The sequence below is a fragment of the Tissierella pigra genome, from assembly GCF_009695605.1.
GTDB classification, from domain to species: domain Bacteria; phylum Bacillota; class Clostridia; order Tissierellales; family Tissierellaceae; genus Tissierella; species Tissierella pigra.
Genome location: NZ_VUNQ01000004.1, coordinates 1 through 115,343, shown reverse-complemented (window position 1 = coordinate 115,343; position 115,343 = coordinate 1). Strand labels below are relative to the sequence as shown.

104 protein-coding genes, 2 CRISPR repeat arrays, 2 riboswitches and 1 other annotated feature (1 of these 109 running past the window's edge) are annotated in these 115,343 nt (G+C 29.9%); of the genes, 35 read left to right on the top strand and 69 right to left on the bottom strand.

Annotation, left to right across the window (positions count from 1 at the left end; all coding sequences use genetic code 11):
* The 3 genes from FYJ83_RS03540 to guaD form a co-directional block, all read right to left on the bottom strand.
* Positions 1–586, bottom strand: the 5' portion of a protein-coding gene (locus FYJ83_RS03540; RefSeq protein WP_154438959.1) for a nucleoid-associated protein. It extends 410 nt beyond the left edge of the window; the window shows 586 of its 996 coding nt (coding positions 1–586); it begins with the start codon at positions 584–586; its stop codon lies beyond the left edge, outside the window.
* Between the two features lie 101 nt (positions 587–687).
* On the bottom strand, positions 688–2,358 hold the full coding sequence (locus tag FYJ83_RS03535; RefSeq protein ID WP_154438958.1) for a PucR family transcriptional regulator: 1,671 nt from the start codon (positions 2,356–2,358) through the stop codon (positions 688–690).
* 13 nt (positions 2,359–2,371) lie between these two features.
* Positions 2,372–3,649: a guanine deaminase gene (gene guaD / locus FYJ83_RS03530; RefSeq protein ID WP_154438957.1), complete on the bottom strand. Its 1,278-nt coding sequence runs from the start codon at positions 3,647–3,649 to the stop codon at positions 2,372–2,374.
* 343 nt (positions 3,650–3,992) lie between these two features.
* Between guaD and FYJ83_RS03525 the strand changes: the two genes are divergently transcribed.
* Together FYJ83_RS03525 and FYJ83_RS03520 are read left to right on the top strand one after the other, a co-directional pair.
* Positions 3,993–4,772, top strand: a complete 780-nt coding sequence (locus FYJ83_RS03525; protein ID WP_216584862.1) for a CAP domain-containing protein — start codon at positions 3,993–3,995, stop codon at positions 4,770–4,772.
* Between the two features lie 104 nt (positions 4,773–4,876).
* Positions 4,877–6,250 (top strand): MATE family efflux transporter, encoded by a 1,374-nt coding sequence (locus tag FYJ83_RS03520; protein WP_154438956.1) that lies wholly within the window; start codon positions 4,877–4,879, stop codon positions 6,248–6,250.
* Positions 6,251–6,271: 21 nt separating this feature from the next.
* Here the strand turns inward: FYJ83_RS03520 and FYJ83_RS03515 are convergent, their stop codons facing one another.
* The 4 genes from FYJ83_RS03515 to FYJ83_RS03500 form a co-directional block, all read right to left on the bottom strand.
* Positions 6,272–6,892: an NUDIX hydrolase gene (locus tag FYJ83_RS03515; RefSeq protein WP_154438955.1), complete on the bottom strand. Its 621-nt coding sequence runs from the start codon at positions 6,890–6,892 to the stop codon at positions 6,272–6,274.
* Positions 6,893–6,956: 64 nt separating this feature from the next.
* A complete protein-coding gene (locus tag FYJ83_RS03510; protein WP_154438954.1) occupies positions 6,957–7,478 on the bottom strand; it encodes a peroxiredoxin in 522 nt (173 codons plus the stop codon).
* A gap of 107 nt (positions 7,479–7,585) precedes the next feature.
* Positions 7,586–8,794: a patatin-like phospholipase family protein gene (locus tag FYJ83_RS03505; RefSeq protein ID WP_154438953.1), complete on the bottom strand. Its 1,209-nt coding sequence runs from the start codon at positions 8,792–8,794 to the stop codon at positions 7,586–7,588.
* Positions 8,795–8,807: 13 nt separating this feature from the next.
* On the bottom strand, positions 8,808–9,962 hold the full coding sequence (locus FYJ83_RS03500; RefSeq protein WP_154438952.1) for a CapA family protein: 1,155 nt from the start codon (positions 9,960–9,962) through the stop codon (positions 8,808–8,810).
* 185 nt (positions 9,963–10,147) lie between these two features.
* Between FYJ83_RS03500 and FYJ83_RS03495 the strand changes: the two genes are divergently transcribed.
* Positions 10,148–10,576, top strand: a complete 429-nt coding sequence (locus FYJ83_RS03495; RefSeq protein ID WP_154438951.1) for a deoxycytidylate deaminase — start codon at positions 10,148–10,150, stop codon at positions 10,574–10,576.
* A gap of 40 nt (positions 10,577–10,616) precedes the next feature.
* Here the strand turns inward: FYJ83_RS03495 and FYJ83_RS03490 are convergent, their stop codons facing one another.
* Entirely contained in the window at positions 10,617–11,225 is a 609-nt protein-coding gene (locus FYJ83_RS03490) for a ribonuclease H1 domain-containing protein (protein WP_154438950.1), read from the bottom strand.
* Positions 11,226–11,357: 132 nt separating this feature from the next.
* Here FYJ83_RS03490 and rocF point away from each other — a divergent pair, with 132 nt between their 5' ends.
* Positions 11,358–12,263, top strand: a complete 906-nt coding sequence (rocF, locus tag FYJ83_RS03485; protein WP_216584861.1) for an arginase — start codon at positions 11,358–11,360, stop codon at positions 12,261–12,263.
* Positions 12,264–12,310: 47 nt separating this feature from the next.
* On the opposite strand, the gene FYJ83_RS03480 is transcribed toward rocF, so the two are convergent.
* On the bottom strand, positions 12,311–12,853 hold the full coding sequence (locus tag FYJ83_RS03480; RefSeq protein WP_195837908.1) for an OB-fold protein: 543 nt from the start codon (positions 12,851–12,853) through the stop codon (positions 12,311–12,313).
* A gap of 207 nt (positions 12,854–13,060) precedes the next feature.
* On the opposite strand from FYJ83_RS03480, the gene FYJ83_RS03475 reads away from it, so the two are divergent.
* The 5 genes from FYJ83_RS03475 (at position 13,061) to FYJ83_RS03455 (ending at position 18,178) form a co-directional block, all read left to right on the top strand.
* Entirely contained in the window at positions 13,061–14,227 is a 1,167-nt protein-coding gene (locus tag FYJ83_RS03475; RefSeq protein WP_154438948.1) for a sensor histidine kinase, read from the top strand.
* Positions 14,214–14,861 (top strand): response regulator transcription factor, encoded by a 648-nt coding sequence (locus tag FYJ83_RS03470; protein WP_154438947.1) that lies wholly within the window; start codon positions 14,214–14,216, stop codon positions 14,859–14,861. Before FYJ83_RS03475 ends, FYJ83_RS03470 begins: the two co-directional genes overlap by 14 nt.
* An 86-nt stretch (positions 14,862–14,947) precedes the next feature.
* Positions 14,948–15,886, top strand: a complete 939-nt coding sequence (locus FYJ83_RS03465) for an ABC transporter ATP-binding protein (RefSeq protein ID WP_154438946.1) — start codon at positions 14,948–14,950, stop codon at positions 15,884–15,886.
* 10 nt (positions 15,887–15,896) lie between these two features.
* Positions 15,897–17,075 carry an ABC transporter permease gene (locus tag FYJ83_RS03460; RefSeq protein ID WP_154438945.1) on the top strand — a complete coding sequence of 393 codons (1,179 nt, stop codon included), beginning with the start codon at positions 15,897–15,899 and terminating at the stop codon, positions 17,073–17,075.
* A complete protein-coding gene (locus FYJ83_RS03455) occupies positions 17,072–18,178 on the top strand; it encodes an ABC transporter permease (protein WP_154438944.1) in 1,107 nt (368 codons plus the stop codon). Before FYJ83_RS03460 ends, FYJ83_RS03455 begins: the two co-directional genes overlap by 4 nt.
* Before the next feature lie 16 nt (positions 18,179–18,194).
* Here the strand turns inward: FYJ83_RS03455 and FYJ83_RS03450 are convergent, their stop codons facing one another.
* Together FYJ83_RS03450 and FYJ83_RS03445 are read right to left on the bottom strand one after the other, a co-directional pair.
* A complete protein-coding gene (locus tag FYJ83_RS03450) occupies positions 18,195–18,752 on the bottom strand; it encodes a TlpA family protein disulfide reductase (protein WP_154438943.1) in 558 nt (185 codons plus the stop codon).
* A 10-nt stretch (positions 18,753–18,762) separates the two neighbouring features.
* Complete coding sequence (locus FYJ83_RS03445; RefSeq protein WP_154438942.1) at positions 18,763–19,461, bottom strand: cytochrome c biogenesis CcdA family protein; 699 nt, start codon at positions 19,459–19,461, stop codon at positions 18,763–18,765.
* A gap of 209 nt (positions 19,462–19,670) precedes the next feature.
* Here FYJ83_RS03445 and FYJ83_RS03440 point away from each other — a divergent pair, with 209 nt between their 5' ends.
* Positions 19,671–20,840 (top strand): dicarboxylate/amino acid:cation symporter, encoded by a 1,170-nt coding sequence (locus FYJ83_RS03440; RefSeq protein ID WP_154438941.1) that lies wholly within the window; start codon positions 19,671–19,673, stop codon positions 20,838–20,840.
* 74 nt (positions 20,841–20,914) lie between these two features.
* Entirely contained in the window at positions 20,915–22,024 is a 1,110-nt protein-coding gene (locus tag FYJ83_RS03435) for a M20/M25/M40 family metallo-hydrolase (RefSeq protein ID WP_154438940.1), read from the top strand.
* A gap of 31 nt (positions 22,025–22,055) precedes the next feature.
* Here FYJ83_RS03435 and FYJ83_RS03430 read toward each other — a convergent pair whose 3' ends face one another.
* The 6 genes from FYJ83_RS03430 to FYJ83_RS03405 form a co-directional block, all read right to left on the bottom strand.
* Positions 22,056–22,547 carry a phosphatidylglycerophosphatase A family protein gene (locus FYJ83_RS03430; RefSeq protein ID WP_154438939.1) on the bottom strand — a complete coding sequence of 164 codons (492 nt, stop codon included), beginning with the start codon at positions 22,545–22,547 and terminating at the stop codon, positions 22,056–22,058.
* 167 nt (positions 22,548–22,714) lie between these two features.
* On the bottom strand, positions 22,715–23,437 hold the full coding sequence (locus FYJ83_RS03425; RefSeq protein WP_154438938.1) for a cyclase family protein: 723 nt from the start codon (positions 23,435–23,437) through the stop codon (positions 22,715–22,717).
* Positions 23,438–23,681: 244 nt separating this feature from the next.
* A complete protein-coding gene (locus FYJ83_RS03420) occupies positions 23,682–25,055 on the bottom strand; it encodes a sigma-54-dependent transcriptional regulator (protein WP_154438937.1) in 1,374 nt (457 codons plus the stop codon).
* A gap of 12 nt (positions 25,056–25,067) precedes the next feature.
* Positions 25,068–25,259, bottom strand: a complete 192-nt coding sequence (locus FYJ83_RS20515; RefSeq protein ID WP_412034775.1) for an ATP-binding protein — start codon at positions 25,257–25,259, stop codon at positions 25,068–25,070.
* A gap of 41 nt (positions 25,260–25,300) precedes the next feature.
* Positions 25,301–26,767 carry a transporter substrate-binding domain-containing protein gene (locus FYJ83_RS03410; RefSeq protein ID WP_154438936.1) on the bottom strand — a complete coding sequence of 489 codons (1,467 nt, stop codon included), beginning with the start codon at positions 26,765–26,767 and terminating at the stop codon, positions 25,301–25,303.
* 115 nt (positions 26,768–26,882) lie between these two features.
* Entirely contained in the window at positions 26,883–27,296 is a 414-nt protein-coding gene (locus tag FYJ83_RS03405; protein WP_154438935.1) for a hypothetical protein, read from the bottom strand.
* Between the two features lie 236 nt (positions 27,297–27,532).
* Here FYJ83_RS03405 and FYJ83_RS03400 point away from each other — a divergent pair, with 236 nt between their 5' ends.
* Positions 27,533–28,795, top strand: a complete 1,263-nt coding sequence (locus FYJ83_RS03400) for a DUF1576 domain-containing protein (protein WP_154438934.1) — start codon at positions 27,533–27,535, stop codon at positions 28,793–28,795.
* A 71-nt stretch (positions 28,796–28,866) separates the two neighbouring features.
* On the opposite strand, the gene FYJ83_RS03395 is transcribed toward FYJ83_RS03400, so the two are convergent.
* The 6 genes from FYJ83_RS03395 to FYJ83_RS03370 form a co-directional block, all read right to left on the bottom strand.
* Positions 28,867–30,999 (bottom strand): adenosylcobalamin-dependent ribonucleoside-diphosphate reductase, encoded by a 2,133-nt coding sequence (locus tag FYJ83_RS03395; protein ID WP_154438933.1) that lies wholly within the window; start codon positions 30,997–30,999, stop codon positions 28,867–28,869.
* 113 nt (positions 31,000–31,112) lie between these two features.
* Complete coding sequence (locus FYJ83_RS03390) at positions 31,113–32,576, bottom strand: DUF445 family protein (RefSeq protein WP_195837907.1); 1,464 nt, start codon at positions 32,574–32,576, stop codon at positions 31,113–31,115.
* A 57-nt stretch (positions 32,577–32,633) separates the two neighbouring features.
* On the bottom strand, positions 32,634–34,511 hold the full coding sequence (gene htpG, locus FYJ83_RS03385) for a molecular chaperone HtpG (RefSeq protein ID WP_154438931.1): 1,878 nt from the start codon (positions 34,509–34,511) through the stop codon (positions 32,634–32,636).
* A gap of 132 nt (positions 34,512–34,643) precedes the next feature.
* Positions 34,644–35,390 carry a GTP pyrophosphokinase gene (locus FYJ83_RS03380; protein WP_154438930.1) on the bottom strand — a complete coding sequence of 249 codons (747 nt, stop codon included), beginning with the start codon at positions 35,388–35,390 and terminating at the stop codon, positions 34,644–34,646.
* 63 nt (positions 35,391–35,453) lie between these two features.
* Positions 35,454–36,482, bottom strand: a complete 1,029-nt coding sequence (locus tag FYJ83_RS03375; protein WP_154438929.1) for a HAMP domain-containing sensor histidine kinase — start codon at positions 36,480–36,482, stop codon at positions 35,454–35,456.
* Complete coding sequence (locus FYJ83_RS03370; RefSeq protein ID WP_154438928.1) at positions 36,479–37,153, bottom strand: response regulator transcription factor; 675 nt, start codon at positions 37,151–37,153, stop codon at positions 36,479–36,481. The genes FYJ83_RS03375 and FYJ83_RS03370 overlap by 4 nt, the downstream gene beginning before the upstream one ends.
* A 434-nt stretch (positions 37,154–37,587) precedes the next feature.
* Here FYJ83_RS03370 and FYJ83_RS03365 point away from each other — a divergent pair, with 434 nt between their 5' ends.
* On the top strand, positions 37,588–39,942 hold the full coding sequence (locus FYJ83_RS03365; RefSeq protein ID WP_326828291.1) for an ABC transporter ATP-binding protein/permease: 2,355 nt from the start codon (positions 37,588–37,590) through the stop codon (positions 39,940–39,942).
* Between the two features lie 71 nt (positions 39,943–40,013).
* On the opposite strand, the gene FYJ83_RS03360 is transcribed toward FYJ83_RS03365, so the two are convergent.
* The 10 genes from FYJ83_RS03360 to FYJ83_RS03315 all read right to left on the bottom strand — a co-directional run bounded on the left by FYJ83_RS03360 (position 40,014) and on the right by FYJ83_RS03315 (position 50,663).
* A complete protein-coding gene (locus FYJ83_RS03360; RefSeq protein ID WP_154438926.1) occupies positions 40,014–40,508 on the bottom strand; it encodes a hemerythrin domain-containing protein in 495 nt (164 codons plus the stop codon).
* Positions 40,509–40,634: 126 nt separating this feature from the next.
* Positions 40,635–41,843: a hypothetical protein gene (locus FYJ83_RS03355; protein ID WP_154438925.1), complete on the bottom strand. Its 1,209-nt coding sequence runs from the start codon at positions 41,841–41,843 to the stop codon at positions 40,635–40,637.
* A gap of 124 nt (positions 41,844–41,967) precedes the next feature.
* Positions 41,968–43,785 carry an adenine deaminase gene (locus tag FYJ83_RS03350; RefSeq protein WP_154438924.1) on the bottom strand — a complete coding sequence of 606 codons (1,818 nt, stop codon included), beginning with the start codon at positions 43,783–43,785 and terminating at the stop codon, positions 41,968–41,970.
* Between the two features lie 304 nt (positions 43,786–44,089).
* Positions 44,090–45,304, bottom strand: coding sequence for a nitrogenase component 1 (locus FYJ83_RS03345; protein WP_154438923.1), 1,215 nt, complete (start codon positions 45,302–45,304; stop codon positions 44,090–44,092).
* A 24-nt stretch (positions 45,305–45,328) separates the two neighbouring features.
* Positions 45,329–46,654, bottom strand: coding sequence for a nitrogenase component 1 (locus FYJ83_RS03340; protein ID WP_154438922.1), 1,326 nt, complete (start codon positions 46,652–46,654; stop codon positions 45,329–45,331).
* Positions 46,641–47,453: an ABC transporter ATP-binding protein gene (locus FYJ83_RS03335; protein ID WP_154438921.1), complete on the bottom strand. Its 813-nt coding sequence runs from the start codon at positions 47,451–47,453 to the stop codon at positions 46,641–46,643. Before FYJ83_RS03335 ends, FYJ83_RS03340 begins: the two co-directional genes overlap by 14 nt.
* The gene (locus tag FYJ83_RS03330) at positions 47,453–48,442 is read right to left on the bottom strand and encodes a FecCD family ABC transporter permease (RefSeq protein WP_154438920.1); all 990 of its coding nucleotides are present in this window, start codon (positions 48,440–48,442) and stop codon (positions 47,453–47,455) included. Before FYJ83_RS03330 ends, FYJ83_RS03335 begins: the two co-directional genes overlap by 1 nt.
* Before the next feature lie 11 nt (positions 48,443–48,453).
* A complete protein-coding gene (locus FYJ83_RS03325) occupies positions 48,454–49,389 on the bottom strand; it encodes an ABC transporter substrate-binding protein (protein WP_154438919.1) in 936 nt (311 codons plus the stop codon).
* A complete protein-coding gene (locus FYJ83_RS03320; RefSeq protein ID WP_154438918.1) occupies positions 49,390–50,139 on the bottom strand; it encodes a nucleotide-binding protein in 750 nt (249 codons plus the stop codon). It abuts the gene before it with no gap.
* Positions 50,140–50,153: 14 nt separating this feature from the next.
* A complete protein-coding gene (locus tag FYJ83_RS03315) occupies positions 50,154–50,663 on the bottom strand; it encodes a flavodoxin family protein (RefSeq protein ID WP_154438917.1) in 510 nt (169 codons plus the stop codon).
* A 182-nt stretch (positions 50,664–50,845) separates the two neighbouring features.
* On the opposite strand from FYJ83_RS03315, the gene FYJ83_RS03310 reads away from it, so the two are divergent.
* Together FYJ83_RS03310 and FYJ83_RS03305 are read left to right on the top strand one after the other, a co-directional pair.
* Positions 50,846–51,574 carry a helix-turn-helix domain-containing protein gene (locus tag FYJ83_RS03310; RefSeq protein ID WP_154438916.1) on the top strand — a complete coding sequence of 243 codons (729 nt, stop codon included), beginning with the start codon at positions 50,846–50,848 and terminating at the stop codon, positions 51,572–51,574.
* 70 nt (positions 51,575–51,644) lie between these two features.
* Positions 51,645–52,865, top strand: coding sequence for an aminopeptidase (locus FYJ83_RS03305; protein ID WP_154438915.1), 1,221 nt, complete (start codon positions 51,645–51,647; stop codon positions 52,863–52,865).
* Between the two features lie 24 nt (positions 52,866–52,889).
* Here the strand turns inward: FYJ83_RS03305 and FYJ83_RS03300 are convergent, their stop codons facing one another.
* From FYJ83_RS03300 to FYJ83_RS03285, 4 genes are all read right to left on the bottom strand, one after another.
* Positions 52,890–53,720: a sulfurtransferase gene (locus FYJ83_RS03300; protein ID WP_154438914.1), complete on the bottom strand. Its 831-nt coding sequence runs from the start codon at positions 53,718–53,720 to the stop codon at positions 52,890–52,892.
* 107 nt (positions 53,721–53,827) lie between these two features.
* Positions 53,828–54,598, bottom strand: a complete 771-nt coding sequence (locus FYJ83_RS03295; RefSeq protein WP_154438913.1) for an ABC transporter ATP-binding protein — start codon at positions 54,596–54,598, stop codon at positions 53,828–53,830.
* Between the two features lie 10 nt (positions 54,599–54,608).
* On the bottom strand, positions 54,609–55,562 hold the full coding sequence (locus FYJ83_RS03290; protein WP_195837906.1) for a FecCD family ABC transporter permease: 954 nt from the start codon (positions 55,560–55,562) through the stop codon (positions 54,609–54,611).
* 59 nt (positions 55,563–55,621) lie between these two features.
* Entirely contained in the window at positions 55,622–56,704 is a 1,083-nt protein-coding gene (locus FYJ83_RS03285; RefSeq protein WP_154438911.1) for an ABC transporter substrate-binding protein, read from the bottom strand.
* 227 nt (positions 56,705–56,931) lie between these two features.
* Between FYJ83_RS03285 and FYJ83_RS03280 the strand changes: the two genes are divergently transcribed.
* Positions 56,932–58,512: an aldehyde ferredoxin oxidoreductase N-terminal domain-containing protein gene (locus FYJ83_RS03280; protein ID WP_154438910.1), complete on the top strand. Its 1,581-nt coding sequence runs from the start codon at positions 56,932–56,934 to the stop codon at positions 58,510–58,512.
* A gap of 91 nt (positions 58,513–58,603) precedes the next feature.
* Here the strand turns inward: FYJ83_RS03280 and FYJ83_RS03275 are convergent, their stop codons facing one another.
* Complete coding sequence (locus tag FYJ83_RS03275) at positions 58,604–59,965, bottom strand: MATE family efflux transporter (RefSeq protein WP_154438909.1); 1,362 nt, start codon at positions 59,963–59,965, stop codon at positions 58,604–58,606.
* A 141-nt stretch (positions 59,966–60,106) separates the two neighbouring features.
* Positions 60,107–61,030 (bottom strand): L,D-transpeptidase family protein, encoded by a 924-nt coding sequence (locus tag FYJ83_RS03270; RefSeq protein WP_154438908.1) that lies wholly within the window; start codon positions 61,028–61,030, stop codon positions 60,107–60,109.
* A 218-nt stretch (positions 61,031–61,248) separates the two neighbouring features.
* On the opposite strand from FYJ83_RS03270, the gene sufC reads away from it, so the two are divergent.
* From sufC to FYJ83_RS03240, 6 genes are all read left to right on the top strand, one after another.
* A complete protein-coding gene (gene sufC, locus FYJ83_RS03265) occupies positions 61,249–62,004 on the top strand; it encodes a Fe-S cluster assembly ATPase SufC (RefSeq protein WP_154438907.1) in 756 nt (251 codons plus the stop codon).
* A gap of 11 nt (positions 62,005–62,015) precedes the next feature.
* Positions 62,016–63,422, top strand: a complete 1,407-nt coding sequence (gene sufB, locus FYJ83_RS03260; RefSeq protein ID WP_154438906.1) for a Fe-S cluster assembly protein SufB — start codon at positions 62,016–62,018, stop codon at positions 63,420–63,422.
* A gap of 11 nt (positions 63,423–63,433) precedes the next feature.
* A complete protein-coding gene (gene sufD / locus FYJ83_RS03255; RefSeq protein WP_154438905.1) occupies positions 63,434–64,483 on the top strand; it encodes a Fe-S cluster assembly protein SufD in 1,050 nt (349 codons plus the stop codon).
* A complete protein-coding gene (locus FYJ83_RS03250; protein WP_154438904.1) occupies positions 64,476–65,714 on the top strand; it encodes a cysteine desulfurase in 1,239 nt (412 codons plus the stop codon). Before sufD ends, FYJ83_RS03250 begins: the two co-directional genes overlap by 8 nt.
* The gene (gene sufU, locus FYJ83_RS03245) at positions 65,704–66,126 is read left to right on the top strand and encodes a Fe-S cluster assembly sulfur transfer protein SufU (protein WP_154438903.1); all 423 of its coding nucleotides are present in this window, start codon (positions 65,704–65,706) and stop codon (positions 66,124–66,126) included. The genes FYJ83_RS03250 and sufU overlap by 11 nt, the downstream gene beginning before the upstream one ends.
* 81 nt (positions 66,127–66,207) lie before the next feature.
* Positions 66,208–66,390, top strand: coding sequence for a small, acid-soluble spore protein, alpha/beta type (locus FYJ83_RS03240; RefSeq protein ID WP_154438902.1), 183 nt, complete (start codon positions 66,208–66,210; stop codon positions 66,388–66,390).
* 42 nt (positions 66,391–66,432) lie between these two features.
* Here FYJ83_RS03240 and FYJ83_RS03235 read toward each other — a convergent pair whose 3' ends face one another.
* From FYJ83_RS03235 to FYJ83_RS03225, 3 genes are read right to left on the bottom strand one after another with little or no spacing between them, the layout of a single operon-like run.
* On the bottom strand, positions 66,433–67,164 hold the full coding sequence (locus tag FYJ83_RS03235) for an amino acid ABC transporter ATP-binding protein (RefSeq protein WP_154438901.1): 732 nt from the start codon (positions 67,162–67,164) through the stop codon (positions 66,433–66,435).
* A 14-nt stretch (positions 67,165–67,178) separates the two neighbouring features.
* Entirely contained in the window at positions 67,179–67,961 is a 783-nt protein-coding gene (locus tag FYJ83_RS03230) for an amino acid ABC transporter permease (RefSeq protein WP_326828290.1), read from the bottom strand.
* Positions 67,962–67,985: 24 nt separating this feature from the next.
* The gene (locus FYJ83_RS03225) at positions 67,986–68,801 is read right to left on the bottom strand and encodes a transporter substrate-binding domain-containing protein (RefSeq protein ID WP_154438900.1); all 816 of its coding nucleotides are present in this window, start codon (positions 68,799–68,801) and stop codon (positions 67,986–67,988) included.
* 163 nt (positions 68,802–68,964) lie between these two features.
* Positions 68,965–69,148: riboswitch (Lysine riboswitch) on the bottom strand.
* Positions 69,149–69,474: 326 nt separating this feature from the next.
* Here FYJ83_RS03225 and rbr point away from each other — a divergent pair.
* On the top strand, positions 69,475–70,065 hold the full coding sequence (rbr, locus tag FYJ83_RS03220; RefSeq protein ID WP_154438899.1) for a rubrerythrin: 591 nt from the start codon (positions 69,475–69,477) through the stop codon (positions 70,063–70,065).
* Positions 70,066–70,220: 155 nt separating this feature from the next.
* Positions 70,221–70,356: riboswitch (cyclic di-AMP (ydaO/yuaA leader) on the top strand.
* A gap of 12 nt (positions 70,357–70,368) precedes the next feature.
* Positions 70,369–71,076, top strand: a complete 708-nt coding sequence (locus FYJ83_RS03215; protein WP_154438898.1) for a cell wall hydrolase — start codon at positions 70,369–70,371, stop codon at positions 71,074–71,076.
* Between the two features lie 65 nt (positions 71,077–71,141).
* Here FYJ83_RS03215 and mscL read toward each other — a convergent pair whose 3' ends face one another.
* Together mscL and FYJ83_RS03205 are read right to left on the bottom strand one after the other, a co-directional pair.
* A complete protein-coding gene (mscL, locus tag FYJ83_RS03210) occupies positions 71,142–71,582 on the bottom strand; it encodes a large conductance mechanosensitive channel protein MscL (RefSeq protein WP_154438897.1) in 441 nt (146 codons plus the stop codon).
* Positions 71,583–71,618: 36 nt separating this feature from the next.
* Positions 71,619–72,494 carry an FUSC family protein gene (locus tag FYJ83_RS03205; RefSeq protein WP_154438896.1) on the bottom strand — a complete coding sequence of 292 codons (876 nt, stop codon included), beginning with the start codon at positions 72,492–72,494 and terminating at the stop codon, positions 71,619–71,621.
* A 231-nt stretch (positions 72,495–72,725) separates the two neighbouring features.
* On the opposite strand from FYJ83_RS03205, the gene FYJ83_RS03200 reads away from it, so the two are divergent.
* On the top strand, positions 72,726–73,592 hold the full coding sequence (locus FYJ83_RS03200; RefSeq protein WP_154438895.1) for a LysR family transcriptional regulator: 867 nt from the start codon (positions 72,726–72,728) through the stop codon (positions 73,590–73,592).
* On the opposite strand, the gene FYJ83_RS03195 is transcribed toward FYJ83_RS03200, so the two are convergent.
* Together FYJ83_RS03195 and FYJ83_RS03190 are read right to left on the bottom strand one after the other, a co-directional pair.
* Positions 73,566–74,141 carry a chromate transporter gene (locus FYJ83_RS03195; protein ID WP_154438894.1) on the bottom strand — a complete coding sequence of 192 codons (576 nt, stop codon included), beginning with the start codon at positions 74,139–74,141 and terminating at the stop codon, positions 73,566–73,568. The genes FYJ83_RS03200 and FYJ83_RS03195 overlap by 27 nt on opposite strands.
* Positions 74,113–74,700, bottom strand: coding sequence for a chromate transporter (locus FYJ83_RS03190; protein ID WP_216584836.1), 588 nt, complete (start codon positions 74,698–74,700; stop codon positions 74,113–74,115). The genes FYJ83_RS03195 and FYJ83_RS03190 overlap by 29 nt, the downstream gene beginning before the upstream one ends.
* Before the next feature lie 309 nt (positions 74,701–75,009).
* On the opposite strand from FYJ83_RS03190, the gene FYJ83_RS03185 reads away from it, so the two are divergent.
* The 5 genes from FYJ83_RS03185 to baiCD all read left to right on the top strand — a co-directional run bounded on the left by FYJ83_RS03185 (position 75,010) and on the right by baiCD (position 80,817).
* Positions 75,010–76,005, top strand: coding sequence for an ABC transporter substrate-binding protein (locus tag FYJ83_RS03185; RefSeq protein WP_154438892.1), 996 nt, complete (start codon positions 75,010–75,012; stop codon positions 76,003–76,005).
* A gap of 11 nt (positions 76,006–76,016) precedes the next feature.
* Complete coding sequence (locus FYJ83_RS03180) at positions 76,017–76,886, top strand: ABC transporter permease (RefSeq protein WP_154438891.1); 870 nt, start codon at positions 76,017–76,019, stop codon at positions 76,884–76,886.
* Positions 76,876–78,051 (top strand): quaternary amine ABC transporter ATP-binding protein, encoded by a 1,176-nt coding sequence (locus FYJ83_RS03175; RefSeq protein ID WP_326828293.1) that lies wholly within the window; start codon positions 76,876–76,878, stop codon positions 78,049–78,051. Before FYJ83_RS03180 ends, FYJ83_RS03175 begins: the two co-directional genes overlap by 11 nt.
* 138 nt (positions 78,052–78,189) lie before the next feature.
* Positions 78,190–78,777 carry a TetR/AcrR family transcriptional regulator gene (locus tag FYJ83_RS03170; protein WP_154438890.1) on the top strand — a complete coding sequence of 196 codons (588 nt, stop codon included), beginning with the start codon at positions 78,190–78,192 and terminating at the stop codon, positions 78,775–78,777.
* A gap of 102 nt (positions 78,778–78,879) precedes the next feature.
* Entirely contained in the window at positions 78,880–80,817 is a 1,938-nt protein-coding gene (baiCD, locus tag FYJ83_RS03165; protein WP_154438889.1) for a bile acid Fe-S flavoenzyme BaiCD, read from the top strand.
* A gap of 249 nt (positions 80,818–81,066) precedes the next feature.
* Here the strand turns inward: baiCD and FYJ83_RS03160 are convergent, their stop codons facing one another.
* The 5 genes from FYJ83_RS03160 to FYJ83_RS03140 form a co-directional block, all read right to left on the bottom strand.
* Positions 81,067–81,447 carry a hypothetical protein gene (locus FYJ83_RS03160; protein WP_154438888.1) on the bottom strand — a complete coding sequence of 127 codons (381 nt, stop codon included), beginning with the start codon at positions 81,445–81,447 and terminating at the stop codon, positions 81,067–81,069.
* Between the two features lie 99 nt (positions 81,448–81,546).
* A complete protein-coding gene (locus FYJ83_RS03155) occupies positions 81,547–82,287 on the bottom strand; it encodes an amino acid ABC transporter ATP-binding protein (RefSeq protein WP_326828289.1) in 741 nt (246 codons plus the stop codon).
* Complete coding sequence (locus FYJ83_RS03150) at positions 82,284–82,964, bottom strand: amino acid ABC transporter permease (RefSeq protein ID WP_216584830.1); 681 nt, start codon at positions 82,962–82,964, stop codon at positions 82,284–82,286. The genes FYJ83_RS03155 and FYJ83_RS03150 overlap by 4 nt, the downstream gene beginning before the upstream one ends.
* 9 nt (positions 82,965–82,973) lie before the next feature.
* Positions 82,974–83,783 carry a transporter substrate-binding domain-containing protein gene (locus FYJ83_RS03145; RefSeq protein ID WP_154438887.1) on the bottom strand — a complete coding sequence of 270 codons (810 nt, stop codon included), beginning with the start codon at positions 83,781–83,783 and terminating at the stop codon, positions 82,974–82,976.
* Positions 83,784–83,819: 36 nt separating this feature from the next.
* Complete coding sequence (locus FYJ83_RS03140) at positions 83,820–84,992, bottom strand: MalY/PatB family protein (protein WP_154438886.1); 1,173 nt, start codon at positions 84,990–84,992, stop codon at positions 83,820–83,822.
* Positions 84,993–85,533: 541 nt separating this feature from the next.
* Positions 85,534–86,273: a CRISPR direct-repeat array (repeat unit 30 nt; unit sequence ATTTACATTCTACTGTAGTTCTATTAATAA).
* Positions 86,274–86,406: 133 nt separating this feature from the next.
* On the opposite strand from FYJ83_RS03140, the gene istA reads away from it, so the two are divergent.
* Entirely contained in the window at positions 86,407–87,993 is a 1,587-nt protein-coding gene (gene istA, locus FYJ83_RS03135) for an IS21 family transposase (protein ID WP_154438885.1), read from the top strand.
* Positions 87,990–88,748: an IS21-like element helper ATPase IstB gene (istB, locus tag FYJ83_RS03130; protein WP_268233502.1), complete on the top strand. Its 759-nt coding sequence runs from the start codon at positions 87,990–87,992 to the stop codon at positions 88,746–88,748. Before istA ends, istB begins: the two co-directional genes overlap by 4 nt.
* A 75-nt stretch (positions 88,749–88,823) precedes the next feature.
* A CRISPR array of direct repeats spans positions 88,824–93,792; the repeat unit is 30 nt; unit sequence ATTTACATTCTACTGTAGTTCTATTAATAA.
* Between the two features lie 186 nt (positions 93,793–93,978).
* On the opposite strand, the gene cas2 is transcribed toward istB, so the two are convergent.
* The 13 genes from cas2 to trpB all read right to left on the bottom strand — a co-directional run bounded on the left by cas2 (position 93,979) and on the right by trpB (position 108,586).
* Entirely contained in the window at positions 93,979–94,257 is a 279-nt protein-coding gene (gene cas2 / locus FYJ83_RS03125) for a CRISPR-associated endonuclease Cas2 (RefSeq protein ID WP_154438884.1), read from the bottom strand.
* A gap of 4 nt (positions 94,258–94,261) precedes the next feature.
* Positions 94,262–95,254, bottom strand: a complete 993-nt coding sequence (gene cas1b, locus FYJ83_RS03120) for a type I-B CRISPR-associated endonuclease Cas1b (RefSeq protein WP_154438883.1) — start codon at positions 95,252–95,254, stop codon at positions 94,262–94,264.
* Between the two features lie 11 nt (positions 95,255–95,265).
* Positions 95,266–95,757, bottom strand: a complete 492-nt coding sequence (gene cas4 / locus FYJ83_RS03115) for a CRISPR-associated protein Cas4 (protein WP_154438882.1) — start codon at positions 95,755–95,757, stop codon at positions 95,266–95,268.
* Positions 95,758–95,772: 15 nt separating this feature from the next.
* Positions 95,773–98,034 carry a CRISPR-associated helicase Cas3' gene (gene cas3 / locus FYJ83_RS03110; protein ID WP_326828288.1) on the bottom strand — a complete coding sequence of 754 codons (2,262 nt, stop codon included), beginning with the start codon at positions 98,032–98,034 and terminating at the stop codon, positions 95,773–95,775.
* Positions 98,035–98,049: 15 nt separating this feature from the next.
* Positions 98,050–98,817 carry a type I-B CRISPR-associated protein Cas5b gene (cas5b, locus tag FYJ83_RS03105; protein WP_154438881.1) on the bottom strand — a complete coding sequence of 256 codons (768 nt, stop codon included), beginning with the start codon at positions 98,815–98,817 and terminating at the stop codon, positions 98,050–98,052.
* The gene (cas7i, locus tag FYJ83_RS03100; RefSeq protein ID WP_154438880.1) at positions 98,804–99,688 is read right to left on the bottom strand and encodes a type I-B CRISPR-associated protein Cas7/Cst2/DevR; all 885 of its coding nucleotides are present in this window, start codon (positions 99,686–99,688) and stop codon (positions 98,804–98,806) included. The genes cas5b and cas7i overlap by 14 nt, the downstream gene beginning before the upstream one ends.
* Positions 99,678–101,342 (bottom strand): type I-B CRISPR-associated protein Cas8b1/Cst1, encoded by a 1,665-nt coding sequence (gene cas8a1, locus FYJ83_RS03095; RefSeq protein WP_326828287.1) that lies wholly within the window; start codon positions 101,340–101,342, stop codon positions 99,678–99,680. The genes cas7i and cas8a1 overlap by 11 nt, the downstream gene beginning before the upstream one ends.
* Positions 101,343–101,353: 11 nt before the next feature.
* A complete protein-coding gene (gene cas6 / locus FYJ83_RS03090; protein ID WP_154438879.1) occupies positions 101,354–102,082 on the bottom strand; it encodes a CRISPR-associated endoribonuclease Cas6 in 729 nt (242 codons plus the stop codon).
* Positions 102,083–102,526: 444 nt separating this feature from the next.
* Positions 102,527–103,498, bottom strand: coding sequence for a helix-turn-helix transcriptional regulator (locus FYJ83_RS03085; protein WP_154438878.1), 972 nt, complete (start codon positions 103,496–103,498; stop codon positions 102,527–102,529).
* Between the two features lie 161 nt (positions 103,499–103,659).
* On the bottom strand, positions 103,660–105,036 hold the full coding sequence (locus FYJ83_RS03080) for a tyrosine phenol-lyase (protein WP_154438877.1): 1,377 nt from the start codon (positions 105,034–105,036) through the stop codon (positions 103,660–103,662).
* 173 nt (positions 105,037–105,209) lie between these two features.
* Positions 105,210–106,772: a sigma-54 interaction domain-containing protein gene (locus FYJ83_RS03075; RefSeq protein WP_216584813.1), complete on the bottom strand. Its 1,563-nt coding sequence runs from the start codon at positions 106,770–106,772 to the stop codon at positions 105,210–105,212.
* Between the two features lie 182 nt (positions 106,773–106,954).
* Positions 106,955–107,311, bottom strand: a complete 357-nt coding sequence (locus tag FYJ83_RS03070; RefSeq protein ID WP_154438875.1) for a hypothetical protein — start codon at positions 107,309–107,311, stop codon at positions 106,955–106,957.
* A 117-nt stretch (positions 107,312–107,428) separates the two neighbouring features.
* Entirely contained in the window at positions 107,429–108,586 is a 1,158-nt protein-coding gene (trpB, locus tag FYJ83_RS03065; RefSeq protein WP_154438874.1) for a tryptophan synthase subunit beta, read from the bottom strand.
* A 47-nt stretch (positions 108,587–108,633) separates the two neighbouring features.
* Positions 108,634–108,876 (bottom strand) — a binding site (T-box leader).
* 158 nt (positions 108,877–109,034) lie between these two features.
* Here trpB and FYJ83_RS03060 point away from each other — a divergent pair.
* Complete coding sequence (locus FYJ83_RS03060) at positions 109,035–109,799, top strand: glucose 1-dehydrogenase (protein ID WP_154438873.1); 765 nt, start codon at positions 109,035–109,037, stop codon at positions 109,797–109,799.
* A 50-nt stretch (positions 109,800–109,849) separates the two neighbouring features.
* On the opposite strand, the gene FYJ83_RS03055 is transcribed toward FYJ83_RS03060, so the two are convergent.
* Positions 109,850–110,452 (bottom strand): DUF3841 domain-containing protein, encoded by a 603-nt coding sequence (locus FYJ83_RS03055; RefSeq protein WP_154438872.1) that lies wholly within the window; start codon positions 110,450–110,452, stop codon positions 109,850–109,852.
* Between the two features lie 219 nt (positions 110,453–110,671).
* Between FYJ83_RS03055 and FYJ83_RS03050 the strand changes: the two genes are divergently transcribed.
* Entirely contained in the window at positions 110,672–111,214 is a 543-nt protein-coding gene (locus FYJ83_RS03050) for a cupin domain-containing protein (protein WP_154438871.1), read from the top strand.
* A gap of 58 nt (positions 111,215–111,272) precedes the next feature.
* On the opposite strand, the gene FYJ83_RS03045 is transcribed toward FYJ83_RS03050, so the two are convergent.
* From FYJ83_RS03045 to FYJ83_RS03030, 4 genes are all read right to left on the bottom strand, one after another.
* Positions 111,273–112,094 carry a phosphoenolpyruvate hydrolase family protein gene (locus FYJ83_RS03045; protein WP_154438870.1) on the bottom strand — a complete coding sequence of 274 codons (822 nt, stop codon included), beginning with the start codon at positions 112,092–112,094 and terminating at the stop codon, positions 111,273–111,275.
* 16 nt (positions 112,095–112,110) lie between these two features.
* Positions 112,111–113,325 (bottom strand): Tm-1-like ATP-binding domain-containing protein, encoded by a 1,215-nt coding sequence (locus FYJ83_RS03040; protein WP_154438869.1) that lies wholly within the window; start codon positions 113,323–113,325, stop codon positions 112,111–112,113.
* Positions 113,326–113,465: 140 nt separating this feature from the next.
* Positions 113,466–113,669: a DUF3006 domain-containing protein gene (locus tag FYJ83_RS03035; protein ID WP_154438868.1), complete on the bottom strand. Its 204-nt coding sequence runs from the start codon at positions 113,667–113,669 to the stop codon at positions 113,466–113,468.
* A 10-nt stretch (positions 113,670–113,679) separates the two neighbouring features.
* Entirely contained in the window at positions 113,680–114,867 is a 1,188-nt protein-coding gene (locus tag FYJ83_RS03030) for an MBL fold metallo-hydrolase (protein ID WP_154438867.1), read from the bottom strand.
* Positions 114,868–115,039: 172 nt separating this feature from the next.
* Here FYJ83_RS03030 and FYJ83_RS03025 point away from each other — a divergent pair, with 172 nt between their 5' ends.
* Positions 115,040–115,207 carry a small, acid-soluble spore protein, alpha/beta type gene (locus tag FYJ83_RS03025; protein ID WP_154438866.1) on the top strand — a complete coding sequence of 56 codons (168 nt, stop codon included), beginning with the start codon at positions 115,040–115,042 and terminating at the stop codon, positions 115,205–115,207.
* Positions 115,208–115,343: the final 136 nt, after the last annotated feature.

Here is a 115,343-nt window from a genome sequence, read left to right as displayed (position 1 = left end):
TAATAGAAAGGTCAGTATCACAATCTAGAAACATTTTAGAAAAATATAATATCTTTTCTCCTTCAATATCATATTCCCTTTCAAATATCTTTATGGATAAATCCTCCGATTTAATTAAAGCAGCTTCAATACTTTTCTGGGTTTCTGATGGAAACATTACTTTGTTAACAACTATCTTATTTGCAGTCCCATTGTCCCCATAATCCACATAATGGGTATAACCCTCCTTATAGTTTAACTTTACCAACATTATATAATTTTGATTTTCTATAATCAATGATGCTATTAATAAATCTCCGCTGGGAATTTCCGTATATCTTACCATAATTTCATATAGTTTTTCTGCAATTAATATACTTGTCCCAATAAAGTCCTCATTAATATTTATAGTTAAATCTTTAATCTTTGAACTTTCTGTAAATCTTCCTAATTTAACCCCTTGGTCATTAAACATTCTTTCAATATGTTTTCCAATAAATTCTTGTATCTTTTCATTAGTTAAGTCTAAAACTTCCTGAGAATATACAGGTAATGAATTTATAGAATCCAATATATGAAGTATAGCATTACTCACTTGTATCTCCAATTTTTATCTCTCCTTTGCTACCATTAATTATACTATAATTCTACAATATACAAAGATAAATATTTAAATCAAATAAAAAAACACCAGAGAAACTCTGGCATTTATTTATCTAATAGTTCTTTAATTTTTAGTGCAATTTCTAGATTTAATCTATGATTCGGGTCCTCTAAATCCATTTTTGTTATTTCAGTAATACGATTTATTCTATAAAGTACCGTATTATAATGGGTGAATAGCTGTTCCGATATTCTAGTTAAATTTCCATTGTTTTTAAAGTATACATCTAAGGTCTTTACTAGCTCTGTGGATTTCTTACTATCATAGTCCACTAAAGGCTTTAAAGTAGAGTTATAAAAATCCTCTAACTCATCTTTTAATATCTCCTCAGATAAAATTTTAAATATTCCCAGCTCGTCAAAGGTAACTATTTCCTTTGTTGTAATAATCTTACCTATTCGTACTGTTCTTACTGCATCTTGGAAGCTTTTATCTACATTTTCTAATTTTTTATATACTCTTCCTATTCCTATTTTTACATCTAACTTATCTGATTTATTTCTAATAGATTCTAGTATCTTTTGATTAAATTCTTTAATTTTATCTTGAATAAAATCTGTTGTTGTAAAACTTAAAAGAATTTGAATTCCATTTGCTTTAGTAGATACAATTCCCTTTAAATTTAAATAATTCATAAATTCCTCTATTGTATGTACCATTGGATTTATAAAATCCTGTATATAATTTACCATTAACTCATTTTCATCATCTTCATTTTTATGTTTAAAACTCATTACCTCTATAACATAGGAATCCTCAAGCTGTAAATTAAAGAACCTCGCCCTATCTAATGCTTTCCTCTTCCTCTTACTGTCAATAGAAATTAAATCCTCAAAAAACTCTGATCTATATCTTATTTCTACTTCCTTTATAGATAGTTCCTGTAATATACTTAGGGCAATAGTAGTTGATGCAGATTCTATAATAGCCAAATCAAACCCACCTATGGGCATATCTGTACCCCAAGCAAATAAATGTCCATATACATGTTCTCGCAATACTATGGGCATTATCATCCTTTTTATATATTTTCCATCGATTATTACTTTATCTTCAATTAATTTTTTCAATTTACTTTTATTATTATTGTGTTCATAAAACTCTTTTACCTCTTTGCACAACTCATGAATATTATTAGGGTCACTTCCTTCTAAGGCTTTTATAGTTTCATTGGAGAAATTTAGATGGAGTATTACAGGATTCTTAATGTTTTCCCTAACTATTTCAACTAAATTCTCTAATCCATTTCCTTCTAACATTGCCCCCATTAACTTTTCATGAACCTTTTCAATTCTTTCTAGTAGTGAAGCTTGTTTATTAAATATCTCCCTAAAGGTTACCATCATTATATCAGATAGAGGTATGGAATAATTAATATCTATTATGGGGAAACTCAGATCATTAGCCAAATCCAGAACCTCTTGAGATAGATTTTCTAAATAAGGTGATATTTTAATTCCCAACCCTGCTAAATTTTTAGAAGCACATTCTTTTATAAGTTCTTTCTGAGATTCAATAGTATCCTTTTTAAAGGAGTATGCAGTCGTTAATAAAAACTCTCCCTCTGTTGTCCATTCTAATATATCTGGGTCTGCCATTATATTTACTCTAGATATGGTATTTCTAGCACCTCGAAATCCTGCAATTAATTTGCAGGATTCCATTACCTCTAATTTTAACATATCCTCTATACTAATGCCATTTTGTCTAGACATAGAAAAACTCCTTTTAAGATGTAAAGGGCTCCTCTATTTTTATTCCCTTTACATATCTTTCAATTATATTTCTATCATCGCCTGTATATATTATTTTTTGTAGTCTTTCTTCTATAGATAATTCATTTAATCCTATTAAAGAACTATCATCTATTATAAGTGCATCAAAATCATAACCTTTTTCAAAACTTCCTACTTCACCAAAGAAACTTCCTCCCCCTTTAGTTCCAAGGAAAAACCCTTCGTTAAATGTAAGAGGCTGAAGCTCTTTATTGCTTTCTAGCCACTTCATCTTAGAAGCTTGGATAGTGCCTCCTATGATATCCATTATACTTAAACTATTTCCACCAGAAATATCTGATGCTAATCCTACTGGTACGCCTTTGTCTAAATATTTCCTAACAGGCATTATACCGCTGGATAAATTATAGTTTGAATAAGGACAATGAGCAGCATACACTTTATTTCTACCCATTAAGTCGATTTCTTCATCAGTATTATATACACAATGTGCCATTATAGTTTTTGTTTTACCTAAAAGATTAAATTCATCATAAACTGAAGCATAATTTTTAGAATTAGGGAAAAGCTCTTTTACCCAAATAACTTCTGATGTGTTTTCACTTAAATGTGACTGCACAGGTACATCATACTTAATAGCCAGTTCCCCCAACTTTGACAGCATTTCCTCTGAACAAGTAGGTGCAAATCTAGGGGTTACTATAGGCTTCACTAAATCTGATTCACAACATTCCTTCAATATTTCTTCTGTATCTTCTATGGACTTTTTAGTATTTTCCATCAATTCTTCAGCTGTATTTCTATCCATATTTACTTTGCCCACATAAGCACCTAATCCTGATGCTATGAACATATTCATAAGAAGCTTGGTACTTTCCTTATGTATGCTTGAAAACACAACAGATCTTGTAGTTCCAAATCTCCATAAATCCTTTATAAGTTTAGAAAATACTTTTCTAGCATAATCTAAATCATCATATTTTCCCTCTTCTGGAAATGTATAAGTATCTAGCCAAGGAATAAGCTCTTTATCTAGTCCTAATCCCATATTAGGATATTGAGGAGCATGAAGATGTAAGTCTACAAATCCTGGTATAATTATTTTCCCTGTGAAATCTTTTAGAAGATAGCCTTTGTAGGAATTATCTAACTGGTTACAAATATCTACTACTTTTCCTTCTTCTATGATTATGTATGAATTCTTATGAATTTCCATTATATCCTTAGTTGGTGTAAATGCAATATCACCTTTCAATACCATATTATTCATAATTCATCACTCCTTATAAATTATCTGAATCCTTATAATATAAAAGTATTATATTACTTGGCAGATAATAATCCTATGTAGATATTATACAAATTATCACTATTTCCTTAATAATTCTAATTTATAATACTAGTCAACAAAAATCATAATTATTTCCTACTATATATAGTATATATGATTCCATGATTATCCACAACTGTCATAATCTGAGGGTTTCTCTCTCCATGTATTAAGTGTTATACTTTAAAAAATGTAATACATTTGTAATACATTTGTAACCAATTTGAAAGGAGGCAAGTGGAAGAAGTTAAATTTATATAGATTTTTAAGGAGGATACAAAAAATGAAGAGTATGAAGAAAAAGGTAGTTTATTCACTGTTGGCTGGTACTATATTAAGTTTATCTACAGCTAATGCTGCAAGTTATGACTTTAATAATTTTAACTGTAACAATGGTTATACTTTAAACTATAATTATAACAATAAATATAAAAATAACTCAAATATCCAACAAAATACAGTGGTTGATAAGTACCCTACATTCAATTGGTCTGTAGTAGTTACTAAACCAACAAATAGACCTGGAAATGTTGTGGAACTTCCAAAGCCAAGTACTCCAAGTAAACCAGATACATCAGAACCATCAAAACCAAGTAAACCGGATACATCAGAACCATCAAATCCATCAAACCCAACTACACCTACTCCACCAGCAACTGAGACTCCATCAACACCTGGTTTATCAGCAATGGAAGCTGAAGTAGTAAGGCTTGTAAATATTGAAAGACAAAAAGAAGGTTTACAGCCATTTGTAGCAAGTTCTGAACTTTCAAATGTAGCTAGAAAAAAATCAGAAGATATGGCATCAAAGAATTACTTTAGTCATACATCACCTACTTATGGTTCACCTTTTGACATGATGAAATCCTTTGGTATCAAATATAATACTGCTGGAGAAAACATTGCAAAAGGTCAACTTACTGCCCAATCTGTAGTTAACGGATGGATGAATTCATCTGGACATAGGGCGAACATAATGAATCCAAGCTTTAATAAAATAGGTGTTGGCTTAGCAAAGTCAAGCAATGGGACAAACTATTGGACTCAAATGTTTACCAACTAATTTAAAATAAAAATATTTTTTAAATATATATACTTTTTTGTGGTATAATAATAATTGGTCTCCCTAAATATTGGGGAGACTAATTATTTTATGTAGGTGATAGAATGGACAAAGAAAACCAAAGAAGAAAATTGCTCGGTGAGGAACCTATTGGAAAATTACTTATTAAATTTTCCATTCCAGCAATTACTGGAATGGTGGTAAATGCCTTATATAACGTTGTTGATAGAATCTTTATCGGTTTAGGTGTAGGCGACCTTGCCATAGGTGGGTTATTTATTAGCTCTCCCATATCCTTAATCATAATGGCATTTAGTATGTTAATAGGTATAGGTGGAAATACTTTGGTTTCCATCAAGCTAGGGCAAAATAAAAAAGAAGAAGCTGAAAAAGTTACAGGAAATTCATTTATTCTTTTAATACTTACTTCATTACTTATAACTATATTTGGACTTATATTTTTAAAACCTTTACTCGATTTGTTTGGTGCATCTCCCTCTAATTTTCAATATGCTTATGATTATATGAAAATCATACTTATTGGTGCTGTATTCCAAGCTATTGGTCTTGGTATGAATAACTTTATTCGTGGTGAAGGCAGTCCAACTATTGCAATGAAAACCATGTTAATAGGAGCTATTTCAAATACTATACTTGATCCTATTTTTATATTTTGGTTTAATATGGGCGTAAGCGGTGCAGCATTAGCAACTATTATTTCTCAAGCCTTATCAGCTATATGGGTTATGAGGTATTTCTTTGGTGGAAATAGTATGCTTACTATTAAAAAAGAATATCTAAAACCAAAATTAGATATAGCAAAAAATATTGTTGCCATTGGTCTTGGACCTTTTAGTATGCAGTTGGCAGGTAGTATGGTAACTGTATTATTAAATAATAGTCTAAAAAACTATGGTGGTGACTTAGCCAATTCTAGTATGGCTGTTATTAATAGTATTGCTATGATGGTAATGATGCCTGTTTTTGGAATAAATCAAGGTGCACAACCTATTATAGGATTTAATTATGGGGCAGAAAAATATGATAGGGTTAAAAAGACTTTAAAATATGCGATTATAGGCGCTACTTGTATAACTACGACTGGATTTATACTGACTCAATTATTTCCTATTCAGTTATATAAAATGTTCATAAGTAAAGGTGGAAATCTAACAGAGATTTCTAAAATAGGCGTTCCTGGTATGAGAATATATTTGGCAATGTTTCCAATTGTAGGAATTCAAGTGGTAAGCTCCAATTATTTTCAAGCCATTGGAAAACCAAAACATGCTATGTTACTTAGCTTATCAAGACAAGTTTTAGTACTTATTCCTGCATTAATTATTTTACCTAAAATCTATGGATTAACAGGAGTTTGGTTGGCGGGACCTATATCAGATTTGGTAGCTTCTATAATTACTATATATTTTGTAACTAGGAGTGTCAAAAATCTAAATAGTGATAAAACCACAATATAAGAGCATAATAAGAGGGCTAGTTTAAACTAGTCCTCTTATTATATCTATAAACTGTTTAGTCATTCTAGCAGTAAATCCCCAAATTATATAGTTATTATAATGATAAAACATAACCGAGTGTCTGCCACGTCTCCAATTATAATCTCTTCCCTTAGGAATTAAATTATAGGGAAATTCATCATTTAATACAGTTTTTAAATCTAAATAATAAATATCAGGCTCATTTTCTAAGAAAAAATCTAATGGCACTGTGAATATATGATCTACTTCAGAAACATTTGGAACTATATTATCCACATTTAATCCAGATATTGTGCCTAGAAAACAATGAATGGTCATATTTGCATAGGAAACCAAATAATCTAATTCTCCAATTATATTTATATTTTTTCTTTCTATATTTAACTCTTCCATAGTTTCCCTTATGGCTGCATCTACAAATGTTTCTTTATGCTCTACTTCTCCACCAGGAAATGATATTTCACCAGGTTGGTTATTTAGATTTTTAGACCTAAGTTCATATATTATTTCCAACCTATTATCCTTTTCAATAATTGGTATAAGTACAGAGTAATTCTTTTTTATATCTATGGGCATAGGAGTTCTATCTCTAATTATTTCACTAATCTTTTCTATATCCATTGTTTCCTCCTCTGGCTAATAAATAAGGATAAAAATAAAAGGAGTCTGTTAGACTCCTTTTATTTTAAAGCAGTTCTTCTCCTTCATCCCAATCTACTGGGCAAAGTCCCCCTGTTTTTAGGGCTTTAAGAACTCTTAAAGTTTCATCTACTGATCTTCCTACATTTAAATCATGAACTACTGAATATCTAACTATTCCTTCTGGGTCTATGATAAATAATCCTCTTAAAGCAACTCCTGTTTCTTCTAGTAATACTCCATAGTCTTTTGATACTTGTTTAGTCATATCAGAAGCCATTGGAAAATTTACTTTTCCTAAACTGGAATTAATCCATGCTTTATGTGAATGTTCACTATCTACTGAGACAGATAATACTTCTGCATTTTCTTTTTTAAAGTCTTCAATTCTCTTACTATATGCTGTAATTTCTGTAGGGCATACAAAAGTAAAGTCTAGTGGATAAAAGAACATAACTAACCATTTTCCTTCATAATCTGATAACTTTACTTCACCAAAATCGCAAGTTTGACCATCGCAAGTATTCATCCTAAAATCTGGTGCTTTTTTCCCAACTATTCTATCCATTTTATACCTCCGTAATTTATAATTTTATTCGTGATGTGTTTCACTATTGTATTTATATCCTTCTATTTACAATCTAAACATATATTTGATAATAATTATCATTTATTTTAATCTCTTCTCCTAAAGATTATATTTGCAATTTGAAGTAATATACTTTCCTTATTCAGCACAGGAAGAATATCTACCTTTTCTATTATTTTATCTAGAGTTCCTAATTCTTCTTTATCTACATCTATTGCACTATCTTCTACTAAAGATAATAAATTCTTAACATCATAAATTTCAAATCTTTCTATCTTTAAATATTCTGCTTTTTTTTCTAATAAATAGATAAATATTTCCTCGTAACTGCAGTCCCTATCCATAGCAATCATTGAACATATTTTTGGTATTATATGTTCAAATAAAGACCTTCTATAGTACATCTCTGGAAGCTTCAATATTTTTTCCATCTTTCTTACTTCTTCTTCTTTAATACTGAGGAAAAATTCAAGATAATAATCCTTATTATCTTCAGGACATATATAATATCTATTGCCCTTCAATCCTTTTATAGCTTTTAATCCATCATAGTATCCAAGCTCTATATTGCTCTTAGCTTTATTTCCATCATATTCATAGGACTTGCCTATATTATCAGAGGGAGATATAATTTTCGCATTTACATCTAGAGGCAAATCTATTTTCCTAGTATATCCCATAGCATGAGTTCTTATTAAAATCAAGTCCTTATATCCTCTTTCTACTAACATCTTAAATGGTAAATTATCATAAAAACCTCCATCTAAAAAGCGTTCACCATTTATCTTCTCTGATTTGAATATTGGCAGATATGCACTTGCCATTAAATAATTTTTTAATTCACCCTTTGGTATATCTTCAATAAACGAATATAATGGTTTTCTTTGACTTAAATTTATTGCTACCATTCCGAAATCCATTTTGGAATTTCTAATTTTTTCTTCGTCTATATATACATCCAACAAATCTTTTAATGGAGTAATATCTAATCCTCTTCCTACTATAAGTGTTTTTATTTTTTCCTTTAAAAAAGATAAATCTTCTTTTACTAGTTTCAGCTGCATTATCTTATCTATATCTTCATCATCTACATCCGCCACCATAGAATAAGTTATGTCACACCAAAGATCATAACACCTTTCATAATCATTTTGCACTATCATTGCACCATTTAAAGCTCCAATTGAAGTACCTGTTATTCCACTTATTTCTATACCCAGTTCTTTTAGGGCCTTATATACGCCAATATGATAAGAACCTTTAGCACCACCGCCTTCTAGAACCAAACCATACATTTATAACACATCCTTACTCCTTTACTATTTTGATTAACCCATTTTCATCTATATTAGTTCCAAAGTTTTTAGATATTTTATATAAATAGTTTATTTTCGCTATTCTTTTCTCCTTATGTAAAGGTACAGGTCTACCATGTACTATTTCGCAAGGTATTATTTTAATATTATCTATATTCTTTTCAACTAAATTTACTTGTGCAATCATAGTATTTGATGTAAGTTCAGAAGATGTTCCAAATACAAAGTTGCCTAAACTATAAAATATTGGTTTGCCTTTATAAATCTCTATCCCTTGTAAAACATGAGGATGATGACCCATTACTATGTCCACTCCAGAATCAACTAGTTTTTTCGCTAAATCCATCTCTTGCTTTCTAGGAGTATCACTTCTTTCTACTCCCCAATGAATAGCCAAAACCAATATATCTACTTCCTCTTTCATTTCCTTCACTCTGTCCAATACTTCTTGTACATGAGGGTCATATGCTCCCACAAGTCCTGCTCTTTTTCCTGATGCATACCATTTAACATCAGGTACTACTCTAGAGAATCCTAAAACTCCTACTGTAATTCCATTTCTTTCAACTATGGTACCTTTAATTGCATCTTTTTTATTATATCCAGCCCCAACTCTTTTTATTTTGCTGTTATCTATATGCTTTAATGTATCTATAAGTCCATCATAACCATAGTCTAAAGAATGATTATTAGAAAGTGACACTATATCTACTCCCGCCTCCTCCATGGCTTTTATATTCTTTGGATTAGAACGAAAGTTAAATTGCTTATTAGGCCATTTTGTTCCCTTGTTGGTAATACTGGTTTCCAAATTTCCTATGGTTATATCATCATTTTGAAAATATTCACGTACATTATCCCAAGGATAATTAAAACCATTTTTATTTATATATGTCTTTACACTTCCATCCATTAATATATCCCCTATTAAAGAAATACTAAGGTTTTGAAACTCCTCTGTTTCTTCTGTAAAACCCACTACTTTTTCTACATCTATTGGTGTTTCTTTTATTATTTCCTCTCCTGCATTTTCCCTTACTTGAATCATAGTATAATTTTTATCTCCTAAAACTTCTACAACTTTAACAGAAAATAAACCTAAAAATATACCTACTATTGCCATAAGTAAATAAAATCTTTTTTTCATTTAATCCTCCTGTAATTAATTGTTAATTATATTAAATATACCCAACAATATAAAAACTTCACCTATAATTTTTTTATAATGAATAGAAAAGTTCTCCTTTATGCTTTTATATTATCCTCTATACTTTATGTTATTATTCTTGTTTTCTATGATATAATATTTCATATAAATTTAGGAGGATAGATATGGAAAGAAGAAAATCTTGGAAAAAATATTTTATGGAAATCACAGAATTAGTAGCAACACGTTCTACTTGTAATAGGGCTTTTGTAGGTTGTTTATTAGTTAATGATGATAATCGAATTGTATCTAGCGGATATAATGGTTCAGTCTCTGGCAATCCTCATTGTGATGATGTTGGACATACCATGAGAGATGGACATTGTATAGCCACTATTCATGCTGAAATTAATGCCCTATTATATTGTGCTAGGGAAGGAATTTCTGTAAAAGGATGTACTGCCTATGTAACTCATTTTCCTTGCCTCAATTGTACAAAGGCATTAATCCAATCTGGAATTAAAAGTATATATTATAAAAATGATTACAGAATAGACGATTATGCCATAGAATTACTTAATAAAAATAATATTAGTTTTCAAAAAATAGAATAACTCCGATTCTTGGTGCAAAGCACCAAAATCGAAGTTATTCTTATTCCATTATAGCTTCTTTTGCTAATTTATCTGCTTCTTCATTATATTTTACTCCAGAATGACCTTTTACCTTTATAAACACTACTTTTAATTTATCCTTTATAGAATCATAGAACTCTTTATATGCCTTTGTTCCATTTTTATTGGTTTTCCAGCTGCCTATTGCCCATTGTTCTATTCCAGTATAATCAAAATGAAGGTATAAAGTTTTTATTCTTTTTTCTATGGCTAATTCCATGGCCACCATAGCTCCCTTTATTTCTCCTGATACATTTCTCATTTCTGCCAATTCTTTATTATTATCTCTTCCACTATATGTTTCTTTTCTGTTACTATCTATAAATACTACTCCATAACTATATGTAAAGTTTTTAATATCAAAACTTCCATCTACATAAGCTATGGCTTCATTTTCTTTCAAATCCTTTTCATCTACTAAATCTATAGCCTGATTTCCCCCATCTATAAACATTAAGGCTTCTTCATATGTGGGAAATTTCTTATATTCCGCACCTGAATATCCTCTTATTTGTTCCTCACATTTCTTCCACGTTTCATATATACCAGGAAATCTTCCTTTTCTTACTCCATAGTAAAACTTTGCCATCTTGTCACCTCTATATAATTAATATATTAATTATAACATAATAATTTCTTCCTAGAGAAACTAGTTTTTTTAACACTCTTCTTTAATACATGGTATAATATAGTAGATTATATATTAAGGAGGTCTTGATAAGTGGATATTAATGTAATTGGAGTACCTTTAAGTTATGGTTGTGATATAGATGGTGTAAATTTCGGACCTAAGATTCTTAGGGAATATGGAATTATTGACATTATTAAAAAAAATGGACACAATGTTTTTGATATGGGGGATATATATGTTCCAACTCTATCAAAAGAATTAAAGTATCGGGATCATCCAAAAATGAAATATTTGAATCCAATAATAGAAATCAATACCAACTTAGCTAATAACGTATACTGCTCACTTAAAGGAAGTGGTTTTCCTTTTGTAATAGGAGGAGACCATGCACTAGGTATGGGAAGTATTGCAGGTGCAAGTAATTTTTTTAAAGATATGGCTGTAATTTGGGTTGATGCCCATGGAGATATAAATACCTTTGAAACTTCTCCTTCAGGAAATTTACATGGTGTACCTTTAGCTGCATCAATGAATGTAGGAGATAGTAGTGTTACAAATATATACTATAATGGTGAAAAAGTAAAACCTGAAAATGTGTACCTTTTAGGATGCAGAGATATTGACTCTGGAGAATTAGCTCTTGCCAATGAACTCAACCTTAATATGTATACTATGGAAACAGTTGGTGAAAGAGGATTAGAAAATGTATTAAAAGAAATAATAGAAAAAATAAAAGAATCTAATGTAGACGGAGTACATTTAAGTTTTGATATAGATGTGCTTGATTCCAGTTTAGTACCGGGAACTGGTACGCCTGTTCCCAATGGTTTTTCCATAGATGAAGGAAAAGAAGTATTCACTCAACTTTTAAGTGAGAAATTTATTACCTCTATGGATTTTGTAGAATTAAATCCTGTAATTGACAATGAAGATAAAAGAACTGTTACAAACTGTATTGAAATTCTTGAACATATATTTAAAAACATTGACAAATAATAAAATAATTTAAGGGTAAAGATTTGCACAAATCTTTACCCTTAAATTTATTTAAGTTTACAATTTTCTACTGTTATAAATACTGCCTTTTGAGTTATTTCTCCTTCTACTATAATGGTATCTCCTTCATTTACATCTGCTAGTTTATCTATTTCTTCTTGCTCTTTAAAGAAACATCTAACATCTCTTACTTCAGCGCCGTCATATGTAGAAAGTGCTACATATGTCTTTCCCATAGCCGTTGCCTTTTTCATTATAGTACCTTCTATACTAACAACTTTTCCTTTATAATCACTCTCTGCCTTATCATTATCTTCTTCAAATGCTCTGGCTAAATCCTCTGCTGTAATTACAATTTCACCACTTACATCATTTATTCCTTGTACCACATCATCATTTGCTTTTCCGCCACCACCACCGCCAAACATTCTACTAACAACAAAAATAATTACAACTATTATAATTCCCGATAATACCTTATTCTGCATAAAAAAGTTTCTGCTGTCTTTACCACAGTATGAACATTTGTATTCTCTCTTGTCTAACTCTTTTTTACAGTAGCTGCATTGTCTTATAGGTTTGTTTTCCATAGAACCACTTCCTTTCATTTTAATATATGATTTTAAATTTATTATATGATACCACACCTTATACTTTTACTCAATACTTTAAGGAAGTTTTTTTAGAATTTTCTATGTTTTCTAATTAGTTTTTTGTTTTTTACATTATTTATAAACCATGTTTATTTCTAAATGATATAATGTAAATAAAACTTAAATAAAAAGCGGGAGTACCATATGAAAAATAAAAACCTTTTAATTATAAGATATATAAACTTATGTATAATAATACTTGGAGTTACCCTTACAGAAGTACAAAGTTTTTCTACTTTCTCCATTATAATAACTTTGATTTTTATTATAAATAATCAACTACGTTATTTTCTTTTTAGTAATATTTCATCTATTGTATTTTTATCTATTTTTTTTGATTTTATATTTGGATATATATTGTATACAAAATGCCAAGGCCTACTTCTTCCTTACTTCATTATAGGTATAACAGACAGCTTATTTTTAATTAAAAACTTCAGTAGGTATATCATCAGCTTTTTAGGTATTATTATACTTTTATATGCTGGTAAGGACTTATCTATAGAACAATTATTATCCTTCTTAGCCTCTATGGTTTCCTTAATATTTATTTCAGATATAATCGGAAAAGAACATAATAATAAGTTGAAATTAGAAGACTTATACCATAGACTTAAACTATCAGAAGAAAATTTGATTAAAACAAACCGAGAGTTAGAAATTTATGCAGATTCAATTAGAGATTTATCTATACTTAAAGAAAGAAATAGGATTTCAAGGGAAATTCACGATAGTGTAGGCCATAGTCTATCTACTATAATAATTCAACTAGGTGCCATAGAAAAAATAGGAAAGAGTAATGGAGAAGCTGCATCTTTAATGGCTTCAAATTTAAAAAACTTTGCTAAAAATGGACTTGAAGAAATTAGAAAAGCCTTAAGAGAACTTAAACCTAAGGAATTTCAAGAATATGAATCCTTACTAATTATTGAAAATCTAATAAAAGATTTTAACAAATTAACAGGTATAGATGTTAAGTTTGGATTTTCTAAAAACAAATGGCAAATTAATGAAGAGACTTCTTTAGTTTTATATAGAGCTATACAGGAGTTTTTATCTAATTCTGCCAAACATGGAAAGGCTACTAAAATCAATATTTTTCTACACTTTGGTGATGATTTAATTCTTACCTTGCAGGATAATGGAGTAGGAACAAATATAATCAATAGAGGCATAGGTCTAACTAGTATATCTGAAAGAGTAAATGAACTTGGGGGAAGCATTAGTTATGAAAGTAGGGAGAATAATGGATTTCTCCTTAGAATAGTTTTGAAAGCAGTAAATGGAGGTAAATATCATGAAGAAAATTAAAATAGCAATTGTTGATGATGAAAAATTAATACAAGAAGGACTTAAAATCATTCTCTCCACCTATGAAGATATAGATGTTGTTTCCATGGGGGAAAATGGATATGAAGCATTGAATATATGTGAATCCAATGATATTGATTTAGTTTTAATGGATGTACGAATGCCTATATGTAATGGAGTAATTGGTACAAAGATTATCAAAGAGAAATTTCCAAATACTAAAGTTTTAATTTTAACTACATTTAAAGATATGGAGTACATACAAGAAGCTTTAAAAAATGGAGCATCTGGCTATCTTTTAAAGGATAGCTCTCCTGATTTGATTTATGGAGGAATTAAGGCTGCTATAAAAGGTAATATAGTAATTCATCCTGAAATCGCAAATGATATTCTTAATCATAGTTCAACAGAAAATAATATAGATAATATCCTTGAAGAGTATGATTTAAACCATAAAGAATATGAAATTATAAAATATATTGCCGATGGTCTCTCTAATAAAGAAATCGGTGAAAGGCTATTTCTTTCTGAAGGAACTATTAAAAACAACGTAAGTACAATTCTATCAAAACTTAAACTTCGTGATCGTACACAAATAGTAGTCTTTGCCTTTAAAAATAATCTTACTAAGTAGTGACTAAAGTCACTACTTTTTCATTACCTACGGCAATTAAATTTAACCATAGTTTACCATATAATAAAAATATAGGAGGGATTTATATGAAAATTATAGAAGTTAAAAACATAAGTAAAAAGTTTGAAGACAAAATTGTACTTGATAATATCTCTTTTACCATTGAAGAAGGGGATATATTTGGTTTAATTGGTCCAAATGGTGCTGGAAAATCCACATTGATAAATATCATGACTGGATTACTAGATCCCAACAATGGTAACATTTCAATCGGTGGATTCGATATAAAGAAAGAATCATTAAAGGCAAAGGAATTCTTAGGGTTAGTTCCTCAGGAATTGGCATTAATGGAAACCATATCTGCTTATGATAATCTAGAGTTTTTTGGCAGTCTTTATGGATTAAAAGGAAAAGCCTTAAAGGAGAAAATTGGCTATGCCTTAGATATAACTGGACTAAGCGAAAAAAGAAAGGATAAAGTGAAAAAGTTTTCTGGTGGAATGAAAAGAAGACTTAATCTTGCTGCTGCCATAATGCACGAACCAAAAATATTGATTCTCGATGAGCCTACAGTGGGTATAGACCCTCAATCAAGAAATCATATTTTTCAATTTATTAAATCTATAAATAGAGAAAAGAATACCACTATTCTTTACACTTCACACTATATGGAAGAAGTAGAATATCTTTGCAACAATATATTTATAATGGATGAAGGTAAAGAAATAGCCTATGGAGATAAAAAAACAGTTAAATCTATGATTAGTGATAATAACAAAGTTAATTTAAGAGCTGACAATATCAATGGAGATTTAATCAATAGTATTGAATTATTAGATTCTATAATAAATTGTGAAGTATATCATGATGAAATTAAACTATTGGTAAAGGGAGATAGTTTTAAATTAGAGCCATTATTAAAAATCCTTGAGAAAAATAATTCAGTAATAAAAAGCATCAATGTAGATGAGCCAAATTTAGAAGAAGTATTTTTAAGCCTTACAGGAAAGAATTTACGGGATTAGGAGTGATACAATGAAATTATTAGCTTATTTAAAAGTTGCATTAAAAGGATTAATAAAAGAATTTCCTTCATTTGTCTTATCCTATGCAATTTTTCCCATAATACTTGCATTGGTAATGGGATATGTACAAAAGGATATGTTTACTCCTGCAATTAATGACCCTATTTTTTCAATTATAATAGTAGATGAAGATAATACTGGGGAGTCTAAAGGATTAATATCTTTTTTAAGTAGTGGGGAAATGTCTAAAGTTCTTACTATAGAGCCAACAGATAGTGATAAATTTGATTATACCCTTAGAATTCCAGAAGGATATAGAAATAGCTTACTTGGTAAAAATCCAGCATCTATAAAGATAGAAGCAAAAGAAAAATCTTCTACTACTATGGGAAATATCTTAGTCAATATAATAGATAAATATAATCTGGAAATCAGTCAAAAATTGGTCATTGAAAAAGGATTTGAGGGGAATTCATTATCTGAGGAAAACAAAGAAAGCTTAATGATGGAAATAAATCATATATTAAATAATATATACAGTACAAATTCAATAGAAAACAATATTTATGAAGTAAGAAAAAGTTTAAGTTCCTTTGAATACTATTCTATTACCTTTTTAAATTTTTCTTTTATTGTATTTTTAATGGCAGTTATTGCATCAGATTCCTTAGAAAAAGAAAACGGTCTATATAGTAGGATAATGTCTACATCTATGACAAGAATACAATATTTTAATTATGGTTTTATGTCAAATTATCTAACTATAATAGTGGCTAATTTAATTTATGTGGGAGCTTTTAGACTTAGTAGATTATCTTTTCAAGGATCATTACCTATTTTGCTTTTAATTGTCCTTGTACAAAGTCTTATGATAACAATCATAGGTAGTCTCATTTCCACATTATTCAAGAAAAAATATGGTATTCCTATTTTACAAGTCTTCTTAGTAGTTCAAATGATCTTTGGTGGAATGATAGGTCCTTTAGATAAATGGAACAGTAGCCCAATCTTTAGCTTTTTTGCTAAATTTAAACCAGATGCTGTTATTGTAAACAGTTATAGAAATTATATAATAAATAATAATCTTTCTTCCATATATAATTATTTGTTCATTATGCTAGGAATATCTATGATACTTTATTTAGTCAATCTTTTATTAATACAAATGAAATGGGGTGTAAATAGATGAATCTAATTCAGTTGATTGTTGTAAATATAAAGAGGATGCTTAAAGACCCTGCTAAAGTTGGTATTATGCTTGTAACACCTATTGCAGTAATATTCTTTGTTCATTTCCTAGAAAGTGGAGATACAAATACATTTAGTGGAATGTCAAATGTTAATGTGGCTTATAATATTGAAGATCGAGGCAGTTTATGGGAAACAATATATGATTCTCCTTCTAAATCTCAATGGATTTTTCAACATGAAAAAGAAAAAGCCTTGGAATTACTTGAAAACAATGAGGTTGCTGTAGTATATAATATTCCTGCTGATTTTAGTAAAAAAATAAATAATTATGAAAAGCCAATTATAGAATCTTATAAAAGGGAAGAAGGAAATATAACAATTCCACTGGAAATGGAAATAAATAATAAGATAAATGAATTTATCAAAGAAAAACTACTTCTGGATAAAGGTATAATCTCAGATAAAGAGGACTTATATATTTCCCAAACTAAGACTATACTTGAAAAAAATAAAAAAGCAGTTACTGGAGATATGAATTTAGTAACTATGATGCTGATATATTTCATAATTCTAGGTTCATCTTCTATTGTTACAGAATTAATGGATTTTAGAAAAAAAAATATTATATCAAGAGCCATTACTACTCCAAATAAGAGTGGTGTGATTTTAGGAAGCCTAGGTCTATCCCTATTGTTCTTCCAAGTCATAGGAAATATATTAATTGCATTAATAGGTACAAAATTCACTGGATATAGTATAGTTAATTTTCCTATTATCACCATAAATATTGTTTTGGCAAGTCTTTTTTCCATTACTTTGTCCTTGGCTATGACTAGATTATTTAAAAATGAACATTCTGCTTCTTTAGTTACATCTTTATTTTCTATATTGACATTACTTTTAGCAATGTTTGCACAAGGAGGAATGTATCAAAACCTTCCTAAGTTTATAATAAATCTAGGTAAATTTACTCCACAATATTGGATATTTGATAGCTTAGAAAAATCCATATTGTTTCCAAATGTATTTATAGTATTATTGATAATTCTAGCATTATTTACGGCTGGCAGCTATAGATTAAAGGATTTAGTTAAAAAATAAGACAGAATTTCCTGTCTTATTTTTCTTCCCTTATACTTTCTAATATTTTAACCATATCATCATAAGTCATTGCTCCTGGTACTCCACCTAATAGAATTCCATCTTTATCTACAAAATATGATGTAGGAAATCCTCCTACCATATAGGTTTGAGACACATTTCCGTCTTCATCTAAAACTACTTCAAAATCATATTCTCCTTCTTGAATATACTTCTCAACAGTTTCCTTATCTTCCATTACATCTACTGCCAGAACTACTAAATCATCATTTTCATCCTTTAACTTTTGTAAATCTGGCATCTCTTTATCACACCAAGTACACCAAGTTGCCCAAAAGTTTATTAGGACTATTTTCCCTCTATAATCAGATAAGGATACTTCTTCACCTTGTAAATTTTTGAGAGTAAAATCTGGTGCTTCTATTTTTACATCTTCCTCTTCCTCTGATATTTCTTCATTAGGAGCTTCATTTTCCACATTATTTTCCACTTCATCTATCTCATCTTTTCCTTGTTTGCTGCATCCTCCTACGAATAATATTAATGCTAAAATCATTATCAATATTTTCTTCATATTCTCCTCCTTATTGCAGAATTCTACTTATATTTATAACTTTATTGAAAAATACAAGGAATCCAAAAATAATCATAATAAATCCACTGATTATAGGCATATATCTCATGAATTTATCTGCTTTATTCATTAATCTAGTAAATCCATTTATAAATAATGCAGTCAATATAAAAGGTATTGCCATTCCTATGGAATATACTAATAATAAATATACTCCCTTTGAAACAGTAGCTGTAGCTCCTGCGTACATAAGTATAGATGCCAATACAGGCCCAAAGCAAGGAGTCCATCCAGCTGCAAAGGCCATGCCCATTAAAATAGAACTAAACCAATTAGTCACCTTCTTAGGTGCTTTAGCTCTTCTTTCAAAATTTAAAAAATTAAGTTTCAATACTCCCATTATATTTAATCCAAATAATATTATAAGAACTCCACTTATTTTTCCAAAGACTTCTTTGTTTCTTACAAATATCTTCCCTAAAAAACTGGCAGATGTACCCATTATCATGAAAATAATTGTAAAACCTATTACAAAACCAAATGTTCTTGTCAAAGCAAAGAATTTTTTCTTTTCCAACTCCTCTTCCATATTAGTTCCTGTCATATACATTATATACACTGGTATCAGCGGAAGTATACATGGGGAAAAAAAAGACAGAAATCCTGCCCCAAAAGCTATGGGTATAGAAACATCTCCTAAACTAATCATATTTCCTCCTTTATGTCAATTCTTTTATTAAATTATATTTATTAACCGTCTCTTCATATATATGTACCCTTTAAGATAATTTAAAAACTTATACTTATATTATTATTTGTGTTAATTGCATATTATGAGTTTACTTTCAAAATTTGTAGTGTATTACATAACGAAATTAGTGATATAATATTATAAATCTTACGAAGGAGGAGATTATTTTGAAAAAATTAGGCTTACTACCTAGACTAATTATTGCCATAATTATTGGTATACTAATAGGAAGTTTTGGACCACAATGGTCCGTTAGGGTCCTTGCAACCTTCAATGGCATATTTGGCAACTTCTTAGGGTTTGCTATACCATTAATAATCATAGGATTTGTTGCCCCCGGAATTGGTGATCTAGGTGATGGAGCTGGAAAGCTATTGGCTATTACTGCAGGAATTGCCTATGGTTCCACTATTCTTTCAGGTAGTTTCGCATACCTTGCAGGTTCCATTATATTGCCAACTTTCTTAAAATCAGGCAGTTTAAGCTTAAATGCTGCTAATCCTGAAGAGGCTTTACTAACTGGATTTTTTACAGTTGAAATGCCACCTATATTTGATGTTATGACAGCCTTATTACTCGCATTTACTTTAGGACTTGGTATTGCAGCAATTAAAGGTGATACATTAAAGAAATTTATGAACGATTTCCAAGAGATAATTGAAAAGCTTATAAACAGTATAGTAATACCTTTATTACCTTTTCATATAGCTGGAATATTTGCAAACATGACTTATGCAGGTCAAGTAGTAACTATTCTTTCTGTATTCTCGAAAGTATTCCTAATGGTAATTGCACTTCATATAATTACATTAGTTATCCAATTCTTCATTGGTGGTACAATAGCTGGAGGTAATCCTATAAGAATGTTAAAAAATATGATTCCTGCATATTTAACAGCTATTGGAACTCAATCATCAGCAGCTACTATACCTGTTACACTGACCCAAACTAAGAAAAATGGAGTTAAGGATGATATTGCTGACTTTGTAATTCCTCTATGTGCTACTATACACTTATCTGGAAGTACAATCACTTTAGTTTCTTGTTCTATGGCCATAATGATGTTAAATGGCATGGCTATAAGCTTTGTATCTTTCTTTCCATTTATACTAATGCTTGGTATCACTATGGTTGCAGCTCCTGGAGTTCCTGGTGGAGCAATTATTGCAGCTTTAGGGCTTTTGGAAACTATGTTAGGTTTCCCACAGCCTATGCTTTCACTAATGATAGCTTTATATGTTGCCCAAGATAGTTTTGGTACTGCAACAAACGTAACTGGAGATGGAGCTATAGCTCTTATGGTAAATAAAATTTCTGGAAACAAACTAGTTAAATAAAACTTATATTTGAAATCACCTTCCATCTATAGTATGATTTATATAAATCATACTATAGATGGGAGGATTTTAATTTGAATAAAGATGGAATTCTATCAAGATTTTTAGATTATGTAAAAATATCAAGTCCTAGTTATAAAGAAGGAAACTTTGCTAAAAAGGTTAAAGAAGATATGGAAAGCTTAGGTTTAGATGTAATAATTGATGATGCAGGAATAAAGGCAAATTCAGACACTGGCAACCTTATTGGTTATTTAAAGGGAAATAAAGAAGCAGAACCTATAATGTTTTGTGCTCATTTGGATACTGTAACTCCATGTGAAAATATTGAACCTATTATTGAAAATGGCATTGTTAAATCTAAAGGAAATACCATTCTTTCTGCTGATGATAAGGCAGGTATAGTTGGTATTTTAGAGGGAATCAAATATATAAAAGAAAATAATATACCTCACGGTGATATAGAAGTAGTATTCACCATATGTGAAGAAGTTGGATTATATGGATCTAAATATTTAGACTACTCCAAAATAAAATCTAAAACAGCATTTATATTAGATGCCAGTGGAGAAATTGGGGGCGTAAATATCCAAGGTCCAGCTCAAGCTCAAATCTTTGCAAAATTTCATGGAAAGGCAGCCCATGCTGGTCTTAGTCCAGAAAAAGGTATAAGTGCTATTCAAATTGCCTCAAGAGCCATAGATAAAATGAATTTACTTAGAATAGATGAAGAGACTACTGCAAATATAGGAGTTATCAAAGGTGGTTCTGCAACTAATATTGTTGCAGATTTAGTTGAAATAGAATTTGAAGCTCGAAGCTTAAATGAAGAAAAATTAAATAACCAAGTTAAACATATGGTAGATACCATGGAAGAGGCTGCTAAAGTTTTCAATGGTACAGTAGATACTGAAGTAAACTATGCTTATCCTACTTTTAAATTAGACAAAGAAGAACCTATGTTAAAGACAATAGAAAAAGCTATGAATAAGTTAAATATTTCATATAGACCTTGTTCCACAGGTGGTGGCTCTGATACTAATATATTCAATGGAAAAGGAATCAAAACAGCTACCCTTGGAATTGGTATGTTTAATGCTCATAGTGTAGATGAATATATATCCATAGAAGATTTAGTTAAAACTAGTCAGTTGGTTGCTGCAATAATTGAAGAAATCATATAACTAAAAATAGGTTCGTTAATCGAACCTATTTTTAATCTTTTCTTGAATGAGCAATCTTACTGGCAGTTGCAGCTGCTATGGCTGCAATTAAATCGTCTAAAAATGTATGAACTGCAACACCTTTCATTCCATCTAGTTTTTTTATGATTCCAATCTTTTCTTTATCTAAGTATCCATAGTTTGTAAGTCCTATGGTTCCATAAACATTTACTATGGATAGAGGGATTATTTCATCAATTCCATATAATCCTTCATCGGATTCAACTATATCTTGAAGCGGTTCTGGTAATAGTTTTTTTTCTGCCAATTCATCTAAAGCTATTCCTGTTAAAATAGCATGGATTATCTCTCGCTTTGTTAGTACAGCTTTAATATTCTCTACACAGAACTCCAATGTTAAATCAGGATAATAATTTTTCTGAAGTAGTAATACTATTTCTCCTATATCTTCTAATTTTACGCCTCTTCTTTCAAGCATTGCTATAGTCTGTTCATGTAATTCTTCCATATTATACTTTCCCATTATTTCCACCTCTTACTTCCTAATATTTAATATTTATTTATATATTCCCTTATTTAAGTATATATTCCCAAATAAATTAAATATATTTATGATAATTTTTTTGTAAGTATAGCATAATGAGATATTCCAATGCTAATTCCATTAAAAAATTATACTAGAGATAATAATTATTCGTTCTTAGGTAATAGTGCAATTGCTCTTACTGGCGAACCAGTACCTCCCCTGATTTTTAAAGGTAATCCCATATATAGAAATCTCTTTCCAACAACTTTATCTAAATTACATAAATGCTCTGTATTTGTAATATCATATTCTCCACATACTAGATGACCTGAGAAATCTAAATCATCTGGAGTTTGGTCAATTGCTGGTGAATCAACAGCAATATTTACTACTCCTTTTTCTGCTAACCACTTTGCTGACTCGTAGGAAACCCCTGAATGTTTTGCACTTAATCCACCATATCCATTATCTGGATATGTTCTATCATAATGTCCTGTATACATTATGAAAATATCACCTTTCTTGATTTCTAATCCATGTTTCTCTAAAGCCTCTTCAATGTCTTTTATTTCTATATAGTCTGGGTATCTAATATGTCTTAAATCAACACATATAGCATCACCAAAGAAATATTCTAAAGGCATTTCCTCCATTGGAGCTCCACCTGGCTTATATTCAATAACTGCATCTGAGTGAGTTCCAGCATGTTCACTCATTAAAATATTTCTTGCATAAAATCCCAATGTTTCACTACCAGTAGCCTTCATGTTCTCCTCATGAGTTTGGTTTGTCATTATAAAAGTTGGCTGATGTATACCGAATAATGGCATACCTTGATATATCTCTTGGCTTAGGTCAATAATCTCCCATCTTTGATTAAAGTTCATATTAACACTCCTTTAGTTTTTATTATATACATCTATTAAAAGCAATTCTTATGCCAACCTTTTATGCTGTCTAAAGTAGCCTTTTACAGTATTTTCCTTTTTGTAGCAATTCTAAAAGAAGAAACTTTTTCCTACTCGAAGTGTTTAGAAAATATCCAATAATCCAAATCCTTTTATTTATCTTAATTTAAAAGAAAAAATACCTAAAGGAATCTTTTTCCTCTTAGGTATTTTTTTCCTGATTCTATTGATTTTTATCATTCTGTTCTATATATTTCTTTAATTTATTTCTTATGGTTCTATCAGTTATTCCAAGTATTTTTGCTGTTTCTCTTTGATTATAATTACATTCCATGTAAGTAGATTCAATAACCTTCTTCTCAATATTTTCTAAAGTTTGTCCTACAAATATTGGAATAAGTTTCTTATTTATAAAAGTCTCTGATTTTTCATCCTTATTTATATGAGATAATATGTCTTTTTTAGTTAAAACATCTCCCTCTACTAGCGCTATGGCTCTTTCCACCAGATTTTCCAACTCTCTAACATTTCCATTTAGTTCATATTTCTCTAGAGTTTCAATAAAATCATATTCTATTTTTTTAATCTCCTTGTTCAATAATCTACTATACTTGTAAATAAAATAATTAGTTAAAGGAACAATATCTTCTGGTCTGTCTCTTAAAGCAGGCATATGAATATTGATTACATTTAATCTATAATATAAGTCTTCTCTAAACCTTTCTTCCTTTACCAAATTAAGTAAATCTCTATTGGTAGCAGTTATAATTCTTACATCTACAACTATAGGTTCCTCTGAACCTATGGGGGTTATTACATTTTCCTGAATTGCTTGTAATAATTTTCCTTGCATCCCTAGGTCCATATCTCCTATTTCATCTAAAAACAATGTTCCACCATGAGCCAATTCAAAATATCCTTTTTTATCTGTTAAAGCACCAGTAAATGCACCTTTTTTATATCCAAATAATTCGCTTTCTAATAAATCCTTTGGTATTGCAGCACAGTTTATTGCATAAAACTTCTTATGTCTTCTATTTCCTTGTCTATGTATTGCCTTAGCTATTAAACTTTTTCCAGTGCCACTTTCTCCAGTAATCAAGACTTTAGAATCTATATCCTTAATTTTTTCTATAGTATTTAATATACTTTTTATTGAACCAGACTCTCCTATAATTCCATCTTTTATATATTTTTCTCTAGATTCAGCACTTAAAAAATTTATTTGTTTATAAAGATTATTGACTTCAGCACCCTTGGCTATTAGAAATTCTAATTCTTTTATGTCTATAGGTTTTGTTAAATAATGAAATACTCCACTTCTTATGGCTTCAATAGAAGACTTAATAGTGCCATAGGCAGTAACAATTATTACAACAGCTTCTGGATTCATATCTTTTATTTTAGAATATAATTCCATTCCATCTTCATTTCCTAGCTTCAAATCTAAGATGGTAACTGATATTTCATTGTTTGTATAATGTTCCAATGCTTCTTCTGAATTATACGCTAAATAAACCTTATATTGATTTTTAAATGCAAACTTCAAAGATTCTACTATGGGCTCATCATCATCTACAATTAATATTTTTTCCATTTTTATCACTTCCTATATCTGAAAATTTAAAGAAACTCTAACTCCATTGTCTATATTTGAAACTTCAATAGTCCCATTGTTTTCTTTAATAAGGTTATATGATATAAACAATCCCAAACCTGTTCCATTTTTCTTAGTTGTAAAAAATGGATCAAATACTTTTGAAATATTTGATTCTGAAATTTGATCCCCATCATTTTCTATTAAAATTGTCTTTTTCTCATCGTTTTCTTTAGTGTAGATATTTATATTACCAGTATCTTTAACTCCATCAACTGCAAATTGATCAATACTTGTTTTATCTGATTTTTATCTACATTTAGTGTAAAGTCACCTCCTATGGCTATATTAAATTTTATTCCTTTAGAGTCATTGGAAAGTTTACATAGTGACCTCATAATGTCATTTTCCAATAATTCCTTTATGTTTACTGTGGATATATTGGCTTCATCTGGCTTAGAGTATTCTAATAGACTAGTAAAGAGTTTATTTATATAATCTATTTGTTTTGGAACATGATAAATTAAAGATTCTTTAAATTCTTTATCTTCAATATGCTCTGGTATAAGTTCAATAAAGTTCTTAATACTGGTAAGGGGATTTCTTAATTCATGTGCAATATTCAATAAAAGAAATCCTAAAGACTCCATTTTATCTTTTCTAATTAAGGTTTCTTCCATCTTCTTACGTTCTGTAATATCTATAAAATTAATTAATACACCGATCAGGATATTTTTATCATCTAGTAATTTAGTATAATTAACTTCTAGATATTTTTTATTATCCATATTATCTATTTCTATTTTAGCATAATAAGTATCTTCAACACCATCTAATATATTATGTATAACCGTTGTATTAAATATTTTAGCTATATCTGTTTCATAAAATGATTTAAATAATATTTTTTCTAATGGTAAATTTAAAATTCCCTTAGCAAACTTGTTTATTGCAGTAACTCTGCCTAGTCTATCTATATATATTACTCCTGTATCTATATTTTCTATTATTTGTTTTCCAAAATAGCCCATTTTGTGATTAAACCAGCTATCATATATTTCTTCATATTTACCATTATCTTTTATTTTTTTCATACCTATGGTAAATTTATCTGCAATAACTTCATTTCCTTTTTTAAATGCTATTCCATACTTAGTCAAGTGAATTGGTGAACCAACTAATTTCAATTTATTTTTAAAACCCGATTTCTCTGCATAGTGAAGTATTGTCAGCTTGTTTCCCACTACTAAATCTACTCTGCCTTCTAGCAGTAATTTTAGTGCATCTTCATGACTAGATACTACAAATATTGATATTGGATTTTTATTGGAACTCATTCTAGTTATTATTTCAAATCCAACATCATTTTTTTGTACTGCCACTCTATATTTATATAAATTAATAATATCTTTTATATCTTGCCTACCTTCCAAAGCAAAAGCAGAATGAAATACTGTAATATACTCTGGACCAAAAACATATTTTTCTTGCCGATTACCAGAGAAAGACATTCCTTCAATGCCATCATATTCCCCATTATCCATGGCTTTTATTGCCTCCGTCCAATCTAATAACTCCACCTCAACTTCTATATCCATTTCTTTCCCTATGGCTTTACTAATATCTATATTAAATCCATCTACTTCTCCTTTATCATTTATAAACTCATAAGGCGGATGCTTTATATCTGCACATAGCTTTATTTTCTTCATATGATTTCTCCTTTATTTTACCTTATCTTATGAGACTTTTACCCTAATTCAAATTATATTATCATTTAAAAAAAGAGCTAAAGATTAACTCTTTAACTCAAATAATAAATTATATTTATAAATGTCTTTTTACATCTTTTGTATGTAAATACTTATCAACTGCAAATATTATTGCCAAAGCAATTACACCTAAAAGTATATCTATACTATTTGAACTGCTAATTAACATTTTTCTTGCTATTGCATACAGAATTACCTCAAGAACATTTCCAGCAGTATGACCTATTAACATAAGTGCTAACTCTAAACCTACTACTAGAAGTAATATATGTACAAATAGTCCTTGCAAGACTACATAAGAAGAACTGGCCTCTGTAATAAATACTTTATAAATCAGAACAATTATATCCTTACAGCTTACAATTACTGTGGCAAGTATAAATATTGCCATTATAACTTCTATCCACAGAATAAAATGTTTTATCTTCTTTTCTAATTTTTTTAAAACTGTAGGTGATTCTTCATGCATTGAGTACACTCCTCATCTTTATTAATTTATTTACCTTTTTATTACTAATTATAGTATCACCTATTTTAAAGATAAAATCAATAACTTATTACTTGTCATGCTCAGACCCTATAAATTAAAAATATAGTTCTCGATAAAAATTTATCTAGCATAAAAACTTAATTCTATGTTATAATAAAACTCTCTTATTATAATATATGAATTCATAAATAATCTATTTGAGCTTGGAGGTACCGATGAAAAAACAACGATACTATTTTTCCACTCAGCATCTTAATCTTATTTTACTATCTTTTATTCCTTGCCTATTAATTATTCTAGGGTTTTTAATTGATTCTCCTAAAGAAATATTTAAAGGTTTGTACGATTTAGTTATAGCACCTGATATATTACTTACTGATTATTTAGCAGTAGGTGGCATAGGAGCTACCTTTCTAAATGCTGGAATTTTAGGTCTATTATGTATTTCAATCGTATATTTTTTAAAGATTTCCCTAACTGGACCTTTAATTGCAGCAATTTTAACTGTCATAGGCTTTAGTTTTATTGGAAAAAATGTTGGAAATGTATGGCCTATTTTAGTTGGCGGATTATTATATTGTCGTCATAAAAAAATAGAATTTAAAACTATTCTGACTCCTATTCTCTTTGCAACTACACTAGCTCCTGCAGTTAGTGAAATAGCATTTGGTCTTAATTTAAGTTATTACATTAGTATTCCTTTAGGTATAGGAACTGGTATACTAATTGGATTTATCATTATTCCTATTGCTCTTCATATTGTGCATTTTCATTCTGGATATAATTTATATAATATGGGGTTTGTCGGTGGTATAATAGGAACACTTATTACCTCTTTAATTCAAGGATTTGGTTTTAGTATAAGAACCCAATCTATTTTATCCACAGAATATAGTGTGTTTATGAAGTATTTATTGATTTTTATTTCTGTCTTCTATTTAATTGTAGGATATATAATGAATGATCGAAGTTTTAAAGGTTATTCTGATGTTCTAAAATCTAGCGGTCACGCATTAGGTGACTTTACTGAACGTTTTGGCTTTGGACTTGCTTATATAAACATTGGGATAATGGGACTTATATGTATTTTTTATGTTTTGTTGACTAAGGGTGTGTTTAATGGACCTATAGTTGCTGGAATAGTAACTGTTATGGCATTTGCTCCTTTTGGTAAACATCCTAGAAATTCAATACCTATTTTTATTGGTGTATATCTGGCGGCTATAATAAAGATTTTTAATGCTTCTTCAACAACTGTAATTATGGCAGCATTATTTGGTACAGCATTAGCACCTATTGCAGGGTCTTATGGATGTATAGCTGGTATAGTTGCTGGCTTCCTTCATGTTTCTGTTGTAGCCAATGTATTCCAGATACATAATGGATTAAATCTTTATAATAATGGATTCTCTTGTGGAATAGTAGCAGGAATTATGGTTCCAGTTTTAGAAGCTTTCTTTAAAAAGGAAAAAAAATAAAGGTATTAAAAGAATAATTAAATAAGATAAAAACAAGCTAAATGGCAATCATTTAGCTTGTTTTTTAATAATTAAAATGAGCAAGGACTATATCCACAGTCTTGACACTCTGAGCATCCTCCACTGTGCATCATATCCCCAGCACACATAGGACAAGTATCTGGGTCTTCTTTTATTTGTTCTTCTGCTAATTTATTTATTTCATTTTTCAATTCATCTATTTTTTCTAATCTATTTTCCTTTTCCTTATTTGTAATAAGAATTCCTGATCTTGCACATCCATCACGATAAATAGTTATTCCTTTTAATCCCTTTTCCCAAGCATACATATATAAGTCTTCTACTTCTTCAACTGTAAACTCATTTGGTACATTTACTGTGGAAGATATACTTGCATCTATATATTGCTGCCAAGCTGCCTGAACCTCTATTCTATCTTTATAGTTTAAGTTTGAAGTAGTTATAAAGAATTCTGGCAAATCTTCTTCTTTAGAAATATTGTTTCTATCCATATATTCTTTAACTATAGGTGTAAATACTTTATAATATGTGTCTACATGATGTAAAGACTCAGACTTTCTTGTATAGGACACTTGAAATATCGGTTCCACTCCATTGCTGCATCCTATTAATGTTGATATACTTCCCGTAGGTGGTATAGTTAGTAGCTGACTATTTCTCAACCCATACTCCTTAATTAGCTCTAGCACTTCCTCCGTTGCATTATCTATAAGAAATGGTGAACTAAGGATTGCTTCTTTATTATATCTTGGGAATGGTCCATATTCCTCAGCCAGTAAAGCTGATTGTCTTAAAGCTTCATTAACCATGGTATGACCTATTTTATGAATTAAATCAATAGATTCTTTCCCTCCATATTTGATTCCTAACTTAATAAACATATCTGCTAACCCCATAATTCCAAGACCAATCTGTCTCAACTCTCTTGACATTTCTCTTTGCTGCTCTAATGGGTGTAATTCCATATTTTCATCTAATACTTCGTTTAAATAAATTACCCCATCCCTTACCATTTTACCAAATCTTTCATATTCAAAATAAGCATATTTGGTAAAAGGATTTTTTACAAATTCAGATAAGTTAATAGAAGATAAATTACAACTTCCAAACGCAGGTAAGGTCTCCTCAGCACAAGGGTTAACTCCTGCAAATTCAAAGTCTCTATCTTCACTCATTAAATGCCATGAGTTAATCCTATTTTGAAATAATATACCAGGCTCTGCCATATTCCAATTGTTTCTAGATAACTTTTCAAATAATTCTCCTGCATCAACTGTCTTGCTTATTTCTTCTCCTGTAGCTTCAACTTTAAAGTATAACTCATATTCCTCATTATTTTTTACTGCATTCATAAACTTATCATCGATATTTACAGATATATTTGCATAATTCACTTTAGACAAATCATTTTTAACATCAATAAAATCTTCTATATCTGGATGATTGCAATCCATATTCAACATCAATGCTCCACGTCTGCCTCTCATACCAATTAATCCTGTAACCATGGAGAATAAATCCATAAAAGAAACTGCTCCAGTTGTAGTATTAGCAGCATTATTTACTTTGGAACCTTTTGGTCTTAGTTTAGAAATAGTAAGCCCTACTCCTCCACCGTAAGAATAAGTTCTGGCAAGGTATTTTGCAGTATCAAATATGGATTCAATATTATCCTCAACTTTAGGCATTACATAACAATTACTAAGTGTAATTTTTCTTCCAAGTTTGTGTAATCCTCTACCAGCTAAAATACGTCCTGCTGGCATAAATTTCTTATCCTTTATGGCCTTTTTTATAGAATCATTTTCACCACTAACTCTAGTTAAAAATCCATCAAAAGATTCATTTTCATAGCGATACTTTTTCTCATATATATCCCTTTGAAGGTCAGACATAACCCATCCCTGTTCTCTTAACTTTGCTCTTTCTTCTCTATAGATTATATATAATTTTGCTACATCTGGCCGTGATTTCATAAGCTCTATTTCTACAAAGTCTTGAATCTTTTCTATATTTACAATTTCTAGCTTATTAAAATCTAAAAAGACCTTATGAGAAATTTCCTTAGCTAGATCTTCATCAATACCTAATTCTGTTTCTCCCATGGCCTTCTTGATGGCATTTACAATTTTATCTTCTTCAAATACAACTATATTTCCATTTCGTTTTTCAACCTGTAACATTTTGCTCCCCCTCTATTTGATATAACTATATATAGTATATATTATACATTTCATATACAACATATACCCAATTTATCAAATATTATCTTAAAAATCAAAGATATTAAATTATCTTAATATAACATTTGAAGAAGAGGAGTTAGTATTCCCATGATTCCACCAAGTAATGCTCCTAGCCATGTAATAGCCTTTAACTCTTTATCAGCAATATCTAAAATTAACTTTTCTGTAAAATTTACATCAAAGCTTTGAATCTTATCTTCAACAATTCTCGATATATTAAAGAATTCAATTATTTTTGGCAATTGATTTATGGCGAATTTATCAAATATGCTTCGTAGAGAGCTATATAATCTTGAAACACTATCTTTATCTATTTTTTCTACCATAGATGAAATGGATTTGTTTAAAACTTCCTCCATAATACTTTTTATAAATGAATCTATACTTTTTTCAAGTTCTTCACTTTCCAAAATCCTACCTATATTTCCATCTAAATAAGATATTATAATTTCTTTATTTTCCAATTCAGATTTTTTTAGCTTCTCCCCTAAGATATTTAATATTATATTGTGATTATCTTCATTAGAAATATATTCAATTAATATACTTGCTACTTTTTCAAGCTCTTCCTCAGAAGTACTGTCCAATACCCTTTGAGATATATCTGAAACCTTTGAATCCAATAATTTATTCAATAGAGACTTAATAAGCATTACAACATCATTGTTTGTATCTTCACTATCTATATATTTTTCGATCATATGAAATATCTTTTCAGCTATGGTATCTGGACTTACAAATGCCATAATTACCTTACTTATATTTTTCAACACCAATTCAGATATGGAATTTTTAAGTTTTTGTTGTATAACAGGGTCTTTAAAACCATTTCTTATATTATTTCCGATTTCATCTTTATTGTCATCAATATAATTATTCATTGAAATAATTATTTCTTCTGGCAATATTTCAGATAACTTTCTTTCATCATCTGATAAATTGTTTAATTTTGACTTTATCAGTTCTATTATTTTTTTCTTTAATTCATAAGAACTTGATAATTCTACTAAAACTTCCTTTAGCTTTTCATTTAATGCCTTATAAATATTTTCACATTCCATATTATTGACTTTTTCAGTAATAGATTTAATTAATAAGTTTCTGAATTTCTGTTTTCTAATTTGTATCATAATTAAATCTTTTATTTTTATTTCTATTTCTGCTACAAATCCATCATAATTGTTGAGTACATTTTCTAAAAATTCTTTTATAGATTGTTGATTTTCCTTTAATTTCTCTATTTTATTATAAATAAAGGACTTAATTTCATCGTCTATTTCCTTATTAGCGAGAGAATCTATTATGGTGTCTGGAGACAATAGATGTATACCTACGGTTTCACCAATACTCTTAGCTATTCTATCTTTTTCTTTAGGTATTAACCCAGGAGTAAAAGGAATCTTTATGCCAAATATTTTCTTCTCATAATGAGGTCTAAATAACATTTTTATGGCAAGCCAGTTTGTAAAATATCCTATAATGGCTCCAACTATAATTGGTATTATTAATTTCATACGTTTCTCCTCCAAAGTATAGATGGTTCTTTTATATAAAAGAACCATCTATCTATATTACATAAGCTTACATATATTATTTGTAAATTCTACAGGGTCTTCAATAGGCAATCCTTCTATTAGTAAAGCTTGATTATATAATAAATTAGTATATAATTTTAATTTGTCTTTATCATTTTCATAAGCAGATTTTAATGTCTCAAATACAGGGTGATTTACATTAATCTCCAGTATCTTATCTGCCTTTACATTTGGATTATCTGGCATCATATTTAAAACCTTCTCCATCTCTATTGAAAGTTCTCCTTCACTGGATAAACAAACTGGATGATTTTTCAATCTCTTAGATGGTTTGATTTCTTTTATCTTATTCAATAGAGTATCTTTCATAAATCCAAATAAATCTTTATTTTCTTCCATTTCCTTTTCATTATCTTTATCATTATCATCAGTTTCTATTCCTAAATCTCCTGATGATACTGATTTGAATTCCTTTTCCTTATACTTCATAAGTACCTTAATTGCAAATTCATCTATATCATCTGTAAAGTATAGAATTTCATAGCCTTTATCCTTTACCACTTCAGACTGTGGCAATTTATCTATTCTATCAACTGATTCTCCAACTGCATAATAAATATATTTTTGTTCTTCTGCCATTCTACTTATATACTCATCTAATGTAACCATTTTCTTTTCCTTAGATGAATAGAATAAAAGCAGGTCTTGTAAAACTTCTTTATTCATACCAAAATCACTATATACACCAAATTTCAACTGTTTACCAAAGCTTTCAAAGAATTTTTCATATTCTTCTCTATTATTTTTTAATATTAAAGCTAATTCATCTTTTATTTTATCCTCAATCTTCTTAGCAATTAGTTTTAGCTGCCTATCATGTTGTAATATTTCCCTAGATATATTAAGAGATAAATCTTCTGAATCGACTACTCCCTTTACAAAACTAAAATAATCTGGTAAAAGATCAGCACATTTTTCCATTATAAGGACTCCATTGGAATATAACTCCAGCCCTTTTTCATATTCCTTAGTATAAAAATCATAAGGTGCTTCCTGTGGTATAAATAATATAGCATTATATCTTAAAGTTCCATCTACACTTAAATGAATGGATTTCATTGGTTTATCAAAACCAAAATGTTTCTCCATGTAAAAATTTTCATAGTCTTCTTCTTTTAACTCATTTTTATTTTTTCTCCAAATAGGAACCATACTATTAATTACTTGTTCTTCTTGATATTCTTCATATTCATCTTCTGAGCCTTCTTTAAGTCTGCTCTTTGTTATATCTAATTTAATAGGATACCTAATGAAATCAGAATATTTTTTTATGATTCCCCTAAGTCTATATTCTTCTAAAAACTCATCATATTTTTCATCTTCTGTGTTTTCCTTTATACTTAGAATTATATCTGTTCCTACTATGTCCTTTTTCGTATTTTCTATGATATAACCTTCTGCTCCTTCTGACTCCCATTTATATGCTTCTTCTGATCCAAAGGTTTTACTTATGACTGTTACCTTATCTGCTACCATAAATGCAGAATAGAATCCAACACCAAATTGACCTATTATATCATACCCATCTTTTATTTGGTTTTCGTTTTTAAATGCAAAGCTTCCACTATTGGCTATTACTCCAAGATGTTCTTCTAACTCTTCTTTAGACATTCCTATTCCCGTATCTGATATGGTTAAGGTTCTATTGTCCTTATCTGCAACTATTTTGATATAATAGTCGTCCTTGTTGAAAGATATATTTTCATCTGTTAATGCCTTGTAATAAATTTTATCTATGGCATCAGATGAGTTAGAAATTAATTCTCTTAAAAATATTTCCTTATGAGTATAAATTGAGTTTACCATAAGATCTAATAAACGCTTAGATTCTGCCCTAAATTCTCTCTTTTCCATAGTATCTTCCCTTTCTCAATTCTTATTTTAAATAAATTAGCACTCATATCATTAGAGTGCTAATAAGAAAAATGTACCATATTTATTTTTCTATGTCAAGAATTTGCATATTTTTCTTTTATATTTATAAATTTATGCTTCCAATTCTCTCTCTAAATTTAAAAAACTATTAGGAAGGTATAAGTTACTATCCTTCACAAAAATATTTATTAAATTTTCCTCTGAACTATTGGAATCCTTTATCTTTGTAACCTCTTTGCTAAGGTTTTCCATTCTTCTATCTAATTGGGACACTGTAATTGCAGCTTCCTTTAATTCGTCCTTTAATCTTTGAGGAATGTCACTATTATATTTATAATAAATTTTATGCTCTAGACTTGCCCAAAAATCCATCCCCATTGTTCTAATCTGGACTTCTACATAAACATCTTCAATCCTATCTGACATAAATACCGGTACCTGTAAAATCAAGTGAAGACTTTGATACCCATTGGGCTTAGGATTTTTTATATAATCTCTATACTTTATGACCTTCAAATCCTTCTGTTGCTTTAGCATTTCACTTATTTTATATATATCCGATACAAATGAACAAACAATCCGAATCCCAGCTATATCTTTAATGTTCTCTTTTATTGAAGGAAAAGAAATCTCTAAATCTTTTCTATTTAATTTTTCTATAATACTTTCAGGAGTTTTAATTCTAGATTTCACATGCTCAATAGGATTATAGTCATGAATGTATTGAAATTCCTGATTCAAAATATTGATTTTTGTCTTTACTTCTTCAAGTCCAAACTTATAGGACATTAAAAATCTCTTTAGTTCCTTTTCCATCATCTTTAATTGATTCATATTTACTGCTGCTTTTATTTCCATCTTAAACACACCTCTTTTGTCTATTTAAATTTAATTGTATACTCTTTAACTTTTCATTTTTATTCAATTTGGTAATCTAATAGCAATATCTGTTCCTTTTCCCAAGCGGCTCTTTACATTTATTTTCCCTTCACATAAATCCACAGTACGTTTCACAAGAGAAAGCCCTAAACCATTACCTTCTGAAGAACGTGAGGAGTCCCCTTGATAAAACTTTTCAAATACTTGATGTCTAGTATCATCATTCATTCCTATACCATTATCAGATATTTTGATTTTAATATAGTTACCCTCATTACAACATTTTACTTTAATTTCTCCCCCATTGTGGCTGAACTTAATTGCATTTCCTAATAAATTTAACCAAACATGAGATAACATTTCTTCATTTCCATAATACTCAACTGAGTCTAACTCAATATTAAAACTAATATCTTTCCTCTCCCACTCCATCTGTAATAAGAGTATGCAGTTTCTAATCTGCTCGTCCAATGAAAACAACTTTTTGTCTGTAACTATTTCTTGATTTTCAAGTTTTGTTAAAAGCAAAATGTTTGAGGACATATTTGTAAGTCTTTCAGACTCTCTAATTATTATATCAATATATTCCTTACGCATTTCATCTGTTAAAGTGGAATTTTTAAGTTGTCTTGCAAATCCTCTTATGGACACTATTGGTGTTCTGAACTCATGAGAAAAGTTATTAATAAAGTCTTTACGAAACATTTCTATACTGCTTAATTCATTTGTCATAATGTTAAAGCTTCTAATAAGTTTATCTATTTCATAATTTTTCTTGAGTTCCTTTACCTTAACATTAAAATTCCCCTTAGCTACTTCTTGTGTTGCTTCAATCAATTGATTTAAAGGTCTTAAAAAGTGCTTCCCTATGGGAAAAGTAAGAATCGTTCCAATAATTGTACTTACAATAAGTCCAATCATTAGAAATAGTCTTGGAGTTACCCTTATATAGGAAAGAAAATCACATCTAATTAATATAAACAAGATAAGTCCCGATAATATACTAGAAAATATCATAATTACAAATACAAGAACCACAAGACTAAAATTTAAGCTTCGGAACCTATTCATTTACCTTTCACCGCCTTATAACCTAACCCACGTATTGTAATGATTTCAAAATCCTTATTATTCTTAAAACGCTCTCTAAGTCTATTAATATGTACATCTACTGTACGTTCATCAGAATCACTTTCTAGCCCCCATATTTCATCCATTAATTGCCTTCTAGTAAAAATTTTATTTTGATAGGATAACAATTTAAAAAGTAACATAAATTCTTTCTGAGGCAGTTCTTCAATTTTCCCTTTTTGTCTCACTGTAAGTTCATCATAATATAGTTCAGTTTTTCCAATTACCAGTCTATGCTCACTGGCAATTTTGGAACGTCTTAGAAGTGCTGCTATGCGTAAAATCATCTCCTCTTCATCTACAGGTTTTACCATATAATCATCGGTTCCTATGATAAATCCCTTCTTCTTATCTGAAGATTCCTCCTTTGCTGTTACCATTAAAATCGGAAGGTTGTATCCTGATTCCCGCAGTACTTTTGTCAATTCATATCCATCCATATTGGGCATCATAATATCTAATACTATTAAATCTATATGTTGCCTATCTAAAATTTCCAAAGCCTCCAAGCCATCTTTTGCCAAAACTGGTATATATCCATTTTCTAAAAGTACAGCTTCCATTAGTTTTCTAGTATTATCATTATCTTCAACAACCATTATGTTAAACATATTCAAGCCTCCCAGTAAAATTTGAATTTATTATATCATAGTTAAACTTACATTTAAATTTTAACTCATTATCCTATTTTTTATAATATCTCTTTTTTATTAACTGAATTTAAACAAATATAAAATTAAAAATTATTTTATAGATAACTAACATAAACCATAATGAAAAAATACACGTTCGTGCTGTTTCGAATATGGATAACTCCTACAATTCATTCAGCTACAAAATCCTAAAATTTATAACTCGCTTCCCTCAAACAAATAAATTTCTTAACGGCTTTTATAGCTTCATTCATTGGGAGCTATTCCATATTCTACAAATGCACTCTCTTAGTATTTTTTATTATGATATTAGTTATCTATAGTTTATATTGAGTTAATAATAATGTATTATACTTCCCTTATAGCAGTAAAATAACGAAGGAGAGGATATGGTGTTACAATTAAAAAATATTAAAAAAAGCTACACTACCGGTGATTTTACACAAATCGCCTTAGATAATGTAAGCTTAAACTTTAGACAAAATGAATTTGTGGCTATTTTAGGTCAAAGTGGCTCGGGAAAAACTACCTGTCTCAATATAATCGGCGGTCTTGATCAGTATGATAGTGGGGATTTGATTATTAACAGCAAATCCACCAAGAAATTTGAGGATTCTGACTGGGATGCTTATCGTAATAATAGTGTAGGGTTTATCTTTCAAAGCTATAACTTAATTGGACATTTAAGTATTATTGATAATGTGGAAATGGGAATGACTTTAAGTGGTGTTTCCTCTGTAGAAAAGTACAAAAAGGCAATGGAGGTATTGGACAAAGTTGGTCTAAAGGATCATATGCACAAGAAACCAAACCAGCTCTCTGGAGGACAAATGCAAAGAGTTGCCATAGCTCGTGCCCTTGCCAATGATCCAGACATCATTCTAGCAGATGAACCTACAGGTGCTCTTGATACCTCTACCAGCAAACAAATCATGGAGCTTATTAAAGAAATTGCTGATGATAAGCTAGTCATTATGGTTACTCACAATCCAGAACTTGCAGAGCAATATGCAGATCGTATTGTGAAATTCAAAGATGGGCAAGTTATAGATGACTCCAACCCTTATGAAGATATTAAAGAGGAAACTGGATATTCAATAAAGAAAACAAGCATGAGTTTTACTACAGCACTAAAGCTATCTGGAAAAAATATTGCAACAAAAAAATGGAGAACAGCCCTAACTGCTTTTGCTTCCAGTATAGGTCTTATTGGTATAGCATTGATACTCAGTCTTTCTACTGGATTCAAAATTCAAATTGACCAATTTCAAAGAGATGCACTTTCGGAGTTTCCTATTATAATTTCTCAAAATACTATGGATACAGATAAAGAAAGTCTTGAGAAGATGTATGGAGAGCATACTAACAATGTAGAAAATAATACTAAGATTAGAAATTCAAGTAAAGTTTATCTTTATGACTCTACTGAGAATACCATAACACACAAAAATATTATTACAGAAGACTATATTAGATATATTAATGATATGGATCCTGAAATCCTAAGTAGTATTGGATATACTAGAATGACAGGCATGAATATACTTCGTGAAAAAGATGGAGAAGTATTGCCAGTATCCTTGGCTATTGGCTTAAATATGAATAATGGAAATGGTCAACCTATGGCATTAGGTACAGGTGGCTTATCATCATATCCTGAACCTTTGGATAGTTCAGGAATATCTTATTTAGAAAAAAATTATGATCTTCTTGCTGGTGAATATCCAAAAGATGAAACAGACTTAGTGTTGGTTATTGACAATCAAAATCGTATAGATTATTCAGTACTTAAAAATCTAGGCTTTGACACTGACAATATAGAAAGTATAGATTTTGAAGACTTAGTAGGAACAGAATTCAAATTAATTTCCAATGATAACTTTTATACTAAGACTGAAATGAATACCTTTCTTCCTAGTTCCGATTACAAAGAAGTGTATAACTCAAAGGATAATATTCCTTTAAAACTATCTGGAATTGTACGATTAAAGGAAGATATGACTTTTGGTATTGTTGGAAACGGAATAGCATATAGTGACAAACTTGTTCAACGCATAATAGACTTAGCTAAAGATTCTGAAATTGTAAAAGCACAACGTGATGCAGACCATAATGTTATAACTATGGAAAAATTAGATGAAACAGCTAAAACTACATTTCTAGCTTATATAGGGGGAGATTCCATTCCTCAAATGATTTATCTATATCCTTCTGATTTTGAGTCTAAAGATGCTGTCTTAGATAAACTGGATTCATATAATAGAGATAAATCTAAAGAAGATGCAATTATTTATTCTGACCTTGCAAACACTATGACAGAAATGACTGGTGGCATTATGGATGGCATTACCATAGTACTTATTGCTTTTGCAGGAATTTCTCTTATAGTTTCTTTAATTATGATTGGAATAATAACCTATATATCTGTTTTAGAACGTACAAAGGAAATAGGCATATTGCGTGCCCTTGGAGCAAGAAAGAAAGATATAACCCGTGTATTTAATGCTGAAACCTTTATCATAGGAACCTTCTCTGGTATTTTAGGTATAGGCATTGCATATCTTCTTACATTCCCAGTAAATGTAGTAATTGAAAACATGACAGGTTTAACTAATGTAGCACAATTAAATCCACTGCATGGACTTAGTTTATTAGGAATAAGTGTAGCTCTTACATTACTTGGAGGTATGCTTCCTGCAAGAATGGCAGCTAAGAAAGATCCTGTAGAGGCTTTAAGAACAGAGTAGAATTTATTTAAGTATATATAAAACATCTCAAACTGCATTAATAAGCAGTTTGAGATGTTTATTTTTGTCTACTATTTTTCATCTTTTAATCTAAGAAATAATATATTTTCTATTTCTATATGTTCATATAAGCTTTTCTCTAAATCTTTTAATCTATCATAAGTATTTTCATAAGTAGGACAACTGGTAGGTGGAATTAAATAATCATCTGTTGCTTTTCTAATTTCCTTTACCAGTTCTTCTATTTCTTTATTATCCATTTCAACACTTTTGATTTCTTTAAGTATTTCCTCTAATAAATCCTTTGATTTATCTTTATCATAGTCCCTTATGTTAAAGAATAATGCTCTTTCTTCCTTTATTATATGGGATTCTAAAGTAATCTTTAGCTGTCCATATAGTTTATGAACCTTCTCTAAAACATCACCCATATCTTCAAAATGAACTTTAAATATTGTATATACTAATTTCTCCAACTCAGGTAACTCCTTCTTCAATGGAGTGTGATGATTCTTTAAAATGTATTCAATTATTTTAGAATAACTTTCAGTTTCAAAGTTTGCCATATAAATCCTCCTAGTTTTATATCATATTCTAATTCTAGTAATACCCTATTGAAAATCAATTAATCCATATAATCTAAAAATTATATTACCAATAATAAAATAAAAGGGTATCCTTAAAGGGTACCCTTAAAACCAAGGTAAATAATTCATAACACTTATCGTAAACATAGTAGTAATACCCATGGCTAGTACATTTGGTATAACTCCATGAAGATGTTCTGGAAGATTTCTGTTTAATAATTCAGCAAAGGGCGCACCTATTATTGCACCAAAGATTGAAGAAAATAGTATTACAGGCAAAGTAGTTCCAAAAGTTAAAACACAAAATGGAGCTATACTTACTACTGGTACATAAGTAGGATACCAACCATTTTCTAAATGTTTTCTGCCATACAAATATACCCCTATTCCTCCGCTTAATAATTGAGACAATAATATTGCTGGAAAAACTTGTGAACCGAGAAATCCATGTTTAGAGTTTAGAAACCAATCTATTATAGCTCCAACTATTAGAAAAAAAGAAGCTATTTCATTTCCATAGAAAAGTGGGTCAGTAAAATCTGCCAAAGTTCTCCTAATAATCCATAGAGGATTTTTCAAAGTTTTATACATTTCTTCTTCATTAGGCGATGGTCCATAATCAATGGTATTAAATGGCCTTTTCTCCATCCATGGAAGCAAACTACAGACTTGCAAAGTTATAGTTATAGCCCCTGCTAAGGCAAAGTAATTTGCTATAGTTCCTGGCATTCCAATAGGTACTATTATATAGTTATTAATCCAATTTGCCATGGGAACTGTAAGCAATCCCCCTAAAATTGAACCTGTAAATAGTGATTTAACACTAGGTCCATATACACACAACACTGCCTGTGGCGCTCCCACTAATAATAGAAATGTAGGAATCCATGAAAAAGTGTCATTATCTAAAAGACTCAAATATCCCAATACAAATACTGCTATTAACATGGTCAAAATCTGCGATGCAAATATCCATGGCCATATATTTAAGCCATAGGATATATTTATACCAGCATATTTAGATTTTTTTACATCTAATCTCCATGGTATTATAGCACCTATAATAAGACTCATACTTGCAAATAGTCCTCCATAAAACTGTCCTTCAGAAAAATCTTTTATCATCCAAATAAATTTAGATATTATATTGTTTTCCATTATGCCCTCTACTATGGACTCATAAGGAAGCCATTTTGTTACAATCATAATATTAGACAATAATAAGTATAAAATAAGACCTACTATTGAAATTATCATAAGTCCAAGAAAAGAAGCTGTAGTCTTATTAGTGATTTTTTGCTTTTCATCTATCATATTATACCCTCTTTCTTATTTTGTGGTATTTAGTTAATAAAAATCACTTGAATTCTTACATATGGCTGGAGACATATCTCCAGCCATAAATATTATTATCTACTAATTATTTTTTGATTTCTACTTATTTTATAGGCTCAATAGATGGTATTACTCTATAGTTTTCAACATCTACTACTCCTTTATCAGTTATCTTCCACTTTGGACTTGTAGATAAAGATAAAAATGCTAAGTGCATAAAAGGTGCAGGTATAGAACATTTTAGAACTTCTTTTGCCTTTTCATGGAGTGCTGTCATTTTATCTGTAAGTTCATAAGCTGTTAACTCATCTGTCATAAGTCCAGATATTCTAAGTGGCAATTCATCTACCACTTCTCCACCTTTAGCTATAACAACTCCGCCTTGTAATTCTATAACTCTATTTACAGCTACTGCCATATCTTCATAATTAGTTCCTATAACTATTAGATTATGGGTATCATGAGATACTGTCTCGGCAAAAGCTCCTTCTTTAAGGTCAAATCCTTTTACAAATGATTTACCTATATCCTTTTGCCCATGTCTGCCAACTACTGCAACTGGAAGTAAGTCCTCCACATTTGATTTTACATATCCATTTTCAACTGGTAATTCTACCTGTAGCTTTTCAGATAAATTGTTTAGAGGAATAAGTCCTATACAATTTGCCAGCACCTTATTATCATTAGAAGCTATCATTAAATTTTCAGCCGTTATTGGTTCTCTCTTTACCGATTGCTTAACTGTATCTGGATAAGTATAAACAGGAAGATCAATTAGAAGTTCCTTGTTTTCAGCTATTTTTTCTCCCTTTAGAAATACTTGTGATACATTCATATCCTCAAGCTTTCCATCTATAACTGCTATATCAGCATATTTACCCGGTGCTAATACTCCTATTTGGCTAAGTCCTAACCAAGTAGCTGGATTTATAGTAGCCATTTGTATAGCTTCAACTGGATCTACCCCTTCTTTTATAGTTCTTCTTATGATGTCATTCATATGTCCTTTGTTTATAATATCTTCTGCTAACATATCATCAGTAGCAATGATTGCTCTTCTAGAATCTAACTTTTCCTCAGTTATAGCCCGTACAGATTGAGCCATATTATATTGAGTAGATCCTTCTCTCATAAGAACATATACGCCATATCTTAGTTTTTCAACTGCTTCTTCTTTAGTTGTTGTCTCATGACAGGATATATCAGTTCCTCCACAGATTATATGAGCCGCTAGTTCTTCCCCAAATAATCCTGCAATATTTCCATCAACTTGTTTTCCAATAGATCTGGCATATACTGTAGAAGCTATAGTATCTTTTATAACTTCATAGTTATGTTCGTATACAAATTTTATAGTAGTTACCCCTTGGGTTTCTCCTATTCCTGTAACGGTTTCCCAAGAAAGCATTTCTGGTATATCTTTTGATGTTATATTCTTTCCTGCCGTTTCAAGTCCTGGTGAATCTGGAGTTAAAGCAGGAACTCTTAAATAAACATGCTGTGGAAGAGTGGCTACTTCTTCAGCCATTGCCTTCATTCCCACTTTTCCTAATACATTTCCTATTTCGTGTGGGTCTGATATTAAACAAGTTGTACCTGTAGGTAAAGATAGCCTTGAGAATTCAGTTGCCGTAAGCATTGCTGATTCAAAGTGCATATGTGCATCTATAAATCCTGGCATTATATATTTTCCTGTAACATCTACTATTTCAGTTTTAGGTCCTTTAAGCTTTGAGCAGTCTCCAACCATTAATATATACTCACCTGTAATGGCTATTTCTGCTTCATAAATTTCTTTAGTAATCACATTTACAACTTTACCACCTGTCAATACTTTATCTGCATAAACATTCTCATCTAATAAAGTATCTACTAAATGAAGCCTATCTGCCACTAATTTCAAACTCCTTGTATCTAACATTTAACACATGCCCCCTTATTTTATATTTCGTCAATGTATATTGGAACTATTATGCCAAATGTTAAAAGGCTAATGAATCTTTGAGGAAGGTATGTAGATTACCACGTTTCCATATTTACAGTATATTCTGTATATATTGTATTTTTTTAATTGTATGATAAAACAAGGAATTATTTTCCCAATCTTCAAAACTTATATTTAAGCTAAATCTTTAATTTTGATTTCCACTATATTTTATATATAAATGTTTTAAAAGGAAAAAGATTCCCCTTAGGGAACCTTTTTCCTTAACCTTAAAAACTTGCTAATATTTAGATTTGCTTTTTTCCAACTCAAATAGACACTGTATCATATATAAAGTGCCGTTATATCCTACGAAGGGGGTATAAGGATAAATACTATACTTTGAGAAATTGGGATTTGCTATTTGAAGATGGAGTCTAGATTGATTTTCCAATTTTAACGTACCTCCATCAGCCAAAAGTAAATATGAAGGTGCTGATTTTAAATATTCTTCTAATTCTCTTTCACTTAAATTAAACTCAATTATTTCTTCCCATTTTTCAGGTATATACTTTCTAACTTCCTTACATAATTTATGTTTAACTATTATTTTCTTTATTGAAAGTCCTAATTCCTCCAATAAATTGGCTAAACCTATAACTACATCATAATCTCCTACTAATATTGCAGATTTATTTCTTACTTCTCTAATCATAAATCTATAACTCATTAAATGTTTTCTTATTTCTGATGTTTTTTTACTTATATAATCTTCATTAACATTAATCCCTAGTGCTTCCTGTAAATTTCTTAACCAAAGAGTTGTTCCTTCTAAACCATATGGCCTGCCATAATAGTAATCCATATTATGCTCTTTTTGTAGAGTTTTTGCTGCTTTTAATCCTTCTCCCCTAAGTACAAGATTAATTTCACCCATAGTAGTCTTTTCTATTTCATCTATAGACGTATATGCTGTAAAAATAGTATTTGGATCAAAATCAAATCCATTTTTCATCATGTTTTTAATTTCTTCCATCTCTGATAAGAAATTAAAAACATCTACATTGTTTCCTATAATATTATAAGTTTTAGATTGTTTGTTTTCAGATGGTTTTACCACTTCTTTACAAAGCATATTTAAAGATCTTTCTATACCCAATGTATGATCTCCATTATATCCACCAGTAGTTATGGGAATCAACTTTGCACTAACTTTAGACTGCATTTCAAAACAAATGCTTTCAATATCTGTTCCTATAATGGCTGATATGGAAGATGCCATAACAAATATATATTTAGGATTATATTGCCCATCTATTTCCAATATAGCATTTTCTAATCTATCTTGTTTCCCAAAGGAAATATCTGTTTCATTAATATGAGTAGTATATACATTAGCTTTATGTTCACCATTTAACTGCATAAGCCCTTCTATGGCAAAATGGGTTGTTCCCGCTGGACCAAATTCAATGATATAAGCATCTTTTATGGTACTTAATGTCCATATGGTTCCCATTCTATCAGAAGGTGTAGGAAAAATTTATAAAACTCCATGTCTCATACCTCCTTTAGCAGCTATTTTCATCATCTTTTCTTTAATTTCTTCATGTTGTTGGAAAGATAATAATATTTTCTTTATACTGTCTATAGGTATTTCGTATCCTAGTTTCTTTGTGACTTCGTCTAATGTAACCTGTATAATATTTCTCTTAGCTAAATTCATAGGATTTTCATGTCCAAAGTAAAAACTAGGCTTACATTCTTCATATATATACTGCATAGGTGCTATATTGGCAATTCTACTTATATATGGGTCATATCCATGAGATTTGATTTCTTCCATATATATTGAATCATTTTCATATAAATCTCTAACTTGTACCAATATAGGTTCAAGTCCTAAATCACATAAGAAACTAGTAACTTCAAATGCCATCATAGGAGTATTTCCATATATAAAGGTTTTACCTTTCAATACCTTTTTAGCTTCCTCCATAAGAGCCATTAGTTCTTCTTCCTTAGAACTAAGCTTAGATAATATCTCTATTTCTAGAAATTCTTCTAATTTTCTATAACTATTTCTTATTCTTTCTAAAGATAAATGCTTATCAAAATAGACATAAGGTATTCTAAATTCTTCTTCCATCTTCTTTGCCATAGGCAGTGCCACAAAGTCAGTGACTATATTTAATTTAGCTTTTGTAGCAAATCTCAACTCATCTATAGTTGTTTTTGATGGAATAACAGAGTTAATATGAATACCTTCTTCTACTAAGATTTTCATAAGTTCCGTATTTTCTACTCCATGTTGCCTATGTCCTAAAATATTTATACTCTTTTCATCTATAGGACATTTTTCCATAAGGTTAACAAGCTGTTCCAGTGACCTTTCCATACCTGGAATATGACTATTACATTTAAAATGTTCTGTAGGTACTACTAATATTTTAGCATTTACTTTATCTTGAATGAAACTTCCTAAGGAAACAAAATCTTCACCAATTAACTCTAAAACACAGGTAGATACTATCATTATTGCTTTTGGTTTAATAGTATTGTCTATTTCAAATATTACATCTTTTATTTTTTCTTCACATCCAAATGTAATATCGTGCTTATTTGTAACTACTGAGTAAAAATTGTCCTTACCATATTGTCTTTGATATGCAAAATCCTTAGCATAATATGTACACTCTTGAGTCCCAGCTACTATTACTACTAAATCCTCAATAAATGATGCTATCATAGCAACTCCAAATAAGGGACAGTGAGTACCTGGAAATATGGCATGGGATAAAGCTTTTATATCTTCATTTTTATTTATTTCACTTAATTTCGATAGTTTTTCCAAATTAAATTGCTTCATATTGACACCTCTTTTCACAAGATTTACAAACACCCAGAGGATGTATTATAATTTCTCCCTTTAATATATCCTTTCTAATACATACCTCTACTTTATATACTTCTTTAATTAACTCCTCTGTTAATATGTCATAAGGACTACCCTTTGCCACTAAATTCCCATCTTTAATAACCACTACTCTATGGCTATATTTAGCCGCTTGTCCCAAATCATGCAAAACCATTATTACAGTAAGACCTAGTTCTTTGTTGAGAGATTTTATAAGCTCCATGACTTCTAATTGATGACATATGTCAAGATATGTAGTTGGTTCATCTAGTAATAGAATCTTTGGTTTTTGTGCCAATGCCATGGCTATCCAGACTCGCTGCCTTTCTCCTCCAGATAATTCTGATACCTTTTTTTCTTCATATCCATTTAAGGAAGTCTGACTAATTGCCCAATTTATAATTTCTTCATCTTCCTTAGTTTTTCTTTCATACCATTTTTTGTGAGGTAATCTTCCATAATATATTAAATCCTTTACCTCTATGTCTTCTGGACTTTTGTTGTGTTGAGATAAAGTTGACATCTTCTTTGCTATATTTTTAATATTCATATGGCTAATATCTTCTTTTTCTAGATAAATTAATCCTTCTTGTTGTTTAAGAAGTTTTGATATAGTTTTTAATATAGTTGATTTTCCTGAGCCATTAGGTCCTATAATAGATACCATTTCTCCTTCTTCTATATTGAAGGAAAAATCTTTAACTACTACTCTTTCTTCATATGATATTTTCAAGTTTTTAGCTTCTATCATTACGCATTTCCCCTCCTTAATAAGTATAGAAAAAATGGACCTCCTACTACTGCCATAATAACACCTACAGGAAGTTCTATTGGACTAGCCACAGTTCTAGCAAAAGTATCTCCAAGAAGTAAAAGTCCACTTCCCAGTATTACACTAAATGGTAATGAATATTTATAATCAGATCCTATTAGTAATCTGGCTATATGAGGCACAATAAGTCCTACAAATCCCACTACCCCTACTAAAGCTGTTGAAACAGCAGCTAAAAATACTGCCACAAGGGAAATAAGAACTCTATATTTATTAGTATCTACACCAAGGTTTGATGACATTTCATCTCCAAGCTGAAGAATATTAGCTTTCCTTATACAGAACATTGCCATCGTTATACCTATAGCACTGTATATAGATAATACTTTTACATCAGACCAAGTTTTTCCACTTATACTCCCATTAACCCAAAGCAATACACCTTGAATTCTATCACTATATAAAATAGATAATAGAGAAGTCCCTCCACCTAATATAGCATTAACAGCTACTCCTGCCAGTATAATTCTCACAGGTTTGATTCCATTTTTCCATGCTAGGGAATATACTAAAGCGCAAGCCACAGCACCACCTAAAAATGCTGCCATTGGAACTAAATAACTATACTGTGGAAATAGCAGCATGATTATTATTGCTGCCAAACTTGAACCAGCTGAAACCCCAGTTAAACCAGGGTCAGCCAGTGGATTTTGCATTACTGCTTGAAGTAATGCACCTGATACAGATAGATTTGCTCCTACTATGGCAGCAATAACTATTCTAGGTAATCTTATATTTAAAAGGACATTTTTACTTGAATTCATTTCTGAACTAAATAAAATACTAAATATTTTAGAATAACTAAATTCCACACTACCCATTCTTATGGATAGTAGAATAATAAACATTAACACAAATACTGATAAAGCTATATAAGCATATTTATTTCTCTTTAATGATTTAAGCATAGACACTTCACCTAATTATATAAGATTTCTGCTAACTCTTCTAAGGCTTTCATCACTCTTAAATTAGCCGTTACTCCAAAGTAATTCGGATCTAAATCATATACTCTTTCATTTTTAACAGCATCTATATTGGACCAAAATCCTTTTGAAAATTCTTCATCAAAAGCTTTTTTACTTAATTCTGGACTTACATGAGTCAATCTTAAAATAACATCTGGATTAAGATCTGCTATAGTTTCTAAACTAAAAGGTAAATATGGAGTTGGACTTCCTTTTGCTAAATCACTTGCCACATTTACTCCACCTAGTTTCTCCACTAAATTTCCAGTATAAGAATTTGATGTTGCAATCATAAAGCTTTCTGGAGTTCCAAATATAATAAGTACGTTTGGTGACTCTTTTCCTGAAATAGAATTTATTATTTCTTTCTCTTTATTTCTCATTTCAAAAATAATTTCATTACTTTTATCTGTTTTATTTAAATATTCTCCAAGACTTTCAATATTTGTAAAAATATCTTCATAGGAGTTATTATTTAAAAACATCATTTCAAAATCTGTACTTTTAAAAATCTCCTCAAGACTTTCTTTTAAATTAGCATCTGTTATATATAGCTCTGGTTCTAAAGAAGCCACTATTTCTAAATCAGGTTTCATAGGAGAACCTATTTTTGTTATATCATTATATCTTTCTGGTAAACTCTTTTCAGTAGTCAATGTTCCCACTGGATTTATATCAAATAAATCTAATAATTCTGCAGACATAAGTGTACCAGCTATTATATTCTTAGGTTCTACTTCTTCAACTGTATTTTGTCCCTTTTCTGTATCTCCTTCTAACTCAACATCCTCTACATTTGAATCCACTGCATTATTTTTGTCAGTACAAGCTGCAAGACTTAACACAAGGCATAACACTAAAAGCATCAACAAGTTATTTTTTTTCATTTATTCTACCTCCATTATTTTTTTTGCCAAATCAATATATATCTTTGACATATCAGAATCTATAAAGCTTTCTATCACAGTTTGTCCAATGTTTTCTGCCTCTTGAACAATTGGGTTTCTTGGAATATAGTGAAATACATCGGTTTCTATTTCTTCACTTAATTTATTAACTAATTCTATCTCATTCTCTACATTTTTTGCATTTAATATAAGTCCCTTTAATTCTGCATATCCTCTTGACTTAAACTGCATTACAGCTCGAGAAATATTAGATGCGGCATACATGGACATCATCTCTCCTGAAGTCACAATATATACTTCTTTAGCATATTGATTTCTAATAGGCATAGCAAAACCACCACAAACTACATCACCTAATACATCATATATAACAATATCAGGTTTATAAGTTTCAAATGCCTCTAATTCTTCCAGTTTTTCAAACGCAGTAATAATCCCTCTACCTGCACATCCTATTCCCGGAGTAGGTCCTCCTGCTTCTACACATAAAACTCCATTATATCCTTCAAAGACTATGTCCTCCAAATCAATATCATCACCTTTATCCCTTAAAACATTTAATACCGTTGGTATAAAATTTCCTCCCATAAGGGTTTTAGTGGAATCTGCCTTTGGGTCACATCCTACCTGCATAACCTTATATCCTAAATTAGATAAGGCGGCAGATAGATTTGATACAGTAGTTGATTTTCCTATACCACCTTTACCATAAATAGCAATTTTCTTCATTTTAATTTCTCCTATTATAAACTATTGATTATATCTTTCACAAAACTTCTAGCATTACTAAAATCTTCTTCATTTGGATGTTTAGCAGCATCCTCATGTCTTTTTAAACGTTCTGGAGTCATTGTATGTACATTGTTTTCTCCACCACTTTTCATAAACATTTCTGTTATCTTAGGATTTATCTTTCCTTGGCATAGAAAAGTTCCTAAAACTTCATTATTTCCCTCTAGGATTTTAACCGTATTCTCTTTTACTTCCTTGGCATGGGAGGAATCTGGATATGCTCCTAAAGTACCAAAGGTTATAATTTTCTTTCCCTTTAAGCTTTCCATAAACTGGTACATTTCTTTATTAGGATTAGCCTTATCCACCCAATAACCTAGGATCAAAAGCTCATCATCTAAGGAATGATTTAAATCTTTTAAATCATATATCTTTGTACCCTCTGGCATTATCTTCAGAACTTCATCTGCAACCTTCTTTGTATTACCTGTCAAAGAAGAAAATATTATACTTGATTTCATTAATTTTACCTCCTTATTGATAATCATTATCATTTATATTGATTATATTACTTCATATTTTCCTAAATTTCTCTAATATATTTCGATTTTTTTAAATATCTTTTGTTTTATTTTATTTTCAACATAAATATGATATTATATTTCTAATTGATAATGATTTTCATTTAAGGAGTGCATATAATTTGATTAGTAATAATTTGTTTTATCCTAAACCCAATAGAGATGATTTTTATAATATTTATGAATTTGAAATTGATTTAATAAGAGAAGTTTCAAATGGTAATTTACAAAAGGCATTGAAATTATATGACGAGTTTTTTTCTAGAAAATTTATTTATAATGTTATAGAAAATAATAGTCTTGAATATGTTAAAAGTTATATAATTTCTATTTCCCTTTTAATTTGCCATAATGTAATTAGAAAAGGGGTTTCCGCCTATAGTGCAAAAGCTAAATATCATGCCTTCTTAAATTTAATTGAAAAATCCACAACTAAAGAGGATACTTTAAATACTGGTAAACAGCTAATACATGGATATATTAGGCAATTAATTAAAATTTCAAACCCTATAGATAATATTTACATAAGAAAAGCAGTTGATTATATTCAGGATAATTTAGGGGAAGATTTGACTTTATCTATGGTGGCAGACCATATTGGCCTAAGTAAATGTTATTTTTGCAGTCAATTTAAAAAAGAACTAGATATGAGTTTCACTGAATATTTGGCTTATGCCCGTATTGAGAAAAGCAAATATCTTTTATGCAATTCTGATAAATCTATTTTAGATATAGCTATATTAATAGGTTTTAACAGCCAAAGCTATTTTTCTGCCCAATTTAAAAAATATACAGGAATTTCCCCTAAGGAATTTAGAAATAAAAGATTTGACAGTGATTATCTTTTCTAATCAATAAGTTTTTACTGTCTTATATTCATTTTATGATAAAATATAGATAATACTTTTTAAGGAGGTAATTATGGATAACTTAGAAAAATATGCTGAACTTGCTGTAAAAATTGGTGTTAATTTAAAGGAAAAAGAGGGGTTAATAATAACAGGAAATGAAGAAACATTACCCCTAGCCAGACTTATGATGAAAAAAGCTTATGAAATCGGTGCAAAGCATGTTGAATTTATGTTAAATGATGATGAGATGAGTTTAATAAGATTTGAAAATGGAAAAGACTTTGTATTTGAAAACTTTCCACAATGGAAAGTGGATTCTTTAGAAGCTATGTATAAGGACAATTATCATCATATTTTTATTTTAGCATCTGATCCTGAACTATTAAAAGATGTAGATGGTGAGAACATTGCTACAAGTCAAAAGTCTGCTTCTAAGGCTATGGCCCATGTAATGAAATATAGAATGACAGGAATTACAAAATGGAATATAGTAGCCATGCCATCACCAGCTTGGGCTAAATCTGTATTTCCAGACCTAAATGAAAAAGAAGCCATAGATAAACTTTGGGAAAAAATCTTTGCAGCCACTAGAGTTGATCAAGATGACCCAGTAAAAGCATGGGAGATTCATGATAAGAATCTAAAAAAATATAGAAACTTTTTAAACGAAAAACAATTTGATAAATTGGTATTTAAAGGTCCAGATACAGATTTAGAGGTATATTTAGCTGAAGACCATTTTTGGATGGGTGGTGCAAAGGAAAGTCAAAGTGGACATTCCTATGTTGCAAACATTCCCACAGAAGAAGTATTTACTACTCCCCATCGCTTAAAGGTAAATGGTACTCTTAAATCTACTAAACCCCTTAGTTTAAATGGAAAGCTTGTAGATAATTTTGGATTTACATTTAAAGATGGAAAAGTAGTAGACTTTTATGCAGAAAAAGGTAAAGATGTCCTTGAAAAACTTTTAGAAAATGATGAAGGTGCAAGATATTTAGGTGAAGTGGCTTTAGTCCCAGATGACTCACCTATTTCCAATACTGGAATTTTATTTAATGAAACTCTATTTGATGAAAATGCTTCCTGTCACTTCGCACTAGGTCGTGCTTATGCTTATGCCATGAGAAATGGTTCAAATATGACTCAAGAAGAATTAGAAGCTAAGGGCTCAAACTTTAGTTTAATCCATGTGGATTTCATGGTGGGTGGACCTGAACTAAGTATTATGGCTTATGAAAAGAATGGAAATGAAGTAGAGTTATTTAGAGACGGAAATTGGGTATTTTAAAACCAGCGGGAAATCCCGCTGGTTCTATTTATCTCCTTCTACTACTTCATTATCTCCATAGCTTACCCAATCACTGTATCCACCTACATAGAATTTAGGCTTCAACCCTATTTCTTCCATAAACATTAGATTTACTGTTCCTGTAATACCTGAACCACAGTGAACTATTACTTCCCTATAGTCTTTCAATGGTTTAAAATATTCTTCTAGCTCTTCCTTTGACTTTAGTCCATTTTCCACTAAATTCATCCATGGATAATTTAAGGCATTTGGAATATGTCCTGGTATTTTATCTAAAGGTTCTACTTCCCCAATATATCTTTCATAAGCTCTGGAATCGATTATAACCACATCTTTATTTCCAATGGCTTCTTTTACATAGTCTATATCCACTTCCATTGATGAATCTAAGTTTAAGGTCAGAATATCTGATTTCTTAACTTTAGGAATTTCTGTAGTCACTTCCATACCATTTTCTACCCAAGATTTTATACCACCTTCTAGAATATAAACCTGATGTTTTCCAGAGTATTTGAGAATCCACCATAATCTACCTGCCATGGCTAAATCTCCATCATCATAAATAATTACAGTAGAATCATCTTTTATACCAAAACTTTTCATATTTTCTATGAACTCATTCATATCAGGTAATGGGTGCCTGCCTCCATGTTCTCTTAATTCACCAGTGGTGATTTCTTCCATAGGCACAAAGTGTGCACCTTTAATATGCCCTTTCTCGTATTCATTAAGACCATAGTTAGGATCATTTAATTCAGCTCTAGTATCTAATATGATTAAATCTTCCTTTGATATATTATCTTTTAACCATTCTTGAGATATGATATTTTTCATGTTTCCTCCAATATATTTTTATAGTTTCTAGTTCTTATTTCTTACCCAAATAATTTTAATATATACAATTATATAAAAAATAAAACCAGTAGGAAATCCCACTGGTTTTATTTCACTATCATATATTTTCCATTATAATGAATTATCTCTATATCTTCATATATTTTATTAAACACTTCTTGAATAAATCCACTATCTGTATCCTTTATATAAAAATCAGCAAACTTCTTTTTATCTTTTAACACTATAATCCTATCACAGTAGGTCAGTGCCATATTGGGGTCATGCAAAGTTATTAGCCCAGATTTTCTTTCTTTTTTTATTACTTCCCTTATCTTTGACAAAATCATATGACTGTTATTGAAGTCAAGAGCACTATTTGGCTCATCAAATAGCATAAATTGTGAATTCTGCATTAAAGACCTAGCTACAATAATTAGTTGTTTTTGTCCTTCACTTAATTGAAGAAAGTTTTTATTAGCACATTCTTCCATATCCATTTTTTCTAGTATATCATAAGCGATTTTTCTATGTTCATTAGTTGGATGGCCAAAAGTGCCAAGATAAGGAGTGATTCCCATTAGTACAACCTCTAACACTGTTGTGTCATATATTATACTATGCCGTTGGGGCATAAAGGAAATATACTTTGCCCTTTCTTTTTCCTTATACTTCATCATATCCTTATTATCTATGAAACATTTTCCACTTTTCGGTTTAAGCAATCCGCAAATCACTTTTAATAAAGTTGTTTTTCCAGTTCCATTTAAACCTAAAAGACCAGTGAATTCACTTTTTTTCATATGAAAACTAATATCATCAACTATTAACTCTCTCCCATAACTAGCAACTATATTTTCAATTTTTAATACCTCCATTATACTCCTCCTACCTATGGCGACTCATTAAATATGCTAAATAAGGTGCCCCAATAAAAGTAGTCAGTATGCTAATGGGAATTTCGCTACTTCCTATACTTCTTGCCAGGCAATCAGCTACAATGAGGATTAATGAACCAATTAATCCACTAAAAATAGCAGTACTAAAGTCATTTCTCTTCCTTATAATCCTTGCTATATGTGGTGCTATTAAACTTATAAATGATATAAGTCCAGTAATACTTACAATACTGGCTACAACTAAAGTTGCAGCTATAATAATAAGTAAGCGTACTCTTTCAATCTTCAGACCAAGACTTTTCCCCTCATCATCACTTAATGATAAAATATTTATCTGCCATCTAAGTAGTATAAGCATAGTAATGCCCAATAAAAAGAAAGGTAATACCCCTAACATTTTATCAGATGTAATTCCTGCAAAACTACCCATGGACCAAAACTCTATTGCTGCAAGCTGCCTTTCAGGGTCTGCAAAAAACTTTAATATCATTATTAGTCCGTTAGTTATTGAACCAATAACAATACCTGCTAATACAAGAGTAGCAATCCCCTTATTTTCTGACATCCTAGCAAGTCCGAGAGCTACAAAAACTGCTACTATACCTCCTGCAAAAGCACTAAAGGCTATGGTAAATGTTCCACCAGATAAAAATACTATTGCAATGGCAGCCCCAAGAGTAGCTCCAGAGGATACTCCTATAATATCTGGTGTTGCAAGAGGGTTTTTGAAAATAGTTTGGTATACACTTCCCGATATACTAAGCCCTATTCCTGCCATAATAACCATAATAGTCCTTGGAAGACGAAGGTTGAAAAATACCATTTTTACAGTTGAATCAACTTCCTTACCAAAAATAATTTTTATTATATCTTTAATAGGAATTGGATACTTTCCTACTCCTATGGAAAATCCAAATGCAGCACATAATAATATAATTGCCATAAGATATTGAAGGAAATACTTGTTATTAGTCTTCCTTACCTCTGAAGAATATATCTTCATTATTTAGTAATCTTCTCTCTATCTACTGTAAAATCATAAAATGTTTCATAGAAGTTAGCCACTTCTTCTTTAAAATCATCGAAGTTTTGAGTGTCTTCATTTATAACAAATGTTAACCACATTGTACCTAATATACTAGAAGGTACTGGAGAGTCCCAAGCTTCAAATGTATCTGGCATTACATATATTTTATTATTTTTCACTGCATTGATTCCAGCCAATTTAGCATCATTTATTATATCATCTTTTGTATAATCTGCTTCTGGTACTATAACTATAATATCTGGATTATAAGCTATTAATTGCTCATAGGAAATAGTAGCCCAATAAGTATCATCAATGTCAGAAGCAACGTTGATACCTCCTGCTGCTTCTATCATATGGTTTTGGTACATATTCTTTGCTGCTGTAGACAGAAAATCACTATTACCTCCTAGATAAACCTTCTTCTTTTCTGCCCCAGCTAACTTTTCAATTTGTATATACTTATTATCATAATAAGATATTAGCCTATCAGCTCTCTCTGTAGTTCCTGTAGCCAATCCTACTATTTTAAGAGTTTCTTTCAGTAAATCCATATTTTCAGGATTCACTGCTATAACTTTTATTCCCATTTTCTCTAAACTTTCTACAGCATCTTTTAATCTAATAGGTAATATAACTAAATCTGGTTCAAGTGCTATTGTACCTTCTAAATTAAATTCTTTTGCTGTACCAACATTTGGAAGTTCTAAAAACTCAGGTGCTGCTAATGAATAGATAGGTCTTGATTTAGCTTTTGCCTCTATTCCTACTACATTATCCTCTAGTCCTAAAGCAATCATCATAGATGTAGTTATATAATATCCACTTACTATCTTTTCTGCCTTTTTGTCAAGTGTTACTGTTCTCCCTAGATGGTCAGTAATAATAATTTCACTTTCTTCAGATTCTTGCTCTAATTCTTTATTTTGTAGTTCTTCTGTTGACGCATCTGTTATTTCTTCATCAACTTTAGATTCACCCTTTGGTTTACATCCAACCATGGATACAGAAATTACAAAAACCAACAGAAATAAAATACTCCTTTTCCAAAATTTCATTAAAATCCTCCTTTAATTTTCATCATATTATCTTGCTCTACTACTTGGTAATTGCAGTATTAATCTAAATAAGATATACCATATAATTTTTTCAATGTCAATTAATTAGCAATTCTTAAAAAGATTATCTATACTGTAATTCCTCCTATAGATTTTACTAATCTATAGATGGTTTGAAAAAAATTAATGGTATAATCTATTAGAAAAGATTAAGGAGGAAATTTAATTTGAGTAAATTACTTTATATAGATTTAACGAAAAAACAAATAATTAAAAAACAAAACGCTTTCGAGGATTATGGCAGAGGTTTAATTGCCAAGATTATAAGGGAGGAAGTTTCTCCTAATATTGACAGACTTGATGACGAAAACGTAATAGTATTAGTCCCAGGTCTATTCTCTGGAACCTTAGCTCCCAGTACTGGTAGGCTATTGGTAGGTACAAAATCTTCAAAAGATGAAGGAATACAGATTTCAAATATTGCAGGTACTATCTCACAAAAATTAGCATCTCTTAATATAGATGCCATTGTAATATCTGGAAGAAATACTGAAGAAATACCATTAACACTATTAATTGAGGAAAATCATATTGAGTTAGTTAATATAAATAATATTAAAGGTATGAATGTATCTTCAACTATAGATATTATACAAGACTTATATGGAAAAGAATGTGGGGTTATTGGTATAGGTCCTTCAGGTGAAAAGCTATTACCAATATCCACTCTATTTAGTACATATCCAGAAGGAAGTCCCTCCTTTTATTGCGCAAGAAACAGTATAGGCGATATTTTTGGATATAAGGGATTAAAGGCCATAACTGTTAAAAACAAAAAACATTTCAACGCTCCAGTATATGATGCAGAAAATATGAAAAGATGTTCTAAGGAATTATCCAAAATCATTATAGAGCATCCTATATGTGGTAAAGCTTTGCCTGGACTTGGTTCTATTACTTTAATGAAAATGTTATCCCAAGGTAAAAATATAGATATGTCCGAGTTAAATAGCAACAATAATATCAAAAATAATTATATAGATACAGAGTTTAAAATTAATAGAACTTGTTCTCCTCTTTGCGTAGTAGGTTGTTTAAATAGGCATACTAAAACAGGTGAAGACTATTACTCTGCTCCTGCTGAAAGTGAAGCATATGCAGCATTGAATGAATGTTTTGGTATAAATGATAAGCAATATGTAAAAAATTTTACAAATAGATGTTTTGAATTAGGTATAGATTGTATTGAATTCATCTTTAGCTGTGCTCTTTATTTTAATCTACAGGAAATAGAAGGTAATATAAAAGAAATGGATAAAGCTTTAGAGGAGGTCAAGAATCTTACTTTAGTAGGCAGAGTATTAGGTAGTAAAACTGATGGTATGTATAGTTTGTTTAGAGAAAAAGAAAAATATAAGAAAATGGTATCTAAGCCATCCATAGTTGAAGAAAAAAACTTTAATATAGATATTCAGTCAAAAACTATAAATTTACCCGGATTATCAGATTTAGATTATTTATACGCATATATAATTACCTTAGAAAATCTAGGTTTTTGTTTATTTGCTTCTTTTGCATTTATAGATAATCCTAAAGCATTAACACTATTATCTAAATTGTTTTTTTATAAAACAGGAATAGAGTCAAGCGAAAAAAGCATTTTAGACTATGCTCTTAAAACTATAAAAAATGAAAAAGAATATGAAAGTGAAGTAAGGCTAAAAAATGTATCTAAAACTATACCTAATTTCGTGAAAGTTCTATATAGATATTTTCACAAAGATGAAACTAAAGTGTATAATGAATAAGGAAAACTGCCATATGGCAGTTTTCCTTATTCATCCCATTGCTTTCTTATTTTCTATCAGATAATCCTAATATATTCTAATATTAAATTATTTAATTATTCTCCCGAAGCAGTTTTTTAAATTGTATTGAAAAGGTTGTTACTGTAATAGTAACTGCAATTAAATCTGCTACAGGCTCTGCAAAAAATATTGCAAATACTTTATCTGCAAAGAAATGAGGCAATATATATATTAAAGGTATCAATAATATTACTTTTCTAAGTAATGCAAGAAATAATGATATTTTGGCTTGTCCTATGGCTATAAACGTCTGTTGACAGGCTATTTGTGCTCCAAGTATAATTCCTAAACCTAAATAAATCCTAAGTCCCCATGAAGTAAAATCTATAAGTGCCATATCCTTACTAAATAAAGATACAAATATTCTTGGGAATATCATCATCAATCCCCACATTACAAAAGAAAAAGTCATAGCCGATATTATAAGTAGTTTAAAGGTTTCCCTTACTCTATCATTATTCTTTGCACCATAGTTATAACTAATTATTGGCTGTGCACCCTGAGTCAATCCTGATATTGGTAAGAATATGACCTGCATTAAACTTGATAATATGGTCATTGCTCCCACTGCCATATCTCCCCCATATCTTTGTAAAGATGCATTTAAAGATATATTTAGTAGACTTTCTGTACTATTCATTATAAAGGGAGATATTCCCAACATAAGAACTGGAATAATAACCTTTTTATCTAGTCTCATATTTATCTTACGAATCTTTAATCTAGTTTTTTCTCCCAGCATAAAATTTAAAACCCAAATGGCTGATACTGCCTGAGAAATAACTGTAGCAACGGCTGCCCCTTTAACACCCATATTAAATCCAAATATTAGAATTGGATCTAAAATTATATTGATTACAGCACCTATTAAAACTGTCATCATACTTATTTTTGCAAAACCTTGAGTTGATATAAAACTATTTAGTCCTAAAGTTATCATCACAAATATGGTTCCGCCAACATAAATATTTAAGTAACTAAGTCCGTAACCAATAGTATCACTACTGGCTCCAAATAACATCAACAGCTTTTCACCTGTTGCTAGGAAAAAAGCTGTTAAGATAATAGAAATAAGGATTAAAAGTACAAAGCAATTTCCTAATATCTTTTCAGCTTCATTGTGATTTTTCTCTCCCATTTTTATAGCCGCCCTTGGTGCCCCTCCCATTCCTATAAGAGCACTAAATGCTGTAATTATCATAATAATTGGAAATGTAACTCCTACACCTGTTAAAGCTGTTGCTCCTATTTCTGGTATATGTCCTATATAAATACGATCAACAATATTATATAGCATATTCACCAGCTGAGCTATAATTGCCGGCATTGCCAGATTAAATAATAGTTTTCCTACACTGTCTTTTCCTAGTTTGTCTGTTGTTTCATTATTCATTTTTTACCTCCTATTTAAGAAATACTGCAAAAAAATAAAAAGATATGGCAACATGGTGGATTTTCCACTAGAAGCCATCCTTTTACAATAAATCTATATAGTTAGTTTATCAAATTAATCCTTTCTTTACAAGTCTAGGATTTACTTAAATACCACACCAAAACTTTTGAGTTTTTCCTCACTTCCTATCCATACAGGAGTATTTTTTTCTACTATATTATATAAATACTCCACATCTTCATTAAACATTCTAATACATCCTAAAGAAATATATTTTCCAATACTATGCTCATTTGAATTTCCATGGATTCCATATACTCCTCCACCTTTAATATTTAATCCCATCCATCTTTTTCCTAAGGGATTATTAGGTGCTCCTCCTTTTATGGGCTTACTTCTACCTGCTCCACCCCATGCTGGGTTTACATATTTAACGATTATACTAAACTTTCCTTCGGGGGTATATTCAGGTTCTTTTCCTGTTGCTACTGGATATTTCTTTATTATTTCCTTTCCATTTAAGTGATATAAAGTATTACTATCTTTATTTATTATTATAAATTTTCCATTAGGTGTATCCTTCGTAAATTCTATTTCTATTTCTGATATACTTATATTATTGTTCTCCATGTCTTGGTTTATCTTTTCATATGTATGGTTTCCAATTATTCCATCTGGTGATAATCCATTATCTCTTTGATATTTTACCATTGCAGATTTTGTATTCCCATCATAAAAATAATCACTAGCCATATCCATATATCCTTTTTCCTTTAAAAATCTTTTAATCCTTATAACATCTTCTGATGCTATACCTTCTCTTATTTTCAATTTATCTGGTACAAATTTTATGATTTCTTTTTGTTCTTCTATTTCTTCCGGTTCTTCAACTTCTTCAGTTTCTTCAACGTCTTCAACTTCTTCGGTTTCTTCAACTTCTTCTTGAACTTCTATTATGTTTTCTTCAGTATTTATATTAACTTTATTTAATATTTCTTGATTTGGTTCAGCAATCATAGTAGATGAAATAATAGATAATACTAATATTAGTCCATTTTGCCACATATAATCCTCTCCTTTATATCCTAAACAAGCTTTCTATCTATTGTATTCTTATGATTTTGTAATTATATCTAATATATCTTTGTTATAGGATAAAGTCATAATTAATTCCTACTAAATTAGTAGCTTTACTTTCTTAAATTATAAGTATATAATTATAAATATATAAAGCTGATAACACCTATCAATTGATAAGGTATTTCATATATAGGAGGGTTTGTATGACTAACAATTTATTAAATATAAGTAATTTAAAGGTAAATATAGAAGGCAAGGAAATATTAAGAGGTGTTGACCTTCAAGTAGCAAAAGGAGAAATCCATGTAATCATGGGACCTAATGGCGGCGGTAAATCTACTTTAGGATATACTCTAATGGGTCATCCTCAATACGAAATTATAGACGGAAATATAGAGTTTGATGGAGAAATAATAAATGATTTGAAGGTAGATAAGCGAGCTAAAAAAGGTATATTTTTATCTTTCCAATATCCAGAAGAAATTCCAGGCGTTACAGTAGAGGAATTTTTAAGAACTGCTAAGACTTCTGTATCTGGAGAAATACAGAAAATTATTCCTTTTAAAAAATTATTAAAGGAAAAAATGAATCAATTGGAAATGAAAGAAGAATATGCTTCAAGATATTTAAATCTAGGTTTTTCTGGTGGAGAAAAAAAGAAAAATGAAATTCTTCAAATGTCTATTCTTGAACCAAAACTTGCAATCCTAGACGAAACAGATTCTGGACTTGATGTAGATGCCATAAGAATAGTAGCCGAGGGTGTGAAAAAACTTCAAGATAGAGAAAAATCTATAATAGTAATAACTCACTATAATAAATTACTGGAATATCTTCAACCTGATTTTGTTCATATTTTACTTGATGGAAAGATAGTAAAAAGTGGTGGATTGGAACTAGCTCAAGAAATTGATAAAAAAGGATATGAAAATATTAGAAATGAATTTTCCAACAAATAGAGGTGAGAAATATGGAAAGAAAAAAATCTGTTATTGAAGATATAGATAGGGGAATTTATGATATTAAAAATGAATTTACCTATAAATATAAGACTGATAAGGGATTAACTCCTGAAATCATAATGGAAATTTCTAGAGAAAAAAATGAACCAAAGTGGATGACTGACTTTAGACTAAAATCTTTAGAAATATATAATAACAAACCTATTCCTACATGGGGGGCAGATTTATCTGATCTTGATATGGAAAATATAATTACCTATATTAAGCCAGATTCAGATATGAAAAATAGCTGGGAAGATGTTCCTGATGATATAAAGGACACCTTTGAGCGATTGGGACTCCCTCAAGCAGAAAGAGAATCTTTAGCTGGAGTAGGAGCACAATATGATTCAGAAGTAGTTTATCATAATATCAGGCAAGAATTAGTGGATGCAGGTGTAGTTTATATGGATATGGAGACTGCATTAATAGAATATGAAGATATAGTTAAAGAATACTTTATGAAGCTTGTTCCGCCTAATGACCATAAATTTGCTGCCCTTCATGGCGCTGTATGGTCTGGTGGTTCTTTTGTCTATGTTCCTGAAGGAGTTCAAGTAGATATTCCTTTACAATCTTACTTTAGGCTTAATGCACCTGGAGCAGGACAATTTGAACATACATTAATTATAGTTGAAAAAGGTGCAAAACTTCATTTTATAGAAGGTTGTTCTGCACCAAAATATAAAGTAAATAATCTTCATGCTGGCTGTGTTGAGTTATTTATAAAAGAAGATGCTGCCCTTAGATATAGTACAATAGAAAACTGGTCTAGAAATATGTACAATTTAAATACTAAAAGAGCTGTGGTAGATAAAAATGGAACCATAGAATGGGTTTCTGGCTCTTTTGGTTCTAAAGTTTCCATGTTATATCCTATGAGCATATTAAGGGGAGAAGGTGCCAAATCTGAATTTACTGGCATTACCTTTGCCGCAAAGGGACAATATTTAGATACTGGTACAAAGGTAATTCACGCAGCACCTCATACTACTTCTACTGTAAATTCTAAGTCCATATCAAAAGATGGTGGATATGCCTTTTATAGAGGACTTCTCAAAGTAGCTAAAGATGCTTATGGATGCAAATCCACTGTATCTTGTGAATCTTTAATGCTTGATAATTACTCTAAATCCGATACTCTACCTATTATTGAATTAAATAATGATAATATAGATATAGGACATGAGGCTAAAATAGGTAGAATCAGCGATGAAGCAATTTTCTATCTAATGAGTAGAGGAATCAGTGAAGAGGAAGCTAAAGCTATGATAGTCAGAGGATTTGTTGAACCAATAACAAAAGAACTTCCTCTTGAGTATGCTGTTGAATTAAATAATTTAATTAATATAGAACTTGAAGGTTCTATTGGATAAGGAGGGATACAATGCTTTGGAAAAGAATTAATTTAGAAAACTTTGATTTTCCCAATGTGGTAAGTTACAACAAAGAATATATTGATATTAATAATATTTCAGATAAAATCCAATTAACTAATAATCCTAGGAATATAAATTTAGATATAGATATGAATGATGTTAAAGGATTAGGAGATAGATTTATTTCATTTTCTAAAGACTGCTATAATAGCAGTATAGATTTATCCCTTCCTAGAAATGTAAAAATACAAGAACCTATAATAATAAAATTTAATATGGACATGGATAATCCTATGGTTATAGATAAAAATATTATTGTAGCTGAATCTGGCAGCGAGGCTACTATTATATTTGACTATAGTTCTATAAAAGAAGTAAAAGCTTTTCATAATGGACTAACTATGGTATATGCAAAAGAAAATACAAAAATAAATATAATCAAAATTCAAAGAATGAATGATATATCTTTAAATTTTGATTCAAACTTTGCCTTTGTTGAAGGACAAGGAAATGTTAACTGGATTTCTGTAGAATTAGGAAGTAGTATTAGTGGTACAAATTATTCTACTTTTCTAGAAGGAGAAGCAAGTGAGTCCAATCTCTCCTCTATTTATTTAGGAGATAAAGAACGTAAAATGGATTTAGGATATTCTATGATTCATAAAGGTCCTAGAAGTTTAAGCAGTATTGAAACTAAAGGAGTTCTTAAAGATAAATCTAAAAAAGTCTTTAGAGGAAATCTGGATTTTAAAAGAGGTGCTAGACATTCTAAAGGTGTTGAAGAAGAATATGTAATATTACTTGACCCTACTGTAAAATCTGATTCCATTCCTGCTTTATTATGTGAAGAAGATGATGTGGAAGGAGAACATGCTGCCAGTGCAGGACAAATTGATGAAAATAGACTTTTTTATCTTATGAGTAGAGGTTTAAATGAAAGAGAAGCAAAAAAAATGATTATAGAATCATCTTTTAGACCTATAATTAACAAAATACCCTTTGAAGACTTTAGACTTATTATTAACAAGGAAATTGAAGGGAGACTTATGGATGAATAAATTAGACCCTTTAGAAATAAAAAAAGATTTTCCTATATTTAATCAAAAAATAAATGGGAATAGTTTAGTTTATTTAGATAATGGTGCTACAACCCAAAAACCTATAGATGTTATAAACGCCATTAGTGATTATAATATAACTTCTCATGGCAACCCCCATCGGGGAGCTCATGAACTTAGTATAAGAGCTACTGAGTTATATGATTTATCTAAAGCAAAAGTAAAAAAACTTATAAATGCCAAACATATAGAAGAAATTATATTTACTAAAAATGCTACAGAGTCTCTTAACTTAATTGCTTATTCTTATGGTATGGAGTTCATTAAAGAAAACGATGAAATAGTTCTTGCCATATCAGAACATCATAGTAATATCCTACCTTGGCAAAGAGTGGCAAAGGAAAAAGGTGCAGTCCTAAAATATATGTATTTAGATGAAGAAGGAAGGATTTCTCTAGAAGAGATTAAATCAAAAATAACTAATAAAACAAAAATAGTAGCTGTTGCACAAATGTCAAATACTCTTGGAACTATTCATCCAATAGAAGAAATTATAGACTATTCTCATAAGATGGGAGCAGTAGTCATAGTAGATGGTGCTCAAAGCACTCCCCATATGCCAGTAGATGTCCAAAATCTTGATGCAGATTTCTTTGTTTTTTCTGGACATAAAATGTTAGGCCCTATGGGAATTGGTGTATTATATGGTAAAATAGAACTTCTTGAATCCATGTCACCATTTTTATTAGGTGGAGATATGATAGAATATGTTTATGAACAAGATGCTACATTTGCTCCATTGCCCTTTAAGTTTGAAAGTGGAACACAAAATGTAGAAGGAGCTGTAGGATTAGGATCAGCCATTGATTATTTGCAAAAGATTGGATTAGATAATATTAAATCCCACGAAAAAAAATTAATGGAATATACATTAGATAAGATGCTTCCTTTATCATATATAAATATTCAAGGACCTAAAGACTTAAATATGCGTGGCGGTATAATATCCTTTACTATGGATGATATTCATCCTCATGACATAGCTTCTATTTTAGACTCTTATGGTATAGCCATAAGAGCAGGACACCATTGTTGCCAACCTTTAATGAAATATCTTAATGTACCTGCAACTTCAAGGATTAGTTTCTACCTTTATAATACAAAGGAAGATATAGATAGATTTATTGAAGGAATTGAAAATGTAAGGAAGTGGTTTGGCTATGGATCTTAACTCTATTTATACCGAACTAATTATGGAACATAATAGAAGTGGACACAATAAAAAAGCCTTAATAGAGCCAGATATAAGAGAAAGAGGTCACAATCCTAGCTGTGGTGACGATATTACTTTAGAGATTAAACTCAATGAAAATATAATAGAAGATGCCTCCTTTACAGGAGTGGGATGTGCCATATCTCAAGCTTCTACTTCTATGATGATAGATTTAATAAAAGGAATAGCCAAGGAAGAAGCTTTAAGCTTAGTAGAACTATTTCTATCTATGATTAAAAAAGAAATCATAGATGAAGATCAATTGGAAAAGTTAGAAGATGCCATAGTTCTTCAAAATATTTCCAATATGCCTGCTAGAGTAAAATGTGCCGTTTTAGCATGGCATACACTAAAGGAAGCCATTAGCTAAAAACTTTCATTTAATTACCTAGTATGAAATATCCTCTAAGTATATAAAATAAAGATAAATAATATACATGAGGTGATTCTAATGGTTAAAAAACCAATAAATGAAAATGCTATGAAAGCTTTTGAGGAAATGAAACTAGAAATAGCCAATGAATTAGGCTATGATTTTACGACTATGGCAAATTCCATGGGAATGACTAAAAATATAGCACCAGGAAAAAAACAACATTCCAATGATGATAAGAACACTTTTAACCCCTCATAAAACAAAAAACTAGTTGCAGCATAAAAGCTGCAACTAGTTTTATTATATTACACGTCTTAAAAATTCTCTTGTACGTTCTTTACTTGGATTATTAAATATTTTATCTGGAGTTCCTTCTTCTGCAATAACACCTTTATCCATAAAAACAATACGATCTGCCACATCTTTTGCAAATTCCATTTCATGAGTTACTATTATCATTGTAAGTCCTGTTTTAGCCAGTTCATTCATAACTTTAAGGACTTCTCCTACCATTTCAGGATCAAGAGCAGATGTTGGCTCATCAAATAATATTACATCTGGTTCCATAGATAAACTTCTTGCAATTGCTACCCGTTGCTTTTGTCCTCCTGATAATTGTTTTGGTTTTGCATTGATATATTTATCCATATCTACTACTTTTAAATATTTCATAGATATATTTTCTGCTTCTTCTTTAGAACGATTCAATACTTTTCTCTGTCCCACCATGCAGTTTCCTAAAACATCATGATTATTAAATAAATTGAACTGTTGAAACACCATGCCTAGATTTTTACGATATAGACAAATATCATGATTATCATCTAGTATATTTTCACCTTTATATATAATCTCTCCCCCACTGGGTACTTCTAAGAGATTTATACATCTAAGAAGAGTAGATTTACCAGAACCTGATGAACCAATAATACATACTACTTCACCTTTATTTACTGAAAAATTAATGTCTTTCAGAACCTCATGATTTCCAAAAGATTTATTCAAATGTTTAATTTCTATTATCTTTTCCATATTCTATCTCCTTCCTAATATTGTTTTACACTAGTGTCTTTTACTCTAGGAAGTAACTTTTCAGACTTGTTTACTGATATGTCCTCTATATTTATAGTATAGTTTTCAGGACCATCTATTTTCATTTCACAAAAACGTAAAATTCTAGTTACTGTAAAGGTCATTACAAAATAAAAAATAGAAGCTACAAAGAATGTTTCAAAGTATTTAAAATTATTTCCTGCAATAGATTTTGTCTGGAAAAATAATTCTGTTACAGAAATTACATTTAGCACTGAAGTGTCCTTTATATTTATAACAAATTCATTTCCAGTTGCAGGTAATATATTTCTAATTAACTGTGGCAATATAATATTAGTCATGGTTTGAAAATGATTCATTCCTATTGCTTGTGCTGCTTCAAACTGTCCTTTATCAATTGATGATATACCACCACGAACTATTTCTGCCATATAGGCTCCAGTATTTATAGATACTATAAGTATGGCTGCAAATATTCTATCCATATCTATTCCAAATGCCAAAGCAGAACCATAGTAAATTACCATAGCCTGTACTATCATAGGTGTACCACGAAATATTTCTATATAAATAGAAAAAACAACATTTACTATTTTAAGGATAAAAGCCTTTATTCTATTTCTAGGTATTGGAATAGTTCGTATAGTTCCTACTAATAGTCCAATGACAAATCCTATAACTGTACCAACTATAGATATTAAAAGTGTTATACCTGCACCCCTAAGAAGCATGGGATAGTATTCTGACATTATTTTTATTATTGATTGAAAGCTCACTTTCTTCACTCCTTTAAACAAACATTATTCAGCTGAAGGTTGATTTATAATAGCATTGTCCATAATATCTTTAAATTCATCTTCTGAAATTTTATCTAATATACTATTTATCTGTTCTTTTAATTTACTGCCTTTTATAAGACCTACAGCAATGGCTGTATCATCATCTGAAGTTTTAAATCCATTCTCAAATTCTACCATTGCAAATTTATCATTGGCAGAAACAGCACTTATTCCCTCTGGACGTTCTGATACATATCCATCAATTATTCCTGACTCAAGGGCAACTCTCATGGCTGGAAAGTTATCCATTGCTGTCTGCTTATTTACACCTTCTATTTGTTTAATTACGGAGTAATGAAATGTATTTAGCTGTCCAGTTATTTTTGCACCTTTAAAATCATCTATTGAAGTGGCATTTTCATATGCTCCACCTTTTTTTACAACCATAACTAAATCTGATTTATAATAGTTGCTTGAAAAATCAATGGACTCTAAGCGTTCTGCTGTTGGTGACATTCCTGCCATTACAGCATCAATTTTTCCTGATATTAAGGCTGGTATAAGACCTTCCCACTCGGTCTTTACAACAACTAATTCTTTTCCAAGTCCTTCTGCAATTTTCTTTGCAATTTCAACATCATATCCACCAGCAAATTCTCTGCTTCCATCTATTTTTACTCCACCATTTGAATCATCCATTTGTGTCCAGTTAAATGGTGCATATCCTGCTTCAAGTCCTATTTTAAATGTATTATCATCTGAGGTTTTTCCACATCCTCCTAAAATCATAACTCCTACTAAGGCAATCCCTACTAATAATAATATTTTTCTTTTCATATCTACTTCTCTCCTTCTGTCATAATAAGTTTAATTTAACAATTTAAAATCTTAAACCTACCACCTTGTATCCGAGTTGCACTATTTTTGGTAACAAAAAAAGACCTGAGATGAACTCAGATCCTAATAGACATAGTAGTACCTAATTCCCCTCCTTTTCCCAAAATGAGATAGCACAACTCAATAAACTGGGAAAGTTTATTGAGACAGTCCTGCAATTATTCACTGCAGACCCAGCATATAATACTGAGAATATTATACACTTCGGCAACATTTCCTTCTCCTTAATATCGTAGCTTTCTCATGCTCCATTAAGGACTGTTAAATACTGCTCCTCTACCTCACCTGAAAAAGATGAGGCCTTATTAAATTATGTTTCATAGTCTACATCAATATTTTATATTTGTCAACCTATTTAAAATATATTTATATATTTATTCTACTATTAATCTCTTTCACATTTGTATAATTAGCCATGTATTATGCTTTATAAAAAATTAAATAAATTAATATTTGAATTCATATTTTTAAAAGAGACCTGCTTAATCTACTTCCCTAGAGCATATGATTGACATTTTATGACATTAATGTTAGCATATAACTGTAATTATTACAAATAGGCAACGATTACACAAATCATCCTTAATCTAAAGGGAATTTTTAGGAGGTAAAAATGAATAATTTAAAGGGAACAAAAACAGCAGAAAACTTAATGAAATCCTTTGCAGGAGAATCACAAGCTAGAAACCGTTATACATATTATGCTTCTGTAGCTGATAAAGAAGGATATAAACAAATTAGAAATATATTTATCGAAACAGCTGATAATGAAAAGGAACACGCAAAAAGATTTTATAAATTTTTACTTGCAGGATTAGATGAACTTCCAGCAACTATTAGTATAGAGGCTGATTTTCCTGTTGCTCAAGGAAATACTTTAGATAATTTAAAAGCAGCAGCAAGTGGAGAAAATGAAGAATGGACAGAACTTTATCCTGCTTTTGCAGATATTGCAGAAGAAGAAGGTTTTAAGGATATAGCCCTTGCTTTTAGAGCAATATCTGATGCAGAAAAGGCTCATGAAATTAGATTCAATAAACTTGCAGAGAATATATTAAACAATAGAGTATTTGAAAAAACTGAAAAAGTACTATGGAAATGTGGCAACTGCGGATATGTACATGAAGGTTCAAATGCACCTGAACTATGTCCAGCTTGTATCCACCCACAAGGACATTTTGAGTTTTTCGTAGAAACTTATTAATGACTATTATAGATACCCTAATATAGGTTATTTTTAACCTATATTAGGGTATCTTTTTATGTATTTTTGTAATTTTATAAATATGTAAATTCTGGTATATCCCTATTTTGGGTTTACATGGCTTGTACATTTCTGTATAATGTCAATATTGCATACCATTATAACTGCTGAATCCTATATATTATTAGGTACGGAGGAACCAACTCAGGGGTTAATCCACATATATCTGTGGTAGGGAGCCTTCTATCCCGAACCCGTCAGCTAACTTCGGAAGCTTTATTAAGGAAGGAGTGTATATGTAAAATGAAAAAAAGAGTTTTATCAATTTTATCAGCTTTAGTATTGGTATTATCACCAATAACTGAAGTATTTGCAAGTGAAAGCTATGTAAAGTTAGAATTTACAAGTAAGGGAAATGAAGTTTCTAAACTTCAGCAAGAGTTAAAAAAACTTGGATACTATAATATTTCCATAGATGGTATCTTTGGTATTGTAACAGAAAATGCTGTTATTAATTTTCAAAAAGATAATAAGTTAATTATTGATGGTATTGCTGGAAAACAAACGCAAAATGCTCTATATAATAAATCTACTACTGTTTCAAGAGGTACAAGCACTTTAAGAAGTTCCTCTAGAAATTATAGTGATGAGGATTTATTGTGGTTAGCTAGGATTATTGAAGCTGAAGCAAGTGGCGAATCCTATGAAGGAAAAGTAGCAGTTGGTAATGTAATTTTAAACAGAGTTGATTCTAAGGAATTTCCTAATACTATATATGGTGTGATTTTTGAGTACTATAAAAACATTCCTCAATTTAGCCCAGTTGCTGAAGGCACAATTTATAACAAACCATCAGAGGAAAGTATAAAGGCAGCTAAGGATGCTTTAAATGGAGTAAGACCTGTAGGCAATTCAACATACTTCTTTAATCCCAGTAAAGCAGCTGGTACTTGGATTGTAAAGAATAAGACCTATGTAACTAAAATAGGAGGACATAGTTTTTATAATTAGAAACTTATTAAAGGTGTAGACTATAGTCTACACCTTTAATTTTTAGGTCATTATAAATTTATTTATTATTCACTAACTACTGAAGTACAGTTAGGACATTTTGTTGCCTTTGGATTAATTTCTGTATAACAGTATGGACAAGTTTTCGTATTTGGTTTTGGTTCTTCATTTTCTTGTTTTTTATTAAACTTATTCAATTGCCTAATCACTATAAATATGGAAAATGATATAATTAAAAACTCAATTATAGTATTGATAAATACACCATAATTTAATGTTGCTGCACCAGCATCTTTTGCCATTGATAGAGACTGATATTTTGTACCATCTAAACTAATAAATAAATTTGTAAAATCTACTTTTCCAATTAGTACTCCCATTATTGGCATTATCATATCATTGACTAAAGATGTAACTATTTTACCAAATGCTCCACCAATAATTACCCCTACTGCTAAATCCATTACATTTCCTTTTACTGCAAATTCTTTAAAGTCCTTTAACATAAGCTCCTCCTTGGTTCTATTGTCATTTTAGGCTTATTATATCATTGAATCTACAATAGCCAACTCAGACAGTATCTTTTCTAGATGATAATTATATATTAAATCCAAATCATCCTTTTCATCGTATTCTATATCTGGTATCTCTTTATTAAAATAACTTTCTATTACGTCTTTATTATTATCATTAATAACAGGTAATTCTTTTATAGAGTAGATTACACTTAAATGATTGTGGATTTTTTCAAAGGAATTAAATAATTTCTGGTAATAGATTTCATTGCTATTTTTACCAGTATAAAACTTCAAATCCTTTGTAAATATTTTATACCCTTCTTCTATATTTGTTATCTCATTTTTTAAATCTTCTAGTTTATTTATTTCTTTATTCCATATTAGTTTTTCTAATATATCTTTAATATCCAAATAGGTAGAATTTATTATATCTTTAATTTTTTCTTCTGTATCAGGAGGTCTTATGAAATAGTTTATGGCAGCTCCTATTATTACTCCAACCAGTGTATCTAAAGTTCTATCAAAGGCATAATTAAATCTAGCTATACCTTCGTAGTTTAAGGCTATTGATAAAAATACTATCATTGCCATTCTAACAGCTTTACTCCACTTAAACATATTACATATAGTTATAAGTATGATTAAACCAATGCCAATAAAGAAGAAGTTAAGAGGAACAATATAGGACATAATTAGCGCTATTATACCACCTAATATAGTTCCATATATTCTATTTTTCCCTGTAGTGAAAGATTCAGCAATTGAACTTTCTATGGTCATTATTGCTGCTATACTAGCCAGTAGTGGACTGCTTAACTTAAATATTTCTGATACCCCAAGAGTTAAAAGGACCGCTATAACAGTTTTAACAGTTCTCATACCAATTTTGGCAATTCTCATTTAAACCATCCTTTCAATACAACTATTCTGATTAAAAATAATCATGCTATTTATATTACTTTATCATTTATATCCATTAAAAACTATCCCTAACTTTCTCATGTACAAAATTTTAATATTATTTATGTACTTTCCCCTATGTACTATTACGAAACATAGTACCATATATTATTTTACATTGAATTATGATAAAATATAAATAACATTAAGAGCAGCATATGGAGGTAAAATATGAATATAAAATTGTTAGAAGCTTTCTTAGCTGTTATTGATAATAAAACAATGGCTTCTGCAGCTAACAAACTTTTTACTACACAACCAAATATTTCACTTATGATTAAGGATTTAGAAAATCACTATTCAGCTAGATTATTTAATCGCGTTTCTAACAAACTCTATTTAACTCCTGAAGGGATAAAATTAGAGAAATATGCACGAAAAATAATGGCTGATTTTAAAGAATTGAATGAGGCAATGTTTAGTCAGAATAAGACAGTCCGTATTGGCAGCAGTGTTACAGTTGGTCAATATTTATTAAATGATTATCTTGAAAATTTAAAATCCTTAATGCCAAATGTAGACCTTGAAGTGGAGATTAACAATACAGCGGAAATCGAAAACCTTATATTAAATAATAGAATTGATGTTGCCATTGTGGAGGGCAAAATCAATTCTAAAAATATAGTTGAGGTTGAAATTTTACAAGATGAATTAATAGCCGTAATCAGTTACGATTATCCTCTTAATAAGAGCATAAATAAATTATCAGATTTAGAACAATTACCTTGGATTTCTCGTGAGGAAGGAAGTCGTCATAGAAATCAATTTGAAATCGAAATGAATGAAATGAAAATTTACCCACAGGTAGTATTTAGAGCAACAAATCTAGAAACCGTTATGCAGGCAGTTGAGAATAAATATGGTTTTACCATTATTTCTAAAATAGCTGCTGATGAAGCAATAAAAACCCAAAGGTTAAAACAATTAAATTTTGAAGATTATAGTTGTCCACGTTCCATAAGATATATTTATAATAAAAATCAAAAAGACAATGTTTTTATATCTAAAATTTTAGATTGTATTAATAACAAGTTGTAGAAGAGTTCCAACAACTCCTGTTCCTAGAATTACTGTTACTGCATTTAATTTATATTTTCTAAGAGCTATAAACCCACCTATAAATAGTATAAATTCAATCCATCTAAATTCACTAAGCACTACGTTGTTGAAATCTGTGTTAAATAAAGCCAGTACCAAAATGGACATACCAGCACTGGCAATTAAAGCTACTACAGCAGGTCTAAGAGCTCCTAATACAGTTTGAACTCCTGAAAAATTCTTATATTTATAATAGAAATAAGCTAAAGTTAAACAAATAATAAATGCAGGTAGAATAACTCCTATGGTACACAATACTGCACCTAAAGTACCATATACTCTTTGCCCAACAAATGTAGCTGAGTTAATTGAAATTGGTCCTGGTGTCATTTCAGCAATTGTGATTAAATCTGTAAATTCAGCCATAGTTAGTAATTTATGGGTATGAACTACTTGCTCTTGAATAAGTGGAATTGCTGCATATCCCCCACCGACACTGAATAAACCAACTTGTATAAAACTAATGAATAGAGTCCATAGAAGTTCCATTTGCTTTCTCCTTTCTATAGTTTAAAAATACGGAAATCAATCCAATACCTAAACAGAAAAATATAATGTACATAGCACCAAAATTAAAGAAATATGTTGCAATAAAAGCAACTACCATAACAGCCATATATATGATATTCTTTGTCTTAATCACATTTTTCCCTAAATTTACAACTACATCTAATATTACAGCGGCTACTCCCGCTCTCATTACTTGCAATGCTATTGCTATTACTTGATTACTCTTAAATTCCTCATAGAAAATTGAAATAAATGAAATAATAACAAAAGGTGGAATAATTGTACCTAATATGGCAACTACACTTCCTAAAATTCCATGTATTCTATATCCTAAGATTACACTTGCATTGACTGGTATAGGACCTGGGCTTGATTGTGCAATAGCAGAAATATCTAACATCTCATCTTCTTCCAGCCAGTTTAATTCTTCAACAAATTTCTTTTTATATAAGGAAACAATTACAAATCCACCTCCAAATGTAAATGCACTTAAGGTGAAGGTTGAAATGAAAAGTTTCCATAGTTTGTTTTCTTTCATATACATCTCTCCTTTACCTCTCAAGTTTAACAACTTAGTACTTATATGTAAAATATATCTTTGTTATTGCATGTATAAGAAATTCTTATGATCTTTAAATAATCAAATATAATGGCCAAATATTATACCAGATAGTTAGTAAATATACAACAAAAATAAACTTTTTTTTAAACCTTTCTAACTATTGCTATATTGCACCTTACATCCATTTTATACATCACTTTTAGGGAACGTGTAATTTGACAGCTTTGTCAAAATGATGTTACCATAAAAGAGTCGACGTATTTTTTAAAGGAAGGGTGTAGAGAAATGAAAAAATTTATTGGTTTATTAATACTCACCATATTAGTAATTATTACTATGGTTGGTTGTGCATCTAATACAACCATGGGTACAGGGAAAGAAATTGCTTTTGCAGATGCAGGATGGGATAGTAACAAATTCCATAATGCAGTGGCAGGAATAATTGCAGAAAAGGTCTATGGATACAAATGGAGAGAAATACCAGGATCAACAACAGTATTACATGAAGGCCTTTTAAAAGGAGAAGTTGATATTCATATGGAAGTTTGGACAGATAACTTAGCAACATATGAACAAGATTTAGCAGAAGGTAAAGTAAAGGAATTAAGTATAAACTTTGATGATGATTATCAAGGCCTATATGTTCCTAGATATGTGATTGAAGGAGATAGTGAAAGAGGAATAAAAGCCTTAGCACCTGATTTAAAATATGTATGGGATTTAAAAGATTATCCTGATATATTTCCAGATGATGAAAATAAAGGAATGGGAAGAATTTATGGTGCTATTCCTGGATGGGAAGTGGATGAAATAATTCATAACAAATATATTAACTATGGATTAGATGAAAATTTTATATACTTTAGACCAGGTTCAGATGCTGCTTTATCAGCTGCCCTTACATCTGCTTATGATAAGGGAGAACCAATAGTTACTTATTATTGGGAGCCAACTTGGTTAATGGGTAAATATGACTTTGTTTTATTGGAAGATGAACCCTATGATGAGTCAACTTATAAAGAAGGTAAAACTCAATTACCAGCAGTAACAGTTACAATAGCCATGAGTAATGAATTTTATGATTCCAATGAGGAAATAGTTGATTTCTTAAGTAATTATAAAACATCATCTAAAATGACTTCCGAAGCTTTAGCATATATGCAGGACACAAACGCAGATTATATAGAAACAGCAGAATGGTTCTTAAAAGAATACGATTATTTATTAGATGAATGGTTAAATGAAGAAAATGCTAAAACCATGAGAGATTATTTAAATTAGGAGGAGATTATATGAATTCAGATTGGTTGTTTAATTTCCCCTTTAAGATTCCAGTTAATACTGGTGCCATTGATAAATATGTAAGAGATTTTAGTGTGAAGTATGATATATTCTTTGGAAGTATTAGAAACTTTCTAATTAGTTTTGTCAACATCATACATTCTATATTAAGCTTTATTCCTTGGATTATTACAATTTTAGCTGTAGTTTATATTACTTGGAGAATAAGTAAAAAAATAAGTAAAGGAATATTATATGGAGCCTTATTGTTTTTCATAGGAACTTTAGGACTATGGGATCTTATGAATGAAACCTTAGCAATAGTCCTAGCTTCAGTTGCTATGTCATTAGTATTAGGATTCCCCTTGGGAATTCTAATATCTACCAGTGATAAAGCTGATAAAATAGTTAGACCTATTTTAGATACCATGCAAACAATGCCAGTGTTTGTTTATCTTATTCCAGCTCTTTTATTCTTTGGATTAGGTAAACCTCCTGCTGTAATAGCTACAACTATCTATGCCATAGTTCCAATTATTAGACTTACTAATCATGGAATTAGACAAATTGATGAGGAAATAGTCGAGGCATCTATTGCTTTTGGATCAACTAAATTCCAATCACTAGTAAAGGTGCAAATTCCTCAAGCCCTGCCTACCATAATGACAGGTGTAAATCAAACTCTAATGATGGCTATGGCTATGGTAGTTACTACGTCTATGATTGGAGCCACAGGACTTGGTATGGAAGTACTGATTAGTGTTAACCGTGTGGAAATTGGTAGAGGTTTAGTATCTGGAACGGCTGTTGTAATCATAGCTGTAATTTTAGACAGAATAACTCAAGGACTAGTTAAAAATGGGGAGGTGAATTCCCATTAGTAATATTTTAAGTGTAAAAAATCTATCTAAGCTATATGGTTTAGATAAAAATACAGCAATAAAGTTAAAAAAATCTGGACTAGATAAAGATACTATTTATAAAAAAACCAACGTTACCATAGCCCTATGGAATGTGTCTATGAATATAAAAAAAGGGGAAATATTTGTAATCATAGGATTGTCTGGTTCTGGAAAATCTACATTAGTACGATGTTTTAATAGATTAAATAAGCCAACATCTGGTACCATATTATATGGAAATGAAGATATAAATAAATTAGATAAGAGATCATTGGAAGAATATAGAAGAAATAAAATTTCTATGGTATTTCAAAATTTTGGACTAATGTCCCATAGAAATGTAATTGGCAACGTAGAATATGGCCTTGAAATAAAGGGAATACCTAAAGAAGAAAGACAGAAAAAAGCCGTAGAAATGCTCAATATGGTAGGACTTAATGGACTAGAAAACGAACCTATATCTAGCCTTTCAGGAGGTATGAAACAAAGAGTTGGAATAGCAAGAGCTCTTGCTAATGATCCTGAAATCCTACTAATGGATGAACCTTTTTCGGCCTTAGATCCTTTAGTTAGAAAGGATATGCAGTTTGAATTATTAACTATTCAGAGAAAGTTAGAAAAAACCGTAATATTCATTACCCATGATATAGATGAGGCCTTTAAACTAGGAGATAGAGTAGCCATAATGCGAGATGGTGAATTAATTCAAGTAGATACTCCAGAAAATATGAGCGAATACCCTGCCAATGATTATGTTAAGCAATTTATTGACAGTGCAGATAAAACTCAAGTCATAAGTGTTAGAAATGTGATGATTACTCCAAATAGTATAGTTAGGCTAAAGGATAACCCTAATTATGCTATAAACATTATGAGGAAAAACGGAGTATCCAGTGCTTATGTAGTATCAGAAAAAATGAAACTGGAAGGTGTCATTACTATTGATGATACTATTAACGCCCATAGGGAAAATTTAAGTATATCAGATGTGTTAATAAAAGATATAGAAACCACATCTCCTGATGCCTTATTAAGTGATATAATGGAAATGGCAACAGAAACTAGATTCCCCATAGCTGTAGTGGATAATGGCAATCTCAAAGGCATTGTATCAAAGGTTCATGTACTATCATCTATAATATAAATTCATATATATAATAATCCACCTAATATTAGGTGGATTATTATATTCAATGTATTTACTATTTTTATCTTTTGATATAATAGCAATAACTGTTATATTAATAAATAAGAATTTAAAACCTAAATGTAGGAGGATAAAATGAGAGATTTAACAAGTATTGAAGAAAAAATTTTAGATAAAACCCTATACCTTATTGGAAAAATTGGTACTTTCAATGTCCCCATAAGAACCATAGCTAAGGAAGCAGGTGTAAATGTAAGTGCCATAAACTATTATTTCCGCACTAAGGAGGAAATGTTACTTCTAGTAAAAGAATTTTATATAGATAATACCATAGCCGCCTATTCCATATTAGATAATGATGAATATGATAATAAGGAAAAAATTATTCTCTGTGCAAATGAAATAATAGAATACACATTAAAATATCCTGGAGTTCTTACTATTTTAAAGGAAGCCAGAAGTAGAAAGTCCTGTAGTGAAATAGATGCTAAAATAGTAGAAGTAACTGATCGTATGAATATAAAACTAGACAAAGCTTTATCAAATTTTTTTAATAAGAACCTTAAGGATTTTCAGTATAATAAAATGATTTTTCTATCTTCAATATTATATCCACCTCTTAATCTTGACATAGCAAACTTTAATGAAAAGACTATGGGTAACAAAGAGGAAAGACTAAAATATATTACTTATGTGGTAGATATGTTAAATAAAGACAATTAAAACATTTTGTTTGAAACATATTGATTTGGTTTGTTAAATAACATATAATCTAATTAGATAATTAAAATAAAATTTTAACTAATATTAAAAGGAGGATTCTTTATGGCCTTTAATAGTCTTTTTAGTCCTATAAAAATTAGAGGTATGGAACTGAAAAACAGAATAGTTTTTCCAGCTATGGGAACCAAAATGCCAACAGCAGATAAATATGTTACAGACCAAATCATAGATTACCATGTAGAAAGAGTTTTAGGTGGATGTGGATTAAACTTTACCGAAGTTTGTGGTGTACATGATCCATCAACTCCAGCTCATTTTCTCTCAATTGGAGACGATAAATATATTCCTAAATTAAAAGAACTTAGTGATGCAATACATGATGCAGGTGGAAAATCTGGGATACAGCTTTGGCAGGGAGGAATGGCTACAGCAAGTTACCAGAACCATGACATAGTAGTACCTAGTGATACTCCTATGTATGGAACAAGCGAAATAATTCCTGCTGCAAGTATAGAAACTATTAAAGAAATAGTAAAATCCTTTGGAGATGCTGCTAAACGTGCAGTGGAGGCTGGATTTGACTGTGTAGAATTTCATGCTGGACACAATTACTCACCACACGCATTTTTAAGTCCAGCTTTTAACAAAAGAACTGACCAATATGGTGGCTCCTTTGAAAATAGAGTAAGATTTTTAATTGAATGTATAGAAGCAATTCGTAGCAATATACCTGAAGATATGCCTTTGTTTATGCGTATTGTAGCTCATGATGATAATTTAGAAGATGGTATAACTATTGAAGAGACCATTGAATTCTGTAATTTAGCTAAAAAAGCAGGTGTAGATGTACTTAATGTATCTAGAGGAAATTTCTCATCTGCAGCTATAAAATATGAAGTACCTCCTGTTGACCTACCAAGAGGATTCAATGTATCTAATGCTGAGAGAATCAAGAAAGAAACAGGAATGATTACAATAGCAGTAGGACGTATAAATGATCCTGAACAAGCAAATGAAATAATAGAAAGTGGCAAGGCAGATATGGTAGTTATAGGTCGTGGACAATTAGCTGACCCAGAATTCTGTAACAAAGCCAAAGATGGTGATGTGGATAATATAGTAAAATGTGTAGGCTGTAACCAAGGTTGCTATGACAGCTTTATAAATCCAGAAGCACCATTTATTACTTGTCTAAGAAACCCAGCTTTAGGTAAAGAAGCTGAATATAAGCTTGTAAAAACTGAAACTTCTAAAAAAGTACTAATATCAGGTGGTGGCGTTGCAGGACTTGAAGCTGCAATCACTCTAAAACGAAGAGGTCATAACCCTATAGTATGTGAAGCTAGTAAATCTCTTGGAGGTCAATTTGCACTAGCTGGAGAAGCTCCAAGAAAAGAAGAATTGAAGGATGCGGCTATTGCTATGGGTGAAATGGCAAAAAGAGAGGGTATAGAAATAAGACTATCTACCTCTGTTACTCCAGAAATTATTGATGAAATAAACCCTGATGAAGTTATAATAGCCATAGGTTCAGAGCCAATTAAACCAAATATTCCTGGCAGTAACTTAAGTCATGTAACAAATTCCCATGATATACTTAGCGGAAATTCAACTGCTAAAGGAAATGTTGTAGTTATCGGTGGTGGTCTTGTAGGATTAGAAGTAGCAGAGTATCTTGCAGAATCAACAGATAGCATTACAGTGGTAGAAATGTTAGATCAAGTAGCAAAAGACCTTGGACAATTACGAAAAATATGCGTAATGGAAAGTATATATGCCCATGATATAAAGACTTTAACGGATGCAAAATGTGTTGAAATCAAAGAGGATGCTGTAGTGATAGAAAAATCCGGAGAACTACAGGAAATTCCATCTGATTCAGTTGTAATTGCCATAGGAGCAAGATCTCGTGCTTCCAATGATATTGTGGAATACTGTGAAAAAAATAATATTCCTCATCATATAATCGGTGATGCTGTAAGAGCACGTAGAGCACTTAATGCAGTGGCAGAAGCAGCTGAAGTAGCAAGAAGTATATAATATACCTTGCCAAATATAGTTATAATTCATACAATATGTTTTAAATAAATATTTGGCTATGAAGAATACTAGTAAATAGATTTGAGTTGTGAAACTGTGGGGAATGTTCTAACACAGCTAATGCCAGTGAGTTCATGTATGATTATTCCTAAATCTATTGGTCTATGAAAATGAAAGTTTAAAAAATAATATAGGTACTAGGTTGGCAACCTAGTACCTATATTATTAAGTTCTGAAGTTAAATATATATTAATGTGTTTCATCAAATTCAATTTCATGTTGAATGATTTCATTTATACGTTTTTCAATCCTATCAAGATCAAAATTTGCTTCTTTTTTTATACTCTTTCTAAGCATAGGTCCAATTTGCCCAATATCGTCTCCTATGTCATATAAGAGCTCTAAAGCAGCAGAAGCCTCTAACTCATTTCTTGGTATTTCCACCATTCTCGCTAATATAGAGTTCTCTGTTTTAGATGCTATTATTGGAGACTTAACCTCCTCAATATATACAACCGTTCTCCTCCCTGGTCCACGATCATCCTCAATAGGCTCAAGACTAATAATTTTATCAGAACGAGCAAATTTTCCATATCCCAAAGGAACCATTACACCTTCTTTAATCTCCATATAAAAATCACCACCTCATCTAATGTTTAAAATATATGAGTATTATATAATAGTGTTCCTTTACTTATAAAAAATATGTATTTTTATAATGTACAGTAGCTATTCCCTATACCTAATTGCATTTAAGAATTGTTTGGTTCTCTCATTTTTAGGATTATCAATTATCTCCTTTGCAGCGCCTTCTTCTAATATTATCCCCTGATCCATGAAGCACACCCTATCAGATACATTTCTAGCAAAATTAATTTCGTGGGTAACAATCAGCATAGTCCTTTTTTCCTTGGCCAATGCCTTCATTAATACTAAGACTTCACTTACTAATTCTGGATCTAAGGCAGACGTAGGTTCATCAAATAGAAGAATCTTAGGTTCAAGAGCTAATGCTCTGCCAATGGCAACACGTTGCTGCTGTCCTCCAGATAAACTAGATGGATAATTATCTTTCTTTTCTAATATGTCCACATCTTTCAGTATTTTTAAAGCCCTATCTTCAGCTTCAGATTTTTTCATTTTTTTTACTACTATTAAGCCTTCAGTAATATTCTGAAGCACAGTTTTGTTATTAAATAAATTAAATCCTTGAAATACCATTGCTGTATTACGCCTTATCCATTGCTTATCTTTGTTTGTTATTTTACTTATATTAACTGAATAATCTTCTATTTGTATTTCACCTTGATCGGCTATTTCCAAACAATTCATACAACGTAATAATGTTGATTTTCCAGTGCCCGAAGGACCTATAATAGATATAACTTCACCATTATTAATATCTAAGTCTATACCTTTTATTACATCTAAGTCTCCAAATCTTTTCTGAATGTTTTTTAGCCTTATCACAATGTCTCACCTACTGACTTTCCAAGTCTTATTTCTATTCGTTTTTGTGCAAGTCCCATTATTGATGTTATTCCCCAATAAACAAATAGTACACATACATATGCTTCTAAATAACGGTATCCTGAAGCCCCTTCTAATTGAGCTGTTGCCATCATCTCTTTAACTCCTATTGCAAAAACAAGAGAAGTATCCTTCACTATATTTATGAAGCTACTAAAAAGTGTTGGGATTGCTACTTTAATAGCTTGTGGCAATATAATTCGAATCATCGCTTGCATATATGTCATTCCTATGGATTGAGCAGCTTCCATCTGGCCTCTATGTATGGATGAAATAGCTGCTCGTAAGGATTCAGCCATATATGCAGAACTTGCCAAACTTAAAATTACCAATGCCGCTTGAAAAGATGAAACCTTCAAAACAAATTTAGATAATAATGGTAATATACCGAAATAAAAACAAAACAATTGTGCCATTAAAGGTGTTCCTCTAAAAAAAGAAATGTATACTTTAAAAATTTTACTCAATATCGGTACTTTAGCAGTTATAACTATTGCAATAAATAAGGAAATAGTAAGTCCTAATAATATAGCTAAAAAAGATAATTTTAAAGTTACAGTGCTATATCTAAGCATAATAGGTACTATTCTAAACATAAATTCAAAATCAAAGTTCACCTAAATCACCTATTCTCCTGATTTCGTAGTGTCAATATTAAACCATTTTATAGATAATTCTTCTAAAGCCCCGTCTTCTCTCATAGCCTTTAATGCCTCTGTAACTTCTTTAGAGAATTTTTCTCCCGCTTCATCTTTTCTAAATGGATATGCATTGATTTCATAAACTAATTTTTCATTTAATTGTCTAATATCTAAGTTATTTTCTTCAATAGTTGTTTTTGTTTTGATCTCTCCCTGCCATAAAGCTGCCAATCTTCCTATGGCTAATTCACCTTCTATGGATGTCCCATCAAAAGTTACAATATCAAATCCTAAATCATATTCTTCATTTATTTGTCTTAAAGTAGCTTCTCCATTTCCACCTAACCAACAACCAACCTTTTGACCTCTTAAATCCTCTTTAGTTTTATAATCACTATCTTCTGCTACAAATAAATCATAATAACTATAAGCATATGGTTCAGAGAAATTATATTTTTCTTCTCTTTCCTTTGTAATTGACATTTGATGTGCAACAGTATCTATTTCTCCTGCATCAAGCATTCCTACTAATCCACTGAATTGTCCAAGTTTAAATTCTAATTCATAGTCATTTCTTTTTGCAATCTCTTTCCATACATCCATTTCAAATCCTTTAACTTCATCATTTTCTTGAAAAGCCCAAGGTCTATAAGATGCTGATGTTCCTACTACTAATTTTACTTTTCCTTCTGCTTGTCCTGATGTATCTGCTGGATCTTGCTTATTTCCACAAGCCACAGCTCCAATTCCTAATATAAATATCAATAGAGATATTAAAGTCTTTTTAAATTTCATTCTGTCTCCTCCTTTTTAATCTAATCAAACAATTGTCTATATATTCTCTTTCACAGCTTTCTCAATTCTTATCAATGCCTCTTGTAATACTGCTCTAGGACAGGCTATATTAATTCTTTGGAATAGTTTTCCTTCCTCTCCAAACATCTCTCCACTATTTAAGGCTAATTTACATTTATTTAAGAAGAATTCATTTAGCTCATCAGAACTCATATTAAGTCCAGAACAATCAATCCAAAGTAAATAAGTGCCTTCTGGTCTTATTGTTTTAAGTTGAGGAATTCTTGTCTCTATGAAATCTATGAAGAAGTTTTTATTCTCCTCTAGGTACTCCATTAAAGAATCTAGCCAATCCTCTGATTCATTATAGGCCGCAATTAAAGCTTCCTGTCCAAATACATTTGCTCTTCCAATATGATCCTTTTCTAATTCCATACTATATTTTTCTCTTAATTTCTCATTTGGTATTATTATATTGGAAACCTGTAATCCGGCTATATTAAAAGTCTTGCTAGGTGATGTACAAACTATGCAATTATCTCTAATTTCTGGAGAAATATCTGCCATTACAGTATGAGTATTTCCCTTATATATTAAATCAAAATGAATCTCGTCAGAAATTATTATAATATTATTCTTTAAACATATTTCTCCCAATTCATTTAATTCTTTTTTAGTCCATACTCTTCCTATAGGATTATGAGGACTGCATAGTATTAGAACTTTAGTCTTTGAATCTAACTTTCTTTCTAAGTCTTCCAAATCCATATAATATGTACCGTCTTTATATATTAGAGGATTAGTGACTACATTTCTACCATTACTCTCTATGGTTGTTTTAAAAGGATGATATACAGGAGTTTGAATTATAACACTATCTCCAATATCAGTTAGTGCTTTAATGGCATAACTAACAGCGGGAACGACTCCTGGAGTAAATAAAATCCAATCCTTATGAATTTCCCATCCATGTCTTCTTTTCATCCATCTTATTACAGATTTATAATACTCATCAGACCAATGCATATATCCGTATATAGGATGTTTAACTCTTTTCTCTAGCTCCTTTGAAATAGCAGGGGAAACTTCAAAATCCATATCTGCCACCCATAAGGGAAGTAGATTATCTTGTTCAAATGTTTCCTTTAAGCCATCCCATTTCATGGAATTAGTTCCATATCTGTTTATAATCTTATCAAAATCATACATATCTCCACTTCCTTATTTCTAATATATTAACTGTCAACTACCAAATATATAATATAGAACATTATTCTCTAACACAAATAGTTTTTTCTTATAATCAAGATGACGTTATAGAGGAACTTAATATTTTTGATAAATTATTGCCATTAAGTAAGCTTTCATAAGTTTCTATTGATTTGTTAGGATTTTTATACGAATTAATATTTCAGATAGATAGGAGATTGATCGGGGATTTAAGTAACTTTAAGATAATGATGTGAGTAGAATAAATTTTAGAAAAGTAAAGTATAAGTAATTATATAGGATACCATAGCTTTTGATATCTGAGACAAAATATATGAAAAGGAGAAGTTAGCTGAAGTCAAGGGCTTAGGTAAGCTAAGGTCTAGCCTTTACTCTTTTAAAAGATAAATATCTATGTATAATATAAAGAATTGAAAAACATTAGAACATGGGTAAAGTGAGGAAAATCGTTCGTGAGTTCTGTCTATGTTTGAGTGATTAGATAATATGAGTTTGGATTCTGTATCAATATTCTTATGAAGTTTATATTCTACTATAGTTCTATTAATAAACAACTTGCGCCGGGGGCAATCCTTGACCTAAACGAATTTACATTCTACTGTAGTTCTATTAATAACGATTCGGAAACTGTTCTCCACCACAGAACCACTTTGATTTACATTCTACTGTAGCTCTATTAATAAATTAACGAGAGTAAATAAAAGACATAAATCATGCGTATTTATATTCTACTGTAGTTCTATTAATAAGGAATAGTAAAAAGCAGGATGTGTGGACCAAACAAATTTACATTCTACTGTAGTTCTATTAATAATAAATAGAAGTTTATGAGTATACCTAACAATATCAAATTTACATTCTACTGTAGTTCTATTAATAAAATGATAAATATAACATGTTTAGAACTAAAAACATAATTTACATTCTACTGTAGTTCTATTAATAATTAGTAACTTTAAATAAATGTTCATATTTTTTAGTATTTACATTCTACTGTAGTTCTATTAATAAATATTTATTCCTCAATATAGAATACTTCCTATTAGGATTTACATTCTACTGTAGTTCTATTAATAATGTATATTTAGAGTCTGATTTCTTCAAGCTTTCAGTATTTACATTCTACTGTAGTTCTATTAATAAGAACAGTGGAAACGGGAACAGATTTACATTCTACTGTAGTTCTATTAATAAAAGAAGTAAAAGGGAAAATGAGCAATAGTGGTATGGATTTACATTCTACTGTAGTTCTATTAATAATACCTTCTTAAATACCTCTAATAATCCTATTGTTTATGGTAACCTAAAAGTAGGCCACCATTTTAATTGAAAACTGGTCCACCTTTAAAATAAAATACCTTTTAAAGATGTTTTTTTAAAGGGGAGATGGAGGATGATAAAGTTGGATCAGAAAGCTGAAATATTAATGAGATATTTCAGAGAAAATAAATCACAAAGAGCAATTAGTAGAGAACTTAAAATTTCAAGAACTACAGTAGCTAAATATATTAACGATTTTGAATCTAAATATGAAACTTTAGAAGAATTAGAAAAAGATAAAGATAATAATAAAAGTCAAATATTGCTACTAATAGAAGAAATGGCCTCAAAGCCAAAATATGATTCGAGCAGTAGAACAAAAATTAAACTAACAGACGAGATTTTGGAGGAAATAGACAAGCTTATCTCTGAAAATGAAAAGAATAGGCTACTAGGAAGATCTAAACAGTTGATGAAGAAAGTAGATATACACGAGTATCTTGTAGATAAAGGATATGATATCAGTTATTCCACAGTATGTAACTACATTAAAGAAACCTACGATAAAAAGGAGGCGTACATTAGGCAGGAATACGATTTAGGAGAAACATTAGAATTTGATTGGGGTGATGTTAAACTTAACATTGCTGGGAAGCCATTGATTCTAAACATGGGACTTTTCACAACTGCTAAAGGGTCTTACCATTATGCAAGACTTTATCACAATCAGAAAATGGAGAATTTCTTAGATGTTCATGTCCAAGCTTTTAATAGAGTTGGTGGAATTCATAGAGAGTTAGTTTATGACAATATGAAGCAAGCTGTTAAGAAATTTGTAGGAAGAAATGAAAAGGAAGCAACAGATGATTTAATTAAAATATCTTTGTATTACGGATTTAGATATAGATTTTGTAATGTAGCTAGTGGAAATGAAAAGGGTCATGTTGAAAGAGGTGTTGAATTTGTGAGAAGGAAAGCGTTTTCAACTAAGACAGACTTTGAAACATTAGAAGAAGCTAACGAGCATCTACAAGAAAAATTATCTAAACTTAATTCAAAGAAAAGAAATTGGCTTGAAAACCAAAGCCCTATTGATATTTTAAATCAAGAGCTAGCTTATCTTCTGCCCTTAAAACCATCATATGATGCATCAAGAAGAGTAGAAGCCAGAGTTAACAAATACAGTGTAATAAACATTGATCAAAATAAATATTCAGTTCCAGATTATCTAGTAGGTAAATTTGTAACAGCTAAGGTTTATCCAGATAATATTAAGATATATTACAAGGAAAATAAAGTAGCTACTCACAAGAGATCTTATCTAGCTCATCACTGGACAGTAGATATAAATCATTTTATTCATACATTAAAAAAGAAGCCTGGAGCATTGCATTCTAGTGTTGGTAGACACCAGCTTTCCCCAGAGCTTCAAGAAACATATCATAAATATTATACCAATAACCCTAAGGATTTCATAGTTCTTTTAGAGTTAATTAAAGAAAAAGATTTAAAAAGTGTATTAGAAGCAATTAAAAAATTAGCTAAAATTAAAAAAGAAATAGTAACTACAGACAATATTAAAAATATAATTTTTAAACTCCCTAGAGATGATGTATCTTTAAATGCTAAAGATGTATCAATACAAAAGGCATCAATAGAACAAATTTCAATATTAAATGAGATGTTTAATTTAAAATCTATGGGAGGTTATGAAAATTGAATGAAATAATAACTGAGATTAAAAAATATGTATCAGAATTAAAAATACCAGGAGTAAATCAAGGACTAAAGATGAAAATAGAAGAAGCATATAGTCTTGATAAGTCCTATGAAGAATTTCTACGAGATATCTTAATTGAAGCCTATGATATGAGAAAAGAAAATGGAAGAAAAAACAGGATTAAAAATGCTAGATTTCCATATAAAAAATATCTTGATGAGCTTCAAGTAGATTATCTCCCAGAAGATGGCAGGAAGAAGTTTAAAGAGCTAAAAACTTTAAATTTCATAGATGAAGGTAGAAATATAATTCTAGCTGGTAACCCAGGTACGGGTAAGACACATATGTCTATAGGACTAGGTATAGATGCTTGCAATATGGGATATAAAGTGTATTTTACAACTATAGCCTCATTAATAAATGAATTAAAAGAATCTAGGAGTGATAAAAAACTATATACATTTGAAAAAAGATTTGAAAAATATGACTTAATAATCGCAGATGAATTAGGATATATTTCATTTGATAAAGAAGGGAGTGAGTTATTGTTTACATTTCTCTCCCTTAGGGCAGAGAGAAAATCCACGATAATTACAACAAATCTATCCTTTGATAGATGGAATGAAATATTTAATGATGCAGTGCTAACAGCTGCTCTAATAGATAGATTGACTCATAAATCTTATGTAATTAATATGAATGGAAATTCTTATAGAATAAAAGAAACTAGAGAGTGGTTGGAAAAGACCAATTAATTTTTTATTCCAAGTGGCCTAGTTTTCGATTAAATTATGGTACAGTTTTGGGTTGACAAATACACCTATTAGAAGATTTACATTCTACTGTAGTTCTATTAATAATAGTTTTATGCACAGAGGATCACATCCAAGTTTCTTATTTACATTCTACTGTAGTTCTATTAATAAGTAGATATGAAAGAAGTGAATCCAGATTTATTTCACATTTACATTCTACTGTAGTTCTATTAATAACAGCTAGATGAAAAAGAATATATAAGCATAACATTTACATTCTACTGTAGTTCTATTAATAATCTTCTCTAAAACTGAATCTACCCTTTCTTTTCATTATTTACATTCTACTGTAGTTCTATTAATAAGATTATGCGAAAACTAAAATCATTCGAAATTAGTGTATTTACATTCTACTGTAGTTCTATTAATAACTTCTTTAGTTAGCACTCTTTCGCCCTCATGTAATTATTTACATTCTACTGTAGTTCTATTAATAAGACAATAAAATAGACAATAGTCTAGTCTATTGCCTTTATTTACATTCTACTGTAGTTCTATTAATAAATAATCCATGATGATAAATATTATTTCACATATAAAATTTACATTCTACTGTAGTTCTATTAATAACTTGGCAATAGTAAAAGCTACTGCAATAACAAAAGAATTTACATTCTACTGTAGTTCTATTAATAATAATATAGGTTGTCCAGCTGCTATTGTTCCTAATAGATTTACATTCTACTGTAGTTCTATTAATAATACCTTTAGTAAAGATTTCAAAAGCTATTAAATTAAATTTACATTCTACTGTAGTTCTATTAATAAAAAATGAGAACATTTCTTACTAAGAACCTCAATGTAATTTACATTCTACTGTAGTTCTATTAATAATGAATACAGTAAATCAAGATAATTTCAATCAAACTAATTTACATTCTACTGTAGTTCTATTAATAATAATTATTTCATAATATAAAGCCATACTATACATAAATTTACATTCTACTGTAGTTCTATTAATAAAAATTGTAGGTCCTTTTTTAGTACATAAAAGAAGGTATTTACATTCTACTGTAGTTCTATTAATAAATCTTTGTGTGTAATTTTGACTAGATATTCACTATCATTTACATTCTACTGTAGTTCTATTAATAATAGTCATTGATTTCAGACTATCTCTAACAGTTTGCTATTTACATTCTACTGTAGTTCTATTAATAACGTGCGTTCCATTACAATAAATATTTAATAAAAGAAAATTTACATTCTACTGTAGTTCTATTAATAAATGTGATTATATGTATTATGTATAGAATCAATTGTAATTTACATTCTACTGTAGTTCTATTAATAAATAATAAGGTCTTAGTCTAGCACGTATTATGTATTTAATTTACATTCTACTGTAGTTCTATTAATAATGAGGTCAATTATGACTTGAACTCATGGATAGAAATATTTACATTCTACTGTAGTTCTATTAATAATTTTATAATTTAATTTGTATGTCGTTTATCTTATTTATTTACATTCTACTGTAGTTCTATTAATAATTGGGGTCGCTTTTGCAAAACAAAGAAATTATAAAAATTTACATTCTACTGTAGTTCTATTAATAAATAGATATTCAAATCATCGTTGCTACTTTTTGTAATATTTACATTCTACTGTAGTTCTATTAATAATTTTTCATAATCCTTATAATCCCCTAGGTTGGGGATATTTACATTCTACTGTAGTTCTATTAATAACCAATCATAAATCCATTGTTGACTACTTGGAATTATATTTACATTCTACTGTAGTTCTATTAATAATTGGAATAAAAAGAAGAATTCAACAGAATGAATTTGATTTACATTCTACTGTAGTTCTATTAATAAATTTATCCCTATCATTATCATAAAATGTCATTACAAATTTACATTCTACTGTAGTTCTATTAATAACGATTATCAAGTCATAAACGACAGTAAAAAAGACACATTTACATTCTACTGTAGTTCTATTAATAAACTTAGGCGTTAACGCTTATGCTTCTAGTACAGAAATTTACATTCTACTGTAGTTCTATTAATAATCCAGTTTACAAAGAATGGTGCGTAGAGGAACAATATTTACATTCTACTGTAGTTCTATTAATAACTACAAATTCATCACTCCTCAGTCTTTAAGAGATAGATTTACATTCTACTGTAGTTCTATTAATAACCCTTTTCCTTAGTTTTATTCTGTTTGTGTCACTGTATTTACATTCTACTGTAGTTCTATTAATAATCTTTTAATATAATGACAGAAACAATAAAAAGACTAATTTACATTCTACTGTAGTTCTATTAATAATAGCTGAAGCTTTATACAAGACTACAGACAATATATATTTACATTCTACTGTAGTTCTATTAATAACAGCCATAGTTAGCAATTTTATCCATATGACTAAAAATTTACATTCTACTGTAGTTCTATTAATAACTTATCACTTTATTCATAATCATTCTCCTTTATCATATTTACATTCTACTGTAGTTCTATTAATAACCCTTGTTCTCACTATTTCATATTGAGGATAAATAAATTTACATTCTACTGTAGTTCTATTAATAATGTCCCATCTATTCTTTTTGTACTTTCCATTTTGGCATTTACATTCTACTGTAGTTCTATTAATAAATCGGTGAAAAAAGATTATGGAATAAGTTAAGAGAAATTTACATTCTACTGTAGTTCTATTAATAACTTTACCACCAGTCCTGGCTGATAACTTTCTTATTTATTTACATTCTACTGTAGTTCTATTAATAACATCTACATTATCTTCTGTTAGTTCTATTTTATGAATTTACATTCTACTGTAGTTCTATTAATAATATTTTATCCGTCAATACTGGCGTGTCTCTTATCAATTTACATTCTACTGTAGTTCTATTAATAATCTTAGTTCCTTCTATTAATTCATTATAAATTCTTTATTTACATTCTACTGTAGTTCTATTAATAATTACCAGTTGGTCTTAGTAGCTCATATGATTTTGAAATTTACATTCTACTGTAGTTCTATTAATAATTGCAACTTATAGCACCTTATAGTATAATATAATAAATTTACATTCTACTGTAGTTCTATTAATAATGTTTTCACTAATTTAAGCATTTGTTTATCTCCTTTATTTACATTCTACTGTAGTTCTATTAATAACTAACGATATAGGTGCCGACCCTATACAGCAGAAAGATTTACATTCTACTGTAGTTCTATTAATAAACGATATTCTTAATAGAAAGCAATATTATTATAAGGAATTTACATTCTACTGTAGTTCTATTAATAATGTATAATATAGTTTTCTTCATCTACTTTTTTTACCATTTACATTCTACTGTAGTTCTATTAATAAAAACATGAAAGGTAGTTCTAATCCTCTTATTGATAGATTTACATTCTACTGTAGTTCTATTAATAATCCACTGAATTCAAAGAAGAAATATAGTTTTCTCCATTTACATTCTACTGTAGTTCTATTAATAATATATTGTCTGATGAAATACTTGTAATCACAAATTGATTTACATTCTACTGTAGTTCTATTAATAACTTATCTCCTAAATTCTGATCCGTACCTGAAATAGTATTTACATTCTACTGTAGTTCTATTAATAACTATCATTTGTAATCATAGTCTTTCTAAATGTAACATTTACATTCTACTGTAGTTCTATTAATAAAAAGGCTTTGTTAGATTTAGAAAAAGTTTCATTAGAATTTACATTCTACTGTAGTTCTATTAATAATCTCTAGGACTCTTTCCCTTTGATTCCTTATTTACATTTACATTCTACTGTAGTTCTATTAATAACTTCTGTATTTAACATATCTGCATATAAGGATTGATATTTACATTCTACTGTAGTTCTATTAATAAGAGACCTACAAAGATTTAGATTTTATCTTGAATGTAAATTTACATTCTACTGTAGTTCTATTAATAAAGCTGCCAGTGTATCAAGTTTAGGATTTGAAGCTGAATTTACATTCTACTGTAGTTCTATTAATAAAAGTACATTAGGACCACTTGCTAGTGCATCAAACTCATTTACATTCTACTGTAGTTCTATTAATAAAAATTTCTCAATCATATTGTTTAATCCTTCTATGACATTTACATTCTACTGTAGTTCTATTAATAAGGGTTGTAGTAGCGACTAATCCCGAGACAGAGCCTTATTTACATTCTACTGTAGTTCTATTAATAACTTCCCAACCTATAGCGAATGGCTTAGGTTCGTCCTATTTACATTCTACTGTAGTTCTATTAATAACAGCCGCTATTGTTCCTAACAAGGGGTATCTCTTAAATTTACATTCTACTGTAGTTCTATTAATAAGTACTACGACATGCCACCAAATACACTTCCGACAAGATTTACATTCTACTGTAGTTCTATTAATAAAAATTACTACACCCTATTTTCTTGCATGGTCTTAGATTTACATTCTACTGTAGTTCTATTAATAACAGTATTTGTTACTGAAAGAAAGCCTATAAAATTTAATTTACATTCTACTGTAGTTCTATTAATAAACTTTAGACTCATTTAAGGAGATATTATCTAAAAAAATTTACATTCTACTGTAGTTCTATTAATAACCCTCAACTATCTTTATATAATTATCTAATCTATGATTTACATTCTACTGTAGTTCTATTAATAACTGCTTTCTCCATATCCTAAATCGAACCCCCCTTGATTTACATTCTACTGTAGTTCTATTAATAATTAGCAACAGAAGAAGAGTGTTATGGCATGACTCAAATTTACATTCTACTGTAGTTCTATTAATAATTTATGCTTATTTTTGCTATTCTAGTCTCTGTATTTATTTACATTCTACTGTAGTTCTATTAATAAATTATGTCATCAGTATTTTCGATTTTATGCAAGTGAATTTACATTCTACTGTAGTTCTATTAATAATACTCTTACTAATACATCTTTGTTGAAAAAGTTAATTTACATTCTACTGTAGTTCTATTAATAAGCGTGCCTTTTAACGTGCCAATTTTACTAGGTTACATACGTACTTTTTGTCAACCTAGAAATTTATTTATGAAATTAGTTTCTTTTCCTACTTATTATTCTAAAGAATTATGTTAAAAGCATTGCTTTATTGCTGTTTGTCAATCCCCTATAGTATTTACACTATTATAGGTAGACAATATATATTCTAAAAAAAATTAGATGTTTTATCATCAACAATACCTAAGTACTCCTTTTCTAACCACTTTTCATCTCTACTTCTAAATACTAATATCGAATCCTTATCCCTTCTGATATATTCATTTAATTCAGTTTTAAGCTTCATGTAATTTAATTCAGTTAAATTACCCTCAAAGACTGACTTCTGAATATGAGTTAAGTATTTCTTGCAAGTTTTAAAAGTTTTTCTTGATACTCTAGCCCCTGCATCATCTGCCAAAATATCGTATACAAGTATTATATACATTATATCACCACCATATTTTAAATCCAATATATTCTTGTTCTCCAATTATACTTTTAATAAGTTTATAGCATTCCAGTCTAATAAGGTATCTATAGGAAACATCCCTTCCTAATTCCTTATGGGATATGGTATTTTCAAGTCTTTTATCATATTCCATAAGTATCTTCCTTTTTCCTGATTCCTTTAAGTATAAGAAATTCGATTCTCTCTCAAAATCTTCTTCTGTTATTTGATTTTTATTGAGCATAGAAAATATCATTCTATCCCCTATTAAAGGCTTAAATATTTCTGCAATATCTAGAGATAATGAAAATCTTTTTGTTCCTGGCTCATGTAAAAAACTTATTGTCGGATTTAATTGCGTTTTGTATATTTCACTTAAGGTCGTAGTATAAATAAGGCTATTTACAAATGAAATAAGGGAATTAATCATATTGTCCGGTGGTCTTTTTACTCTTTTTTCAAATTGAATGTCTTGCTTTACAATATCATTCCAAATTGAATAATATGTTTTTCTAATATTACCTTCTATACCCATAATCTCATTGATAGATTTTCCATAATCTAATTTTTTAATCAGACTATCAATACTTTTCATAGACTCTTCTAAATCAATACCTCTTCCATTATAGTATCTTAAATTCCTATAAATATTAAAAGATGCAGCTTTTAATATTTCTTTAGCAATATTTAATCTTTTTTCCTCATTGTCATATGACTTAACCTGTTGTACAAGTAAATATCCACTTATATTTGTCTCTCTAGGATAATAACTACCACTATAGAATCCATAATAGTTAAATACATGTAGTATAATTCCTTTCTGGGATATGAAATTTAGTAATTTTGTATTTAAACTTACTTCTCCAAACAAATATACTTCATCAGTAACTTCAGCTTTCAGATGCTTTTCTTCTCCATCTAAATTTGTTATTATTACATTATTATCCTTCCGTTTTAAATCTCCATCTTTTAAGATATAGAATGTTTCTCCCAATACTCCACCTCCTATATATAGCAAAGTTCACAATAAGAACACTTCTTACAAAAGGCCTTATTAATAACTTCAGGAGGCAAGTCCATATTGATTATATTTTGAATTTGTCCTAATACCTCCATCAACTCCTCTTCCTCTGAAGTAGTTAGAAATATTTCTTCTCTTTTTCTCAAAAGGGGATAGTCTAGTATCCCCTTTTCTATCTTCACACCTTTACTTCTAAGAATCCAAATATAGTATTTAAGTTGCCATTTACCAGCTTCATCTAATTTCCTAGATTTTTTCACCTCATGTATAACCTTCCAATTTTTTAAAAAATCAATATTTATGGTTTCATCTATTAATATACTCTTCTTTTCTCTTCCATATGAATTTTCATCAATCAACTTTCCCATTCCTACTAATTCACTATTATGCTCCATATTCAAATCATTATTGAAATACCATAGCTTTCTTTTACATATAAAATGATAATATACCATTACTCCTGTTATTTTTTTCATTCTATCACCTTTTAATTAGAATATTTTATCTTCAGGATTTTTAGGTTCTACATTGCTCTGTTTTTTATCTTTGTAAATTACTCCAAACTCTTCATTATATTCACAATCAAATATATCTAGGATTTCATACTCAGTTATCTTTAATTGAGTCAAATGCCCCTTATCAGCCTTATATGAAGGAATAGATACAGTAAAGTCATCTAATTTAATTCTTGCTTCTAGTTTTTTCATTTTTAGCTCTTTTCTTTCTTCTATAGATATGTCTTTTGGATATTGTTCATTTAATATATTTTTATATTCTTCTATATCCTTAATATTGTCTTCATATACAGGTCTTGGTATTATGGTTTTTGATTCTATACGCCTAAATCTCTCCATAGCTTCCTTTTTAGATAATTCGTGAGCATCTATTAATTTTAAATAATCTATACTATCTCTCAGTTTTTCATAATACTTAGTTTGCTTTAAGTTTTCTGTGGTGTAAACCATATCTATTAATTTTATCTTTTCCCCTTCTGTAAGAATCCCATCTATATTTTTTAATGCATTTTTAGAAAGTTTAAATATATCTTCATCTATGACCTTTCCTATTCCTGTACATTTATAATCTCCACCATTAAATACATAACAGTTATAGCCTTCTTTATTCCAGTCTCTATCTCTATAGCATCTTCCTAGTCTTTGAAACAATCCATTTAAATCTGAAAGTTCTGTAACCAATATATCAAAATCTATATCTAAAGAAGCTTCAACTACTTGAGTTGTTATCCATATACCTTCATATTCATTTTCTTTGTTTCCAAAGTCTAAGATTTCCTTTTCTTTTATTTTCCTATCCTTTTTTATAAATCTACTATGAAATAAATATAGGCTACTGGTAATATCTTCATCCTTAGACAACTCTTGATATATTCTTTGTGCTTCTTTTACAGTATTACATATGACTAAAACCTTGTTGTTTTTGTATAATTTTTTTACAAACTCCGAATTAAGCTTTTCTTTTATTACATTTAAACTATGCCTTATTCTGCTATTGGTAAATGGCTCTGGTCTTTTAAATTTTATTTTCTCTTCTTCTAATAAATCTACAAATATTTCAGGTAAGGTGGCAGTTAAAATAGCAAATTTTCCACCTATTTTATCTATATAGGACAATCCCACAACCAAATATGCTAATAATTCTGATGAATACATCTGCACCTCATCTATCACTACCTTAGAATAAGCCAAAGTAGATAGTTTAGGCTCAAACCCTCTATATCTATATACAAAATCAAATATCTGATCTATTGTACATACTGTCAAAGGTAGAGATAGTTGTCTGGTCTTGTTATAGTATTGATCAAAATCTATTTCTTCTTTTTTATCTAAATATTCCTTTTTAATATCTGAGTGCAGAAGCCCAACCTTATCCTCATAATCATTAATAACTATTTTCTCTATTATCCTTTTATATATGGCATTTATAGCAGTTTTAAGAGGAAGTGTAAAGAATCCTTTATTGTTAGCTATCCATAATAAACCTGCTTCCGTTTTTCCCATGCCTGTCTGTGCTACTATAATAAGGTTATCATCTCTATTTTTTATCATATATTTTTGAAGTTTATTCCACTCAGCATTAGGATTTATTTCTTTAAATTTTTTTAATAAATTTTCTTCCAAATTTCCTAGTAAAAATTCATTTTGCTTTTCAACATCAATTCCTCCACTGGCTGCATAATCTATTCTATTAAGCATTCCTTTTATCATTACATAATCAAAAAAGAGATTTTCATTTTGGTTATCCTCATCGTTTTCATCATCTTCATAAATTCTATTTTTAGAAAAATATTTTTTGCTTAAAAGCTTTACATCTACATTTTCTAATCTTTCATAATTAAAGTTAATTGCATCTTCTCGCATTGATTCTATTTCTCTTTTTAATGTATTACTGTCAAAATTAAAATCTCTTTCATGGTGATAAGCTATTGCATGGGCAAGCAACTTTATTCTTTCTTTTGTATATCCTTTAGATTCTAATTTTTTAGGTTCTATAAAGCCTAAACTTAGTATCCCATGTGGAATCTCATCTTGATGTCTTCTAATTCCTTCTATCTTTTCTTGAAATTTTCTATTCATTTTCCCTAAATCATGATATAAACATGCCAAGTATAATATATCCCAATCTACATTGAGATTAGGATATATTTTTTTAAATAAATTATAATTATCTATCAATTTTTCAGTATGCTCTATAATCGTTTCTTTGGGATTTGATTTTGCTAAATAATTGTTCACTTAAACACCCCTATTTCAAGCATTAAAAACAATATTATTATCTATATCTCTCATTACAGTTTCACTTTGGATAGCAGTTATGCGAGAAGAATATAATACATCTATTTTATTCCATTCTCTAAATATTTTAGGTGAGGTAGCTGTTCCATAATTCTCTGATTTATTATAATTCTTTGTAATTTTATACCTAGTTCCGCTACCTTTTACTTCCTCTATATCTTCTACTATAATAGATTCATCTCTTATCATACTTAATGGAATATAAGCTGTATAATCTCTATCTAATTCAATATCTTCTTCTAATTCTTCCTCAAATATGTCTACTACTTTAACTTCTTCAATAACTGCCAAATCCTCTCTTCTGCCTAATGAAGGATATTCTCTAGGATATATAAAGGCTTGTTCGATTTCCTCCACTAAACTTTGATCTTTTGGAATAATATGAATCAATAACTTTACATCAACCAATAATTCTATTGTAGAAATACCCCTGCTTATTCCAAATTCTCCCGCTTTTAATTGATGTCTCGTTGCATCAAACTTCATTCCATTTTTAAATTCATATCTAGTATACAAATCATTTACCTTTGAATTATATTTGCCTTGTATGCTAATTTCCATTTCCTTATATTCATCATAATTACATAAACCATGAACCATTCCTATCACTGTTGAATATGGCGGCAGAGGATAAGTTTCTTTAAGTTGAAAGCTTGTTGGTTTTTTATAATTAACCATATTTTGATATAATTTTAATCTAACTGCCTTCTTATTTTCCTTCATAATAATCTTTCACCTTGCTTTTTAGCCCATTGAAAAATTCAGGCATAGTCAATGAATTTAATTTTTCTTTTATCTCATTATCATTATTAAATTTACCTTCAATTAGTCCACAACTTGTATCTTCTTTTATAGAGTCAAACATAACTCCTTCAATTTGTTTAACTACTAATCTATTATCTTTTACATCTAGTACATTTTCAAATATAGGATTTTTTATATCATAAACTCCACCTATGGCGAATAAAGGTTTTAAATCTTCTCTTCTACCTCTAATATCTCTATATAGGAAAGCTATTGTATCTAATAATTTATAAACTCTTCTTATTTTTTCTTCATTATTAAGTTCAATAGAATATACTTCATCTATTCCTATTTGATCTAAATCTATAACTAATGTATATCTATAATAGGATCTATGGATCTCAGATTGAGCTATATTCATGTTTTCATTTATTCTATCTGCCAATCCTTTATTTGTTAAAAAATCTAAGTCTCCCTTGAAAGTTTCTAAAGATATAGCATTAGATAATCTCACCTTTGCTGTTCTTTTCTTCCCACCTGAACCCTTTTCTGTTTTTAAATATCCAAAAAAATCTATCTCCGGATAATCTTTAATAGTTGATGCTTCTGCAAATTGAATTACTTTTTTCTCTCCACTACCCTCTGCTTTTACTGTTGCAAGTTCTTCTCCCAGTTGTTCACATATATTGTATCTAATTGCCTGTCTTGAAATATAAGTATACTGTTCACCTTTATCTCTAGTAAGCTTTTTTAGAGATGCTACATTTCCAACTCCCTCACCATAGTTTGCACTTTCTGCCTCAAATATCATAGATATTGATAATCCTTTTGGTTTTAAATTATTTTTCATCTTCTTTTCCTCCATTCTCATCTTCTATAATTCCAGATACAAATGCATATCCAATAGTTTTAAACTTCTCCTCATCCTTCAATGCATCTAAAAACACTTCCGGTACTGATGATTTTACATATAAATAACAGTTCAATAATGTATCCATAAAACTATCAACATTATTGGTTTTTAATGAATTTAATAATCTATAGGAGACTCCGCTTAACTTATCCTTTGCTCCTTTATTTCTATATTTTTCCCTTAACTTTTCTCCAGCATTATTTCCTTCTTTAACTATATCCTTATAAATCCCCTTCATATAACCTACCTCCTTTAAAAATCTCATATTAATCTTTAAAATTTTAATTATATGACTTTTATGATAGTAACTTTCCTTTGGTTGTGATAGCTTATAGTAAAGTAATTTTTGAACTAATGTAAACATATTCTGACTATTAAGCAATCTATCTATAACTAATTCATATACATTAAAATAAGTGTTAATCTCTTTAAATCCACAATTAATTAATTTATCCAAATCACCTCTAGAAGCTTTAATTACTTGCAAAGATTTCTTTGATAGGATATTAAACTTATATTTTTCATCTTCATACCTAATTAACTGAATATCAGCTAACTCATATTTTATTTTATCATTATACTCCTCGCTAATTGATTCTACTAAAGCCTTATAAGTTATTTTTCTATCCTCTGTATGTTCTATATAAATTTCTCTATAAACTTTTTCATTTACCTTTATTGCATTTTTCATACTGGAATTATCATTTATATATATTCCTTTATTGTAAAGATAAGTAACTCCTGCTGGAACACAAGAATATACTAGTTTACATATAGGACAAACTGCAATATCATTTTGAAAATTCCATACATGAGAAGATTTTCTACTTACATCAAATCCTGTTGCCGTTAGAAAACTAAGATCATTTCCAAGATCTTTCATTTCTCTATTACAAGAGAAGCAATTATACTTAAACTTAGATTTATCTATTTCTAAGTACTCTGATATAGGTTGAATAAAATAGTTTTTATAATCTATATACATATCTTTCTCTTTTGTCTGAGGATTTAAAAGGCATACTCCATTCCATCCATTTTTTATTACTGTATACATGACGTTCTTTGCACCTATATATTTTTTAGATTCACCTAATTTCATGTATTCAATTATCTCTTTTAATAATGAAAATGTATCTTTAATTTCTAGCATTACTTCATTTATATCTTGTTTCTTCTTTAAATTAATTTTTTTAGACTTCTTTTCTAAATCTAAAATATTAAAATCTGAACTTATTAACTCATAGGCTGATTTATAGCTATTACTCTTCAGATATTTTTTTATTACATCTACTATATAATCATTAAGAGTTTCTAAGTTTTTTTCATTAAATTCTTCAAACTTGTTTTCTTCATGATATAAAATAAATTTCTCAAATGATATAATTTTATTAATTGATAGTATTTCTTCATATTTATCTATAAAATATTCAAAATACTTTCTTTCAAAATCAATCAAATAATCATAATCAAATTCTATAGAATTACCTTTTATAGTAACTTTATCTTTAGCATAGTCTAGTATATTATAAAGTCCTACTAATCCACTATTATAAAGCCAATCCTCCATTTGTAATACTAGCTTCTCCTCCACCTAATCACCTCCTACATTAAATCTACCATTCCAAAACCACTACTTTTCCTTGAACCAACTCCTGCTTTATACAAATAGTCTAAAATATATGGTTTAGCTTGTACCTTTATCCTACATATATTAGATAGTACCTCTATTTCATAGTGTTTTACTTTTACCTCTTTACTTCTTCCTAATACTTCAACTTTTATCTCCTCAATATCTAGCTTTCTTTCTTCACCAAAATTATCTAATAACTGATATTTGAGATTACTAATAAAGATTTCTTTTCCCTCTTCTTCATTTAAGGAATAATACCAAGTCTTTTTGTTATTACCCTTATGTTCCCTAACAACTATGGGAGACATAGTAGAATAAACAGCATAATCATTAGTTATGGGTTTTTCTTTATTCATATTTATATTACGCACTGTTATAGAGTTACCTTTAATATTGTATAGTTTTCCTCTATTGGCTAAAATAGCGTTATAGAAAAAAATTGAATCCTTCATATCAGCAGTAGAAAAATTTAAGATTATCTTTTTTTCAGGAATTATTATTTCTTCTCTAGTAAATTTACAGTTTGGCATATACAAGGAGAAAGTAAAGTCTTTGACTTTGTTTTCTTCACTTTTATATAAGGATTCATAATATTTTTTGTCATAGGACTCATAAATATGTTTTAGAAAAGAAAGGATTATTCTATTCTTGTCTTTTGGTATATTTTCATTGGATAGAACTAGCTCAACATTGTATCTCATATTTTCGCCCCTTTAAAATTTTATTTATTAAAAAGCTGTAACAGCTCAAATTTCAATTTTAAATTGTTACAGCTTTTATAATTGTCTTTCTCTAGATAAACTGTATTATGTTAAACAATTTATATCTATACTAACAATAAATTTAATTATTAATTTGAATCTATTTAAAATCATATTCCAATTTACACCTCCTTAATTAGTTTATATCATTAGTTATTATGTTCCTATTTTCTATATTTATTCCCCTCATGTTTGCTATTATAGTTTTCCATTATTATATTTAATATTCTACTTATGAAATTGAAATTTTTGGTAATAATGTAGAATAAATCTTAATAGAACCAGCCTTAGTGGAATGTAAATTCATGTTTGCTTTTAATACCCTTTAATAGAACTATATTAGAAAACCTTTCCTTACCAATGAATGTTATTACATTAATAATATCATTCATTGATGCAAGTATTGGTATCCAATCCGTAAGTATTTTGTAATTTTCTTATTTCTTTAATTACATCTTCTTTTAATCTCTGTGGTTCTAGCACTTCTACTTTACTCCCCATACCTAAAACCCATGTCTTAACCTCTTCATACCCCTTTAAATCTGCTTCAAATATTATATTTTCTTCATCTATTTCGATTATCTTTTGACTCAAAGAATATTGTCTTTCTTTAACTAGCTGACTCATAGGATATGATATTTTAAGTTTTAGGTGAAAAATATCATCATCAATTATTCCAAATGATTTTCTCATTATATTTTTAATATCATATTCTATATTAATTGAAAATTTTTGTTCTAAAACTTTAACTTCAATTATTCTAGATAATTTAAAATGTCGTACTTCTTTCCTCATTTCACAATATCCAAAAAAATATGTAGCCCCATCATGATCGAAAGTTCCATAAGGATGAACTATACGAATACTTTTTTTCATACCTGTACCGATTGAACCATAAGACATCCTAATTTTCTTTTTATTAATTATCCCTTTAGTGATTATATTCCAAAACTCTGCTTCTCTTTCTTTCATATGGACGGGTTTTAAATTATCTTTATTGAAATAATCTATATGGATAAAATCTCTTTTTATATTCAAAATCTTATTTGCTAATGTTTCAAAATCAAGTGAGAAAACATGACTTCCACTTTTAATAATTTCATTAGCCATTTTCAATGCTTCCAGTTCTTCTTCTCTTATTCCTAGAGCCTTTAAATCTATTCTATTTTCTAAATAATATCCCCCATATCTTCCACTCTTTGATCCTATGTAAATACCCGCATCTTCCAAATCTTTTTTGTATCCTTTAATGGTTCTGGGACTCACTTCAAGTATTTCAGCTAATTCCTCCACCTTAATCAATCTCCTACCTTGCATAAGCATATACATAGTTAATACATTTGATAATCTTGACATGGTAACTCCCCCTTAAAACTTAAAAGTATTACTAATATTACATTCCACATCTATCCCTAAAATCCTTCTTTATTTTACAAATAATTCCATTTACAGCACCCTAGACATAAAAAACTAGAGAGTCCATAACAAACTCTCTAGTCCCAATCTTCTATCTCATATTAAATATGCTCGAATCTACCTGTGAAGAACCTTAATACTGGTGGTTCATAAGTGAATTTCAAGCCCTTTATTTCATCTCTTCTCTTATATGTTGCAATTATGGCTTCTGCAACATAATCTAAATGTGCATAGCTGTAAACTCTTCTTGGTATTGTCAATCTTACTAGCTCTAATTTAGGGAAGTATTCATTTCCTTCCTTATCTCTACCAGCAGAAATATTTCCTCTTTCCATTGTTCTGACACCTGACTGGATGAAGATTTCAGCTGCTAAAACTTGAGCTGGATATTCAGATTGTGGAATATGTGGTAAGAATGCTCTAGCATCTAAGAATACTGCGTGACCCCCTATTGGTCTAACTATTGGTACACCAGCTTCAATTAATTTATTTCCTAAATATTCAACTTGCTCAACTCTATGTTTAATATAATTGAAATCTAAAGCTTCCTTAAGTCCAATTGCAAAAGCCTCCATATCTCTACCAGTCATACCACCATAGCTTGGCATTCCCTCATAAACTACTACTAACGCCGAAGCTTTGAAATATAGATCATCTTCATTCATAGCTAAGAACCCACCTATATTTACAATACCGTCTTTTTTACCTGACATAGTAGCTCCATCAGCATAGGAGAACATTTCCTTAACAATTTCTGCAATAGATTTATCTGCATATCCTTCTTCTCTTACTTTAATGAAATAAGCATTTTCCACATATCTGGTACAGTCAAACATTACTCTGATTCCATGTTTCTTGGATAAGGCATGAACTTCCCTTAGATTCTGCATACTAACCGGCTGCCCACCAGCTAAATTAACTGTTACACCAACACAGATATAAGGAATATTTTCAGCTCCAACTTTATTAATTAAATCCTCATATTTTTTAATATCTATATTTCCTTTAAAATGTACATCTTCTTTATCTGAGATATGAGCTTCGTCAATTATAACATCTACAAAAGTACCACCGTTCATTTCTTGATGAGCTCTAGTAGTTGTAAAGTACATATTACCTGGAATATAAGTATTTGGCCTAACTAATATTTGTGATAATAGATTTTCTGCACCTCTGCCTTGATGCGTTGGAACAACATGCTTAAATCCCATTATATCCTGTACAGTCTTTTGTAAATGATAGAAATTTTCACTTCCTGCATAGGCCTCATCGCCCATCATAAGCCCAGCCCATTGTCTATCACTCATGGCATTTGTTCCACTGTCTGTTAATAGGTCAATATATACATCCCTTGAATTAAGTAAGAAAGTATTGTAACCTGCTCTTTCAATGGCCTCAATTCTTTCCTCCTTCGGTAAAATTCTCAGTGGTTCTACCATCTTCACTTTGTATGGTTCTGGCATATATTTTTTATCCATATACTACTCCCCCTTATTTTAAAATCTATCTTAATAATATAGTTATTAGCAATTTTAATGCCAATATTAAAATCTGGGGAATATCTATAATATTGTTACTCTAACAAGCTAAATATAATTCCAATTGTAAATAATGTTTACAACTGGAATTATATTTTACATTTTTGTAAATATTATTTACAGTCTTCATGTTCCTTAATACGTTTAATAACAGTAGTATGGGATATATTTAAAGCCTTTGCAATCTCCCTTGATGAATTAAACTGCTTTCTTGCTTTTATAATATGGTTATATTCAACAGCCTTAATTATTTCTGGTAGATTTACAGGAAATTCAATATTCTCTTCATTATAAATTATCTTTTCTGTTTCATATGAATCAAATTTATTAGCAATCAATAAATGTTTAACATCTATTGAATCCTCTGCAAATATTACAGCTCTTTCCATAACATTTTGTAGTTCCCTTATATTTCCAGGCCAAGAATATTCCTGCAATCTTTCTAAGGCATCTTCAGTTATTTTTAATCTTGGTTTATCTGCACTTTCTCCTAAAAGCTTTGTAAAATATTTTGCAAGTATTGATATATCATCTTTTCTTTCCCTCAATGGTGGTATATTAACAGGTATAACATTTAATCTATAATATAAATCCTCCCTAAAAGTCTTTTCACTTACCATGGCAGATAAATTTCTGTGAGTTGCAGAAATTATTCTTACATCAATGAGTATTTCCTTTGTTCCACCTATTCTTCGTATTTGTCTTTCTTGTATGGCTCTTAGTATCTTTGCCTGTAAATGAATAGGTAGTTCTCCTATCTCATCTAGAAATATACTTCCTCCAGTGGCCAATTCAAAGAGTCCTTGCTTCCCTGTATTCGCACCTGTAAAAGCACCTTTTTCATAACCAAAAAACTCCGATTCCAAAAGAGCATCTGGTACAGCAGAGCAATTAACTGCTACAAATGGACCATTTCCTCTTCTGCTATTTAAATGAATTGCTCTGGCAAATAACTCCTTCCCCGTGCCTGACTCTCCTAATATCATTATATTTGCCTCTGCTACTGAAACTGACTTAGCTAATGAAATGGTGTTCTTTATACTATCTGATTCTCCGATTATATCTTCAAAACTTATCATAGAAGGCCTCGAAATAGTTTGAATCAGCCTTCTAACATCATCCATTTCTTTAAAAATCAAAAGAGCCCCCATCTTAATGCCTAAATTATTTTTTATAAGTTTAATATTTAGTATAAGATTTACCTTTTTATTTCTAATCATTGTACTTACTTCAATATTAGCTTTATCATCTATATCCACATTTGGATTATATACTTCTTTTGGTATTATGAGATTTATATTAGTATCCTTATCCTTGGGTTCAATATTAAATAATTTACTGGCCTTAGAATTGTAATATTCAATATTTCCTTGTTTATTTACTGCAATAATGCCATCTGTCATACTATTTATTACTATCTGAAGTTCCTTAGCTGCTTTTTCCGAGTCCATCATATCCAGCTCTGTTATATCTAAAATTTCCTTAATCTCATTTTTTATCCATCTCTTAAACTCATCCCATTCTATACCTTCCCATTCAACTTTAACAGAAATATAAGGGGGATTTATCTCCATAGTAATAATATTCATTTCTTTTGAAGCCAAGGCAGCTAATATTTTTTGAGCCATACCTACTTTATTTTCTTTAACTAAAAATTTTATCTTTTTGCTATTCAAGATTTTCACCTCTCTATCAGCAACTTTTATTTCATTTTTATAAAAGGACATAATATGAAGCTTAATTAAATTTAAGTCAGACCTCAAAATAATCTAAAAACTTAATAAATAGCCTATTATTCTTAATGGGAAATGTTCAAGTTTTAGTATATAAACCACGGGGTTAAACCCCGTGGTTTATATTATAGTTCCTGAGTTTCTAATATTAGTATGCTATCTCCAAATTTTTCGTCTAGCTCCTTTAATTTCATCTCTTCACTATCCCCATAAGATTTTGATATTTCTACAATACCTAAACTATAACCCTCTTCTATTTTTTGTAAAATCGTTTCTTTAAACCATTTATGGTAAAGACCAGTTCTAAATGATAATCCAGAAGAACTTTTATCCATACCATAGTTTTCTTCTATTTCCTCTTTGCTCCTAATATTAGATATAAAATAATAGTGCAATTCATTCTCCATTTCCTCTGTTAAGTCCTTATAAGCCACTAATAATACCTTGTACTTTGCATCTTGTGATTCTTTTTTTCCCAACATTTCAATCCCCCCAATATTTCATACTTTAATCCTATTATATACAAAAATTTATAATCTTCAAATATTATAAATAATTCCCCTTATAAATTTATAAACTCATAAGGGAAATTATCCTTTTCATCTTATCATATCTCTTACTTGTGCTACGTCCTTATCTCCTCTACCAGAAAGGTTTATTATTATAATATTATCCTTGTCCAAAGTCTGAGCCAACTTCATTCCATAGGCTATGGCATGGGAAGATTCTAAAGCTGGAATTATTCCCTCTGTTTTTGATAACTTAAAGAAAGCATCTAAGGCTTCTTTATCAGTTACAGATTTATATTCTGCTCTTTTAATCTCATTATAATAGCTATGTTCCGGTCCTACTCCAGGATAATCTAGTCCTGCAGCAATGGAATGGGTACTATGATCTAGTAAATAACATTTGAAACCATGTATTAGCCCCATATTACCTCTACATATACTAGCCGCATGCTCTTTAGTATCTATCCCTTTTCCAGCTGGTTCTACTCCTATCATCTTCACTTCTTTATCATCATAGAAAGGCGAAAATAAACCTATGGCATTACTGCCTCCTCCAACACAGGCTACTACATAATTAGGTAATCTTCCTTCCTTTTCTAATATCTGTTTTCTTGCTTCTTTTCCTATTACGGATTGGAATGTCCTTACTATCATTGGGAATGGATGAGGTCCTACTGCTGAACCAAGAAGATAGAAAGTATTATCCTTATTTTCTACATAATCCCCTAATGCTTTATCTACTGCTTCTTTTAATGTTTTATTTCCTTCCTCAACTGCCACTACCTTTGCTCCTAACATTTCCATTCTGAAAACATTTAGCTCTTGCCTTTTAGTATCTTCAGCCCCCATATAAATTGTACAATCCAGTCCAAGCAAAGCACATACTGTCGCTGTAGCAACTCCATGCTGTCCTGCTCCAGTTTCTGCTATTACTCTCTTTTTTCCCATTCTTTTAGCAAGTAACCCTTGTCCTATGGCATTGTTAATCTTGTGAGCTCCTGTATGATTTAGATCTTCCCTCTTTAGATAAATCTTAGCTCCTTCTATTTCTTCTGTTAGTCTTTCTGCAAAATATAGTGGATTTTCTCTGCCTACATATTCCTTTAAATAATAACCTAGTTCTTTCAAAAACTCTTCATCTTCCATAGCATTATAGAATTCTTTTTCCAATTCATCTAATACTACTTTCAATTCTTCTGGTACATAAGCCCCGCCAAATTCTCCAAATAATCCATTTTCTCTTTTCATCCTTCTTCCTCCTAGATTAAATTTAAATACAAAAAAACCTCCATCCTCAATAGGACGAAGGTTGAATTCGCGGTGCCACCTAAATTATGCAAAAATGCATCTCTCTTAATGGGATACTAACATATCCTGTCCTTAGTTAACGGTAGGCTTCCGGCACGGGGTACTCTCCATAGATTTCCACCAGCTTCTACAAAGTCCATTCGTTAAATCCTTCTTTGCCAAAGTCCCACCAATCTTTAGCTCTCTGTGAAAGATAAGAATTAACTACTCTTCTTTGTCTTCGAATTTATTCTTGTATTTCAAGAAAGTATATCAGATGCAAAATAAATTTGCAATAGGAAAATAAAGTATTTATATAATATAATTTGTTGAAGTGTCTCTTTATTTGTGATATTATTAACATATACGTTAGTTATTCCCATAATTTTATGATAATAGGAGGTATTTTATGAAATTAAAAGATAAAGTAGCTATTGTAACGGGTGCTAGTGCAGGTATGGGTAAAGATATAGCTTATTATTTTGCTAAAGAAGGTGCTACTGTATATGCCGTAGCTAGAAGAATAGAAAGACTTGAAGAATTAGCAAATAGCTCCAAAGATTTAGAAGGAAAAATAATACCTATTGTCGCTGATTTAATGTGTAAAGAATCCACAGAAAACATGGTTGAAAAAGCTTATAAAGAATCGGGAAGACTAGATATTTTAGTTAATAATGCAGGAATAATGGACGATTTCAGTCCTGTTGGCGAAGTAAAAGATGAAATGATTGAAAAAGTTTTCAACTTAAATGTATATTCACCTTTCTACTCCATGAGAAAAGCTGTAGAAATTTTCTTAGCTAATGGCGGTGGAAATATTATAAATATTGCGTCCATAGGTGGTTTATTTGGTTCTAGAGCTGGAGCAGCATATACTGCATCAAAACATGCTTTAATAGGTCTAACAAAAAATACTGCTTTTATGTATTCTAAGAAAAATATTAGATGTAACGCTATATGTCCTGGTGGAATTGAAACGGAAATAGGCACAGGAGAATTTATGAAAAACATAAATATGGAAGGAATGAATATGGCAACATCAGGTGCAGCTGGCAATCCAAGAACTGGAAAAGGCAGTGAAATTGCAACAGTTGCAGTATTCTTGGCAAGTGAGGATGCAAGCTATGTAAACGGACAATGTATAGCAGTTGATGGAGGATGGACTGCATATTAATAAAATTAGGGAACGCCAAGGCGTTCCCTATAATTTATTAATGATATAATCTAAATCCTTCCATTCCAATACAGTATATCCTTAATCATATCTTCCCTTATTTCCCATATATTTGCCTGTACATCAAATATGTTCCAATCTGAGATTTCAAATACTCTCATCCAGCTGTCCATTACTCTTTTCTTTTCTAAAGGATAAAAGTTTGCATACTTTCCTTCTATAAAAGAAAATGAATTTTTAAATCCCTTTCTCTCCATATCCTTTATATAATCTTTTTCGTCTTCTTCATCTTTAGGAATATAAAGATGATTTAATACATAATCCCACTTTCTTCCATCAAAGTATATAACTTCAGCTTTATCTACTTCTAATACATATATTACAGTACCTTCCATAGGCTTTAGCATATTTTCTTCACTTATTGAACACCATATTGGAAACTCTACATCTTCTGGTTTGGGAACTATTTTACTAGCTTTGTCTACAAACCATTGATAAAGACTTATATAATACATAGCAATATCTTGAAATTGTTCTTCTATATATCGCTTTTTGATTCTATGTAAACCATTTTTCCTAATATCTTCGAGGCTTCTAATGTCTTGCCTAGTCCAAAGTCTTACTTTCTTAGAATTTCTTTGCAGGTTCTCCATTATTCTATCTCCCCCTAAATGTAATAATACTTCCAATCTGATAGTTCTCTAATATATCTATAGTTTTTATTATATCATTATCTAAGGCTATTTTATTCGTTCTATTAATACAAATACTTTATTTTTTACAAATATATTTTGTCTACTAACTATCAAGCTTATCACCTACTCAATCCATATTACATATACTATTAAAAAGCCAATGAAAGGAAGGATATAATGGATAACAACTATAATCCATATAATCAACAAAATAACAATAATTCCATGTATAATAATCACCTAGGATATTCATCTCCTTGCTGTAATAGACCACCAGTAATGCCTCCCAATTGCTGGGAAAGATGTATTGATTTAAGTGACTACGGTCCAAACCCCTATGTAGTTAATATTGAAGAAGCTACAAGACAAAACTATAATTATCGAGCTACTTTATGGACAGGAAATTATTTACAACTTACTGTAATGAGTATTAATCCTAGAGATGATATAGGTTTAGAAATCCATACTGACCATGATCAATTTATACGAATCGAGGAAGGTCAAGGTCTTGTTTTAATGGGAGATAGTAGAGATAATTTGTACTTTCAAGAAAAGGTCTATGATGGTTATGTAATATTTATACCTGCTGGTAAATGGCATAATGTAATTAATATAGGCTGCGTTCCTCTTAAATTATATGCTATTTATGCACCTCCTGAACATCCTCATGGCACTATCCATAAGACTAAAGAAGATGCCATGAAATCTAATATATACTAGCTCATACAAAAAGCTCCTTTCCATATTGAGAAAAGAGCTTTTTTATTTATAACTATATTTATTTCTTAATTTCCTTAAACATTTCTGCTTGTTTTTTGATACCTACTTCAGTAGCAAAACGTTCAATACTAGATGCACCAAAGAAACCATCTACACCTTTAGTTCTTTGAAGAACATAAGCTGCATCCTCTGGTTCAGCAATAGGTCCTCCATGACAAAGTATCATAATATCAGGGTTTACAGATTTACCTGCATCACAAATTTCCTGCACTTTCTTTACTGCATCATCTAAGGTCAAAGCTGTTTTTGCTCCAATTGTTCCCTTTGTTGTAAGACCCATATGGGCAACTAAAATATCTGCTCCTGCCTCTGCCATTTTCTTAGCTTGTTCAGTATCAAATACATATGGTGTAGTTAATAAATCTAATTCATGAGCCTTTCTTATCATATCTACTTCAAGGTCATATCCCATACCTGTTTCTTCTAAATTTTGTCTAAATACTCCATCTATTAGTCCTACAGTCGGAAAGTTTTGAACTCCTGCAAATCCCTGTTCCTTTAATTGTTTTAAAAATACATCCATAATACGGAAAGGGTCAGTACCACAAACTCCAGCAAGAACAGGAGTTTCTTTAACTACAGGTAAAACTTCGTTTCCCATATCCACTACAATTTGATTTGCATCTCCGTAGGAAAGAAGTCCTGCCAGTGACCCACGTCCTGCCATTCTATATCTTCCTGAATTATATATAATAATTAAATCTACTCCACCAGCTTCTCCACTTTTTGCAGATATACCTGTACCTGCTCCTGCCCCTAAAATAATATTTCCCTTTGTTACCTCATCTTTTAGTTTCTTGAGTATCTCAATTCTAGACATATATATTCCTCCAATATTATTTGTTATTCCTCATTAGTTCTATTAGCTTCTTAGCTGCTGTTTCTGCAAATTCTCTATCATTAATATTAAAATCTAATTCAATTAATTCTATTTTATCTTTATCAATATTATCTCTTATGGTATCAAATAACATTTTATCTTCTTTTGGTCCATAGAAAGGCTGCCCTTCTGCATCAATCATAGATACTCCTTTAAGAGGAATCATTAAGGTTGTGGAACCATTTGTCTCATTTAATTTTTCAGAGATTATTTCTCCTAATCTCTTATTTTCATCTATAGTAGTACGCATCAAGGTTACAGTAGGATTATGTTTGTAAAAGTTTCTTCCATCAAATTCTTTAGGCACAGTATCCATAGGCCCAAAGTTTACCATATCCAATGCCCCAAGAGATACAACCTGTGGGACTTTATTTCTTCCTGCTGCTTCCAATCTATGAGGTCCAGCAGCTAAAACTCCTCCCACTAATTCATCACACCACTCCGTTGTGGTTAAATCAAGTACCCCATCAAAAAATCCATCCTCTATAAGTCTTTCCATAGTCCTTCCACCTGTACCCGTTGCATGGAATACCAATACTTCATATTCTTCTTTTTCTAAATATTCTCTAGCCATATCTACACAAGGAGTAGTTACTCCAAACATAGTAGCTGCAATTAAAGGTTTTTTATCAATCTTCTCCTTATGTTCAAAATTTACCATACCTGCAATTGCAAAAGCAGCATTTGTAAATATCTTAGTGGAAATTGAATTCAGTCCTGATACATCAACAATTGAAGGATACATCATAATATCACTAGTTCCAACATATTGCTGAGTATTACCTGATGCAACTGTAGACACCATGACTTTAGGTACTCCTATTGGCAATGCTCTCATACCAGGAGTCACTAAAGATGTCCCTCCAGTTCCTCCAAGAGAAATTATTCCATGAAATTTTCCTTCTGCATATAATCTAGGAATTAATTTCTCCATTCCCTTTGATAATATTTCAGTTCCCAATGCCCTATCTTTTTTAGCTGCAATCTCTTTAATATCAACTCCTACTTCTTTTGCGACTTCTTCATTAGATATATCTGTTTCAAAAATAGGCTCAAATACACCACAATGTATTGTAAGGGTTTTTAAACCTAATTCTTCTAAAACATTCTTTACATAAGCAAATTCTTTACCTTTAGAGTCAAAAGTCCCTGCAATTGCAATAGTTTTCATTAAAAAACTCCTTTCCATTTTAAATTTATTATTATAGATTATACCCTAAATATACATTAGATTATAAAATAATAGATGTACTCCAAAATTTTCCAGAAGCTTTTATTTAATCACAATTATAAGTACCTTCTTCATCTTAGTTACTCTCCGCAAAATAGCCTATCAAACTTTCCTTGTATTCTCTCTTTTCTCTTATCAGTTTCATCTTTTTCTATAGTAATACTTATAATATCTCCTTCCTTGGCTTCCTCTGGAATTATAATTCTTGGGATTTCTATTGTATCTTTATTTTCCAGTTCAACTATTGCAAAATCCTCTTCAAATCTATCAATAGTAAATTTCATCTAATCACCCCTAGTCATTAAATCTAAATATCTCTTTACCAGCCTCATCATAAAGTACAGCAGGATCACTTTTTGTATTGTTCCATATATTAGTACTTCCCCAATCTAAATCTCCTTCCTTGTTACCGCTAGTTACTGTAACTACTTCTCCCCCCTTTAGGACATACTTAGGAAATATATATTCTTGATTACCTGTTACAGAAAGAAGTTTCCATCCTTCTAAATTAATCTCATCCTTTGAATTATTCTTTATAGTTACTATTTCTTCTATTTTATCTACATTGCTTATTACTACATCTGGCTTATTAACGGGAGAATTGTTATTAAGAACTATTTCCTTATGATTGAACTCTAAACTCTTTCCATTACTTTTAATTATTATCGTCCCTTGCAAATCTGTTCTACATATATCTATATTCTTTTCTGTTAGTCTTTCTATTATTTCCTTATGAGGATGTCCATAACTATTTCCAGTTTCTGAAGATATTACTGCAATATAAGGGTCAACTGCGTCTAAAAATTCTTGTGATGTTGATGTTACACTACCATGGTGTCCAACTTTAAGTACATCTGATTTTAATAGATTTCTATTACTTTTTAACATTTCCTTTTCCGATAGTGCCTCTGCATCTCCTGTAAATAGAAAAGAAGTCTCTCCATCTATAAGTTTTACTACAACTGAATAATCATTTAAACTTTCATAACTCTCTCCATTAGGTGCAAGGACAATAAATTCTGCACCATTTAAAGTATATCTGTCTCCAACTTTGGGTTTTGTAATCTTTAATCCCTTTTTATCTATACTATCTAATACATCTTCAAAGGTCTTTGTGTTGGATATGGCATTTGGCATAATTAGTTTATCAATATCTAAATTATCTATTACATCATCTAATCCACCTATATGGTCTGCATGAGGGTGTGTTCCTATTACATAATTTAGTTTACTTACATTCTGATTTTTAATATATTCTACAACGGTTTTTCCATCTTTATTGTTACCAGCATCAATTAACATGGCTTCTTGTCCCTTTTTTATAAAAATGGAATCTGCTTGTCCCACATCAATAAAGTGTATCTCTAGAATATCACCTGTATTAGAATCTAAATTAGTATCTATAATATCTTCACAACCCATTAGAGAAAATATCATAATCATTATAAATACAAACATACTAGCCTTTTTAAAATTTTTCATATTAATACCTCACTTCCTTATTCTTTGCTAAATAGTAAACTTTAACTCATTTTTATTTATATAATAATTATATCATAGATGTAATTATTATGATTTGATATATCTATAAATTACCTTGTATTAGAACTTATTTTTCGTACAAAATAAAAGTAAATAAAAAGAGGTGATTTTAATGCCAAAACCAATAGATAGAAACGCTAGTATAGCTTTAGATCAAATGAAAGCAGAAATTGCTAATGAATTAGATGCTGATTTAACTGATAAAGAAACTTTAGATGGTACTATGACTGTGAATTTAGTAGAAAGAGCTGAAAGAAAACTTAATAATAAGGAAGAATAGTTATAATTTAAGGTAGTGTAAAATAATCTGTGCTTTTACGAAATAAAATTCTCTTTTCTGGCAAGAATCAAAATATGATTTGAACCAGAAAGGAGAATTTTTTATGTCAACATTACCAAAAGAAGTTTTAAGAAAT

What these genes read in the sequence shown, in the direction of transcription:
- FYJ83_RS03535 (WP_154438958.1), bottom strand. Translation starts at nt 2,358, where the DNA reads ATGTCTAGACAAAATGGCATTAGTATAGAGGATATGTTAAAATTAGAG.
- guaD (WP_154438957.1), bottom strand. Translation starts at nt 3,649, where the DNA reads ATGAATAATATGGTATTGAAAGGTGATATTGCATTTACACCAACTAAG.
- FYJ83_RS03525 (WP_216584862.1), top strand. Translation starts at nt 3,993, where the DNA reads ATGAAGAGTATGAAGAAAAAGGTAGTTTATTCACTGTTGGCTGGTACT.
- FYJ83_RS03520 (WP_154438956.1), top strand. Translation starts at nt 4,877, where the DNA reads ATGGACAAAGAAAACCAAAGAAGAAAATTGCTCGGTGAGGAACCTATT.
- FYJ83_RS03515 (WP_154438955.1), bottom strand. Translation starts at nt 6,892, where the DNA reads ATGGATATAGAAAAGATTAGTGAAATAATTAGAGATAGAACTCCTATG.
- FYJ83_RS03510 (WP_154438954.1), bottom strand. Translation starts at nt 7,478, where the DNA reads ATGGATAGAATAGTTGGGAAAAAAGCACCAGATTTTAGGATGAATACT.
- FYJ83_RS03505 (WP_154438953.1), bottom strand. Translation starts at nt 8,794, where the DNA reads ATGTATGGTTTGGTTCTAGAAGGCGGTGGTGCTAAAGGTTCTTATCAT.
- FYJ83_RS03500 (WP_154438952.1), bottom strand. Translation starts at nt 9,962, where the DNA reads ATGAAAAAAAGATTTTATTTACTTATGGCAATAGTAGGTATATTTTTA.
- FYJ83_RS03495 (WP_154438951.1), top strand. Translation starts at nt 10,148, where the DNA reads ATGGAAAGAAGAAAATCTTGGAAAAAATATTTTATGGAAATCACAGAA.
- FYJ83_RS03490 (WP_154438950.1), bottom strand. Translation starts at nt 11,225, where the DNA reads ATGGCAAAGTTTTACTATGGAGTAAGAAAAGGAAGATTTCCTGGTATA.
- FYJ83_RS03480 (WP_195837908.1), bottom strand. Translation starts at nt 12,853, where the DNA reads ATGGAAAACAAACCTATAAGACAATGCAGCTACTGTAAAAAAGAGTTA.
- FYJ83_RS03475 (WP_154438948.1), top strand. Translation starts at nt 13,061, where the DNA reads ATGAAAAATAAAAACCTTTTAATTATAAGATATATAAACTTATGTATA.
- FYJ83_RS03470 (WP_154438947.1), top strand. Translation starts at nt 14,214, where the DNA reads ATGAAGAAAATTAAAATAGCAATTGTTGATGATGAAAAATTAATACAA.
- FYJ83_RS03465 (WP_154438946.1), top strand. Translation starts at nt 14,948, where the DNA reads ATGAAAATTATAGAAGTTAAAAACATAAGTAAAAAGTTTGAAGACAAA.
- FYJ83_RS03460 (WP_154438945.1), top strand. Translation starts at nt 15,897, where the DNA reads ATGAAATTATTAGCTTATTTAAAAGTTGCATTAAAAGGATTAATAAAA.
- FYJ83_RS03455 (WP_154438944.1), top strand. Translation starts at nt 17,072, where the DNA reads ATGAATCTAATTCAGTTGATTGTTGTAAATATAAAGAGGATGCTTAAA.
- FYJ83_RS03450 (WP_154438943.1), bottom strand. Translation starts at nt 18,752, where the DNA reads ATGAAGAAAATATTGATAATGATTTTAGCATTAATATTATTCGTAGGA.
- FYJ83_RS03445 (WP_154438942.1), bottom strand. Translation starts at nt 19,461, where the DNA reads ATGATTAGTTTAGGAGATGTTTCTATACCCATAGCTTTTGGGGCAGGA.
- FYJ83_RS03430 (WP_154438939.1), bottom strand. Translation starts at nt 22,547, where the DNA reads ATGGGAAAGTATAATATGGAAGAATTACATGAACAGACTATAGCAATG.
- FYJ83_RS03425 (WP_154438938.1), bottom strand. Translation starts at nt 23,437, where the DNA reads ATGAACTTTAATCAAAGATGGGAGATTATTGACCTAAGCCAAGAGATA.
- FYJ83_RS03420 (WP_154438937.1), bottom strand. Translation starts at nt 25,055, where the DNA reads ATGGAAAAAATATTAATTGTAGATGATGATGAGCCCATAGTAGAATCT.
- FYJ83_RS03410 (WP_154438936.1), bottom strand. Translation starts at nt 26,767, where the DNA reads ATGAAGAAAATAAAGCTATGTGCAGATATAAAGCATCCGCCTTATGAG.
- FYJ83_RS03405 (WP_154438935.1), bottom strand. Translation starts at nt 27,296, where the DNA reads ATGCATGAAGAATCACCTACAGTTTTAAAAAAATTAGAAAAGAAGATA.
- FYJ83_RS03400 (WP_154438934.1), top strand. Translation starts at nt 27,533, where the DNA reads ATGAAAAAACAACGATACTATTTTTCCACTCAGCATCTTAATCTTATT.
- FYJ83_RS03395 (WP_154438933.1), bottom strand. Translation starts at nt 30,999, where the DNA reads ATGTTACAGGTTGAAAAACGAAATGGAAATATAGTTGTATTTGAAGAA.
- FYJ83_RS03390 (WP_195837907.1), bottom strand. Translation starts at nt 32,576, where the DNA reads ATGAAATTAATAATACCAATTATAGTTGGAGCCATTATAGGATATTTT.
- htpG (WP_154438931.1), bottom strand. Translation starts at nt 34,511, where the DNA reads ATGGAAAAGAGAGAATTTAGGGCAGAATCTAAGCGTTTATTAGATCTT.
- FYJ83_RS03380 (WP_154438930.1), bottom strand. Translation starts at nt 35,390, where the DNA reads ATGGAAATAAAAGCAGCAGTAAATATGAATCAATTAAAGATGATGGAA.
- FYJ83_RS03375 (WP_154438929.1), bottom strand. Translation starts at nt 36,482, where the DNA reads ATGAATAGGTTCCGAAGCTTAAATTTTAGTCTTGTGGTTCTTGTATTT.
- FYJ83_RS03370 (WP_154438928.1), bottom strand. Translation starts at nt 37,153, where the DNA reads ATGTTTAACATAATGGTTGTTGAAGATAATGATAATACTAGAAAACTA.
- FYJ83_RS03360 (WP_154438926.1), bottom strand. Translation starts at nt 40,508, where the DNA reads ATGGCAAACTTTGAAACTGAAAGTTATTCTAAAATAATTGAATACATT.
- FYJ83_RS03355 (WP_154438925.1), bottom strand. Translation starts at nt 41,843, where the DNA reads ATGATAGATGAAAAGCAAAAAATCACTAATAAGACTACAGCTTCTTTT.
- FYJ83_RS03350 (WP_154438924.1), bottom strand. Translation starts at nt 43,785, where the DNA reads ATGTTAGATACAAGGAGTTTGAAATTAGTGGCAGATAGGCTTCATTTA.
- FYJ83_RS03345 (WP_154438923.1), bottom strand. Translation starts at nt 45,304, where the DNA reads ATGGGAACCATATGGACATTAAGTACCATAAAAGATGCTTATATCATT.
- FYJ83_RS03340 (WP_154438922.1), bottom strand. Translation starts at nt 46,654, where the DNA reads ATGAAGCAATTTAATTTGGAAAAACTATCGAAATTAAGTGAAATAAAT.
- FYJ83_RS03335 (WP_154438921.1), bottom strand. Translation starts at nt 47,453, where the DNA reads ATGATAGAAGCTAAAAACTTGAAAATATCATATGAAGAAAGAGTAGTA.
- FYJ83_RS03330 (WP_154438920.1), bottom strand. Translation starts at nt 48,442, where the DNA reads ATGCTTAAATCATTAAAGAGAAATAAATATGCTTATATAGCTTTATCA.
- FYJ83_RS03325 (WP_154438919.1), bottom strand. Translation starts at nt 49,389, where the DNA reads ATGAAAAAAAATAACTTGTTGATGCTTTTAGTGTTATGCCTTGTGTTA.
- FYJ83_RS03320 (WP_154438918.1), bottom strand. Translation starts at nt 50,139, where the DNA reads ATGAAGAAAATTGCTATTTATGGTAAAGGTGGTATAGGAAAATCAACT.
- FYJ83_RS03315 (WP_154438917.1), bottom strand. Translation starts at nt 50,663, where the DNA reads ATGAAATCAAGTATAATATTTTCTTCTTTGACAGGTAATACAAAGAAG.
- FYJ83_RS03305 (WP_154438915.1), top strand. Translation starts at nt 51,645, where the DNA reads ATGGATAACTTAGAAAAATATGCTGAACTTGCTGTAAAAATTGGTGTT.
- FYJ83_RS03300 (WP_154438914.1), bottom strand. Translation starts at nt 53,720, where the DNA reads ATGAAAAATATCATATCTCAAGAATGGTTAAAAGATAATATATCAAAG.
- FYJ83_RS03295 (WP_154438913.1), bottom strand. Translation starts at nt 54,598, where the DNA reads ATGGAGGTATTAAAAATTGAAAATATAGTTGCTAGTTATGGGAGAGAG.
- FYJ83_RS03290 (WP_195837906.1), bottom strand. Translation starts at nt 55,562, where the DNA reads ATGGCAATTATATTATTATGTGCTGCATTTGGATTTTCCATAGGAGTA.
- FYJ83_RS03285 (WP_154438911.1), bottom strand. Translation starts at nt 56,704, where the DNA reads ATGAAATTTTGGAAAAGGAGTATTTTATTTCTGTTGGTTTTTGTAATT.
- FYJ83_RS03275 (WP_154438909.1), bottom strand. Translation starts at nt 59,965, where the DNA reads ATGAATAATGAAACAACAGACAAACTAGGAAAAGACAGTGTAGGAAAA.
- FYJ83_RS03270 (WP_154438908.1), bottom strand. Translation starts at nt 61,030, where the DNA reads ATGTGGCAAAATGGACTAATATTAGTATTATCTATTATTTCATCTACT.
- sufC (WP_154438907.1), top strand. Translation starts at nt 61,249, where the DNA reads ATGACTAACAATTTATTAAATATAAGTAATTTAAAGGTAAATATAGAA.
- sufB (WP_154438906.1), top strand. Translation starts at nt 62,016, where the DNA reads ATGGAAAGAAAAAAATCTGTTATTGAAGATATAGATAGGGGAATTTAT.
- sufD (WP_154438905.1), top strand. Translation starts at nt 63,434, where the DNA reads ATGCTTTGGAAAAGAATTAATTTAGAAAACTTTGATTTTCCCAATGTG.
- FYJ83_RS03250 (WP_154438904.1), top strand. Translation starts at nt 64,476, where the DNA reads ATGAATAAATTAGACCCTTTAGAAATAAAAAAAGATTTTCCTATATTT.
- sufU (WP_154438903.1), top strand. Translation starts at nt 65,704, where the DNA reads ATGGATCTTAACTCTATTTATACCGAACTAATTATGGAACATAATAGA.
- FYJ83_RS03240 (WP_154438902.1), top strand. Translation starts at nt 66,208, where the DNA reads ATGGTTAAAAAACCAATAAATGAAAATGCTATGAAAGCTTTTGAGGAA.
- FYJ83_RS03235 (WP_154438901.1), bottom strand. Translation starts at nt 67,164, where the DNA reads ATGGAAAAGATAATAGAAATTAAACATTTGAATAAATCTTTTGGAAAT.
- FYJ83_RS03225 (WP_154438900.1), bottom strand. Translation starts at nt 68,801, where the DNA reads ATGAAAAGAAAAATATTATTATTAGTAGGGATTGCCTTAGTAGGAGTT.
- rbr (WP_154438899.1), top strand. Translation starts at nt 69,475, where the DNA reads ATGAATAATTTAAAGGGAACAAAAACAGCAGAAAACTTAATGAAATCC.
- FYJ83_RS03215 (WP_154438898.1), top strand. Translation starts at nt 70,369, where the DNA reads ATGAAAAAAAGAGTTTTATCAATTTTATCAGCTTTAGTATTGGTATTA.
- mscL (WP_154438897.1), bottom strand. Translation starts at nt 71,582, where the DNA reads ATGTTAAAGGACTTTAAAGAATTTGCAGTAAAAGGAAATGTAATGGAT.
- FYJ83_RS03205 (WP_154438896.1), bottom strand. Translation starts at nt 72,494, where the DNA reads ATGAGAATTGCCAAAATTGGTATGAGAACTGTTAAAACTGTTATAGCG.
- FYJ83_RS03200 (WP_154438895.1), top strand. Translation starts at nt 72,726, where the DNA reads ATGAATATAAAATTGTTAGAAGCTTTCTTAGCTGTTATTGATAATAAA.
- FYJ83_RS03195 (WP_154438894.1), bottom strand. Translation starts at nt 74,141, where the DNA reads ATGGAACTTCTATGGACTCTATTCATTAGTTTTATACAAGTTGGTTTA.
- FYJ83_RS03190 (WP_216584836.1), bottom strand. Translation starts at nt 74,700, where the DNA reads ATGAAAGAAAACAAACTATGGAAACTTTTCATTTCAACCTTCACCTTA.
- FYJ83_RS03185 (WP_154438892.1), top strand. Translation starts at nt 75,010, where the DNA reads ATGAAAAAATTTATTGGTTTATTAATACTCACCATATTAGTAATTATT.
- FYJ83_RS03180 (WP_154438891.1), top strand. Translation starts at nt 76,017, where the DNA reads ATGAATTCAGATTGGTTGTTTAATTTCCCCTTTAAGATTCCAGTTAAT.
- FYJ83_RS03170 (WP_154438890.1), top strand. Translation starts at nt 78,190, where the DNA reads ATGAGAGATTTAACAAGTATTGAAGAAAAAATTTTAGATAAAACCCTA.
- baiCD (WP_154438889.1), top strand. Translation starts at nt 78,880, where the DNA reads ATGGCCTTTAATAGTCTTTTTAGTCCTATAAAAATTAGAGGTATGGAA.
- FYJ83_RS03160 (WP_154438888.1), bottom strand. Translation starts at nt 81,447, where the DNA reads ATGGAGATTAAAGAAGGTGTAATGGTTCCTTTGGGATATGGAAAATTT.
- FYJ83_RS03145 (WP_154438887.1), bottom strand. Translation starts at nt 83,783, where the DNA reads ATGAAATTTAAAAAGACTTTAATATCTCTATTGATATTTATATTAGGA.
- FYJ83_RS03140 (WP_154438886.1), bottom strand. Translation starts at nt 84,992, where the DNA reads ATGTATGATTTTGATAAGATTATAAACAGATATGGAACTAATTCCATG.
- istA (WP_154438885.1), top strand. Translation starts at nt 86,407, where the DNA reads ATGATAAAGTTGGATCAGAAAGCTGAAATATTAATGAGATATTTCAGA.
- cas2 (WP_154438884.1), bottom strand. Translation starts at nt 94,257, where the DNA reads ATGTATATAATACTTGTATACGATATTTTGGCAGATGATGCAGGGGCT.
- cas4 (WP_154438882.1), bottom strand. Translation starts at nt 95,757, where the DNA reads ATGAAAAAAATAACAGGAGTAATGGTATATTATCATTTTATATGTAAA.
- cas5b (WP_154438881.1), bottom strand. Translation starts at nt 98,817, where the DNA reads ATGAAGGAAAATAAGAAGGCAGTTAGATTAAAATTATATCAAAATATG.
- cas7i (WP_154438880.1), bottom strand. Translation starts at nt 99,688, where the DNA reads ATGAAAAATAATTTAAAACCAAAAGGATTATCAATATCTATGATATTT.
- cas6 (WP_154438879.1), bottom strand. Translation starts at nt 102,082, where the DNA reads ATGAGATACAATGTTGAGCTAGTTCTATCCAATGAAAATATACCAAAA.
- FYJ83_RS03085 (WP_154438878.1), bottom strand. Translation starts at nt 103,498, where the DNA reads ATGTCAAGATTATCAAATGTATTAACTATGTATATGCTTATGCAAGGT.
- FYJ83_RS03080 (WP_154438877.1), bottom strand. Translation starts at nt 105,036, where the DNA reads ATGGATAAAAAATATATGCCAGAACCATACAAAGTGAAGATGGTAGAA.
- FYJ83_RS03070 (WP_154438875.1), bottom strand. Translation starts at nt 107,311, where the DNA reads ATGTTGGGAAAAAAAGAATCACAAGATGCAAAGTACAAGGTATTATTA.
- trpB (WP_154438874.1), bottom strand. Translation starts at nt 108,586, where the DNA reads ATGAAAAGAGAAAATGGATTATTTGGAGAATTTGGCGGGGCTTATGTA.
- FYJ83_RS03060 (WP_154438873.1), top strand. Translation starts at nt 109,035, where the DNA reads ATGAAATTAAAAGATAAAGTAGCTATTGTAACGGGTGCTAGTGCAGGT.
- FYJ83_RS03055 (WP_154438872.1), bottom strand. Translation starts at nt 110,452, where the DNA reads ATGGAGAACCTGCAAAGAAATTCTAAGAAAGTAAGACTTTGGACTAGG.
- FYJ83_RS03050 (WP_154438871.1), top strand. Translation starts at nt 110,672, where the DNA reads ATGGATAACAACTATAATCCATATAATCAACAAAATAACAATAATTCC.
- FYJ83_RS03045 (WP_154438870.1), bottom strand. Translation starts at nt 112,094, where the DNA reads ATGTCTAGAATTGAGATACTCAAGAAACTAAAAGATGAGGTAACAAAG.
- FYJ83_RS03040 (WP_154438869.1), bottom strand. Translation starts at nt 113,325, where the DNA reads ATGAAAACTATTGCAATTGCAGGGACTTTTGACTCTAAAGGTAAAGAA.
- FYJ83_RS03035 (WP_154438868.1), bottom strand. Translation starts at nt 113,669, where the DNA reads ATGAAATTTACTATTGATAGATTTGAAGAGGATTTTGCAATAGTTGAA.
- FYJ83_RS03030 (WP_154438867.1), bottom strand. Translation starts at nt 114,867, where the DNA reads ATGAAAAATTTTAAAAAGGCTAGTATGTTTGTATTTATAATGATTATG.
- FYJ83_RS03025 (WP_154438866.1), top strand. Translation starts at nt 115,040, where the DNA reads ATGCCAAAACCAATAGATAGAAACGCTAGTATAGCTTTAGATCAAATG.